Below are 90,388 nucleotides of genomic sequence, written 5' to 3'. Positions count from 1 at the left end.
GGCGCTTCCCTTCGGTGTTTCTTTTGTTCTTGCGTTTCCGACTCTATCAGATCTTTCCGGCTTCCCGTTCCGACCCGATTTCCTCGGTGCTTTCCAGGTCTTCGCTTTCGCGTTTCCCTTTCCGGCGGCTCCGACTTTATCAGAAGTTTTCGGCCGGTCTGACCGGCTCAACTTTCCGATTCATCGGGATGGCTTCTCGATTAAATGAGATTCAAGAAGCAGGCAGATTTTAACTGCCGCGCTGCGAGCTGTCCAGCTCTAGGCAACTGTTCGAATCTACCTCCCCGGATCTGCCATGTCAATGACTTTTCCGGGGCGAAGAGGAGACTAGCAGCTCAGAGGCGACGTGCGCACATCACGCGGCAGTGGGCACCGTGGCACTGCGCTCGTGCTCTTCCACGTCGCCCGTCTCGCCTTCGCGCGCGGCTCGGCCGCCGAGGACGTAGACGTACACGAGGAATGCCGCCTCGGCGGCGATCCCGATGCCGATGCGGGCCCAGGTGGGGAGGCCGGAAGGGGTGACGAAGCCTTCGATGGCGCCGGAGATGAGGAGGACCAGGGCCAGGCCGATGGCCATGCCCAGTGCGGCGCGGCCTTCCTCGGCCATGGCGGTGCGGCGGGTTCGCGGGCCCGGGGCGATGAGGGTCCAGCCCAGGCGGAGGCCGGTGCCGGCGGCTACGAAGACCGCGGTCAGCTCCAGGAGGCCGTGTGGGAGGACGAGGCCCAGGAAGGTGTCGAGGCGGTCCGCGGAGGACATCAGACCGATGCCGACACCCAGGTTGAGCATGTTCTGGAAGAGGATCCAGATGACCGGAAGGCAGAGGAACGCCCCCAGGACCAGGCACATCGCTGCTGCCTGGGCGTTGTTCGTCCACACCTGGGCGGCGAAGGACGCCGCCGGGTGGCTGGAGTAGTACGTCTCGTACTCGCCTCCGGGGCGCGTGAGATCGCGCAGCTCCGAAGGGGCGGCTATGGAGGACTGCACTTCGGGGTGGGTGCCTATCCACCAGCCGATCACGGCGGCCAGGGCGATGGAGAGCAGGGCTGTGGGTACCCACCAGTGGCGGCTGCGGTAGACCGCAGCGGGGAAACCGTGTGTCAGGAAGCGTGTGGCGTCTCTCCAGGTGGCGCGGCGTGTGCCTGTCACGGCACTGCGCGCGCGGGCCACCAGTTGGGTGAGGCGACCGGTCAGCTGCGGGTCCGGGGCGCTGGACTGGATCAGGGAGAGGTGCGTGGCCGTGCGCTGGTAGAGGACGACGAGTTCGTCGACCTCGGGGCCGGTGAGACGGCGTTGGCGGCGCAGCAGGGTGTCCAGACGGTCCCATTCGGCCCGGTGTGCGGACACGAAGACGTCGAGGTCCATCGGTTGGCTGCTCCTCGGCTTCTCGTACTGCGGCTCTGGTGGTGCGGCGCGATCGATAGTCAGCTTGGCAGACTGGCGGTTCCGGGGGCAGCGACGGGAAGGGCGGCAGGCGTGAGTGAGCTGGTGACGGGCGAGGCGGTGGCGCTGGAACTGCGTCCCGCGAAGTTGCCGAGTCGTGCGCTGGCGGTGCTCATCGACATGGTCGTGGCATGGTCGGCGTATTTGGCCGTGACGCTGGGGTTGCTGGCCGCGGCGGGGTCGCTCGACGACGCGGCGGTCGCCGCGATCGCGGTGGCGACGTTCGTGCTGGTGCTCGTGGGTGTGCCGATCGCCGTGGAGACCCTCAGCCACGGGCGGTCGCTCGGGAAGCTGGCGTGCGGGCTGCGGGTGGTGCGGGACGACGGCGGGCCGATCCGGTTCCGGCACGCGCTGGTGCGCGGGGCGGTCGGGGTCGTCGAGATCCTCATGACGTTCGGGGTCGTCGCGTGCATCGCCTCGCTGGTGTCGGAGCGCGGGCGGCGGCTCGGGGATGTGTTCGCGGGGACGCTCGTCGTACGGGAGCGGGTGCCGGCGGGGCGTACCGAGTACGTGCCCGCGCCGCCGCCGTGGCTCGTGGGGCGGTTCGCCGAGCTGGATCTGTCGGCGGTGCCGGACGGGCTGTGGCTGGCCGTTCGCCAGTACCTGACGCGGATGGGGCAGTTGGATCCGCAGGTCGGCTGGGCGATGGCGGAACGTCTCGCCAACGATGTGGTGGCGCGGACCGGGGCTCCGGCGCCGGAGGGCGTGCCCCCGGCGGCTTTCCTCGCCGCCGTCGTGCATGAGCGGCAGGCGCGGGAGGCTCGGCGGACGTTCGGTGAGCAGGGGGTGGGGGTGGCTCCTGGGACTGGTGTGCCCGGTGCGCCCGCGGCCTGGTCGGGGCCGGGGCAGCCTCCCGGCCCGGTCTCACCTGCCCCGTACGCCGCCCCGCTCGCACCCCCGCCTCCGGCGCCGTACGGGCCCCCGTCCGCCACGCCCGCACAGCCGCCTCAGCCCACAGCCGGACCAACTCCGCCTCCGCCCCCTCCCCCGGCGCCGGACGAGCCCACCCGCCCCTCGACGGGCTTCGTGCCGCCCGCGTAAGTCGCCACCGGCGTCGGCGCGGGACCACGCCCGGCGAATGGCTCACCCACGCGAGCCGTGTCCGCGGGCCGCATCCGCGTGCATGCCACGCCCGCCCAAAGCCGCGCCGAGTCCTGCGCTCGCTTCAAAGGCCGCGCCGGACCCTGCGCCGCTTCAGCCGGATCGCGCCTCAGCCAACCCCTTCCCAGGCAGCCCCTCCTCAGGCAGCCCCTCCTCAGCCGTCTCTCTCCTCAGCCGAACACCGACGGCGGCGTTTCCAGGTTCTCCAGCTCGATGCCGGGGGCCGCGAGGACGACGTCGCCGGTGAGGTGGACGGTGTGCTGTTCGCCTGTGTCCAGGGCTGTGACCTGGTATTCGTCCACGGTCAGCGGGCCGTTGTCAGTGGCGTGTGCTTCGCTTTTCAGCAGGGCCCAGGACTGGTCGAGGGTGCGGGGGGCGAGGACCGGGTCCGTGAAGGCGACCAGGCGGACGCGGGTCGCGGGGGAAGCGGGGGTGAGCCGCAGCAGCCGGGCGGTGGCGACGAGGAAGGCGGGGGATGTGCCAGTGATGGCGTGAGCGGGGGCGTTGTGCTCGTCGGCGTGCGTGCCGGTGGCGTCGGTCCGGACCCAGGTGACGCCGTCGAGGGCGGCGGCGCGCACCTGCCAGCCGGAGGCGTGCAGTTCGAGTCGGATGGGGCGGCCGAGTTCGTCGATGGCCAGGTCGACGGAGCCCGAGTGGTCGCCCGAGGGGGTGGTGCGCTGGGCGACATAGCGCCAGCCGGAAGGGCCGGGCGCGCAGTGGAAGTGTTCTTCGCCGAGAGGGGTGTGATCGTGCGGATCGTGAAGCGAATATCGGCCGCGGGGCATGGTGCGTGGTCCTTGTCGGGCGTGGGGCAGTTCGTCCCGGAGGGCGCCGCCACGGGGGCAGGCCCCCGCCCCGGTGGGCGAGGGCCTGCTGGAGGCGTACTGCCGGGCGGCCGCCGGGCGTGACCGGGTCCCGGGGGCGGGAGCGCGGTCACGTGGCCGGATCCCGTGGCGGGAGCAGGGCCTCGTGACCGGGTCCCGTGTCGGGGCGGTCGCGATGGCGGCCGGGGCCGGGGTCAGTAGCGGTAGTGGTCCGGCTTGTACGGGCCCTCGACCTGGACGCCGATGTACGAGGCCTGCTCGGGGCGGAGCGTCGTGAGCTTCACGCCGAGCGAGTCCAGGTGCAGGCGGGCGACCTTCTCGTCGAGGTGCTTGGGGAGCACGTAGACATCGGTCGGGTACTCGTCGGGCTTGGTGAACAGCTCGATCTGGGCCAGGGTCTGGTCCGCGAACGAGTTGGACATCACGAAGGACGGGTGGCCGGTGGCGTTGCCCAGGTTCAGCAGGCGGCCCTCGGACAGGACGATGAGGACCTTGCCGTCGGGGTGCGTCCAGGTGTGAACCTGCGGCTTGACCTCGTCCTTGACGATGCCCGGGAGCTTCGCGAGGCCGGCCATGTCGAGCTCGTTGTCGAAGTGGCCGATGTTGCCCACGATCGCCTGGTGCTTCATCTTGGCCATGTCCGCGGCCATGATGATGTCCTTGTTGCCGGTCGTGGTGATGAAGATGTCGGCCGTCTCGACGACCTCGTCGAGCGTCGTGACCTGGTAGCCGTCCATCGCGGCCTGCAGGGCGCAGATCGGGTCGATCTCGGTGATGATCACGCGGGCGCCCTGGCCGCGCAGGGACTCGGCGCAGCCCTTGCCCACGTCGCCGTAGCCGCAGACGACCGCGGTCTTGCCGCCGATGAGGACGTCGGTGGCGCGGTTGATGCCGTCGATGAGGGAGTGGCGGCAGCCGTACTTGTTGTCGAACTTCGACTTGGTGACGGCGTCGTTGACGTTGATCGCCGGGAACAGGAGCTGCCCGTCGCGGTGCATCTCGTACAGGCGGTGGACGCCGGTCGTGGTCTCCTCCGTGACGCCGCGGATCTCCGAGGCGAGCTGGGTCCACTTCTGCGGGTTCTCGGCGAGCGTGCGGTGCAGGGTCTGCAGGATGACGCGGTGCTCGTCGGACTCGGCGGTCTCGATCGCCGGGACCTTGCCGTCCTTCTCGTACTCGACGCCCTTGTGGACGAGGAGGGTGGCGTCGCCGCCGTCGTCCAGGATCATGTTCGGGCCGCCGGTGGGCGTGTTCGGCCAGGTCAGGGCCTGCTCCGTGCACCACCAGTACTCCTCCAGGGTCTCGCCCTTCCAGGCGAAGACCGGGATGCCCTGGGGGTTGTCCGGGGTGCCGTTCGGGCCGACGGCGATGGCTGCGGCGGCGTGGTCCTGGGTCGAGAAGATGTTGCAGGACACCCAGCGGACCTCGGCGCCGAGGGCGACGAGGGTCTCGATGAGGACGGCGGTCTGCACGGTCATGTGCAGGGAGCCCATGATGCGGGCGCCGGCGAGCGGCTGGCTGGCGGCGAATTCCTTGCGGATCGCCATCAGGCCGGGCATCTCGTGCTCGGCGAGGGTGATCTCCTTGCGGCCGTAGTCGGCGAGGGAGATGTCGGCGACCTTGAAGTCGTGGCCGTTGGCGGCAGTCATTCTGAGCTGCTCCTCGTGATTGGTCGAGGGTGGGCATGGCTGACCTGCGGCGTCGGGGCACAGAGGTGCACCGCCGCTCGCAGCGCAGTCCGTCGGAGGCCCTCTCTCCCTCGGCCGGTCCAGGAGCGGACCGCCCGACCGCCATCAGCAGCGACGTCTGGCACTGTCACGAATCTACACCGATTGGCGCAGCGCGCCCCAGCCCGCCTCGTGCCGGACTGTGGCCGAATCGAGGAGGGAACAAAGGCCCTGAGACCCCATCGAACCGGGACCTTTGCGCTTTTGAACCGGTCCGCGAGTGTTGCAGGATGCCGGGAGATCGGGAGCATGCGCGCGATCGATTTTGGCCAAGGCGTTAGGAGATCCACGTGACCAGTCCGGCCGACCCCGTGGCAGGCGGGGACCCCAGTGGGCACCCGCGGCTGAAGCTGCTCGCGGTGACCGCCTGTCCGACGGGCATCGCCCATACGTACATGGCGGCGGAGAAGCTCCAGCAGGCCGCCGACAGCCAGGGCATCGAGATGAAGGTGGAGACCCAGGGCTCCATCGGGGCTGAAAACGTATTGACTGACAACGATGTCAGAGATGCCGACGGCATCATCGTCGCGGCCGACAAGGACGTGGACCTGACGAGGTTCGCGGGCAAGCGGGTGCTGTCCGTCGGGGTCTCCGAGGGCATCAGTCACCCGGAGCGTCTGATCGAGCAGGTGCGCAGCGCGCCCGTGCACGCGGGCGGGGGCGGCGCCGGTGGCACCGCGGCGGCGAGCGGCGGCGGGGGTGCGGGCGGCGGCCGGGAGCGGAGCGTCGCGTACAAGGCGCTGATGAACGGCGTCTCGTACATGATCCCGTTCGTCGTGGTCGGTGGTCTGCTGATCGCGATCTCGTTGTCCCTGGGCGGGCACACCGACCCCAAGGGGGGGCTGGTCATCCCCGACGACTCGTTCTGGATGCATGTGAACCAGATCGGGGTCATCGGGTTCACGCTGATGGTGCCGATCCTGTCGGGGTACATCGCGTACGCGATCGGGGATCGGCCCGCGCTCGTGCCGGGCATGATCGGCGGGTGGATCGCCAACACCGGTGAGCTGTACGACTCCAAGGCGGGGGCGGGGTTCATCGGGGCGATCGTGACCGGGTTCCTGGCCGGGTATCTGGTGTTGTGGATCAAGAAGGTCAAGGTCCCGAAGTTCGTCCAGCCGATCATGCCGATCATCGTGATCCCGATTCTGGCGACGAGCGCGCTCGGGCTCTTCTTCATCTACGTCATCGGCAAGCCCATCTCGTGGGTGTTCGAGCATCTGACGGACTGGCTCAGCGGGATGACCGGGACGAGCGCGATCCTGCTCGGCGCGATCCTGGGGCTGATGATCGCGTTCGACATGGGCGGGCCGGTCAACAAGACGGCGTTCCTGTTCGGCGCGGGGCTCATCGCCACCGGCAACCAGACCGTCATGGGCATGTGCGCCGCGGCGATTCCGGTGATGCCGCTCGGGCAGGGGCTCGCGACGCTGATCCGCAAGCGGCTCTACAGCGAGCAGGAGCGGGAGACCGGGCTCGCGGCCTTGTTCATGGGCTTGTTCGGGATCTCGGAGGGTGCGATTCCGTTCGCGGCGGCGCGGCCCGCGCAGGTCATTCCGGCGAACATGCTGGGCGGAGCTGTGGCCGGCGCGGTCGCCGGGCTGGCGGACGTGAAGGACGCGGTGCCGCACGGTGGGCCGATCGTGGCCGTCCTCGGGGCGATCGGGGGTGTGCCGATGTTCTTCGTGGCCGTGGCGATCGGCACCGTGGTCACGGCGCTGACGACGGTGGCGTTGGTGGACATCAGTGAGCGGAAGCGGCGGGGGGAGCCGTTGGTCGGTGGGGTGAGTGGGGGTGCGGAGCCGGTGCTCGCGGGTGTCGGGGCCGGGGCTGTGGGCGCGGGCGTCGGCTCGGGGGCGGGGTCGCCCGCGAAGTCCGCTGCCGCGTCTGCCTCTTCGGCGGCCGCAGCGTCGGCGACCGCTGCTTCGGCGCCCGCTGCTTCGGACGACGCGCCTCAGGCGTCCGGCGAGACCGCGGTGGCTTCCGGTGGTGAGGTGCTCTCCGGGTATCTGACCGAGCAGACCGTCAAGGTTCAGCTCGACGCCGACGAGAAGGAGGCCGCGATCCGGGAGATGGCCGGGCTGCTCGCGCGGACCGGGAAGGTCGTCGACGTAGAGGAGTTGGTGCGGACCGCGCTGCGGCGGGAGGCTCAGGGCACCACCGGGCTCGGGGAGGAGATCGCCATTCCGCATGCCAAGACGGATGCGGTGACCTCGCCGGTCGTGGGGTTCGCCCGGTCCGCCGAGGGGATCGAGTGGGGGGCGCTCGACGGTACGAAGGCCAAGCTGATCTTCATGATCTCCGTGCCGGAGGCGGCCGCGGGTGATGAGCATCTGCGGATTCTGGCGATGCTTTCGCGGAAGTTGATGGATGGGGGGTTCCGGGAGCGGCTTGAGGCTGCGCCGGATGAGGGGGCTGTGCTGGAGGTGCTGCGCGAGGTGCGGTGAGGACGTCCGTACGTTGAAGGGCCCCGCACCGGTCTGGTGCGGGGCCCTTGCCACCTGGGCGCAAACGTCAGGTGCACCGCACCGTGGGCTGTGCCCACCCGTCCCGCCCTGCGGGACGACTGCCCACAGCGGCGGCAGAAACCGTCCGCGAACCGTCGCTATCGGCGGCCGCCCGCTGAGGTCAGTGGTCGCCTTCCGAAGGCTGGGGGCCCGGACCGCCCGGAGCCTTGCCCGGGTTCGTGCCCGTCGCTGCCGCGTCCGCGTTGTAGATGTCCGGTTCCAAGTAGATGACGCGGGCGATGGGGACCGCGGTGCGGATGCGGTCCTCGGCTGCGTTGATCGCTTCGGCGACCTCGCGGGCCGTGTCGTCGTGCTGGACGGCGACCTTGGCGGCGACGAGGAGTTCCTCGGGGCCGAGGTGGAGCGTGCGCATGTGGATGACGCCGGTGACGGTGTCGCCGTCGACCAGGGCCTGCTCGATCTTCGCGACCTCTTCGGTGCCCGCGGCCTCGCCGAGGAGCAGCGACTTGGTCTCGGCGGCGAGGACGACCGCGATGAGGATGAGCAGGACGCCAATGCACAGGGTGCCGATGCCGTCCCAGACGCCGTCACCGGTGGCGAGGGCGAGGCCGACACCGCCGAGTGCGAGGATCAGGCCGACGAGCGCGCCGAGGTCCTCGAGGAGCACGACGGGCAGCTCGGGGGCCTTGGCGCGGCGCACGAACTGGGTCCAGGTGAGCTTGCCGCGCAGGGCGTTGGACTCCTTGATGGCCGTCCGGAAGGAGAAGGACTCCGCGATGATCGCGAAGACCAGGACGCCCACCGGCCAGTACCAGTGCTCGATCTCGTGCGGGTGCTTGATCTTCTCGTAGCCCTCGTAGATGGCGAACATGCCGCCGACGGAGAAGAGCACGATGGAGACCAGGAACGCGTAGATGTAGCGCTCGCGGCCGTAGCCGAAGGGGTGCTGCGGGGTCGCCTCGCGCTGGGCCTTCTTGCCGCCGAGGAGCAGCAGGCCCTGGTTGCCGGAGTCGGCGAGCGAGTGGACGCTCTCGGCGAGCATCGAGGACGAGCCGCTGAAGAGGAACGCCACGAACTTCGCCACCGCGATCGCGAGATTGGCGGCGAGTGCCGCCACGATCGCCTTTGTTCCGCCTGACGCACTCATGTGTGCCCGATGTCCCTTCGCCTGCGTCACTACGCGTTGCCACTACGCTTTGCCCACGTCCGGGCGCTGCTCCGCCCGGCCTTCGCGGTGGGTCATTGTTGCAGCACGGGACGCGTGCGATGGTTCAGGCCACCACAGTGGCGCGGAAAACCGTGCCGGTCCCGGACACTTCCGCCCTTTCACCCGCGGGGACGAACGCGGACTGTCCCGGCGTCAGGGCGATGTCGCCCGCGCGGACCTCGCCCGCCGTGCACAGCAGGATCTGCGGGGTCTCGGCGGTGAGGTCGTGCGCGGCACCGCCCTCGGGCAGGACGAGGCGGGAGAGGCGGAACTCGTCGATCGGCGTCTCGTAGACCTCTTCGCCGTCGGACGACGCCTCGGGGCGCAGCACGCCGGGGTCGGTGGCCTCGAAGCGGACGACGCGCAGGAGTTCGGGTACGTCGACGTGCTTGGGGGTGAGGCCGCAGCGCAGCACGTTGTCGGAGTTGGCCATGATCTCCACGCCCAGGCCCTGGATGTAGGCGTGCGGGACGCCGGCGCCGAGGAACATGGCCTCGCCGGGCTGGAGTTGGACGTGGTTGAGGAGCATGGCCGCGATGACGCCGGGGTCGCCGGGGTAGTGGCGGGCGACGGCGGCGTACGGGGCGTAGTCGCCGCCCAGGCGCTCGGCGGCCGCCGCGGCCTCGGTGACGGTCTTCGCCATGTCGTCCGGGTCGGCGGTGAGCACGGCCGTCAGGACCTCGCGCAGCGCGGCCTCCTCGGGCTTGGCGTGCAGCAGGTCGACGTACGGCTTGAGGGAGTCGACTCCGAGGCCCGCGAGCAGGTCGGCGGCCTCGGCGGGGGCGCGGAAGCCGCACAGTCCGTCGAACGGCGTGAGCGCGCAGATCAGTTCGGGCTTGTGGTTGGCGTCCTTGTAGTTGCGGTGCGGGGCGTCGATGGGGACGCCGCGGCGCTCCTCGTCGTCGTACCCCTCCTTGGCCTCCTCCAGGTTCGGGTGGACCTGGAGGGAGAGGGGGGCGCCGGCGGCGAGGATCTTCAGGAGGAACGGCAGGCGCGGGCCGAACTTGGCGACGGCGCGCGGGCCCAGCTCGCGCGCCGGGTCCTCGTCGATCACCTCGTCGAGCGGGCCGCGCTCGGTGCGCGAGGGTGCGCCCGGGTGGGCGCCCATCCACATCTCGGCCTGCGGCTCGCCGGTCGGCTCGGCGCCGGTCAGTTCCGCGATGGCGGTGGTGGAGCCCCAGGCGTAGGGGCGGACGGTGTTGGTGAGGCGGTCCACGGGGGAGATCTCCCTTACGGGTGGTGCGGGTACGCGGGTGCGGTCGCCCCGGCCGGGGCGGTCACCCGTGGTCGGCGTGCGGTCTCGGTCGGCGTGCGGTCGCTTCGGACGCCGGTCTCTGTCGGCGTGCGGTCACGCCGGACGCCCGTCACGGTCGGCGTGCGGTCACGCCGGACACCGGTCACGGTCGGGTGCGGTCAGGTCGGACACCCGTCGCGGTCGGCGTGCGGTCATGATCGGCCCCCGGAGGCGAGCGCCAGGTAAACGGCCGCGAAATCCGTGATGGCGATCAGCTCGGCGAGGCGTTCCAGGTCGCTGCCGTCCTCCGGTTCCAGCTCGCTGAGCGGGGTGTCGTGGCTGTGGGTGAGTTCGCGGGCGGCGGGCGCCGCGGTCAGGCCACCGGCGTCGGACGGGCGCTCGCGGAGCAGGACCACGCGGGCGCGCAGCACCGCCGGTTCCTCGACGCGGTCGCGGAAGAAGTCGTCGCTGTCGGCGCCGCCCGCGATGCCGCCCGCGAGCAGCGCGGCGTGCGCGGGCAGGGCCTCGGGCAGCTCGGCGGCGAGGGCGGCGTGGCCCGCGAGTTCGGCAAGGGCGGCGGCGAAGCGGCGGCCCGCCATGCCCGCGGTCTGGCCCTCGGTCCAGATCAGCGGGAGCGACTCGGACAGTTCGGTGGCGAGGGTCTTCGCGGGGTTGCTGTACGTCGTGATGGCCGGGCCGCAGCGCTCGGCGACGTCGTCCAGGCGGTCGGCGACCTTCTGCAGGGTGTCGACGGGGGCGGCGATGAGGCCGGTGCGGTCGAGGAGGACGAGCAGCGGCGTGAGCAGGGCCCAGAGGGTGCCGGGTGCGGCCGCGGGGGCCTCCGGCGGGTCGTTGTGCGGGGAGGTCAGCGGGCCGCGGTCCTCCGGTACGCCGTGGGCGGCGCCGGGGCGGCCGAGGCTTCCGGGTCCGGCGGGGTCCGGCTGCGCGGGGGCAGTGGGGTCGCTGGGGCCGGTGGGCTCCTCGCGCGTGCTGACGCGGCTCTCCGCCTCGCCGTACGTCGTCCCGTACGCGGCCGCGGGCGACGTGGCCATCGGGACCGTCAGGCCGTGCGAGCCCTCGACGCTCTCCGCCAGCGGGGTGCGGGCCGGGGCCACCGCGACGACGGTGCAACCGCGGCGGTACGCCTGCTCGGCGAGGAGCGTCAGGCCGGGCTCCGTGCCGTCCGGGGTGACGATGAGCAGCAGGTCGACGGGGCCCGTCCAGCCGGGCAGGGACCAGCGCAGGGCGCCCGCGGCGGGGGCGACCCCGGTGGGCGCGAGGCGCACGACGGGGCAGCCGGTGCCCGCGAGCGCGCCGATGAGGTCGGCCACGCCGGTCGCCGCGGTGCCCGGGCCCGCGATCAGGACGGCGCGGGGGCGGCCGTCCGGCTTGAGTTCCGTGAGGCCGGACTCCGTGGCGTGCCGGACCGCGGTCCGCACCCGGGCGCCCGCCTCGGCGGCGCCGCGCAGCAGATCGTGCAGGTCGGCCCGGGCCAGGGCCTCGGGAGCGTCAAGGAGCGAGTCGTCGAGCATGAGGGCGGCCTCCGATCGCCGTGCGACGGCGGGTGGCGGGCTGGGTGGTCGTACGGGGTGCCGGTCGCGGCTTCGTACGGTGCGCCTCTTCGATCGTTACTCGGGGCGGCGGGCCTCGTCGACCAGGAGGACGGGGATGCCGTCGCGGACCGGGTAGGCCAGACCGCAGTCCGTGCCGTTCGCCGTGCAGACCAGCTCCGTGTCCGTCTCCTTGAGGGGGGCGTGACAGGCCGGGCAGGCGAGGATCTCCAGGAGGCCGGCTTCGAGCGGCATGGTGCGGGGTCCCTTCGGGGTGGGGCGGGTGGGGCTTGTGGCCTGGTCAGGGTACCGCTGGGCGGGGGCCTTGGGCGGGGCGAGGCCGGGGCTTCCGCCCCGGAGCCCGGGGGGAGCTGACGCTTGTTCTTCGAGTGCGGACCGGTGGCACGTTTGTGCCCACCCTTCCCCAAGCTCTCGGCTTCGCTCGAGCAGGGGAGACCCCTACTCGCCGTGCGGAACGCCTGCCCACAAACGTGAGGCAGGACGCCACCTCGCCCCAGGACGCGCACTCGCAAGCGTGCCGCGCGGCGTCGGCGCACCCACGTGGTCGTGGGGGGGGCCGACGCCCGCAGCGTGCGGTGCGGGTAGGCCCGGATCAGGCTCGGATGATGGCCAGCGCCTCGTCCCGTACCCGCGTCATCGTCTTCTCGTCGCGGGCCTCCGCGTTCAGGCGCAGGAGGGGCTCCGTGTTCGAGGCGCGGACGTTGAACCACCAGTCCGTGGACGTGACGGTCAGGCCGTCGAGTTCGTCGATGGTGACGCCATCCTGGCCCTCGTACGCGGACCGGATCGCCGCGAGGCGCGCCGCCTGGTCGTCGACCGTGGAGTTGATCTCGCCGGAGCCCGCGTAGCGGTCGTACTGCTCGACGAGGCCGGACAGCGGGCCGTCCTGGCCGCCGAGCGCCGCGAGGACGTGCAGCGCGGCCAGCATGCCGGTGTCGGCGTTCCAGAAGTCGCGGAAGTAGTAGTGCGCGGAGTGCTCGCCGCCGAAGATGGCGCCCGACTTGGCCATCTCCTCCTTGATGAAGGAGTGGCCCACGCGCGTGCGCACGGGCGTGCCGCCGTTCTCGCGGACGACCTCGGGGACCGACCAGGAGGTGATCAGGTTGTGGATGACCGTGCCGGAGCCGCCGTGCTTGGCGAGTTCGCGGGCGGCGACCAGGGCGGTGATCGCCGAGGGGGACACGGGGTCGCCGTTCTCGTCGACGACGAAGCAGCGGTCGGCGTCGCCGTCGAAGGCGATGCCGAGGTCGGCGCCCTCCTCGCGCACGCGCTGCTGCAGGTCGACGATGTTGGCCGGGTCCAGCGGGTTGGCCTCGTGGTTGGGGAAGGTGCCGTCCAGCTCGAAGTACATCGGGACGAGCGTGAGGGGCAGGCCCTCGAAGACGGTGGGGACGGTGTGGCCGCCCATGCCGTTGCCCGCGTCGACGACGACCTTCAGGGGGCGGATGGTGGTGAGGTCCACCAGGGAGCGCAGGTGCGCCGCGTAGTCCTTGAGGGTGTCGCGGCGCGTGAGCGTGCCGGGGGTCACCGCCGGATCGGCGGCGGGGGCACCCTCGTCCGACCAGCGCTCGACCAGGGCGCGGATGTCGGCGAGGCCGGTGTCCTGGCCGACGGGGGCGGCGCCCGCGCGGCACATCTTGATGCCGTTGTACTGCGCCGGGTTGTGCGAGGCCGTGAACATCGCGCCGGGCAGGTCGAGGGCGCCCGAGGCGTAGTACAGCTGGTCCGTCGAGCACAGGCCGATCTCGGTGACGTCGACGCCGAGTGCCGTCGCCCCGCGCGCGAAGGCGCCCGAGAGGCCGGGCGACGAGGGCCGCATGTCGTGCCCGACGACGATCGCCGCCGCGCCCGTCACCTTCGCGAAGGCGGCTCCGAACAGTTCCGCCAGGGACTCGTCCCACTGGTCCGGGACCACCCCGCGCACGTCGTACGCCTTCACGAGCTGGGACAGGTCAGCAGTCACGGCAACCCTCTCTGCAAGGTTCAGGGAGCTCGGCAAGCCCTCGTCGGTGGCAACAAACTACCCGCAACGCCGAACCGGAAGCGGTGCCAGGGCGGCATCCCGTCAGGGGCACCGGGCGGCTTCTCGTCAGGGGCACCGGAGCGGGGTCCCGTCAGGGCAGCATCCACCCCAGCACCGCCGTGCTCTGGCCGACCACGATGAGGCACATCACCAGGAGCAGCCCGATGCTCCAGGGCAGCACCTTGCGCAGCAGGTCGCCCTCCTTGCCCGCGAGCCCGACGGCCGCGCAGGCGATCGTCAGGTTCTGCGGGGAGATCATCTTTCCGAGGACGCCGCCCGAGCTGTTCGCGGCGGCGAGGAGCTCGGGCGAGAGCCCCGACTGCTCGGCGGCCGTCACCTGGAGCGAGCCGAACAGCGCGTTGGCGGAGGTGTCGGAGCCGGACACGGCGACGCCGAACCAGCCGAGCACCGGCGACAGGAAGGCGAGGCCCGCGCCCGCGTCGGCGACGAAGTGCCCGATGGTGGCGGCCTGTCCGGAGAGGTTCATGACGTACGCGAGCCCGAGCACGCTCGTCACGGTGAGGATCGCGAACCGCAGTTCGTGCACGGTCGCCAGCCACTCGCGCACCGCCACGCGCGCGTGGACGCCGAGGACGACCGCCGTGCCGACGCCCGCGAGGAGCACGAGCGTGCCGCCGGTGGACACGACGGGCAGCGAGAAGACGTTGCCGCCGACCGGGTCGCCCGCCGGGTCGGCGACGTTCAGGAAGGGCCAGTCGAAGGTGCGGGTGGCCTCGGCGAGGAAGTCCTTCACGGGCGGGATCTGGGCGACGGAGAAGATCGCGACGATGAGGGCGTACGGGGCGTAGGCGCGCACCACGTCCGGGCGCGGGTCGTCGTGGTCCAGGTCCGTGCTGCGGGCGCCGGTCAGGACGGCGGCGCGGACGGGTTCGGCGGCCGGTCTGCGGGCGCCGGGGACGGCGACGAGCGCCCCCGCGCCCGCCAAGGCCGCCCCGATGTCGGCCAGTTGCGCGGAGACGTAGTTGGAGGCCGCGAACTGGGCGGCGGCGAAGGCGAGTCCGCAGGCCGCGGCGGGCATCCAGGTCTCGCGCAGGCCGCGCCGCCCGTCGACGAGGGCGACCAGGAGGAGCGGTACGACGAGGGCGAGCAGCGGGGTCTGGCGGCCGACGACGGTGGCGACGGTGTCCAGGGGGATGCCGGTGACCTGGGCGAGGGTCACGACGGGGGTGCCCATGGCGCCGAAGGCCACGGGCGCGGTGTTGGCGACGAGGGCGACGACCGCGGCGCGCACCGGGTCGAAGCCGAGCGCGACCAGCATCACCGAGCAGATCGCGACGGGCGCGCCGAAGCCGGCGAGTGCTTCCAGGAGCGCGCCGAAGCAGAAGGCGATGACGAGTGCCTGGATGCGCGGGTCGTCGGAGAGCCGCCCGAAGGAGCGGCGCAGGACGTCGAAGTGCCGGGTGTGGACGGTCATCCGGTACACCCACAGGGCGTTGACGACGATCCACAGGATGGGGAAGAGCCCGAAGACGGCGCCCTGGGCGGCGCTGGACGCGGTCTGGCCGAGCGGCATGCCGTACGCGAGCCAGGCGACGGCGGCGGCGACCGCGAGGCCGATGAGTCCCGCGCGGTGTGCCTTCATGCGGACGGCGCCGAGCAGGACGAGGACGGTGAGCAGGGGCAGGGTCGCGACGAGGGCGGACAGGCCGAGCGAGTCGGCGACGGGCTCCAGTTCCTGGACGTACACAGGGGCCTCCCCGAATTCCGTGATGTGGAAGGCGATCTCTCACGGCTGGGGGGAATGGTCGTGTCCGCGCCAACGGCCCGTCAATGGGGCGTGCGGGATGGGTTGTTCAAGAGTGAATGACGACGCTCTACGGAGAAGTCGTTCTCTACGGGGACGTCGTTCAGGAGTCCGGCTCTACGGGGACGCCGTTCAGGAGTCCGGCGAGCGCAGCACCCGCAGGTGTCCGCGGCGCCCGACCTCCATCGGGTCCGCTCCCCGCGACCCGCTCCCGCCGGCCTCCGCAGCCCGTTCCTGCGGCCGCGCCGCCTCCCGCACGGCGTTGGCGAGCGCTTCCAGGTCGTCGCCGCTGGGCCGGGACGGCCCTGAGCCGTCGGCGAGACGGACGACCTCCCAGCCGCGCGGCGCGGTGAGGCGCTCGGAGTGCTCGGCGCACAGGTCGTAGCAGTGGGGTTCGGCGTAGGTGGCGAGGGGGCCGAGGACCGCGGTCGAGTCGGCGTAGACGTACGTCAGCGTCGCGACGGCGGGACGGCCGCAAGCGGTGCGCGAACAGCGACGTACAGGGCTCACGACGTTGGACGGTACCGCACTCTTGAGCGGGCCGCGACGACTCTCCATGAGGTCACTCCCCCGTGTCGTGCTGTGATCCCGCGCACAGGGGCACCCGCAGGCGCGCCGCTGACCTGCGAAGACGCAAGAGGCCAGAGGGACCTGCGGTGTTGAACGCGGTCACCACTCGGTACAAATGCGGCCAATCGTCGCGAGATCGACGGTCCCGGAGAGATACGCAATCGAGCCCAAGCTTGGCTGGAATGGTCAGGAAGCGACATGCCGTGCTCCGTGCGGAAAGGGCGATCTCGAGGACTAGGCTTCCCCAGTGATGGACGACCCCGTACAACCCCGCTCCAGTGAGCCGAGGCCCCGCCGACGCGACCGTCACGGCAGGGGCATGCGCGGCCCCGTGGCGCCTCCCCAGGTACCGCTCTCGGCCAGCCGCGCGGAGGCCTTCACGGACCTCGTGCAGGACTCCGTGGAGCGCCTGGAGCGACGCTGGCCGCAGCTCACCGAGATCGACTTCCTGGTGCTCGACGTGCCGCCCACCATCGGCGGGGACGCCGGTGACGAGGAGTGGGGCGCCGGGACGGTGCCCCTCGGCGGGACGATCTCGGCCTCCGAGGGGCGGCCCGCGCGGGTCGTGATCTACAGACGGCCGGTCGAGATCCGCACCAAGGGCAGGGACGAGCGGGCCGCGCTGGTCCACGAAGTGGTCGTGGAGCAGGTGGCTGAGCTGCTCGGCCTCTCACCGGAGTCGGTGGACCCGCGCTACGGCGAGGAGTAGGCCGGGGCCCGCGGGCAGCCCCCGGCCTCACTTCTGCAGCACGTCCAGGTCCTGCTCCGCCTCCGGAACGGCCACCATCCCCCGGTCGTCCGGCAGCGTCTGGATCGTGAACATGGGGATGCCGTTCTCCGGGAGCTCCAGCATCCGGGCCGCGTGCACGGGGCCGCCGGACTGGGTCTCCAGGGTGAGGGCGTAGGCCCCCTTGAGGCCGGACGGGACCGGCGGGTCGACCGCGAGGGTCGTACCGCCCTTGACCGTGTACGTCTTCGTGACGGGCTCCCCCGCCTCCGTGCCCGCCGACGCGGTGACCTTCACGCGGCCGGTCTTCCCGGGGGCCACCAGGGAGAGCGTTGAGCCCTTGGCGCGGTTGTCGGCGACCGTGGCGCGGTCGCCGACGGCGCTCGTCGCCGGGATGAACGCCGTCTCCTGCTTGTCGCCCTTGCCGCGCGTGACGCGCAGCCCCGCGACCACGGGCACCGCGTCCTCCGTGGGCGTCAGGAGCAGCGAACCGGCCTCCCCCCTGGTGACGTCGCCCAGGTCGACGGCGGCCGTCATGCCGGACTTCACGTGCAGCGTCTCGTTCCCCGCCGGGGTGATCTCGCCCGTCGGCGAGGCGAGGCGCACCTTCAGGTCCGCGTCCTCGGAGCCGGGCGCGAAGGCGACCAGACGCACCGACGTGGCGTCCTTGGGGATGCCGGGCAGGACCAGGCCGGGGGCCGGGTCGGTGGAGGCGGGCAGCCAGTCGCCGCCGAGCTTGTCGTCCGAGGAGTGCACGGCGGCGGCCACGCGCCCGCTGCGCGCGGCGACGTGCATCGTGATGTTCGTGTACGGCTTGCCGGTGAGCGTCGAGAGCAGCACCGGGACGCTGGAGTGCGGCTGGATCTGGATGGACTGGCCGACGTCGGCCTTGATGCTCCCGTCGCGGCCGTACAGCTCGACGTCCACGACGGCCGCCGAGTCGTCCGGGTTGGTGAGGTGGATGTAGTCGCTGCGGCCCTTGGCGGTGCTGGCGCCCGGGAACCAGAACTCCGTGTCGGGGGCGACGCAGTTGGCGCCCTGGACGCCGCGCCCGGAGCCCGCGCTGACCGTGGTGGTCTGCTGGACGGTCCAGCCGGGCGCGAGGGCGCCGTCGGCGCTGCCCACGAGCGCGGGTGCCTCGGCGCCGGACTCCTCGCCGGTCACGGGCTTGCCCGGGGACTTCTGGGTCAGGAACGGCTTGAGGCCCTTCGTGCGGTCCTTGCCGCCCTGGTGGGTGTCCGTCAGGACCTTGGGGGCCGGGAGCAGTTCGGCCTTGCCGCCGCTCGCGGCGCCCCCGGAGGAGGGCGTGAAGGCGGTGTAGCTCGTCTCCGCGAGGTCGGACGTGCTGGGCTCGGGGCACAGCAGGCTGGTGCGCTCCACGGGCAGCCGCTTGGCGGTCTTCGCGGCGTCGTCACCGCCGTCGGGGGCGTTGACCGAGGCGAAGCCGGTGACGGCGGCCAGGGCGGCGGTCGCGGCGATCAGGGACACGGTGGTGCGGTTCACTGCTGGCTCCCGTCGGGACGCTCACTGTCGGGGCCGCGCGGGGGCCGCGGCGGCATCGGCGGGGACTGCGGGGGCATCGGCGGGAGCTGCTGGGCGTAGCCGGTGTCCGCGGGGCCCGCGGCGCCCGTCGGGTCCGGGGGACCGGCCGGGCCGGGGACGCCGCCGGTGCCGGTGCCGCCCGCCGGGTCGTACGTCTGGCCGTAGCCCGGCTGGTCGCCTCCGTAGGAGCCGCCGTAGGCGTACGGGTCGTACTGGCCGCCGGGCGCGGCGCCGCCGGGGCCCGCCTGGTAGGGGTCGGCCTGGTACGGCTGTCCGTAGGAGCCGTACTGCCCGCCCTGGTAGGCCTGTTCGCCGCCGTACGCGCCGTGGTCGGCGCCCGCCGGGGCGGGGGTCTGCCACCCGTCGTACCCGGGAGCCCCGGCCTGGTCCGGGGTGTGCTGGGCCGGGACGGCGCCCAGGCCCTCCGCCCCCGGCGCCTCGGCGTCGGGGCCGTCGGCCGCCTCGCCCTGGGCGCGCAGCCTGCGTGCCCTGCGGCCCTCGCCCGTGACCGCCTGGGCGGGAAGGACGGGCTCCTCGGGCAGGTCGTCGTCGACGTCCCTGCGCCGCCCGGGCAGCGCGAGGACCACCAGGACCACGGCGAGCGCGCCCTGCGCCCACAGCCAGCCCGTGTGTCCTGCCGTCGGCTCGTACGTGACGTCGAGGCGGCCCGCGGTCGGGGGCAGTTCGAAGCCCTGCGCCCAGCCGTCGACGGTCGTCCGGGTCAGCGCGCGGCCGTCCAGGGTGGCCGACCAGCCCGGGTCGGCCGAGTCGGCCAGGCGCAGGACGCGGCCCTCCTTGCCCGCGGGGATGCGGGTGTGCAGCTCGACGGGGCCCGCGGCCACCGGCTCCGGGTCGCCGGACTTCGGCACGATGGCGGCGCGGGCGACCTGCCGGTCCACGCGCCACAGGGCGCTGCCGTCCTCCTGGCTGAGCCGGGTCAGACCGGGGGTGGCGTCGAGGGTGCGGCTCAGCTGGCGGGGGGCGCCGTCGCGGACGAGGACGTAGCGCACGGCGTAGCCGCCGAGCTGGTCGGCCTGGTCGGCGCCGGAGCCCGCGAGGAGGCGGCCGACGATCCGGTCGAGCCGCTCGTCGGTGCCGTCGGCCGCGGCGAGTTCGGCGTCGCCCAGGCGGGCGCCCGCGCCACGGACGAGGGTGTAGGACACCTCGGCGGCCGTGGCGCTGTCCAGGACGAGGGTGCGGGCCTGGTCCTGGGTGCCGCTCTCCTCGGCGACGAACGCGGGCACCTGCACCGGGTCGCGCCGCTCCAGGGGGCCGTCGGCGCCGCCGATCATCCACCCGGCGGCGGCGAGCAGCGGGCCCGCGGCCGCGGCGAAGGCGATGAGCGCGGCGACCGGCTGCCGCCAGCCGAAGCTCTGCTCGGCGACCCGCGCGCGGGCCCCGTCGGCGCCGAGGGCGGCGGCGGCGAGCAGCGCGATGCCGTACGCGAGCGTGGCCGGGCCCGCCCACGCCGAGCCGTTCGACAGGGCCGCGAAGACCAGCGCCACCAGGGCGACGGCCCAGGCCGTCCGGATCGCCGCCTGCCGCTCGCCGCGCAGGAGCGCGCCGAGGGCGGCGAGGACGACGCCGATGAGCAGCAGGCCGCTGACGGTGCCGGGTCCGCCGGGGCTGGCGCCGAGCAGGTCGAGCGCCGACGCGGCGCCCGTGCCGTACTCGAGCCCGGCCTCCTTGAAGAAGCCGAACGGCAGCAGCGAGAGCGACCAGGGCGCGAGCACGAGCAGGGGCGTGCCGAGCGCGGCGAGGAACCGGGGGCCGTACCCGGCGAGGTCGCGGCGGTGCACCGCGAGCAGCGCCAGGCCGAGGACGAGCGCGATGGGCCACACGATCGGCGTGAAGGCGGTCGTGACGGTCAGCAGGAGCGCGTACGCCCAGGTGGCGCGCCAGCTGCCGCGCGTGCCGTCGGGGGCGGCCAGGCCGCTGGCCGAGACGGCCGCGCGGGCGATGAGCGGCAGCAGGATCGCGAGGACGGCCGTGCCGATGCGCCCGCCCGCGAGCGCGCCCGTGGCGGCGGGCAGGAAGGCGTACGCGACGGACGCCCACGCGCGCAGGAGGCGGGACTCGACCAGCGGCCGCGACGCGAAGTACGCCGTGAAGCCCGCGAGGGGCACCGAGCCGACCAGGAGCACCGTGACGGCGAGGCCGCTGGAGCCGAGCAGGAGGGTCGAGAGGGAGCCGAGGAGCGCCAGGTAGGGCGGCGCGTTCCCGGTGCCGCCGATGCCCACCGGATGCCAGCCGTCCAGGAACCGCGACCACAGCCCGGAGGCGTCGGCGGGCGCGGGAAGGAGCGCCCCGCCCGCGAGCGCGCCGCCGCCGAGCAGGGCCCGGCAGGCGACGAGCGAGACGAAGAGGAGTACTACGAAGAGCACGGGTCCGGGCTTGCGGGCGACGCGCTTGAGGCGGGCGAACTGCTCGATCTCCAGGAAGTCGGCGTCGTCGCCGCCGGGTCCGGACTCGACGGCGCCGCCGTGCCGTCCCGCGGCCGAGACCTCGGGGTCGGAGCGGCCGACCAGGTTGCTCGCGACCTGCTCGACGGTGGCGCGGACCGTGGCGCCGGGCGGCGGGAACAGCGGCCGGGTCTCGCTGGCCTCGACGACCGGCTTGCCGCGCTTCTTGCGTCCGGCGAGGATCCGCTCGGGCCGCAGCAACGTGCCGAAGAGCCCGGCGACTTCGTCGAGCGCCTGGCCGGGGGCCTTGCCGACCAGGTAGGCGAGGGTGCGCAGGACCGTGCCGACGACGAGCCGCACGAAGACCCAGGGCAGCACCGCCGTGCGGGAGTTCACCAGCAGGGTGTACGCCGCGCCGGCCTTGTCCACGCGGTGCGGCGAGGTGGCCGTGCGGCCCACGCAGTCGACGGTGCGGCGCTCGCGCGAGGCCGCCTCGGCGTGCCGCACGACGGCGTCCGGGGCGACCAGGACGCGCAGCCCCGCGGTGTGCGCGCGCCAGCACAGGTCGACGTCGTCGCGCATCAGGGGCAGTCGCCGGTCGAAGCCGCCGAGCTGTTCGTAGACCTCGCGCCGGACCAGCATCCCGGCGGTGGAGACGGCGAGCACGGGCCGCACGTGGTCGTGCTGGCCCTGGTCCTGCTCGCGCCGGTCGAGGCCGGTCCAGCGGCGGCCGGAGTGGGCGATGGAGACGCCGACCTCGAGGAGCTGCCTGCGGTCGTACCAGCCGCGGAGCTTGGGGCCGACGATCGCGATGTCCTGGGTGTCCTGGCCGAGCTCGCGTTCGTTCTCGACGGCGCGCAGCATCTCGGCGAGGGCGCCGGGCTCGGGCGCGCAGTCGTCGTGCAGGAGCCACAGCCACTGCTCGGGCTCGCCGTGCGGCAGCTCCGGCATGTCGTACGCCTCGTCGCGCCAGCTGCGGCTCACCGGGTCCCAGCCGCTGGGGCGCTTGAGGTAGGGCAGGTCCTCGGGGGTGAGCACGGGGGCCGTGCGGACCGCCTCGTCGACGGCGGTGCCGAAGCCGGAGCGGCGGGCCAGGTGCAGCACGCGGTCGGGGCCGAGGGCCTCGGTGAGCAGGCGCGCGGAGTCGTCGGCGCTGCCGGTGTCGGCCGCGATCGCGTTCTGCACGGGGCGGTCCTGGCCGAGGAGTCCGGCGACGGCGTCGGGCAGCCAGCGGGCGCCGTCGTGGGAGACGAGCACGGCGGTGACGACATGCCGCGGGAACTCGGGTGGGCTTGCCGGGTCGAAGCCGGCCGCGCGGGACGGGTCGAACCCGGCGGCAGCGCCTTCGTGGGCTGCCGGGTGGCTGTGCACGGACATCGAGGTACGGGCCCCGGTTCGCTGGACTGCGGTGGACGCCCGCGCCCCGTGGGGGCGCTGTGGCGTCTCGGACGGGGCCCCACACTAACGGCTGGCACCACAACAGCCCGCCGCCTGTGGATAACCCTTGGGCGACGGGCTGTTCGTTGTACGGCGACGAGCGGCGACAAGGGGTGTGAGTGCCGCTCGAAGGGGGCAATGCGGAGGATCGGGCGTCGGCGGTCGTACGGCCCCGGGGCGGGGGCGGACGGCCGTCGGGCTAGACGGCCGCCTTCTTCAGGCGGCGGCGTTCGCGCTCCGAGAGGCCGCCCCAGATGCCGAAGCGTTCGTCGTTCGCAAGCGCGTACTCAAGGCATTCGGAGCGGACCTCGCAGGCGAGGCAGACCTTCTTGGCCTCGCGCGTGGAGCCGCCCTTCTCGGGAAAGAAGGACTCGGGGTCGGTCTGGGCGCACAGTGCGCGCTCCTGCCAGCCGATTTCTTCGTCCGCGTCCTCGACCAGCAGTTCCTGAACCAGCTCGGTCATGTGCGCCCCTCGTCTGTCTTCGCGTCCCCGTGATGCTGCCGTTACCGATTTCGGCTGAACGACACGAGTGAAATTACAAGTGTGCCGATCCGGGCCAGTCAAGCCGAGATCTGCTATTGGGCCCCTTATTCACTCTGCGGAACCAAGGCTTTGCGGAAAGTGTTCAAATCTACCTAAAACGTGACACCTGCCAGCGGCCGGTCCGCCGCCCGCCCTGTCATGGGCACTCAGTGACCTCAACGACAGGGACGCCACGGCACTCACTCCCGTTGCATCGGACGACACCGAAGCGAACCGGATCACATTCGGATCACAGGATCACAACGGCGGACGAGCGCCGGTTGACGCGCCGGTTGACGCGCCCGCGAGCGCTGGTTGATGCGGCATGTGTCCCAGGGGGCGACTGCACAAACCTTTCGCCGCTCAGGGGAACCGGATGAGGTGAAACATTGTCCACAATTCGGACGTCGAGTTGACACCAAGGGTGTGAGCCGCTGTCCTGGTGGGCATGCTCGCGAACTTGGCGCTTTCCGTGACCCGCACTGGCGGGTCTTCCGGTGCTGCCCCCGCGCGCTGTCGCTGTACGGACATCTGTTCCAGCTGTTGAGGCACGCCTCCGGCTGTTGAGCCACTCCCCCTCGTACGACTTCCTCGCACGGCGTCGTACCGCTTCGTACAGCTCGCCCGAATCGCACATCGCACGGCTTCGTACGACCCCCATCCTGCGACACCCCAGCACTCACACGTTGAGGAACCACCGCACCATGAACAGCGACAGCGACCTCCAGATCGCCGGCGACATCCTCGAAGTCCCGCACCTCCTCCAGCCCGCACGCGAGCACCCCGTCACCGTCGCCGAGTTCGCGGGCCTCGCCCGCGCCATCGCCGCCGACCGCTCCCAGTGGGCACCCCTCGTCCAGTACGACGCCGCCACCCGCTGGTACCACCGCCTGCGCACCGGGCCCGGCTACGAGGTGTGGCTCCTGTCGTGGGTGCCCGGACAGGGCAGCGGCTCCCACGACCACGGGCGCTCCAGCGGCGTACTCACCGTCCTCGAGGGCGAACTGACGGAGCGTACGGAGCGCGCCGCGCGCGCCCTGGGCGCCGGCGCGCAGCGCGTCTTCGCACCCGGGTACGTGCACGAGGTCGTCAACGACTCCCTCGAACCGGCCGTGAGCCTGCACGTGTACTACCCCGGCCTCACCGAGATGCCGATGCACACGGCCCGTTGCGAGGCCCGGGCGCCGCACGATCCCGTGACCGCCTGAATCCCGTGACCGCCTGACACGATGTCGTACCCGCCTGCGATGCTGGGCGCATGCGCATTGTGGTTCTGGCCGGCGGCATCGGCGGCGCCCGTTTCCTCCGCGGCCTCAAGAAGGCCGCGCCCGACGCGGCGATCACGGTCATCGGCAACACCGGTGACGACATCCACCTGTTCGGCCTGAAGGTCTGCCCCGACCTGGACACGGTGATGTACACGCTCGGGGGCGGCATCAACGAGGAACAGGGCTGGGGGCGGACCGACGAGACCTTCAAGGTCAAGGAGGAACTCGGGGCGTACGGCGTCGGACCCGACTGGTTCGGGCTCGGCGACCGGGACTTCGCCACGCACATCGTGCGCACGCAGATGCTCGCCGCCGGATACCCCCTCAGCGCCGTCACCGAGGCGCTGTGCGAGCGCTGGCAGCCCGGCGTGCGGCTCATCCCCATGTCCGACGACCGCGTCGAGACGCACGTCGGCATCGAGCTCGACGGCGAGCGCAAGGCCGTGCACTTCCAGGAGTACTGGGTGCGGCTGCGGGCCTCCGTGGACGCGCACGCGATCGTGCCCGTCGGCGCCGAGCAGGCCAAGCCCGCGCCCGGCGTCCTGGAAGCCATCGCCGAGGCCGACGTCGTGCTGTTCCCGCCGTCCAACCCCGTCGTGAGCGTCGGCACGATCCTCGCCGTGCCCGGCATCCGCGAGGCCATCGCCGAGGCCGGGGTCCCCGTCGTCGGCCTCTCCCCCATCGTCGGCGACGCACCCGTGCGCGGCATGGCCGACAAGGTCCTCGCCGCCGTCGGCGTGGAGACCACCGCCGCCGCCGTCGCCGAGCACTACGGCAGCGGCCTCCTCGACGGCTGGCTCGTCGACACGGTGGACGCGGGCACCGTCGAGCGCGTCGAGTCCGCCGGGATCCGGTGCCGGGCCATCCCGCTCCTGATGACGGACGAGGACGCCACGACGGCGATGGCGCGGGAGGCGCTGGCGCTGGCTGAGGAGGTGCGGGCTTGATGGGGGGTGAGGGGGCGGGTTCCGTGGGGGCGGATGCTGTGGGCTCCACGGAGGCGGATGCTGTGGGCTCCACGGAGGCGGGCGCGGCGGGGTCCGCGGGAGCGGGTGCTGCGGGCTTCCGGGACGCCGGGGATCGGGCGGGGCACGGGGACAGGGACGTGCCCGGGTTTCGGGTGTGGGCCGTGGGCGGGATTCCCGAGGTGCGGCGCGGGGACGACGTCGCGAAGCTGATCGCCGCCGCCGAGCCCGGGCTCGCCGACGGGGACGTCGTGCTCGTCACCTCGAAGATCGTCAGCAAGGCCGAGGGACGCGTCGTCGCCGCGGCCGACCGGGAAGCGGCCATCGACGCCGAGACCGTACGCGTCGTCGCCCGGCGCGGGACGCTGCGCATCGTCGAGAACCGGCAGGGCCTCGTGATGGCCGCCGCCGGGGTCGACGCCTCCAACACCCCCGCCGGAACCGTCCTGTTGCTCCCCGAGGACCCCGACGCCTCCGCCCGCGCCGTCCGCCAGGGCCTGCGGGACGCGCTCGGCGTCGACGTCGGCGTCATCGTCACCGACACCTTCGGACGGCCCTGGCGGGCCGGACTCACCGACGTCGCCATCGGGGCCGCGGGCGTGCGGGTCCTCGACGACCTGCGCGGCGGCACGGACGCGTTCGGCAATCCGCTCGTCGCCACCGTCATCGCCACCGCCGACGAGCTGGCCGCCGCCGGGGACCTCGTCAAGGGGAAGGCGACGGGGTTGCCGGTCGCCGTCGTGCGGGGGCTCGGGCATGTGGTTGTCGCCCACGGGGGTGTGGAGCGCTCTTTCGCGGGTGGCTCTGCCGCGGAGCGCTCCTCCGCGGAAGGCTCTTTCGCCGAGCGCTCCTCCGAGGATGGCTCTTTCACCGAGCGCTCCTCCGCGGAAGGCGCCCCGGGTTCCCCGGACGGCCCGGAGTCGGCGGCCTCCGAGCTCGGGGCTCGGGCCCTCGTGCGCAACGCCCGGGACGACATGTTCCGGCTCGGTACGTCCGAGGCCGTGCGCGAGGCGCTGTCGCTGCGGCGGACCGTCCGGGAGTTCACCGACGAACCCGTCGACCCCGGAGCCGTACGACGCGCCGTCGCCGCCGCCGTCATCGCGCCCGCGCCGCACCACACCACCCCCTGGCGGTTCGTGCTCCTGGAGTCCGAGGAGTCGCGCGTACGGCTGCTCGACGCCATGCGGGACGCCTGGATCGCCGATCTGCGGGGGGACGGGAAGTCCGAGGACGCCATCGCCCGGCGGGTGCGGCGCGGGGACGTGCTGCGGAAGGCGCCCTACCTCGTGGTGCCGTGCCTCGTCATGGACGGCGCCCATACGTACGGGGACGCCCGGCGGGACGGGGCCGAGCGGGAGATGTTCGTCGTCGCCGCCGGGGCCGGGGTGCAGAACTTCCTGGTCGCGTTGGCCGGGGAGCGGCTCGGGTCCGCGTGGGTGTCGTCGACGATGTTCTGTCGGGATGTCGTGCGCGGGGCTCTTGAGCTTCCTGGGGACTGGGATCCGATGGGGGCTGTTGCTGTGGGTCATGCGGCTTCGCCTGCGGCGGAGCGGGTGGGGCGGGGGGGTGAGGGGTTCGTGGCTGTGCGGTAGGGCCCTGCGGGGCTTTCCCCAGTCCCGCCCCTTCCCGAAACCGGGGCTCCGCCCCGGGCCCCGGGGGCGGGTGTCCCCTTCGGGTGGGACGGTCCGCCCCCGATCGGCGCTCCGCGCCTCGTCCTCAAACGCCGGACGGGCTGAAAGGCTGCCGTCAGAGCGCTGCGATGTTTCCCTTGCGCATTCTTGGGGCGCGGCGTGGTGGGGTGTGGCCGCTCAGGAGGATCAGGCGGGCTGCTCGGTGGCGTTGGCCCTGGTAGGGGGCGAGGAGTTCCAGCATGCGGGGGTCGTCCGCGGTGCGGTCGCCGGCCAGGGCGTAGCCGATGATGCCGGGGAGGTGGAGGTCGCCGACCGTCACCTCGTCGGGGGCGCCGTTGCTGCGCTGGACGGTTTCGGCGGAGGTCCAGGGGCCGATGCCGGGGATCAGTTCGAGGCGGGCGCGGGCCGCCACGGGGTCCATCGCCGCCGCCTCCTCCAGGCGGGGGGCCACCCGTGCCGCGCGCAGGATCGTCGACGCGCGCTTGTTGTCCACGCCCGCCTTGTGCCACTCCCAGGACGGGATGCGTGACCACGTGCGCGGGTCCGGCATCACGTGCATACGGGCCTGGGCGGGGGTCGGTCCCGGGGCCGGTTCGCCGTACTTGCGGACCAGGAGACGCCAGGCGCGGTACGCCTCGTCCGTCGTGACCTTCTGCTCCAGGATCGACGGGATCAGGGTCTCCATCACCAGGCCCGTGCGGAGCAGGCGCAGGCCCTGGCGGCGGCGCTCGGTCTGCGCGACCAGGCGGTGGCGGGGCTCGAAGTCCTCCGGGGTGTCCAGGGCCCCGAGGAGGCTCGGGAGGCCGTCCAGGGCCCAGTCCGCGCCCGGGCCCCAGGCCTCCGCCTCCGCCGTGTCCGCGCGCAGGGCCACGCGGAGGGTGGCCGGGCCCTCGGGGGTGCGGGTGGCTCGCCAGACGGAGCCGTCGGGGGTGGTGCGGAAGGTGGGGTCCGCGGGGCCCCTGCGGAGGGGGCCGAGGGTGAGGCTCAGGTTCAGGGGGGTGGGGGGTTTCCAGGTGCGGGTTGCCGCTGCGGTGTTCTGGCGGGGAGCGCCTTGGGGGATCGTCGTTTCGCCGCCGCGCACGGTGGTGCGGGTGGGGTGGGGGACGAACCGGGACGACATCCGTCGAGGGTACGTGGTGGGCTCTCCCCAATCCCGCCCCTTCCCGAAACCGGGGCTCCGCCCCTGGACCCCGGGGGTGGGTATCCCGTGGCGGGCGGGACGGTCCGCCCCCGATCGGCGCTCCGCGCCTCGTCCTCAAACGCCGGACGGGCTGAAAACAACTACGCCGAGGCAGGCTGAAACTTCCCCGGGGCGGGCCGGAAGGCTCCGCGGGGTGGGCCGGAGAGGCGCTGTGCGTGAGCTGCTTCGAGGCTGATGGTGCCGGGCTGTTGAGCAGGCCGGTGCAGGTTTGGGCGGGTGGGTGGGAGAGAGCCCGTCCGGCGTTTGAGGACGAGGCGCGGAGCGCCGATCGGCGGGACGGCTACTGGTCGGAGGAGAAGCGGACCGAGCCTGCCGGGAGGCGGGCCTCGCACCAGATGCGGACCCCGTCCCGCAGCTCGTTGTCGGCGCCGACGAACGCCCCGTCGCCCACCACCGCACCGGAGAGCACCGAACGGGCCCCGACCGAGGCACGGGCACCGATGAGGGAGTCGGTGATGACGGCGCCGGGCTCGATGACCGCGCCGGAGAGCACCGTGCTGCCGACCAGTCGGGCCCCCTCCCCCACGACGGCGTCCTCGCCGACCACCGTGCCGCCGGTGAGCTTGGCGCCGGAGGCGACGCGGGCGGAGGGCAGGACGAGGCGGTCGCCGCAGCGGCCGGGCACGGCGGGGGACGGGGCGCGGCCGAGGACGAGGTCGGCGGAGCCGCGTACGAAGGCCTGGGGGGTGCCGAGGTCCAGCCAGTAGGTGGAGTCGACCATGCCCTGGAGGTGGGCGCCGGAGGCGAGGAGGTCGGGGAACGTCTCGCGTTCCACGGAGACGGGGCGCCCCGCGGGGATGGTGTCGATGACCGAGCGCCGGAACACGTACGCGCCCGCGTTGATCTGGTCGGTGACGATCTCCTGCGGGGTCTGCGGCTTCTCCAGGAAGGCGGTGACGCGCCCGGTCGGGTCGGTGGGGACCAGACCGTACGCCCGCGGGTCGGAGACCTTCGTGAGGTGCAGCGAGACGTCCGCGTCGACCCGTTCGTGCTCGGCGACCAGGGCGCGGATGTCCAGGCCCGTGAGGATGTCGCCGTTGAAGACCAGGACGGGGTCCTGGGGGCCGGAGCGCAGGCGCGAGGCGACGTTGCGGATGGCGCCGCCGGTGCCGAGGGGTTCCTCCTCGGTCACGTACTCGATGTGGAGGCCGAGCGCCGAGCCGTCGCCGAAGTACGGCTCGAAGACCTCCGCGAGGTAGGAGGTGGCGAGCACGATGTGGTCGACGCCCGCCGCGCGGGCACGGGCCAGCTGGTGGGTGAGGAAGGGGACACCGGCCGCCGGGACCATCGGCTTGGGTGTGTTCACCGTGAGCGGACGCAGCCGGGTGCCCTTGCCGCCGACCAGGAGGATCGCTTCTGTCACCTGTCGTCTCTGCTTCCTGCTGGGGCCGGCCGAGGTTTCGTGTCGGCCGGCCAGTGTATGCAGATGGATGAGCGGCTCTGCGGGGCGAGGGACCTCGGCGGCCCCGGCAGGACGACCTCAGCGGCCCTGGTAGCGGGCCGACGCGGACCGAGCCGTGCCGAGCTTCTTGTACAACAGGCGGCCGGGGCACTCCGTGGCGAACCCGTCCCGGTGGCCGGAGATCACGTTGAGCCTGACGTTGCTGCCCTTCCGGTAGAGGTTGCCACCGCCCGACTTCAGATACGTCTTGCCGCGGGGATTCGCGCCGAACAGGCCGAGCTTCCACGCGGTGAGCTTCGCGACCGCGGTCACCGCCGCCTTGGGCGGGCCGGCGCTGGTGAACGTGCCGAGGACGGCGATGCCCATGCTGTTGCTGTTGAAACCGAGAGTGTGCGCGCCGAGGACCGCCTTGGCCACTCCCCCGGCACGGCCTTCGTAGATGTTTCCGCACTTGTCGACGGCGAAGTTGTAGCCGAAGTCGCGCCAGCCGCTGCTCTTGACGTGGTAGCGGTAGATACTGCGCAGGACGGAGGGCGCCTGCGAGCAGCTGTAGTTGTTGCCGGTGGCGCTGTGGTGCACGAAGGCCGCCTTGACGGTCCTGGTGTACGCGAAGTTCCGCTCGCGCAGGCTCTCGTCGGCGCCCCAGCCGCGCCGCGTGACGATGCCGGGGCGCGGCCCGATGTACGGCCTGGCCCTGGTGACGTCACCGCCCTGCGCGGCGACGAGGTCCGCCTGGGTGTGCGCCCGGTCGAGGGCGGTGACGGAGGTGGCGCCGAGCGGGGCGAGGTCGGCGTTCACGGCGGAGGCGGCCGCGGACTCGGCCGTCATGAGGCCCCCGGCCGCGTCCGGCAGCCCCGCCTGGACGCCGTCGGCCTTCGCCGGGGCTCCCTGCGGCGCCCCGCCGTCGTGGAGGTCGGCGGGCGGCGCCGGGTGCTCCCCGGGGTCGACGAGTTCGAGGCGCAGGCCCGCGGGCAGCGGCGCCTCCGTCTCGGGCAGCGCGCGCCCGGCCCGTCCGGTGGCCCGCCCGGGGCCGCCTTCGGTGTCGGGCCGCACCCGCAGCTCGACCCCGTCCGAGTCCCCGACCCACAGGGGCGCCGTCGATCCGCGGACGCGTCCGGAGTCGCCCTCGGCCGTGCCGGGGTCGGCCGCGTGTTCGTGGTTGTGCGTCTCGACCTCCTGCCAGGAGGACCAGGTCGTGGTGCCGGTCGAGCGGGTGCGGACCTGGACCCGGCCGTGCAGTTCGGCGTCCGGGTCGTCCCAGACGACACCCACCAGGGAGAACGGGCGTACGTCGCGGCGGGCGAGCCCCTGGTCGCGCGGCTCCGCGCCGCCCGCCCGGTCGGCGCCGAGCGGTCCCAGGGGCAGCGACTGGGTGCTGCCGGGCGGCGTCGCCGCGGCGGGCCGGGTCACGGCCGCGGTATCGGACGACGTCAGGGCGAGGGGGAGGGCGAGCGCCGTGGCGCAGGTGACACCGATCGAGGAAGCAAGGAATCCACGCATACAACTGATAGTTGACATAGCAGTACATATCTGTCCATCGGGAGACGCCCGGAACTGACGACCCGTCGGCCCGCCGATCGCCCGAGCGGCGGCCCCAACTCGGCATCGCGCAGCGGCGACACGCCGTCGTCCGCGTACCCTTGCGGCCGTGAACGCCAACGACCGCACCCCTGCCGACCTGCTGCGATCCGCGCTCGCCGCGGACCCGGCGCGCCCGCTCGTGACGTACTACGACGACGCCACCGGTGAGCGCGTCGAATTGTCCGTGGCCACCTTCGCCAATTGGGTGGCCAAGACCGCCAACCTCCTCCAGGGCGAGCTGTCCGCCGAGCCCGGCGACCGGCTCGCGCTGCTGCTTCCCGCGCACTGGCAGACGGCGGTGTGGCTGCTCGCCTGCTCCTCCGTGGGCGTCGTCGCGGACGTCGGCGGCGACCCGGCGGCGGCCGACCTCGTCGTCAGCGGCCCCGACCCCGACAGCCTGGCCGCGGCGCGGGCCTGCTCCGGCGAGCGCGTGGCCCTGGCCCTGCGTCCCCTCGGCGGCCGCTTCCCCGAGGCCCCCGCGGGCTTCGCCGACTACGCCGTGGAGGTGCCGAGCCAGGGCGACCGCTTCGCCCCGTACGCGCCCGTGGACCCCGACGAGCCCGCGCTCGCCGTCGGCGGCCTGGAGCTGACCGGCGCCGAGCTCGTGGAGCGCGCCCGCGCCGACGCCGCCGAACTCGGCGTCGCTCCGGGCTCCCGGCTGCTCTCCGACCGCCCCTACGGCACCTGGGACGGCCTGAGCGCCGGGCTCTACGCGCCGCTGGCCGCGGGCGGCTCGGTGGTCCTGTGCCGCCACCTCGACCGGCTCGGCGAGGGCGGCCTGGAGAAGCGCATCGAGAGCGAGCGGGTCACGGCGACCGCCCGCTGACGTCCCGGCGACGGCCGGGCGGGGCATCCACGGCGGTCCGGCGGGGCGCGGCCGTCCGCCCCCGCCCCGCCGGAGCCCCGCCGAAGTCCCCCGTTCGGCCCAGCGGAGCCCCTGGCCCGCAGGCCCCCCGGCGCGCGCCGGTCCATGGTCGTAAGAGCGCACAGAGCACACAGAGCGAGCAGAGCGACCGCGCACCGACCGCAGCCATGAGGGGTGGACCGCCACGTGACCGACACCGCGCGCACGCCGTCCGAGCCGGGCGAGGAAGCGGCAGGGGCCGCGTCCGCGCCACGCGGGGCCACGTACGCGCCGGGTGCGGGCGTGAGTCCCGCGGGGTTCGGACCGCGCCGCCGCAGGCTCCGCTGGCTGCGCTGGGCCGCGCTGGCCACCGCCGTCCTCGTGCTCGCCGCGGGCGGCGCGGGCTGGGCCGCGTACAACAAGCTCAACGGGAACATCACCAAGGACACCGGCGCCGCCGCCGAGCTCGCGCGCTACGAGGCGGAGCGGCCGACGCCGCTCGTGCACGACGCCCAGAACATCCTGCTGATCGGCTCCGACTCCCGCTCCGGGCGCGACAACCGCAAGTACGGCCGCGACCCGGGCACCCAGCGCTCGGACACCACGATCCTGCTGCACCTGGCCGCGGACCGGCAGAGCGCGACCGCCGTGTCGCTGCCCCGCGACCTGATGGTGGACATCCCGAGCTGCCGCCGCCCGGACGGCTCCCGCACCCGCGCCCAATTCGCGCAATTCAACTGGGCGTTCGAGTTCGGCGGCACGGCCTGCACGATCCGCACGGTGGAGAAGCTCACCGACATCCGGATCGACCACCACATGGTCGTGGACTTCGCCGGGTTCAAGGACATGGTGGACGCCGTCGACGGGGTACGGGTCTGCCTGGAGGAGCCCGTCGACGACCGCGCCGCGAAGGTCCGGCTGCCCGCGGGGCCGCAGACCCTCGACGGCGAGCAGGCCCTCGGTTACGTACGCGCCCGCAAGTCCCTCGGCAACGGCAGCGACACCGATCGCATGGACCGCCAGCAGGAGTTCCTGGCCGCGCTCGTCAACAAGGTGCGCAGCAATGACGTCCTGCTGAATCCCGTGAAGCTCTATCCCGTTCTGGACGCGGCCACGTCGTCGCTGACGACGGACCCGGGTCTCGCGAGTCTGCGTGGTTTGTACGAACTGGTGCGCGGGGTGCGCAATATCCCCACAGAACGGGTTCAATTCCTCACCGTGCCACGGCGTTCCTACGCCTATGACGCGAATCGCGACGAGCTGGTCGAGCCCGCCGCCGAGGAGCTCTTCACGCGACTGCGCAAGGACGAGCCGGTCCGCGTGACGCGCGACGCCGCGGCGGCGGCGTACGAATGGACGGCTTCCAAGGCGTACGAGGACGATTCCGAAGAGACGTACGACGAAGGCGAATCCACGTACGAGGACGGCGAATCGGACGAATACGCCGAGGACTCGGGGGACGGTGACTCCTCGGGGAGTTACGACGACGAGAGCGACGAGAAGCCGGACGACCCGAGTCATACGCCGAGTCCCGCCCCCACATTCCGGGGCAACACGGCCGACCGGACCAGCTGCGAGTAAAACCCTCGCCACCGAGAAGGGCCCCGCGCCAAAGAAATTGGGTGGATTGCCCAGTTGTAGGTGCCCCGAGGGGGAGTGGAATTTGTCACCGGCGTCGTTGGACGCTGAACTGGGCGGATAGTGTGAGCCGATCCGGTACCCGGTCTTCGCGACCGCGCACCGTTGTACGACTGACCGAGCGCCTTCTTGAGGGGGGAAAGGCGCCGCGTGGCCCTGACGGAGGACGCAAACAACCGTGGACGCGCAAGGCCGTGGGCGGGCAGACGACATCGACCCCGCAGACCAGTGGGTACTGAACCCGCAGACCGGCGACTACGAACTGCGACTGAGTCCTTCCGCAGGGCAGTCGGCGCCGCCTGGAGTTCCCGGACCCCGTGGCGCCGCGCCCCGGCCGCCGGGGCGGGGCTCCGAGCGCCCGGGCGGCCGTGAGCGCGGCCGGGACCAGGGGCGGGACCACGGTCGCCGCCAGGGGTCCGAGCACGGCTCCACCGGCAGCCGGGAGCACGGCCGCGAGCAGGTGCCGGGCCAGCGCAGGCGGCGCGGCGCGCCACCGGAGCAGGCCGCGGGCGGGCGGCGCAACAGGCGGCCCAAGAAGAAGAACGTGGGCAAAAAGATCGCCATCTGGACGGGCGGCACGGTGGCCTTCGTGGTCGTCGTCGCCGCGGTCGGCGGCTATCTCTACTACCAGCACCTCAACGACAACATCACCGCCGTCTCCGACGACGGCGCGGGCACCGGCGGGTTCAGCAAGGACCGCGCCATCAACATCCTGCTCGTCGGCACGGACAAGCGCAGCGGCAGCGGCAACAAGGGCTACGGCGACGAGGGCAGCGTCGGCCACGCCGACACCACCCTCCTGCTGCACGTCTCCAAGGACCGTTCCAACGCGACCGCGTTGAGCATCCCGCGCGACATGATCACGGACATCCCGGACTGCCCCACCAAGCAGGACGACGGCTCCACGAAGACCATCCCGGGCTCGAAGCAGGTCCGCTTCAACGAGAGCCTCGGCCAGAGCGAGCGCACGCCGAGCTGCGTCATGCGCACCGTCACCGAGATCACCGGCATAAAGCTCGACCACTTCATGGTGGCCGACTTCAACGCGGTCAAGACGCTGTCCAGCGCGGTCGACGGCGTGGACGTGTGCCTCGCCAAGGACATCGACGACCCGAAGTCGCATCTGAAGCTCGCCAAGGGCAAGCACACGATCGAGGGCGAGGAGGCGCTCGCGTTCGTGCGCACCCGGCACTCCGTGGGCAACGGCGGCGACCTCAGCCGGATCGAGCTGCAGCAGCAGTTCCTCAGCTCCCTGATGCGCAAGCTCAAGTCCGGCGGCACGCTGACCAGCCCGAAGAAGATGATAAGTCTGGCCGAGGCGGGCACGAAGGCGCTGACCGTCGACTCCAAGATCGCCGACATAATGAAACTCCGTGACCTCGGCATGGAGCTCGGCAAGCTCGACATGAAGAACCTGACCTTCGCGACGACCCCGGTGATCGACAACCCCGCCGAGAAGACTCCCGTCACGGTCGTCCTGAACAAGGCCAAGTCCGACGAGCTGTTCTCGATGATGCGCGAGGACGTGTCGCTGACCGAGGTCAAGAAGAAGCAGAAGAAGGAGAAGGCCGCGGTGGCCGCCCGCCTCAAGGGCCCCAAGGCCGACCCCGCCGACGTGCGCGTCGACATCTACAACGGCAGCGGCAAGACGGGCGCCGCGCAGGCGACCCTCGCCTGGCTGCAGAACAACGAGGGCGTGACGAAGTCCAGCCAGCTCGGCAACGCGCCGAAGAACCTGGGCAAGACCACGCTGGAGTACGGCAAGGGCGAGGCCGACCAGGCGCGGCGGCTCGCCGAGCTGATGGGGCTGCCCGGGTCGGCGCTGAAGCCGGGCGAGAGCGAGAAGAACGCGCAGGGGCTGCCCGCGATGGTGCTGACCCTCGGTGCCGACTTCAAGGGCGCGGGGGTGCCCATAAGTGCTCCGTCCAAGGCACCGGACGGCATCCAGAAGGTCGGTGCCGACAAATCCGTGTGTGCCAAGTGACCTGAGACAGTTGTTTGACGTCTCACAGAACGCCACACCTGGCGGCGGGCCGGCGACCGCCGCCGGGTGTGGCGGCGGCACCGCGCCGCAAGTCGCCGTGGGGCGGCCGCACTTGTGAAGCAGGGCGGGGAGGGACAGGGATGGGGCAGCACAGTGTCCGTGGGGAGGGAGCGTCCGGTGGGGCGGGGACGCGGAACACTTCGACCGACACGGACTCGGGCACAGCGGAGGAATCCGGCATAGGCGACGCCGCCGCGGCGGCGGGATCCCGTGCGGTGGGGGCCGACGGGGCGCGGACCAGGCGTGGCGCGGGTGCCAAAGGCGCAGGTGCCGGTGGCGGACGCACCAAGAACGGCACGGCCAAAGGCGGTACGTCGGGCCCGCCCGGCAAGGGCGCGCGGGGCGGTGGCGACGGGGGCGGCGGCAAGCCGAGACGCCCCCGCAAGCGCCGTGTCCTGCGCTGGTCGGCGATCGTCCTGTCGGTCCTGATACTCGGCACGGCCGGCGCCGGTTACCTCTACTACCAGCACCTGAACAGCAACCTGGAGACGGACGACCTGAACCTGGGCGACCACCGGGCCCCCGAGCCCACGCCCAACTCCGCGGGTCAGACGCCCCTGAACATCCTCCTGATCGGCTCCGACGCCCGGGACTCCAAGGAGAACCAGAAGCTCGGCGGCGCCAAGGAGACCTTCGGCGGCCCGCCCCTCGCCGATGTGCAGATGCTTCTGCACCTGTCGGCGGACCGCAGCAACATGTCCGTCATCAGCATGCCGCGCGACACCCTCCTGACCATCCCCAAGTGCACCGACCCGGACGACGGCAAGGTGTACGAGGAGTCCGGGCCGCGCACGATGACGAACGAGTCGCTGGGCCGCGGCGGCCCCGGCTGCACGGTCGCCACCTGGGAGAAGCTGACCAACATCCACATCAACCACTTCATGATGGTCGACTTCTCGGGTGTGGTGTCGATGGCGGACGCGATAGGCGGCGTACCCGTCTGCGTGGACAAGAACATCCACTCGCGCACCAGCCAGGGCAAGGGCTCGGGCCTGAAGCTGGAGAAGGGCACCACGAACATCAAGGGCGAGCAGGCCCTGCAGTGGCTGCGCACCCGCTACGGCTTCGAGGACGGCACCGACATCGCCCGTGCCAAGGCCCAGCACATGTACATGAACTCGCTGGTCCGCACGCTCCGCGAGAACACCGGCCTGACCAGCCCCAACCAGCTGCGCAAGCTCGCCGAGAACGCGACGAAGGCGCTCAAGGTCGACCCGGGCATCGGCTCCCCCTTGAAGCTCATCGGCCTCGGGAACGAGCTGAAGAAGGTCTCGCCGGAGCGCACGACGATGACGACCATGCCGTTCGAGTACTCCGGCTCGCGGGTGGTCCCGAAGCCCGGCGACGCCGAGCAGCTCTTCCGGCTCGTACGCGACGACATCGCCCTCGACGGCAAGGGCAAGCGCAAGCCCGCCAAGGAGAAGCTGTCGGACGACCCGGCGGCGCCGGACGGGGAGATCGCGCTGCAGGTCCAGAACGGCACGCGCACGGCCACCCAGCCCGCCGCCGGGGGCCGGGCGAGCGCCGTCGCGCAGGAGCTGGCCGGTCTCGGCTTCGCGAAGGCGGCGGCGGACACGTCGGCGTCGGTGACCGAGGACAGGACGGTCATCCGGTATCCGAGCGTGGACCTGGAGGGCGATGCCCAGCGCGTCGCCAAGTCCCTCGGCATGCCGCTCAGTTCGGTGAAGAAGTCGACGGACGTCTCCGGCGTCACGCTGGTCGTCGGCGCCGACTGGCGCGAGGGCGACAAGCCGAAGAAGGCCGCGAAGCAGGACGACTCGACGCCGGATTCGGCGGACGCCCTGAGCGGCTCCGACAAGAAGGCCTGCATGAAGGTGGACCCGAACTTCACCTGGTAGCCCGGAGCCCCCTGGCCCCCGGGAACGGGGGGCCAGGGGGCTCCTTCAGGCCTTCTGGGCCCTGGGGTCTCTCCGAGCCGGGGCTCAGGCCTCCTGGGTCTCCCCCAGGACCGCCGGGCGGCGCGAGGCGATGACGCGCTTGGCCAGCGAGCGCGGGCTGGTGAGGAAGCCCCAGCCCCACGACATGTGCATCGTCGCGAGCGCCACGGGGATCTGGAGGCGCGCCTTCAGGGGCAGGCCCTTGCCCGCCGGGACGGAGCCCGCGGCGATGGCGGCGAGATAGCCGCCGGGCACGACGAGGCCCCACGGCGTGAGGGCCGCGCCCACGACGAGACCCGCGGCGATGGCGCAGACGGCGACCGGCGGCGCGAGGTAGCGCAGGTTGATGGAGCCCTGGTGGTAGCGGGCGACGACGTGGCGCCAGCGGCCGTAGTCCTTGTACTGCTTGGCGAGGGCCTTCACGCTCGGGCGCGGGCGGTACGAGACCTTCAGCTCCGGCGAGAACCAGATGAGCCCCCCGGCCTCCCTGATCCGGAAGTTCAGCTCCCAGTCCTGGGCGCGGATGAACTCGACGTTGTAGCCGCCCTGTTGCTCCAGGGCCTCGCGCCGGAAGACGCCCAGGTAGACCGTCTCGGCCTGCTGTGCGTCGCCGCCGGTGTGGAAGGCGGCGTTGCCCACGCCGATCTTCGAGGTCATGGCGGCGGCGACGGCCTGCTCCCAGGCGTTGGTGCCCTGGGCGTGCATGATGCCGCCGACGTTCATCGCGCCGGTCTCCTCCAGGAGGCGCACGGCGGTCGTGATGTAGCCCGGCGAGAGCGCGGCGTGGCCGTCGACACGTACCACGATCGGGTGGCGCGACGCCTTGATCGCGGCGTTCAGGGCGGCGGGCGTACGTCCCGTGGGGTTCGGGACCGTGTGCACCCGCGGGTCCTCCTTGACCAGCTCCGCGGCGATCTCGTCGGTGCGGTCGGTGGAGGGGCCGAGCGCGACCACGACCTCCATCTCGCCCGCGTACTCCTGCTGGAGGATCGCGTGCACGGCTTCACGCAGGTGCCGCTCCTCGTTGAGGACCGGCATGATCACAGAGACAGCGGGGGGATGCACGTCGGACTTCAACTGCGCGGGGTCCTTTTCATCGCTCGGCCGGGAGTCCGGGGGTCGCCCCCGGGAAAGTGGAGCATCGGGCGTCACGTTACCGCGAACGGGGGACACGGGCGCGCGCCGTCCGGGTCGCTACCCCGGTCCGCAGATCGTATGGGCCTACGGTTCTGGCGTCCCCCGCCCAGGACCACGACCGCGGAGGTGCCCCGCAGTGCCCACACCGCCCCGCTCCCCCGCCACCCCACCGCGCCGCCCGCGACCACCGCGACCGGTCCCCAAGGGGGGTCCGAAGGCGGGCCCCCGGGCGGGCCGGCGGGTGCGGCGGCCCCGCTGGGCCATGCGGGTGGCGACCACCGTGTCCGTCGGGGTGCTCGCCGCCGCCGGGATCGGGCACTCCGTGGTCTCCGGCCTGGAGACCGGCATCAGCCGCGTCGACGCCTTCAAGGACATGAAGAACAGGCCCGAGGCGGGCAACGGCATGAATGTGCTGCTCGTGGGCACCGACGGCCGCGACAAGATCACCCGCGAGGAGCGCAGGAAGTACCGCCTCGGCGGCGCGCCCTGCCACTGCACGGACACGGTCATGATCGTGCACATCTCCGAGGACCGGGACCGGGCGAGCGTGGTGAGCCTGCCCCGGGACTCGTACGCCGAGATGCCCGAGCACGTCGACCAGAACTCCCGCAAGCACCACCGGGCGCACCCCGTGAAGCTGAACGCGGCGTACGCGGAGGGCGGCCCGAATCTGACCGTGCGCACGGTCGAGCACATGACGAAGGTGAAGATCGACCACTATCTGGAGGTCGACTTCACCAGCTTCATGAAGACCGTGGACGTCCTCGGCGGCGTCGAGATCTGCACCACCAGCCCCCTGAAGGACTCCCACACCGGCCTGAACCTGCCCGTCGGCACGCACCAGCTGAACGGCGGCGAGGCCCTGCAGTACGTCCGCTCCCGGTACGTCGACGGGGCGTCCGACCTCGGCCGGATGCAGCGCCAGCAGCGCTTCCTCGCGGCGCTCATCGCGAAGGCGACGAGCAGCGGCGTGCTGCTCAACCCGGTGAAGTTCAACGACGTCACCAAGACGCTCCTTGAGTCGGTGCGGGCCGACAAGGGCTTCGGCACGACCGAGATGCTCACCCTCGGGCGTGCGATGCGGAACTTCTCGCCGTCGTCGTCGGAGTTCACGACGGTGCCGATCGGCAAGATGGGCTTCAAGGTGCCGGGCATCGGCTCCACCCTGAAGTGGGACCCGGTGAAGGCGGGGAAGCTGTTCCAGGCCCTGCGCGACGACAAGCCGCTCGCCCCGCACCGGGTCAAGCGGAAGGCCGCGATGGTGCCGGTGTCCCCGCAGCAGATCCGGGTGCAGGTGGACAACGGCACGCGCACGCCGGGCCTCGGCAAGCGGGTCGACGCTGCGCTGCGGACCACCGGGTTCCGCACCACGCGGGCACCGGGGAGCGCGCTGCCCCCGCCCGGCGCGAAGCCCGTCACGCGGAGCGTGGTCGCCTACGACCCGCGCTGGGACCGCTCGGCGAAGTCCCTGGCCACGGCGCTGCCCGGGTGCGAGATGCGGGTGGTGAAGGGGCAGGGCCCGACGCTGAAGGTCATCGCGGGCAGCGACTTCAAGGACGTGCGTCCGGTGCGGGCGGAGGACGCGTACCAGGGCGAGTACGGGGCGCTGACCGGGGACCAGGTGGTGTGCCCGTAGGGATGGCGGGCGGCCGTCGTCCGCAGTGGCGCTAGCTCTCGTCCGGCGGCTCGTCCTCGCGTACGGCGTCGGTGCGTTCGTAGCAGTCGTAGTTGTGCTGCTCGACGATCCTGCCGTCGCGGAACGTCAGGAACGTCGCGATGTGGGCGCGCAGGACCTGTCCGGCGGGCAGGTCGCCGAGCGGTACGGCGAGGGCGCCGGTCCAGGTCACCTCCAGGGCGACCTGGTCGCCCGCCGCGACGGCGTTGAGCACGTCGAAGGACTGCCGGCTGAGCAGGTTGGCGCCCTGCTCGCCCGCCTTGAGGATGGCGGTCAGGTCGCGCACCGCCCCGTCCGGGAGGAAGGCGTTGGGGTATTCGCGGTGCACGGCCTCGTCGTGGAAGAACCCGGCGAGCTCGTCACCGAGGGCGCCGCGGGCGACGGCCTGGTGGTAACGAATCGCCGTGTCGATGTTCGGGTGCCGCTGCGCATCCGCCATGCCTCAAGCGTAGGACGGGGTTCCTGGGGCCACCAGATCCCCTGGGCCCCGCCGCGCCCCGCCGCGCTCAGCTCGCGTCGGGCTCCTGGGCGCGCAGCTCCTTGATGGCGCGGCGGCGCGCGAGGCGGTGCGTACGGCGAATTTGAGCCTCCTTGAAACGGCGCTCGTTGCGCTCGGAGTCCGGGAGGACCGGGGGCACCGTGCGCGGCTTGCCGTCCGCGTCGACGGCGGCGAAGACGAGGTAGGCGGAGCCGACCTGCTGCGCGGGGGTGGACTCGTTCCAGCGCTCGGCCATCACGCGGACGCCGATCTCCATGGACGTGCGCCCGGTCCAGTTGACTTGCGCGTGCACGTGCACGAGGTCGCCGACGCGGACTGGCGACAGGAACGCCATCTCGTCCATGGAGGCGGTGACCGCGGGCCCGCCGGAGTGGCGTCCGGCGACGGCGCCCGCCGCGTCGTCGACCAGTTTCATGATCACGCCACCGTGTACGGTCCCGAGGAGGTTCGTGTCGCCCGCGGTCATGATGTGGCTCAGCGTGGTGCGGGAGGCCGAGGTCGGCTTGCCGGAAAGGTCGTCTCCGGCCCCTATCGGGGCGTGATCAGTCATGGAACCAGCGTAAACGCCCCGTACGCGCCATCGATCGGCCGAAAACGATCGCGAACCGCTCGAAGTGGCGTGCGACACATTGCATCAGCTCTGCAACAGCCCTGACCCGAAACAACGCCCTCCCTGTGAGGCGCGGGGTGCGGCACTGCACACTAAGCCACATGAGCGATTGGCCAGACGCGCGGAACAGCAACGGTGACCGCCACGGGTACGGCAGCGACGGCGCACAGCCCGAGGGCGCCCGTGTGATGCGCCATGTCCAGCGCGGCGGCCCCTCGGCCCCCGGCCAGCCCGGCTCGGTCCCGCGTCAGCCTCGCCAGCCTTCGTACGACGACAACGTCTACGACGACCTCTACCGCGACCAGCGCGGCCAGGACCCGCACGCCCGTCCCGGCGGACCGGACGGCCAGGGCCACGGCCAGGACGGCTACGACAGCGGCTACAACACCGGCCAGGTGTACGGCTCGCCGCAGGGCCGCCCCGGCGGCCCGCAGGGTCCCGGCGGCCCCGGTGGCCCGCCCGCCCCGCCGCGCGCGCCCAAGCCGCCGGTCAACTGGAGGAAGCGCATCACCTGGGGCCTGGTCACGTTCCTCGCCCTGCTGCTCATCGTCTCCGTGAGCACGTACTTCTGGGCGGACTCCAAGCTCAAGCGCGAGGTCGACCTGTCGAAGGTCATCGAGCGGCCCGAGGGCGGCAAGGGCACGAACTACCTGATCGTGGGTTCGGACAGCCGCGCCGGGATGTCCGACGAGGAGAAGAAGAAGCTCCACACCGGCTCCGCCGAGGGCAAGCGCACCGACTCGATGATGATCCTGCACGTCGCGGACGACGGCGGGAACACGATGATCTCGCTGCCGCGCGACTCGAACGTCACGATCCCCTCCTTCAAGGGCGCCGAGTCCGGCAAGCTCTACCCGGGCACCGGCCGCCAGACCAAGCTCAACGCCGCGTACGCCGAGGACGGCCCCGAGCTGCTCGTACGCACCGTCGAGGCCAACACCGGCCTGCGCATCGACCACTACGCGGAGATCGGCTTCGGCGGCTTCGCCAAGATCGTGGACGCGGTCGGCGGCGTGGAGATGAACATCCCCAAGGGCTTCAAGGACAAGAAGTCCGGCGCCGACTTCGAGGCGGGCAAGCAGAAGCTGAACGGCGAGGAGGCCCTGGCCTTCGTCCGCACCCGCTACGCCCTGCCGGGCAGCGACCTGGACCGCACCAAGAACCAGCAGAAGTTCCTCGCGGCCCTCGCCAACCAGGCGGCGACGCCCGGGACGGTCATGAACCCGTTCAAGCTGTACCCGACGATGGGCGCGGGCCTGGACACCCTGATCGTCGACAAGGACATGGACCTGATGGACGTGGCCTCCATGTTCTGGGCCATGAAGGGCGTCACCGGCGGCGACGGCAAGTCCATGAACATGCCGATCTCCGGCTCCACCGGCGGCAACCTCGTCTGGGACAAGCCCAAGGTCAAGGAGCTGGTGTCGCAGCTCAACAACGACGAGAAGGTGACGGTGTCCGGCAACTAGCCGACCCGTCCGTACCCCGAACGCCTCGTCCGCCGCGAAGCCGCGCGGGCCCCGTGGCACGGTGGTTCGACCAGCACCCACCAGCGCCACCACCGAGCGGAGCCCTGCCATGGCGGACCTCCAGGACGAACTCGACTCCCCCGCCGAGGCCGGGGCGGACGACGAGCGCACCGCGCCGAGCCGCGACGTGCGCCCCGTGCCCGCCCCCACCGACGACGGCCGAACGCCCGAGTCCCCGCCGAAGCCCCTGGAGCCGGAGCTGCGGGACGCCCTCGAGCGGGCCGAAGCCCTGCTCGCCGCGCACCCCGTCGCCGACGGCTACAGCGGCCTGCCCGGCGCGCTGCGCGAACTTCCCTGGTACGACCTGGAGTTGGGCGACAGCGGGCTGCAGACCGACCTGCCGCGGCTGCGGGCGGGCCGGGTCGGCATGCAGTTCTGGTCGCTCCAGACGCCGGACGCGGAGCCCGAGGGCGACCGCGCCGTCAGCTCGGCGCTCGAACAGCTCGACCTGGTCAAGCACGTCGTCGCCCGGTACCCGGACGGGCTGCGGGTGGCCCGCGACGCCTCCGAGACCACCGACGCCCGCAACTGCGGCCGCATCGCCACCCTGATCGGCCCGGCGAGCGCCCGCGCCATCGGCGACTCGCTCGGCGCCCTGCGCTCGCTGCACATGCTGGGCCTCAGCTCCCTCACCCTGGCCGGCACCTCCTGGGCGGGCGCGGACGGGCTGAGCGCGTTCGGCGAGGAGGTGGTGCGGGAGATGAACCGGCTCGGCGTCCTCGCGGACCTCTCCGGGGCGTCCGAGGCGACGGCGCACCGGGTCCTCGCCGTCTCCAAGGCGCCCTCGCTCTGGACCCGCTCCGGCGCCCGGGCGCTGCGGGAGCACCCCGCGAACCTCAGCGACGAGTTGCTCGCCGCGGTGGGCGCGGCGAAGGGCCTGTGCCTGGTGCCGCTCTCGGCCGACCGGACGGGGCCGACGCTCGGGGACGTGGCCGACCACCTGGAGCATGTGCGCCGGGTGGCGGGGGCCGAGTCCGTCGGGATCTCCGGGATGTACGACACCAGGTCCGGGCACCCCGGGGAGCTCACCGACGCCTCGCGCTATCCGCGGCTGGTCGCCGAGCTGTTCCGGCGGGGCTGGACCGAGGCCGATGTCATGGCGCTCACCTGGGGCAATGTGCAGCGCGTGCTGCGCGGCGCGGACTTCACGGCGCGGGCGGCGCGGGAGCGGCGGGGGGCGTCGACGGCGACGATCGGGCGGCTCGACGGCTGAGCGGCCCTGCGGCCGGGCCGGGCGGGCGTCCCCGTCAGCCCGCCCCGGCCAGGCGTCCCGATCAGCCCGCCCCCGGCCAGGCGTCCCCGGTCAGAAGCCCCGGCCAGGCGCCCCGATCAGGCGTCCCCGTCAGTGACCAGGCAGAAGCAGAACGGGTGCCCCGCCGGGTCCGCGTACACGCGCCAGTCCCGCTTGCCGTCGCCGTCGTCCAGGTCGAGCGGGCGGGCGCCGAGGGCGAAGGCGCGCTCCTGGGCCGTGTCGATCTCGGCCCAGGTCGAGCCCCCGTCGAAGTCCAGGTGGAACTGCTGGCCGTTGCCGTCGGAGCGCGGCCACTCGGGCGGGGTGTGGCCCTCGGAGCGCTGGAAGGCGATCCGCACGCGGCCGGGGGCGAGCAGTTCGACCCACTCGCCGTCGCCGTCGCCGTCGTGGATCGTGCCGCCGATGAGCCCGGCGTAGAACTCGGCGAGGGCGTGGGGGTCGGGACAGTCGAGAGCGACGGTGCGAAGGCGGACGACAGGGGTGGCCATGACCTCTCCTCGGTCGGAATCTCTGTTACCGGCAAATCGCGTTCTCTGGTAACCGCTTTGGTTACCCCATAGTGGCCCCATACGGGTAACGTCGCAACCATGAACGACAGAGCGCCCGCACCTGGGGGCCTCGCGCTGATCCAGGACCTGGTGAACACGCTGGACATCGAGGCGGGCACCGACCAGCTCGACACCGAGGCGGGGCGGGCCCGGTTCGGCCTCGCCGCGGCGGACGTGACCGCGGCCAGGGAGCTGCGCGAGTCGCTGCGGGCCGTCTGCCTCGCCCACGCCGGGCACGCGCCGCACCAGGAGGTGCGCCCGCTGGATCAACTCCTCGCCGAAGCACCCCTGTTGGTGCGCGTGGACGGGTCCGACGGCGCCGCGTCGCTCGCGCCCGCCGACCCAGGACCGCTCGCGTCCCGGGTGGCGGCGGCCGTCGCGGAGGCCGTCGTGGCGGGCACCTGGTCCCGCCTCAAGGGCTGCGAGGCCGAGACCTGCCGCTGGGCGTACTACGACCGCAGCCCCGGGGGCCGGGGCCGCTGGTGCGACATGGGGGTGTGCGGGGCGCGGGCGAAGATGCGCGCGTACCGGGCGCGCCGGGCACCGGGCGGTTCCCGGGCGGCCGACCAGGGCTGAGGCTCACGCGCCCCCACCCACCCGCCGGACAGGCCTAGGCGGCAGGCCGCCCCATCGCGCGGTACGTCCAGCCCGCCGCGCGCCACCGCTCCGGGTCCAGCGCGTTGCGGCCGTCCAGGAGGACCCGGCGGCCGACCACCGCGCCCAGGGCCTCCGGGTCGAGGTCCCGGAACTCCTGCCACTCCGTGAGGTGCAGGACGACGTCGGCGCCGCGGACGGCGTCCTCGGCGGTGTCGGCGTAGCCGAGGGTCGGGAAGAGGCGGCGGGCGTTGGCCATGCCCTTGGGGTCGTACACGGTGACCTGGCCGCCCTGGAGGTGGATCTGGCCGGCCACGTTCAGGGCGGGCGAGTCGCGCACGTCGTCCGAATCCGGCTTGAAGGCGGCGCCGAGGACCGCGACCCGCTTGCCCAGGAAGGACCCGCCGCCCACGGCCTCGCGGGCCAGCTCCACCATGTGGCCGCGGCGCCGCATGTTGATCGAGTCGACCTCGCGCAGGAAGGTGAGGGCCTGGTCGGCGCCCAGCTCACCGGCGCGGGCCATGAAGGCGCGGATGTCCTTGGGCAGGCAGCCGCCGCCGAAGCCGATCCCGGCGCGCAGGAACTTCTTCCCGATGCGGTCGTCGTGTCCGAGTGCCTCGGCGAGCTTCACGACGTCGCCGCCTGCGGCCTCGCACACCTCGGCCATGGCGTTGATGAAGGAGATCTTCGTGGCCAGGAAGGAGTTCGCGGAGGTCTTCACCAGCTCGGCGGTGGGGAAGTCGGTGACGATGAAGGGGGACCCCTCGGCGACCGGCGTCGCGTACACCTCGCGCAGGATCTTCTCGGCGCGCTCGCTGCGGACGCCGACGACGATCCGGTCGGGGTGCAGGGTGTCGTTGACCGCGAAGCCCTCGCGCAGGAACTCCGGGTTCCAGGCCAGCTCGACCTCGCCGCCCGCGGGCGCGAGCTCGGCGAGCCGGGCGGCGATGCGCTCGGCGCTGCCCACCGGCACGGTGGACTTGCCGACGACGAGGGCGGGCTTGGTGAGGTGCTTGGCCAGCGACTCCATGGCGGCGTCGACGTAGCTCATGTCGCAGGCGTACTCGCCGTGCTTCTGCGGGGTGTTCACGCACACGAAGTGCACATCGCCGAAGTCGGCGGCCTCGGCCCAGTCCATCGTGAAGCGCAGCCGCCCGGTGGAGCCCTCGATGCCCGCGACGTGCTTGCGAAGCAGCTCGTCGAGGCCCGGCTCGTACATCGGGACCTCGCCGCGGCGCAGCGTCTCGATCTTCTCCGGCACCACGTCGAGCCCGACGACCTCGAAGCCGAGCTCGGCCATGGCCGCGGCATGGGTGGCACCGAGGTAGCCGGTGCCGATCACGGTGATCTTGAGGGCCATGCGGTGCTCCAGTGGATCGGGTACGACGGCTGCGCGGTGCCCGAGCATAGTCCTGGCGTAACAGGGGCTCTCACCGGGCACATCTTCCGCTGTCGTCAAGCTCACGTATCCCTGGCGTGGGCGGACCCCTAAAATTTGGGTTACTTAACGGTAATTAGCGTCCTCAGCGTGCTTGGAGCGTGAGATACCTTGGCCGGATCGGCTGACTTCGACCTGTACCGCCCGTCCGAGGAGCACGACATGCTCCGCGACGCGATCCGTTCGCTCGCGGAGGCGAAGATCGCTCCGTTCGCCGCCGCGGTGGACGAGGAGGCCCGCTTCCCGCAGGAGGCCCTCGACGCCCTGGTCTCCTCCGACCTGCACGCCGTGCACGTCCCCGAGAGCTACGGCGGCGCGGGCGCCGACGCCCTCGCCACGGTCATCGTGATCGAGGAGGTGGCGCGCGTCTGCGCCTCGTCCTCCCTCATCCCGGCCGTGAACAAGCTCGGCTCGCTCCCCGTGATCCTCTCCGGCTCCGAGGACCTGAAGAAGAAGTACATGACGCCGCTGGCCAAGGGCGACGCCATGTTCTCGTACTGCCTCTCCGAGCCGGACGCCGGTTCGGACGCGGCGGGCATGAAGACGCGGGCCGTCCGCGACGGCGACTCCTACGTCCTGAACGGCGTGAAGCGCTGGATCACCAACGCGGGCGTCTCCGAGTACTACACGGTGATGGCCGTGACCGACCCCGAGAAGCGCTCCAAGGGCATCTCGGCCTTCGTCGTCGAGAAGGGCGACGAGGGCGTGTCCTTCGGCGCCCCGGAGAAGAAGCTCGGCATCAAGGGCTCCCCCACCCGCGAGGTCTACCTCGACAACGTCCGCATCCCCGCCGACCGCATGATCGGCGAGGAGGGCACCGGCTTCGCCACCGCCATGAAGACCCTGGACCACACCCGCATCACCATCGCGGCCCAGGCCCTCGGCATCGCGCAGGGCGCCCTCGACTACGCCAAGGGCTACGTCCAGGAGCGCAAGCAGTTCGGCAAGCCGATCGGCGACTTCCAGGGCGTGCAGTTCATGCTCGCCGACATGGCCATGAAGATCTCCGCCGCCCGCGCCCTGACGTACCAGGCCGCCGCGGCCTCGGAGCGCGGCGACGCCGACCTCACCTACCTCGGCGCCGCCGCCAAGTGCTTCGCCTCCGACATCGCCATGGAGGCCACCACGGACGCCGTCCAGCTCCTCGGCGGCTACGGCTACACCCGGGACTACCCGGTGGAGCGCATGATGCGCGACGCGAAGATCACGCAGATCTACGAGGGCACGAACCAGGTCCAGCGCATCGTGATGGCGCGCAACCTCCCGTAGCGGAGCGGACCGCGGCGACACCACGGCCCTCGGCAGCACGCCGAGGGCCGTTCGCCGTTACTCCGTGCCGGTCGTCACTCCGCTTCGATCGGGCCCACGTACTCCAGGGTCCAGGTCTCCTGGAACTCGGGCTTGGGCGCCACGAGTTCGATCTGGGCGCCACGGTGCCCGGCGCGCATCGCGAGGCCCTTCTCCGAGAGGATCTTGACTCCGCCGATGACGCGCTCGAAGGTGAACTTCGCCCAGTCGGCACGCGGCACACTGTTCACAAAGAGCTTGTCCTCGGCCACGACGAGGCCCGCGGTGCCGTGGTGGGCGAGGTGGATCACGTACGGCGATCCGGGCGGGGACTCCTGGCCGGACTCGGGGAGGTCGATGATCCAGTCCTGCTCGATCGGGAGCGGGTTGAAGCGGTCGGTGATGACGGGGGCACCGTGCTTGACGGCGTACTCGGTGGCCGTGAGCAGGCTGGTGGGTCCGATGATGTGCGCGTGGATCTTGTACCTGCCGGGCTTGACCGGGATCGGAGCCATGTACGGACTTCCTCTCTCGCGGAGCGCGTCGCGGGACGGCCGGGCGGTACCGATCAGCCGCTGATCGGTACCGCCCGGCACGTCTCCACGATCACGGCAAGGGACGCCGTCGCATAGGTCCAGATGTGGCCAAGCCGAGTACGTCTCGTACCGTTCGACCGCAGTTGCGAAGAAGGTGGCGCATTCAATGGAATGCCGTACCACCGGCGCGGGCGGGCGGCGCGCGGCGGTCAGGCGAAGAACTCCGTGAGTTCCTTCGCGACCCGCTCCGGCTGCTCCTCCGGCAGGTAGTGGCCCGAGTCCGGTACGGCCCGCACCGTCGTGTCCGTGCCGTGGCGGGCGAGGGTCTCGCGCAGGTAGTCGAGGTTGCGGTCGCCGGCGAGGCCGAGGATCGGCGCCGTCACGCGGTCGTACGTCGTGAAGTCGGCGACGTCCTGGCGGAAGGCCTGGTACCAGGCGTTGCCCGCGCGGACCGCGTCCGGGGTGCCGTACGCCGCCGCGTACACGGCGCGGGAGTGCTCGTCGATCGACGACTGGTCCTTGAGCAGGTAGCCGAACAGCCAGTCGTTGAGGATGCCCATGCGGCCGTCGAGCAGTTGCTCCGGGAGGCCCTTGACCTGGTTGAAGGCGAACCACCACAGGTAGATGCCGGGGGCGGTCTCCCAGTCGGTGCCGGCCTCGGCCGTGGGAAGCAGGGGGAACTTCCGGAAGTTCTCGTCGGGGTGGGCCACGTCCAGGAGCGCCAGCCTGCCGGTGGCCTCGGGGTGGTTGGCCGCGAAGGCGTACGCGACCATGGCGCCGATGTCGTGCCCGGCGAGGTGGGCGCGGTCGTGGCCGAGGTGGCGGACGAGTTCGTGGACGTCGCGCGCCATCGTCTTCTTGTCGTAGCCGGACTGCGGCTTCGCGGAGCCGCCCATGCCGCGCAGGTCCACGGCGATCACGCGGTAGTGGCGGGCCAGGGCCGGCATGATCTTGTGGAACTGCCACCAGGTCTGCGGCCAGCCGCCGAGCAGCACAAGGGGTTCGCCGCTGCCGCCGGTGACGTAGTGCAGCCGGGTGCCGTTCACGTCGGCGTGCGCGCTGGTGAAGTCGCCCTCCAGCGAGCGGGCGAGGTCGGTGTCCGTGAGTCGTGCGTCGGTCGTCATGAGTGCGCTCCCCCAGAAGAGCAGTTATGGACTGCGTATTCCATTACCGGGGCGGACGGATGGCCGCCCGCCTCGGCATGAGAACGCTAACCTATTTGAATCGATCAGTCCAGAACTCTTCACGAAGACGGGACGCGACCCCAACAGCCGCGCCCCGCAAGCAAGCTGAGCCTCCGTCAGCCGTCCAACTGCTCCAGCGTCGCGATCGACGGACCGCGCCGGGACTGCTCGTCGCGGGCCACGTCCTCCGCCGCGCCGAGCACCCGGACCGCGTTCTGCCAGGTCAGCTTGGCGAGGTCGGGCTTCGACCAGCCACGGTCGAGGAGCTCCGCGAGGAGGTTCGGGTAGCCCGCGACATCGTCGAGGCCCGACGGGGTGAAGGCCGTGCCGTCGTAGTCGCCGCCGATGCCGATGTGGTCGATGCCCGCGACCTCGCGCATGTGGTCGAGGTGGTCGGCGACCGTGGCGGCGGTGGCGATCGGGCGCGGGGTCGACTCCTCGAAGGCCGCGTGCACCTTCATTGCCTCGGGGGTGGTGTCGAGGTGGTGGAAGCCGTGGGCGCGCATGTTGTCGTCGGCGGCGAGGGTCCAGTCGACGGCCGCCTGGAGCACGAACTTCGGCACGAAGGTCGCCATCGCCACGCCGCCGTTCGCGGGCAGGCGCTCCAGGACGTCGTCGGGGATGTTGCGCGGGTGGTCGCACACCGCGCGGGCGGAGGAGTGCGAGAAGACCACCGGGGCGACCGAGGTGTCCAGGGCCGCCCGCATCGTCGTCGCCGCGACGTGCGAGAGGTCCACGAGCATGCCGACGCGGTTCATCTCCCGGACCACCTCGTGGCCGAACGGGGAGAGCCCGCCGACGCCGGGGTCGTCCGTCGCCGAGTCCGCCCAGGCGATGTTGTCGTTGTGCGTGAGCGTCATGTACCGCACGCCGAGGGTGTGCAGCGCCCGCAGGGTGGCCAGGGAGTTGTTGATGGAGTGGCCGCCCTCGGCGCCCATCAGGGAGGCGATGCGGCCCTCGCGCCGGGCCGCCTCCATGTCGGCGGCGGTGTGCGCGGCGCGCAGGTCCGCGGGATAGCGGGCGAGCAACTGCCGTACGCAGTCGATCTGTTCGAGCGTCGCGCTGACCGCCGTGTCGCCCGCCATGTCCGTGCGGACGTACACCGACCAGAACTGCGCGCCGACGCCGCCCGCCCGCAGCCGCCCGATGTCCGTGTGCAGGCGGCCCGTCTGGTCGGCGGCGATGTCGAGGCGGTCGATGTCGTACCCGGCCTTCTCGCGCAGCGCCCACGGCAGGTCGTTGTGACCGTCGACGACGGGGAACTCGGCGAGCAGGGAACGGGCTTCGGCCAGGGGTTCGGGCAGCGTGGTCATGCGCTCACTTTCCCGAGCCGAAGCCGAATCCGGAACCCGCGCCCTCGACCTTGGCGCGAAGGCGCTTGCCCTTCTCCGTCGCCTGGTCGTTCAGCTCCTGCTGGAACTCCCGCATCCGGCCGAGGAGTTCCTCGTCGTGCGCGGCGAGCATGCGGGCCGCGAGCAGGCCCGCGTTGCGGGCGCCGCCCACCGAGACCGTCGCGACGGGCACGCCCGCGGGCATCTGCACGATGGACAGGAGGGAGTCCATGCCGTCCAGGTACTTCAGCGGCACCGGCACGCCGATGACCGGCAGCGGCGTGACCGAGGCGAGCATGCCGGGCAGATGGGCGGCGCCGCCCGCGCCCGCGATGATCGCCTTCAGACCGCGGTCCGCGGCCTGCTCGCCGTACGCGACCATCTCGCGCGGCATGCGGTGCGCGGAGACGACGTCGACCTCGTAGGGGATCTCGAACTCGTCGAGGACCTTGGCGGCGGCCTCCATCACGGGCCAGTCGGAGTCGGAGCCCATGACGATGCCGACAACGGGGGAAGTCATTCGGTGATCGTTCCTCTGAGGTAGCCGGCTGCGTGACGGGCGCGCTCCAGCACGTCGTCGAGGTCGTCGCCGTAGGTGTTGACGTGACCGACCTTGCGGCCGGGCTTCACGTCCTTGCCGTACATGTGGATCTTCAGCTGCGGGTCGCGCGCCATGCAGTGCAGGTACGCGGTGTACATGTCGGGGTAGTCGCCGCCGAGGACGTTCGCCATGACCGTCCACCCGGCGCGCGGGCGGGGGTCGCCGAGCGGCAGGTCGAGGACCGCGCGGACGTGGTTGGCGAACTGGGAGGTGACCGCGCCGTCCTGACTCCAGTGGCCGGAATTGTGCGGTCGCATCGCGAGTTCGTTGACCAGGACCCGGCCGTCGGCGGTCTCGAACAGCTCGACCGCGAGATGTCCGACCACGCCCAGCTCCTTGGCCACGCGCAGCGCCAGCTCCTGGGCCTGCCCGGCGAGCTCCTCGCTCAGGCCGGGCGCGGGGGCGATCACCGTGTCGCACACGCCGTCGACCTGCTGGGACTCCACGACGGGGTACGCCACGGCCTGCCCGTGCGGGGAGCGGACGACGTTCGCCGCCAGTTCCCGTACGAAGGCGACCTTCTCCTCGGCGAGGACCGGGACGCCCGCGCGGAACGGCTCGGCGGCCTCCGCCTCGGAGCGCACGACCCACACGCCCTTGCCGTCGTACCCGCCGCGCACGGTCTTGAGGACGACCGGGAAGCCGTCACCCTCCGTGGCCCCCTCGGCCGCGAAGGCCACGACGTCCGCCGGGTCCTTCACGATGCGGTGCCGGGGGCAGGGCACCCCGAGCTCGTCCAGCTTCGCGCGCATCACCCCCTTGTCCTGGGCGTGCACCAACGCGTCGGGCCCCGGGCGCACGGGGATGCCGTCCGCCTCCAGGGCCCGTAGATGCTCGGTGGGTACGTGTTCGTGATCGAAGGTGATCACGTCGCAGCCCCGCGCGAAGTCACGCAGCGTGTCGAGGTCGCGATAGTCGCCGATGACGACATCGCTGACGACCTGCGCCGCGGAATCCTGCGGGGTGTCACTGAGGAGCTTGAACCTGATGCCGAGCGGGATGCCCGCCTCGTGTGTCATACGAGCGAGCTGCCCCCCGCCGACCATGCCGACTACCGGGAACGTCACACCCACAGGGTATCGGCCATCCGGACGCGGCCCGATTCCGTGCACGGGCGTCACAGGGGTGCCACGGAGTGACGCCGTCCACGAGCGCCGACAGAGGTCGCTGGTTAGCATGGCTGGGTTGACGCGAACGAAATGACGGATCGACCGGGAGAGACGACGGATCGACTGGGGAAACCGACCGGCGATGCGGACGCACACCACCCGCTCGACATCGATCCCGTCGACGGACCACATGCAATCGACGGGGGCTGGGGCGATCAACCATGACGGAGCGCGGCGCACTGAGGGTGCGGTTCGACCGACTCGCACGTGAAGTGGCCAAGTTCGGAGCCGTGGGTGCGGTCGGAACGCTGGTCAACTTCGCCGTGTTCAACCTGGTGCGGCATCTCACGGACCTCCAGGTGGTGCGCGCGAGCGTCATCGCCACCGTCGTCGCCATCGCCTTCAACTACGTGGGATTCCGGTACTTCACCTACCGTGACCGCGACAAGAGCGGCCGCACCAAGGAGCTGACGCTCTTCCTGCTGTTCAGCGCGGTCGGCCTGGTCATCGAGAACGGCGTCCTGTACGTGGCGACGTACGGCTTCGACTGGGACAGCAGGCTCCAGTCCAACGTCTTCAAGTTCGTCGGCATGGGCATAGCGACGCTGTTCCGCTTCTGGTCGTACCGCACCTGGGTGTTCCGGACCCTGCCCGCCCGCGAGGCCGTCGCGCATGCGGAATCGTTCCTGGAGGAGCGGGAGCGGGAGCCGGGCGGCGACGAGGGGCGGACGAGCACGGCTTCGGGGGCTCGGGGGCGGGGCTGAGGCGTCGCCGGGGCGAGGACTGGGGGCTTGCGCTGACCGCCGGTTCGGCCCCCTCAGCGGACCGTGTCCCCGGACGCGCCCGAACCGTCGTGATCCTTGCCGTCCCTGCTGCCGTCCCGGCCCTCCCTGCCCTCCCTGCCCTCCCTGCCCTCCCTGCCCTCCCTGCCCTCCCTGCCCTCCCTGTACGAGGGTGTACGTGACAGGAAGAGCCCGAACACCGGCGGCTTGCCCTGGAGCATCTCCAGGCGGCCCCCGTCCGCTTCGGCCAGATCCCGGGCCACCGCGAGGCCGATTCCTGTCGAATTGCGCCCGCTGATGGCCCGCTCGAAGATCCGCGCGCCGAGGTCGGCGGGTACGCCGGGGCCGCTGTCCGTGACCTCCACGACGGCCTGGTTGCCGGTCACGCGGGTGCGCAGGGCGACGGTGCCGCCACCGTGCATCAGCGAGTTCTCGATCAGCGCGGCCAGGACCTGGGCGACCGCGCCCGGGGTGCCGACCGCGTGCAGATGGCGTTTGCCGGAGCTGACGATGGCGCGGCCCGCGCTGCGGTAGGCGGGACGCCACTCCTCCAGCTGCTGCTTGATCACCTCGTCCAGGTCGAAGGTGACGGCGGAGCCGGTGCTGGGGTCGCGGGAGTTGGTGAGCAGCCGCTCGACGACGTCCGTGAGGCGCTCCACCTGCGTGAGCGCGACCGTGGCCTCCTCCTTCACCGTGTCCAGGTCGTCGGTGAGAGTGATCTCCTCCAGGCGCATGGAGAGCGCGGTCAGCGGCGTACGCAACTGGTGGGAGGCGTCGGCCGCGAGGCGCCGCTCCGCGGTGAGCATGCGCGCGATGCGTTCGGCGCTGCCGTCCAGGACGTCGGCGACGCGGTCCAGCTCCGGGACGCCGTAGCGGCGGTGGCGGGGGCGGGGGTCGCCGGAGCCGAGGCGCTCCGCGGTCTCCGCGAGGTCGGTCAGGGGGGAGGTCAGGCGGTTGGCCTGGCGGACGGCGAGGAGGACCGCGGCGACGATGGCGAGGAGGGCCACGCCGCCGATGATGAGCAACGTCCGGCCGACCTCCTGCGTGACCGCCGTCCGGGGCTCCTCGACCGTGACCTTCTCCCCCTCCTCACCGTCCCGGGTGGCGCGGATCACGTCGCCCGTGGGGCGGGTGCCGACCTCGATGGCGGCGCGGCCCGGGATCTCGATCCGGGCGTAGCGGTCGGTGTCGACCTGCTTGCGCAGCACCTCCCCGCTGACGCGTTCGTCGCTCAGGAGCCTGCTGTCCACGATGCCCGCCAGGCGCAGGGCCTCCGAGTCCACCCGCTCCTGGGCGCTGTTGCTGATCGTGCGGGTCTCGACGATCACCAGGGAGACGCCGAAGACGGCGATCACCACGAGTACTACGGCGAGGGTCGAGTTGATGAGGCGACGACGCACGGGGCCCTCCGGCCGGGCAGGGGGACGGACCACCCCAGTGTGCCCCTCACCTGGACTCCGCTGGTCCACCGTGTCCCCGCGGCAACCGCCCCCGCCGCTCCGCGGCGGTTCTCCCCACCCACCCACCCGCACCCTCGAACCCGCCTCACCCCCGGGACCGGGCCGGACGCCCCCAACGGCCCGAACACCGAAACCCGAAACCCGTCCTGCGGAACCCAGACCCGGAACCCGAAACCCGAAACCCAGGCCAGGACCCCGGAACCCGGACCCCGGAACCTGGGCCCCGGACCCAGCACCCGGTCCAGCTCACCGCAGCCCGCGCGCGCACCCCCGGCAACCGCTCCGCCGCTCCGCGGCGGCTACCCCCACCCACCCACCCGCACCGTCGAACCCGCCTCACCCCCGAGGCCGGGCCAGGGCGGACGCCCCCCGGGACGACACCCACCAGCCTCGGGACACCCGGGACCCTCTCCACCTCACCCCAGCCCGCACGCACACCCCCGGCAACCGCCCCCGCCGCTCCGCGGCGGTTCCTCCCCACCCGCCCACCCACACTGTCGAACCCGCCTCACCCCCGGGGCACCGCCGAGCCCGGAGCTGTCGGCCCCGGCTTGCTCGGAGCGGCGGGGCGATTCGGGAGGGCGGGTCAGCAGGACGGGGCCGCAGAGCGGGACCCCAGGACGGGTCCCCAGAACGGTCCCCGGGACGGGTCCGCAGAGCGGGTCCGCAGGGCGGGTCGGCAGAGCGGGTCCCCGGGACGGGTCCGCAGAGCGGGTCGGCAGGGAGTCGGGGCCGACAGAAATGGGCGGGTGGGTGGGAGACAGCCGACCGCGCAGCGGGCGGTGGGGGTGCCGTCCCCCGCAGCCCGCCAGCAGACGCAGACCACACCCAGCGCGCGACACAGCCGCGCCGGCGGCAAGCCGGGGACCACGGCAACGGGCGGGTGGGTGGGAGACGGCCGGACGCGCAGCGGACGGGTGGTGGGGTTGCCGCCCAGGCCCGGCCGGGCGGCCCGGGCCAGGCGGGTGCAGGCGCCCGGCCGGGGCCAGGTGGGTGCAGGCGCCCGGCCGGGGTCAGCCCGGTGCAGGCCCCCGGCCAGGTTCAGCTTTTTTCGAAGCGGAACCCAACCCCCCGAACCGTAGCGATGTACCGCGGATTCGCCGCGTCGTCGCCGAGCTTCTTGCGGAGCCACGAGATGTGCATGTCGAGCGTCTTGGTGGACGACCACCACGTCGTGTCCCAGACCTCGCGCATCAGCTGGTCGCGGGTGACGACGCGGCCGGCGTCGCGGACGAGGACGCGCAGGAGGTCGAACTCCTTGGCGGTGAGCTGGAGTTCCTCCTCGCCCATCCAGGCGCGGTGCGACTCGACGTCGATGCGGACGCCGTGGGTGGCGGGCGGCTGGGCCGGTTCGGTGGCGCCGCGCCGGAGCAGGGCCCGGACGCGGGCGAGGAGTTCGGCGAGGCGGAAAGGCTTGGTCACGTAGTCGTCGGCGCCGGCGTCGAGCCCGACGACGGTGTCCACCTCGTCGGCGCGGGCGGTGAGGATGAGGATCGGCACGGTGTGACCCTCGGCGCGGAGCCGCCGGGCGACCTCCAGGCCGTCCATGCCGGGCAGGCCCAGGTCGAGCACGACCAGGTCCACACTGCCCTGCAGCCCGGCGTCGAGGGCGGTGGGACCGTCCTCGCGCACTTCGACCTCGTAGCCCTCGCGGCGCAGTGCGCGGGCCAGCGGCTCCGAGATGGACGCGTCGTCCTCGGCGAGCAGTACACGGGTCATGGGGTGATGGTAGTCCGCGCCGGACCAGCGCAGGAGGGTGATCGCCGGACGGCCCCGCGCCCCCTGCCGCGCCCGCGCTCCCCCAGGACCGGAGGAACACGTTCCACCGTCCACTGCGTGAGATCCTTGGAGTGGTCTCGCGTACACCTTGGAATGTGGGCTGTTGGTTCCTGCGTCACCTGTGATCCATGTCTCAAGTCCTTCCAAATCCCGCTCTGTCGTGGCGTATGGTGGCGAGACGCCTGTAGCACTACTCAAGGACCTTTGGCCCGCTATTGCGTGCCAAGGGTCGCTTTTGTGTGTGGGCCGGTGCTCGCTTCACCGGCCTTCGAAAGGAATGACCTGTGGTCGGGCCCCGCACGCGATGATGCGTCCCGGGGTGTGGATCTCGGTGTCACCGTCCCTCGTGTTCCACGGACACCGTGGCACCAACCCCTCCTCAGGCGTGCGGGGTGAGCGGCAGGACACCGGTGCCGACCGCCCCCCACCGGGCGCGCCCGCGGTCCCCCGCCGCAAGCCGCGTCCCGAACCACGAGGATCGACCCATGGCGTCCAGCCTGACGAAGGACTCGGCCAGCACTCCTGGTTCCGAGAAGACCTTCTTCGGCCACCCCCGCGGCCTGGCCACTCTCTTCATGACCGAGATGTGGGAGCGCTTCAGCTTCTACGGCATGAAGGCCCTGCTCCCCCTGTATCTGGTCGCCCCCGGCGGCATGGACATGGACGCCGCCACGGCGACGGCGATCTTCTCGATCTACATGGCGATGGTGTACCTGCTCGCCATGCCGGGCGGCTGGTTCGCGGACCGGCTGTGGGGCCCGCGCAAGACGATCACGATCGCGGCCCTGGTGATCATGGCCGGTCACATCACCCTGGCGCTGCCCGGCAAGGCGGTGTTCTTCCTCGGCCTGGTCCTGGTGGCCATGGGCTCCGGCCTCCTGAAGGCCAACATCTCCACGATGGTCGGCCACCTCTACGACGGCCCGGACGACCCGCGCCGCGACGGCGGCTTCACCGTCTTCTACATCGGCATCAACCTGGGCGCCTTCTTCGCCCCGCTGGCCATCGGCACCGTCGGTGAGAAGGTCAACTGGCACCTGGGCTTCGCCCTCGCCGCCTTCGGCATGGCCCTCGGCCTCGCCCAGTTCCTGCTCGGCGGCCGCCACCTGAGCGAGCGCAGCAGCGTCGTCCCGAAGCCGGTCGACCGGCCGGAGCTGATGGGCCTGCTGCGCAAGGCCATGCTGTGGATCATCGCCGCCGTCGTCTTCTACGGCGTCACGATCGCCACCGGCGTCTACACCCTGAACTGGGCCATCGTCCCGATCACGATCGCCGGCCTGGTCATCCCGATCTGGGTGCTCGCCCGGATCAAGCGGGACAAGGAGCTGACCGACGTCGAGCAGTCCCGGATGACGGCGTACATCTGGTTCTTCGTGGCCGCCGCGGTCTTCTGGATGATCTACGACCAGGGCGCGTCCACCGTGGCCCTGTTCGGCAAGAACTCCACGGACACCTCGATCTTCGGCTTCGACTTCCCGGTCTCCTGGTACCAGTCGGTCAACCCGGTCCTGATCATGGCCCTGGCCCCGGTCGCCGCCTTCCTGTGGATGGCGCTGAACCGCCGCGACAAGGAGCCGACCACGGTCGTGAAGTTCGCGATCGGCCTGGTCATCACCGGTGCCTCGTTCTTCGTCTTCCTGCTCCCGCTGTCCATGGCGGGCGACGGCGAGAAGGTCGGCGCGTACTGGATGGTCGCGATCTACTTCATGCACACCGTCGGTGAGCTGTGCGTCTCCCCGGTCGGTCTGTCGGTCACCACGAAGATGGCCCCGGCGAAGTACGCCTCGCAGATGCTCGGTGTCTGGTTCCTCGCCGTGACGGCGGGCGACTGCACCACCGGCCTGCTGTCCACGGCGGGCGTCGACCTGAACAAGACCGGCGTGGTCGCCATGGAGGCCACGCTCGCCGTGATCGCGGGTATCGCGGTGTACATGTACCGCAAGAAGGTCAAGGCGCTCATGGGCGAGGTCAACTGACACCCGCCTGAGGCCGTTCGTACGAACTGAGGGCCGCCGCACCACCCGGTGCGGTGGCCCTTGGCGTTTCCCGGGGCGTCCCGACGGCGCCCGGTGGACCATCACCCCATGACCGTGCGCCATCGCCTGACCGCGCGCCACCGCCGCCCGAGCGCCCGCCACCGCCGCCCGGCCCCGCGCCACCGGCCCCCGAACCTGCGCCGCGCGCTGCTGACCCTGTCCCTGTGCGGCACGCTGCTCTCCGCCAGCGTCGCCGCCGAGGCCTCGCCCGACGCGCCCCCGTCCGGCCGTGTCTTCTCCTACGGCGAGCACCCGCGCCAGACCGTGACCGTCCACGCCCCCTCGGGCGGCGGCAAGCGGCCGTCCCTCGTCGTCCTGCACGGCGGGTCGTGGGCCCGGGACACCGACTGGAGCGGCTGGTCACGGTGGTTCGCGGCGCGGGGCTTCACCGTGTACGAGACCGACTACCGGCTCTCGTCGGACGCCGTCTGGCCCGCCCAGCGCACCGACGTCCTCGCCGCGCTGCGCTGGATCGCCCGCCGCGAGGGCCCCGGCGCGCCCCGGCCGCTGCTGCTCGGCTCGTCGGCGGGCGGGCATCTCGCGGTGAGCGTGGGCGCGTACCGCGACGGCCGCGTGTACGTACGCGGGGTCGCCGCCCTGTCCCCCGTCGCCTCGCCGTACCGGGCGTGGACGGACGGGGCGAGACCCGGCGCCCCGGCCCGGCAGCGGGCGCTGCGGCAGGCGGCGAAACGTCTCGCCGGATGCGACCCGGACACCGCGGGGCAGCGCTGCTGGGAGCGCTGGGGCGATCTGGCGGCGGCCTCGCACGCCTCGGGTGCCCGGGACGCGCCGCTGTACCTGGTGCACTCGGCCGGTGACTACGTCCCGCCCGCGCACTCCGCCGAGCTCGCCGCCGCCCAGCGCAGGGCGGGCCTGCGGGACGTGACGGTGCGGACCCTGCCGGGCTCCGCGCACGGCGGCCCGCTCCTGAAGGCGCCGGGGCTCGCCCGGGACGTACTGGCGTGGCTGCGGGCGCACTCGGGCACCCGCAGCCACCAGCCCTAGCCGAGGCCGTTTTGGTGGCTCAGCGCAGCCACCTGCGGCGTCCGCGCGGCAGGAACGTGAATACCGCGCCGCCGAGCAGGATCGCCGTGCCCGCGACCAGGCCGAGCGCCCGCAGCGCCCCGTTGTCCTCGGCGCCGGTGTCGGCGAGCCCGCCGCCCGATGCGGCCGCGCCCCCCGCCGAGCCGGAGGCGGAGCCGCCCGACGTACCGGATCCGCCCGTGCCGCCGCTGCCCGACGAGCCGCCGGACGCGCCGCCCGGCTGCGCCGACGTGTCGAGCTCCAGGGACACCTGGGTCTTGGCCGGGGTGCAGGTCGTGGTGGTGCCCAGCGCCTTCACGGTGAGGACGCCCGGCGACAGCGTCGACTTGCCGTCGGCGCCCGGCTTGTACGTGCCCGTGAGGTCGGGGATGGTGATGGGCGCGCCGGACTTGATCGGCTCCTTGTTCGCGGGGCCCTCGACGGGCACCGTGCCCTTGTCGGCGCCGCCCAGCCGCACCTGCATCGACGGGGTGACGGAGTTCGCGGGGATGTCGGCGGGGCTGTCCATGACGGACTTCTTGAACTGGACGGTCAGGCCGTAGCTCCCGCCGTTCTTCGTGGCGTTGATCTGCACCGGCGAGGTGGCTTCCTTGTCGCCGATGGGGGTCTTGCACTTGTAGGGGATCTGGACTTCCTTGCCGGGGAAGTCGGTCTGCCCGTCGCCGCCGCCCGTGGACCCGCCGGAGCCGGAGCCACCGGACGTGCTGCCGCCGGAGCTGGATCCACCGGTGGTCGTACCGCCGTCGTCACCACCACCGGACGCCGAACCCCCGCTGGAGCCACCGGAGTTGCCCCCGGAGGTGGTCCCGCCGGAGTTGCCACCGGACGCGCTGCCTCCCGAACTTCCGCCCGAACTGCCGCCGCCCTCGGTCACCTTGATGGTCGCCGCGGCCTTCACGGCCTCCTCGGGCTTGCACTTGGTGTCCGTGGAGATCGGCTTGTTGACGTTGATGTCGTACGCGTCCGGGGTGAGCGTGACCTCGCCCGGCTTGGTCAGCTTCAGCTTGCCCTTCATGTCGGACAGGACCATCGGGCTGCCCTTGGGGATCGGCGGGTTGGTCCGCGTCCCCTCCAGCTTCAGGTCGCCGCTCTGGGCGCCGCCGACCTTGATCGTGCCCGTCGGCAGGACGGTGTCCTTGCCGAGGTCGAGGATGTCGGGGTTCTTGGACGCGGCCTCGACGGTCTTCCACACCACCTCGACCTCGTCGCCGACCTTCGCCTCGGCGGGCACCTTGACGTCGACCTTCGTGGTGCCGTGCACCGGCGGCAGGTTGGAGATCGGGGGCGGTACGCACTCGGTCTTGTACGCGACCTCCGCGGCCTGCGCCGGACCGGCGGCGGCGATCAGGGTCCCGCCCGCGAGCCCCGTGCCGCCGAGCATCAGGGCGATGCCGGCCGCGGTCGCTCTCGTACGGGGTGGTGCCGCTCCCGCCGCCCTCGCGCTCCGTTTCCCGCTCATGAGGTTCCCTTCGTCGTGGGGCCGTTGTCGGACGGTGCGGAGAGCTGTCCTGCGGGTGCGCCCGGATCGGCGTCCGGGCTGAACCAGGGCAAGTTGGTGGTGGCCGTCCCGGAGGCGGCCGTGCGGGTGGCGGTGTCGCGTTCCGCGGTCACGGCCGACTGCGGCAGGCGCAGCCTCGGCAGGCGCAGGGTGAACTCGCCGACGCGGGAGGTGCGGTGGCGGCCGGGCGGGCGGCGGTGGCGGTCGGGGCGGAGCCGGTCGACGAGGGCCATGCCGACGCGGAAGACGGCCGCGGGCACGACGACGCAGAGCAGGATCCAGAACAGCGTGACGCCCCAGGGGCGGCCCACGCCCCACGGCTGCTCGGCGAGGACCCGGTCGGCGTACCGCAGCGACACCAGATAGTCGCCGTGCGCCCCCGCCGGGAGGTCGACCGACAGGGTGATCTGCGCCTTCTTGCCCGGCGCTATCGTGCCGCGCCACTGCTGTTCCTCCCACTGCGGGGCGAACACGCCGTGCGAGGTGCCGACCTGGAACACCGGGTCCTTGACCGGTACGGAGCCGACGTTGCCGACGGTGAAGACGAGCCGCCGCGACGGCGGGGCGCCGAACCAGGTGAGGAGGCCGCTCGACCCGTCGAGCCTGGTGTCCGTCAGGACGGACAGCCTGCCGCCGCCGTCCGGCCGCGCGGGCAGCGGCCGCACCGGGTGCCCGGCGACCTTGAACGCCGCGTCCGCCGCGGCCTTCTCGCCGGTCACCGTGGCGACGTGCACGACGCACGGGCAGGCCTGCGGGGGCTCGGCCACGGGCAGGGACTTGCTGAAGGTGCCGTCGCCGTCGGTGGTGACGGCGCGCCCCCGGGAGTTGGCGCAGGAGTTGGTGCCGCCGGGCACTCCGACGGCGGGTGCGGACTGCCCGCACACGAGCATCATCAGGAGGGCGTTCGGCCGCCAGCCCTTACCCTTGACGGTCACCGAACCGCCCGTCCCCGCCTGGGACTTGGAGAGGGTGACGGTGGGCTTGTCGGCGGCGCGGGCGGGGGCGGGCGCGGCCAGGGCGCCGCCGACGGCGGCGAGCAGCAGCACCAGGGCCAGGGCGGCGCGCAGGAGTGCGGCGGGGGCGCTGCCGCGCGCGGCGCGCCGCCGGGACTGTCCCGCCGCGTCGTGGCGGGCTCGTGCCGACTCACGGCGGGCTCGTGCCGACTCAACCATCACCGCAGACCTCCGCCCGCCGACGCCGACGTACCCAGAAAAAGCCGCCCGCGAGGACCGCGGCGCCCCCGAGCGCGCTCCCCACCACCGCGGGCCACGGCACGATCCAGGCGGAGGCGCTCGCCCGCTCCGCCACCCCGCCCGCAGCGGTCACCGTGAGCCGCACGTCCACCGAGTCGAGCGCGGGCACCCCGTCCCAGGGCTCGCTCAGGGACACCCGCCGGCCGGGCGCCAGCTCGCGGGGCACCTGCCGCGCCCGCCGGTCGAGCAGCTCGCCGAACATCCCTTCGGCCCGCACCACGACCTTCGGCGCGAGCACGGTGGTGCCCCGGTTGACCAGGTCGTACGAGATCCGCCGCGCCCCCGCGTCGACGCGCACCCGCTCCACGGTGAGCGCGGCGAGCGCGGGCCCGCTCACCCGCAGCCGCACGGCGACCCGCGCGTCCCTCCCGCCGCCGCGCGCCACGACCTCGCCGAGGCGGTCGCCGGGCGCGGTCCCGGGCGGCACCGTCACGGTGAACGGCACCTCGGCCCGCGTCCGCGGCGGCACGGTCACCTCGCGCTTCGCGAACGCGAGCCACTTCCCGGTGCCCCCGGGTCCGGCGCCGCGCAGGGTCACGGTGCGCGGGGCGGCGCCGGGGTTGGTGACGGACAGGGTGTCGTGCAGTACGGCGCCGGGGGCGCCCTCCGCGTAGAAGCAGGGCCGTCCGTCTTGCCGCGCGGACCGCGCGCCGCCGCCCGCGGAGGGCGCGACGGACCAGGCGGCACCCCTGTCGGCCTCGCTGTCGGCGGCCCGCGCGCCCGGCACCGGTCCCGCGCACCACGACGCGAGCAGCACGGCGGCGCCCACGCACAGCGCTCGCGCCCCGCGCTTGCTCCACGTCGACGGCATCAGCGGCATCGGCGGCTCCCCGCGTTCGTACCCGGTCTCCGGGAAAGGTCAGCGCGACCGCGCCGCCTGGTTGCGCCGGGTCAGCCACAGCACTCCGGCCGCGCCCGCGAGCAGCACGGTGCCGCCGAGGGTGCCGAGGGCGATGGCGGAGTCGGTGGGTCCGGTCTGCGGGAGCTGCTCGCCGCCGGACTGGTCGCCGGAGCCGGAGCCTGACCCGGACCCCGTGCCGGAACCGGAGCCGGACGTCGCTCCCGCACCCGTGTCCTGACCGGAGTCGCCCGAACCGCCCGAACCGCCGGAGCCCTTGACGTCCAGAGTCAAGGACGGCTTGGGGTTGTTCGCGGGCGTACACGTCGTGGTCGTACCGAGCGCCTTGATGGTGAGGACTCCGGCCGTGAACGTGACCTTCCCCGACTTCTTCGGCGTGTACGTGCCCGACAAGTCACTGATCTTGATGGGGGTGTTAGCCGGGATCGCCGCCGCGTTGGTGGGCCCGGAGACCGCGACCGTGCCGCTCTCGGCGCCGCCCAGCTTGATCACCGCGCTGGGCTTCATCGCGCCCTTGCCGAGCTCGACGGGGCTGGAGGAGACGCCCTTCTGGAAGGACATCGTGAGCTTGTAGCCGCTGCCGCTCTTCACGCTCTTGATGTCGATGGGCGAGACCGCCCCCTTGTTCCCGATGGGCGTCTTGCACTGGTAGTCCACGTCCTGGACCTCGGCCTGGGCGGCGGGTGCGGCAAGGAGCAGAGCCGATCCGGCCATGGCCGTGGCGAGCACGAGCGCGGCCGTCTGTTTCTGGTACGACACCTCGTTTTCCCCTCATGCCGGTGGTGCGGGCGAGTCCGTGCCGCTGTGCGAATTTACTGACGGCACATCAGATTTGGCGCTCAAGGTACGCCCGGGGCCTTGCCGAGGGAAGACAAAGGACGCGCCGGATCCGTGCTGATCCGACGCGTCGGGGAAGCGGGGCGGCGGCCGTTCGACGACGGCGGGCCGGGGGCGCGAGGGCGCCGGGGTGGCGGAAGGGGCCCAGGAGGCGGGGGCGGGATGGCCGGAAGCCGGGGGCGGGGCGGGGTGGGGCGAGGCGGGGGGGAGATGAAACGGGCGGAGCGAGGGGGTGCGGACTGGAGGGCTCGGCGGTCGCGCTAGCCCGGAGCGCCCAGCTCCGCCCACACCGTCTTGCCCGATGCCCCGGGCGTCCGCATGACCCCCCAGTCGAGGCACAGCCGCTGCACGATGAACATCCCGTGCCCGCCGGGCCGTCCCGCGCGGTGCGGGGTACGGGGCGCGGGGTGGCCCGCGCCGCGGTCGGAGACCTGGACGCGCAGGACCTTGCCGTCGCAGGAGAGCCACAGCTCCTCGGGGCCCTCCGCGTGCAGGCACGCGTTGGTGACCAGTTCGGAGACGACGAGCAGCACGTCCTCGGCGGCGGCGCGGCGGTCGGCGCTCGCCGCGGGCAGCCAGCCCCAGGCGTGCAGCGCCTCCCGGGTGAAGTCGCGCGAGAGCGGCACGACACCGCTCGCCCCGTTCAGGCTCAGCCTGCGGACCTGGCGGCCCCCGGACTCCGGGGTGGCCGCGGGCGCGGGAGCATCCGCGACGGCGGCCTCCGACTCCGGGCCGCGGTCGCCCGGCGAGTAAGGCCGGGTGGTGCTCATCAGCACTTCACCTCACCGACAAGAGGACTGGACAAGGGAGGAAGTGCGGCGACCGGCGGACCCCCGCCCGCCCGGCTGCCTTCCCGGCCGCTTGCCGTTCTGACTTTGACTTGATGAATGACTTGATGGATGTGGACGACGGACTCAGGGTGTCTCCTGCCCTGCCGAACCGCCCGGACACCCATGGATTCCGCACGAACCGTGTGACGCTGGTAACGCAACGATCACACAGCGACAACTGACGCGTAACTCTTTGCGCCATACGCGAGAATCACCCCGACTCAGTCGGCCAGCGCCGCTTCGAGCGTCTCGTGGACGGTGAAGACGGCATCGGCTCCCGTGATCTCGAACACTCGGGCCACCACCGGCAGCATCCCCGCCAGATGGACCCCGCCCCCCACCGCCTCGGCCTTCAGCCGGGCGCCCAGGAGCACGTTCAGCCCCGTCGAGTCGCAGAATTCGAGTCGCGAGCAGTCGACCACGAGGCGTTTGAAGCCGTCGTCGACACAGGCCTCAAGCGGCTCGCGCAACAAATCGGCGGTGTGGTGATCCAACTCACCCGCCGGGGTCACGACGGCGCTGCGGCCCTCTTTCCGGACTTCGACCAGAAGCCGGCCCCTGTGTGCACTGCCGACCGTCCCGCGGTCCATGCCGTCACTCTCTTCCCGACCGTCGTGGGCTGTTTCCCGCGCGTAAGGACGCGCGATGACGCCCTTGAACATTACGCCTTCCCTACGGTCCCGGGTAGCCGAACAACCCCCCGGATTCGGACATTTCGCCTCAGAACGCACTTGCGACTCCGGCGCGGAAGCGGGTAGGGGTAGAAGGGACATCAATCGACACGGACGGCCATGGAGGCGCCGCACACCGCAGTGCACGTAGTGGCATCGGCAGCCATATGCCGAGAACGATGGAGGAGACCATGTCACCCCGGCTCGACGAATCGCGCACTGACCAGGCGACGTCGACACCCCCGCCGAACCGCACCGAGACCCGGGCCCAGGGGATTTTGGGTCCCGCCCACGAGGACGCACGGGCCGCGACGGCCGAGCCCCCGCTCGCCGACACCGCTGTCGCCCCTGACGCGTCCGACACCGCCGAGCGGCCCGAGAGCATCGGCGAGAGCCTGTCCGGGCTCCCCGAGATCCCTCCGTACGACGAAGTGGCGCCCCTGGACGCCCGTGCGCTGTCCAAGACCCTCTTCGAGCGGCTCGAAACCCTCGAGGAAGGCACGCACGAGTACGCGTACGTGCGCAACACCCTCGTCGAACTGAACCTCGCCCTGGTGAAGTTCGCCGCCTCCCGGTTCCGCTCCCGCAGCGAACCGATGGAGGACATCATCCAGGTCGGCACCATCGGCCTGATCAAGGCGATCGACCGCTTCGAGCTCAGCCGCGGCGTCGAGTTCCCCACGTTCGCGATGCCGACGATCGTCGGCGAGATCAAGCGTTTCTTCCGCGACACGTCGTGGTCGGTGCGCGTCCCGCGCCGACTCCAGGAGCTCCGCCTCGACCTCGCCAAGGCGGGCGACGAACTCGCCCAGAAGTTCGACCGCGCGCCGACAGTGGCCGAACTCGCCGAGCGCCTCGGCATCTCGAACGAAGAGGTCGTCGAGGGCATGGCGGCGTCCAACGCCTACACCGCCAGCTCCCTGGACGCCCAGCCGGAGGAGGACGACTCCGAGGGCGCCCTCGCCGACCGCATCGGCTACGAGGACCACGGCCTCGAAGGCATCGAGTACGTCGAGTCCCTGAAGCCGCTGATCGCCGAACTCCCGCCCCGGGACCGGAAGATCCTCTCCCTGCGCTTCGTCGCCAACATGACGCAGTCGGAGATCGGCGAGGAACTGGGCATCTCGCAGATGCACGTGTCACGACTCCTCTCCCGCACGCTCGTGAAGCTCCGCAAGGGGCTGACGCTGGAGGAGTAGCGGAGCAGCGGATACGCGAACGGCCTGGGGGCCGCCCTGAAAGTCGGGCGGCCCCCAGGCCGTTCCTGCGTCTGCGGCCCCGGCGTCAGCGCACCCTCGTGCCGCGCTGCCACACGCCCGACACCAGCGGTACGCCCGGCCGGTACGCCAGGTGGACGTGGCTCGGCGCGTCCAGGAGGGCCAGGTCGGCGCGGGCGCCCGGGGCGAGGCGGCCCACGTCCGTGCGGCGCAGGGCCGCGGCGCCGCCCGCCGTGGCCGCCCACAGGGCCTCGTCCGGGGTCATCCCCATGTCCCGTACGGCGAGGGCGATGCAGAAGGGGACCGAGGACGTGAAGGACGAGCCCGGGTTGCAGTCCGTGGACAGGGCCACCGTGGCGCCCGCGTCGAGGAGACGGCGGGCGTCGGGCCACTCGGCGCGGGTGGAGAACTCGGCGCCGGGGAGGAGCGTGGCGACCGTGTCGCCCTGGGCCAGGGCGTCGACGTCCGCGTCCGTCAGGTGCGTGCAGTGGTCGGCGCTCGCCGCGTCCAGCTCCACGGCGAGCTGGACGCCAGGGCCGTAGCTCAGCTGGTTCGCGTGCACGCGGGGGTGCAGGCCCTTCGCCTTGCCCGCCGTCAGGATCGCCCGCGCCTGGTCCCCGTCGAACGCGCCCTTCTCGCAGAACACGTCCACCCAACGGGCGTGCGGCGCGCACGCCTCCAGCATCTCGCCCGTCACGAGCGCCACGTACGCCGCCGGGTCGTCCGCGAGGTCCGGGGACACGATGTGCGCGCCCAGGAACGTCACCTCGTCCGTGTGCCGGGCCGCGATGCGCAGGGCGCGGGCCTCGTCCTCGGTCGTCAGGCCGTACCCCGACTTCGTCTCGAACGTCGTCGTGCCCTGGAGCAGGGCCTCGCGGAGGTAGTGCGTGACGTTCGCCTCCAGCTCCGCGTCCGTGGCCGCGCGCGTCGCCGCGACCGTCGTGCGGATGCCGCCCGCCTCGTACGGGCGGCCCTCCATGCGGGCGTTGAACTCCTTGGTGCGGTCGCCTGCGAAGAGGAGGTGGGAGTGGGAGTCCACGAAGCCGGGGATGGCCGCGCGGCCCCGCGCGTCGTACGTCTCGTCCGCCGACGGGGCCTTGGCGGACGGGCCCACCCAGGCGACGGTCTCGCCGTCCAGGACGACGGCGGCGTCCTCCACGAGGCCGAGGGGCCCTTCGCCGAGGGCGGGGTCGTTGGTGACGAGGCTGGCGATGTTGGTGAGGAGGGTGGTGGTCATGGTCCTGTCCGGGGGGGTGAGTGCGGGGTGGGGGGCCTTGCTGGGAGCTCCCCAATCCCGCCCCTTCCCGAAACCGGGGCTGCGCCCCTGGACCCCGGGGGTGGGGGTCCCGGGCGGGTGGGACAGACCCCCGCCGAATCGCCGCTCCGCGGCTCGTCCTCAATCGCCGGACGGGCTGAGACGTTGCCGGGGCGGGCTGGGAATGTGCCGGTGAATTTCAGCCCGTCCGGCGTTTGAGGACGAGGCGCGGAGCGCCGATCAGCGGGGGTCCAGGGGGCGGCAGCCCCCGGGTTCGGGAAGGGGTGGGACTGGGGCGCCCCGCGCAGGTCAGTGCAGCGCTGCCACCGCCTCTGCCAGTGCCGATGCCGCGTCGGGAATCAACGTGTGCGTGCCGTCGCGGACGACGTGGCGGCCGCCGACGACGGTGTGCCGCACGTCCACCGCGGAGGCGGCGAACACGGCCACCTCCGCCGCGAGCCGCGGCACCGCGCCGGCCGTGCGGACGGAGTCGAGGGCGACGGTGGTGAAGTCGGCGAGGGCACCGGCTTCGAGGACGCCGGCGTCGGCCCAGCCGAGGGCGGCGTGCCCGTCGGCGGAGGCGGCGCGCAGGAGGGCGGCGGCGGTCCAGTGCCCACGGGTGCGCGAGCGGAGGCGTTCGTCGAGCTCCATGGCCCGCGCCTCCTCGAAGAGGTCGATGACGGCGTGGCTGTCGCTGCCCAGGGAGAGGGGGCTGCCCGCGCGCTGGAGGGCGGGCGCGGGGCCGATGCCGTCGGCGAGGTCACGCTCGGTGGTCGGGCACATGCAGGTGCCGGTGCCGGAGCCGCCGATGAGGGCGATGTCGGCGTCGGTGAGGTGGGTGTTGTGGACGCCGGTGGTGCGCGCGCCGAGGACGCCGTGGTCGGCGAGGAGCCGGGTCGGCGTACAGCCGTGGACGGCGAGGCAGGCGTCGTTCTCGGCGGTCTGCTCGGAGAGGTGGACGTGCAGCGGCGCCCCGCGCGAGGCGGCCCACTCGGCGACGGTCCCCAACTGCCGCGCGGGCACGGCCCGTACGGAGTGGATGGCGGCGCCGACGCGCACGTGCTCCCGGTCGCCCTCCTTCAGGAGGGACACCCGCTCGGCCCAGGCCTCGGCCGTACCGTCGGAGAAGCGCAGCTGGTGGTGGTTGGGAGGCTCGCCCTCCGCGGCGCTGCGCAGGCCCGCGGCGACGTACGCGGTGTCGAGGAGCGTGATGCGGATGCCCGCGTCGGCCGCGGCGGCGATCAGGGCCTCGCCCATGGCGTTCGGGTCGGCGTAGCGGGTGCCGCCGGGCGCGTGGTGCAGGTAGTGGAACTCGCCGACGGCCGTGACCCCGGCGAGCGCCATCTCCGCGTACACGGCTCGCGCGAGGGCGTGGTACGTCTCCGGGGTGAGCCGGTCGGCCACGGAGTACATGACCTCCCGCCACGTCCAGAACGTGCCGCTGCCCACCTGGACGGTGGAGCGCAGCGCGCGGTGGAAGGCGTGCGAGTGGGCGTTGGCGAGGCCCGGCAGGGTCAGTCCGCGCAGGACGGTCGCGCCGGGCGGCGGGGCGTCGACGCCCCGGCGGACGGCGGCGATCCGGCCGTCCGCGTCGACGTCGAGGGCGACGCCGGGCTCGACGTTCGGGTCGAGCCAGGCGTGTTCCGCCCAGTAGGTGTGTGTCAGCGGCACGCGAGGCCCTCCAGTACGTCCGCGAGCGCGCGCACCCCGGCCAGGCAGTCGTCCTCGGCCGCGTACTCGGCGGGCGAGTGCGAGACACCCGTGGGGTTGCGCACGAACAGCATGGCGGTCGGGATCGACTCGGACAGGATGCCCGCGTCGTGCCCGGCGCCGGTGCCGAGGACGGGGATCTCCCGGCCGGTGCGCTCCCGCAGGACCGCGCCCAGCTCGTCGCGCAGGGCGTGCTGGAACTCCACGACCGGCGTGAAGGACTCCCGTACGACGTCCAGGTCGATGCCGTGCCGGTCCGCGTACTCGCGGGCCGCCTTCTCGATCGCCGTGACGACGGTGTCCAGGGTGGACTGGTCGGCGGCGCGCGAGTCCAGCCAGCCGCGGACCAGGGACGGGATGGCGTTCACGCCGTTCGGCTCGACCGCGATCTTGCCGAAGGTGGCGACCGCGCCCGCGAGCTCGGCCTCGCGGCGGGCGGCGAGGACCGTCTCCGCGTAGCTCAGCATCGGGTCGCGGCGGTCCACCAGGCGGGTGGTGCCCGCGTGGTTGGCCTCGCCCCGGAAGTCGAAGCGCCAGCGGCCGTGGGGCCAGATGGCGCTGGCGATGCCGACAGCGTCGCCGGAGCCCGCGGCGGAGCCGCTATTGGACAGAGCCAGGGCGCGGCCCTGTTCCACGTGCAGTTCCACGAACGAGCCGACGCGGGCGAGGCGTTCGGGGTCCGCGCCGATCGTCGACGGGTCGTAGCCCGCCGCCTCCATCGCCTCCGGGAGGCTGACGCCGTCCGCGTCGCGCAGCTCGTACGCCGCCTCGCGGGTCAGCTTGCCCGCGGTGAGGCGGGAGCCGACGCAGGCCAGGCCGAAGCGGGCGCCCTCCTCGTCGCCGAAGTTGGTGATGGCGAGCGGCTTGGTGAACTTCGCTCCCCTGGCGCGGAGTTCGTCCAGGGCGGCGAAGGACGACACGACGCCGAGGGGGCCGTCGAAGGCGCCGCCGTCGGGGACCGAGTCCAGGTGGGAGCCGGTGACGACGGCGTCGCCCTGGGCCGGGTCGCCGAGCCAGGCCCACTGGTTGCCGTTGCGGTCCGTCTCGTAGGTCAGGCCGCGGGTCTCCGCCTGCTCCTGGAACCAGGTGCGGCAGTCCGCGTCTGCGCCGGTCCAGGCGTGCCTGCGGTAGCCGCCGGTTTCGGGGTTGCGGCCGATGGGGCTGAGGTCGGCCCACATCTGGTGGAAGGTGGGCCCTGCCGGGGGCTCCCCAACCCCGCCCCTTCCCGTAACCAGGGGGCTGCCGCCCCCTGGACCCCCGCCATCGCCGCTCCGCGGCTCGTCCTCAATCGCCGGACGGGCTTGATACGTGCCGGTGATTTCAGCCCGTCCGGCGTTTGAGGACGAGGCCGAAGGCCGATCGGCGGTCACTCGCCCTCCCGCATGGGAACCCGCACGCCCCGCTCGTCCGCCACCGAGTCCGCGATGTCGTACCCCGCGTCGACGTGCCGGATGACCCCCATCCCGGGGTCGTTGGTGAGGACGCGCCGCACCTTCTCGCCGGCGAGCTTCGTGCCGTCGGCCACGCTCACCTGGCCCGCGTGGATGGAGCGGCCCATGCCGACGCCGCCGCCGTGGTGGAGGGAGACCCAGGAGGCGCCGGAGGCGACGTTCACCATGGCGTTGAGGAGGGGCCAGTCGGCGATGGCGTCGGAGCCGTCGAGCATGGCCTCGGTCTCGCGGTAGGGGGAGGCGACGGAGCCGCAGTCGAGGTGGTCGCGGCCGATGGCGAGGGGAGCCTGGAGCTCACCGGAGGCCACCATGTCGTTGAAGCGCTCGCCGGCCTTGTCGCGCTCGCCGTAGCCGAGCCAGCAGATGCGGGCGGGCAGGCCCTGGAAGTGGACGCGCTCGCCGGCCATCTTGATCCAGCGGTGCAGGGACTCGTTCTCGGGGAAGAGGTCGAGGATCGCCTTGTCCGTCTTGTGGATGTCGCTCGCCTCGCCGGAGAGGGCCGCCCAGCGGAACGGGCCCTTGCCCTCGCAGAAGAGCGGGCGGATGTAGGCGGGTACGAAGCCGGGGAACGCGAACGCCCGGTCGTAGCCCGCGAGTTGCGCCTCGCCGCGGATGGAGTTGCCGTAGTCGAAGACCTCGGCGCCCGCGTCCATGAAGCCGACCATGGCCTCGACGTGCTTGGCCATGGACTCGCGGGCGCGCTGGGTGAAGCCCGCCGGGTCCTTCTCGGCCGCCGTCGCCATGTCGTCGAAGTCGACGCCCGAGGGCAGGTACGCAAGCGGGTCGTGGGCGGAGGTCTGGTCCGTCACGATGTCGACGGGGGCGCCCTCGGCGAGCATCCGCGGGAGCAGGTCGGCGGCGTTGCCGAGGAGGCCGATGGAGAGCGGGCGGCGGGCGTCGCGGGCCTCGACGGCGAGCTGGAGGGCGTGCTCCAGGGAGTCGGCCCGCACGTCCAGGTAGCGGTGCTCGATGCGGCGCTCGATGGCACGCGGGTCGACGTCGATACAGATCGCGACACCGTCGTTCATCGTCACGGCGAGCGGCTGGGCGCCGCCCATTCCGCCGAGTCCGGCGGTGAGGGTGATCGTCCCGGCGAGCGTGCCGTTGAACTTCTTGGCGGCGACGGCGGCGAAGGTCTCGTACGTGCCCTGGAGGATGCCCTGGGTGCCGATGTAGATCCAGGAACCGGCCGTCATCTGGCCGTACATGGTGAGGCCGAGCGCCTCCAGGCGGCGGAACTCCTCCCAGTTCGCCCAGTCGCCGACCAGGTTGGAGTTGGCGATGAGCACGCGGGGCGCCCACTCGTGGGTCTGCATGACGCCGACGGGACGCCCGGACTGGACGAGCATCGTCTCGTCCTGCTTGAGGGTCTTCAGGGTGCGCACCATGGCGTCGAAGGAGCGCCAGTCGCGGGCCGCCTTGCCGGTGCCGCCGTAGACGACGAGCTTGTCGGGGTGCTCGGCGACCTCGGGGTCGAGGTTGTTCTGGAGCATCCGGAGGGCGGCCTCCTGCTGCCATCCCAGGGCGCTCAGTTCCGTACCGCGCGGGGCCCGTACGGGGCGAGACGAGGAGGGCGGCCCGGAGGGCCTCGACTGAGGGTGGCGGCGGGAGACGGGCGGGACTGACATGGCAGTGCCTCCTCGGTGCTGTGACGGTTCGCTGCTGTGACGTTGATATTCACATCCTGGGGTCGTGAATAGACCTAGTCAATAGCGCAGCGGGGCAGCGGGGGCGGCGCACGGGTGATTGTCTGGATCACATGGGCCTCGACGACAAGGCCGACCGGCGGTCGGACGCAGACGAAACCGATCAGTTCACGCGTGTCCTCGGGCAGGCCCCGCCCCAAGGCGCGCCCGCCCCCCGGGACGCCCCCGCCGGTGACCGTCGCGACCAGGCGATCCGCGCCGCCGTGGAGCAAGGCGTCGTCGGCCCCGCCACCCCCCTCGCCGGGCTCCTCGACGTCGACGGGATCCGCGCGGGCGCCGCCGCCCTGCGCGCCGCGTTCGCCGAGGTCGGCGCGGACGGCACCCGGATCCTGCACGCCTTCGCCGTCAAGGCGACCCCGCTCGTCCCGGTCCTGCGGCTGCTGCACGACGCCGGGATCGGCGCGGAGGTGGCGAGCCCCGGTGAGCTGGCCCTGGCCCGCGCCGCCGGGATACCGCCCGCGCACACCGTCCTCGACTCCCCTGCCAAGACCCCGGCGGAGCTGCGCGAGGCCCTCGCCCTCGGCATCGCCGTCAACGCCGACAACCCGCAGGAACTGGCCCGCCTCGACGCGCTCGTCCAGTCCGCGCCCACGCGCTCGCCCCTGGGGATCCGGGTGAACCCGCAGGTCGGGGGCGGCTCGATCGAGGCGCTCTCCACCGCGACCGCCACCTCCAAGTTCGGGGTGCCGCTGCGGGACGACGGCGCCCGCGAGTGGGTCGTCCGCGCGTATCTGGACCGGCCCTGGCTGACCCGCCTGCACGCGCACTCCGGGTCGCAGGGCATGCCCCTCGACCTGATGGTCGGCGGTGTCGCGGCCACGTACGAACTCGCCGAGGAGATCAACGCGCGCGCGGGCCACCGCCGGATCGACACCCTCGACATCGGCGGCGGCCTGCCCGTCAACTTCGCATCGGACGAGCAGACGCCGACGTTCGCCCAGTACGCCCGCCTCCTCGCCCGCGAGGTCCCCGGGCTGTTCGACGGGCGCTACGGCCTGGTCACCGAGTTCGGCCGCTCGCTGCTCGCCAAGCACGGGACGCTGCTCGCGCGGGTGGAGTACGTGAAGTCGGCGGGCGGGCGCGGCATCGCGCTGACGCACGCGGGCGTGCAGGTGGCGACGCGCACGGTGTACGCGCCCGAGTCCTGGCCGCTGCGGATCGCCGCGTACGACGCGAAGGGGCGCCCCAAGTCGGGCCCCGCCACCGGCCAGGACGTCGCGGGCCCGGCCTGCTTCGCGGGCGACCTGCTCGCCCGGGACCGGGAGCTGCCGCCCCTCGAACAGGGCGATTACGTGGCGGTGCTCGACACCGGCGCGTACTACTTCGCCCACCACTACTCGTACAACAGCCTCGCCAGGCCCGCGATCCACGGCTTCGCGGCGCGGGCGGGCGACGGCGTGCGATTCTCCGTGGTGCGCGAGCAGCAGCGCGTCGAGGAGATCGTCGCCGAGGCGGGCGGCGGGGCGCGGGACGCGCTGCGCGAGCTCTGAGAACGCGGGTGCGGCAGAGCGCGCTCAGAAGCGGAACACGCCGAGATCGCGCACCGTGGCGGCCAGCGCGCGGACGAGGTCGTTCTCGGCCTCGGTCCGCCAGACCAGGGCGTAGGTCATGGCCGACAGGTCGGGGACGGGCAGATAGCGGATGTGCGACAGGCCCCAGTACCGGGAGACGTGGCCGGGGAAGCTCTGGACGATCTCGCCCATGCCGACCATGCCGATCAGCTCGTCGGCGTTGTCCGCGGGCGCGACGCGCTCGATCGTCCGGCCCCGCGGGGTCTGGAAGGGCAGATAGCTCTCCTCCCAGTAGTCCGGCAGGGCGAGGGCGGTGCCGTGCGGGAAGTCGGCGAACAGCTCCAGGGGCACGGAGTCCCGTACCGCGAGCGGGTGGTCGGCGGCCACGGCGAGGATCCGGGAGTCGGTGCACAGGGTCGGGCCGACGGTGAAGTCCGGTTCCTCCACCGGCAGCCAGGCCACCATGACGTCCATGGCACCGCTGCGGAGCTGGCCGAACACGTCGGTGAAGGTGGTCTGGCGGATCTGCAGCCCCCACTGCGGGTGCCGCGCGCGGAACTCCTTCCAGTAGGGGTGCAGATCGACGAGGTTGAAGGGCAGCATGCTGACGCGGAGCTGCGCGGTGACGCCGCGGGCGGCCAGCCGGGCGCGCTCCAGGGACTGGTGCAGGCCCGCGTAGACCGGCTGCAGGTCGTCGCGGAACTGCCGGCCGACCTCCGTCAGGCACACCGTGCGGCTGGTGCGGGTGAACAGCTCGGCGCCGACGCGCCGCTCCTGCTTCTTGATGGCCTGGCTGACGCGCGCCTGGGACACGTGCAGCCGCTGCGCGGTCCGGCCGAAGTGCAGCTCCTCGGCGAGTACCAGGAAGATCTCGATGTCCCGCAGTTCCACCGGCCCCCCAGCCGTCCGGCGATAACCCAGCGGTTATCGGACGTCGCGAAATTTCGCATTGATCATATGTGCGGGCCGCAAGAGGGTTGAGGGCATGCGAGTACGCGTACAAAGCCCTGTATACCGCCCATGAGCGATGCCATCGATCTGACCGCGATGTACGCGATGCATGACGCCCTGCGGCGGGAACTGGCCCACCTGGACCGGGTCACCACCACCGCGGACCGCGACCCCCGGCACGTCCTGGCCACCGCGGCCGGATGGCAGCTCCTGAAGAAGGCGCTGCACGCCCACCAGTCGGCGGAGGACGACGCGCTGTGGCCGCCGCTGCGCCACCGGCTGGCCGGACGCCCCGAGGACCTGGTGGTCCTGGCCGTGATGGAGGCCGAACACGCCGCCATCGCCCCGGTGGTCGAGGCCATCGACGCGACGCTGGCCGACCCGGGGGCCGACGCGCTGCGCCTCGGCCAGCTGACCGACGCGCTGACCAGCGGCCTCACCGGGCACCTCGCACACGAGGAGGACGCGGCCCTGCCGCTGGTCCGGCGGGTGTTAGGGGCCGAGCAGTGGGATCACTTCGGCCGGGTCCAGGCCCGGCGGATCGGCCGGGACGCGCCCTTACTGCTGCCGTGGCTGCTCGACGGCGCCGACGAGCTGACGGCGGCCAAGCTGCTCGCTCCGCTGCCCGCGTCCACATACGCGGCGTACGTCGCCCGGTGGGCCCCCGCGTACGCCCTCCTGGACCGCTGGAGCGCGGGCACCGCGGCCTGATCACCCCGACCGCCTCGGCCACCCCTGACGCCTCGGCCGCCTCGACCACGCAGAACGCCTCCACCACCCCGACACCCCGACCACGGGAGTCACCACCTTGTCCGAGCACGCCCTCCTCCGCCCGCTCCCGCACGTCACGGACGCCGACGCCGCCGGCTGGCACCGCGTCGTCGCCGCCTCCATGGCCCATGACCTACCGGGCGTACCACCACCGGGCCCAGAACAGACCCACGCCCGGCTCACCAAGCCCGCCCTGGACAGCCACCGGCTGACGTGGCTGGCCGTCGGGGCGGACGGCGGGCCCGTCGGCGTCGCGGGCCTGCGGCTCTTCGCCTCGCCGGGGCGGAGCCATCTGGCCGAGCTCGAACTCCACGTGGACCCCGCGCACCGGCGCCTCGGCACCGGCTCCCGCCTCCTCGCGGCGGTCGTGGCGGCCTGCCGCGCCGAGGGGCGACGCAGCCTGATCGTCGAGGCCGCGGCCGACGGTCCTGGCGAGGCCTTCAGCGAACGGCGGGGCTTTCGCCGGGCGTTGACCCTGGACCACCTGCTGCTGCGCCTCGACGAGGTGGCCGAGGCCGACCTCCTGAAGCTCGCCGACGCCGAGCACCCCGGCTACCGCCTCACCGGCTGGACCGGCGCCGTGCCCGACGACCTCGCCGACGCCTTCGCCACGGCCAAGAACGCGATGAACGACATGCCCGTCGGCGACCTGGACTTCGGCAGCGTGGCGTGGGACGTCGACCGCGTCCGCGCCATGGCGCAGGTGGTGGCCGACCGCGGGGACACGCTGCTCACGCTCGCCGCCGTCCACGACGACGGCACCCTCGCGGGCTACACCGAGATCGTGCTCCCCCAGGGTGCGCCGCCGCGGGGCCAGCAGTACGACACGGCGGTCGTGCCCGAACACCGCGGCCACGGGCTCGGGTTGTGGGTCAAGGCCGCCATGGTGCGCCGACTGCGCGCCGAGCACCCCGGCGTCGTCGAGATCGAGACGGACAACGCCGACGACAACGTCCACATGCTGGCGGTCAACCACGCCCTGGGGTTCCGCACCTACCGGCGCACGCGCGAGTTCCAGCTCGACGTGCCCACGGCCTGACCCCGGCACCGGCCGTCCCCGTGAACCTCGTCATCCTCGTGTTCCCCGTGATCCCAGTGATCTTCGTATTCCTCGTCCTCCTCTACATCCTCAAGGAGCTCTCATGAACGTGTCCGCATCCACCCTCTCCCTGACCGTCGACGACGTGGACGCCTCCCGCGACTTCCTGTGCGCCCACCTCGGCTACCAGGTGGCCATGGCCGACGACGGCTTCGCCTCCCTGACGCGCGGGGACGCCGCCGTCGACGTCGTGCTGCTCCGCCGGGGCACGGAGGTCCTCCCGCCCGAGCAGCGCGACCAGCGGGCGGCCGGTCTGATCCTGGCGCTCACCGTCACCGACCTCGCGGCCGAGGAGGCCCGGCTGCGCGCCGCGGGCGCCCCCATCACCATGCCGCTGCGCGAAGAGCCGTGGGGCGAGCGGCTGTTCCAGCTGACCGACCCCAACGGCGTCGTCGTCCAGCTCGTCGAGTGGGCGGCCGCTCCCGACGCGAGCTGATCCGGGCGGGGCCGCCGAGCGGGGCCGATGCCGGGTTGTTCCCGAACTCCCGCTTCATCGGCCCCGCCACCGGGAAGAAGATCCTTCCCAGCCGGAAACGGCACACCCGTCACACTCGGGGGAGGCTCCTGTGACGACGTCAGGAACCAGCGGCACCACAAGACCGGCGGAGCCCGAGGACCCGGGCCTGAAACGGGTCCTCGGCCCCAAGCTGCTCATCCTCTTCGTGATCGGCGACATCCTCGGCACCGGCATCTACGCCACCACCGGCAAGGTCGCGGGAAAGGTCGGCGGCGCCCTGTGGCTGCCGTTCGCGATCGGGTTCGTCGTGGCGATCCTGACGGCCGCCTCGTACGTGGAGCTGGTGGGCAAGTACCCGAAGGCGGCCGGGGCCGCGCTGTACACCCAGAAGGCGTTCAAGGTCCCCTTCCTCACCTTCATCATCGCGTTCATGGTGATGGCCTCGGGCCTCGCGTCGGCGAGCGCGGCGGCCCGGGCCTTCAGCGGCGACTACCTGAGCGAGCTGACCGGGGACGCGCTGCCGCCGACGCTCGTGGCGATCACGTTCATCCTGGTCCTCGCGGCGCTGAACCTGCGCGGCGTCTCGGAGTCCGTGAAGACCAACGTCGTGCTGACGGTGGTCGAGCTGACCGGCCTGCTGATCATCCTCTCGATCGGCGCGTGGGCGGTGCTCAGCGGGGACGGCGAGCCCGCGAGGCTCACCGAGTTCGAGGCGGACGGCACCGGGTACGCCCTGCTGGCCGGCGTACTGGGAGCGACCGCGCTCGGCTTCTTCGCCTTCGTGGGCTTCGAGGACTCGGTGAACATGGCCGAGGAGACGAAGGACCCGACGCGCACGTTCCCCAAGGCGATCTTCATCGGTGTCGCCGTCACCGGCACGATCTACGTCCTGGTCGCGCTCGTCTCGTCGCTCCTCGTCGACTACGAGACGCTGTCCGGCTCCAGCGGGCCGCTGCTCGAAGTGGTGAAGGCCGGGGGCGTCGACTTCCCGCACAAACTCTTCGCCCTGATCGCCCTGTTCGCGGTCACCAACTCGGCCCTCATCAACATCATGATGGCCTCCCGGCTCTGCTACGGCATGGCCAACGAACGCATCCTGCCCCGCGCCATGAGCCGCGTCCTGCCCCGGCGGCGCACCCCGATCGTGGGCATCGTCTTCGTCTCGCTCCTGGCCGTCGGCCTGGTGACGACGGGCGAGATCGAGGGGCTCGGCGACACGACCGCGTTCCTGCTCCTGTGCGTGTTCGCCGTCGTCAACATCGCCGTCCTCGTGCTGCGCCGCGACCCGGTGGACCACCCGCACTTCCGCACCCCCACCGCGCTCCCGGTCCTCGGCGCGATCACCGCCTTGATCCTGGCGAGCCCGCTGGCGGACCGCCCGGCGGACGTCTACATCCGCGCCGGGGTGCTGGTCGCGATCGGCATCGGCCTGTGGGTGGTGAACAAGGTGGTACTGCGGGTGCGCGCGGAGGGCTGACCCACCCCGGGGGACGGCTCGATCACTTGCCCGATACATCCGATCAGCGACAATCCGTTCCCGAAACATCCGCCGAACCGATCTCGTCGAGCTCGGCCATGTTCCCCAGGGAAATGCCCATTCCTCACAGGACTTCGGCTTCTCTGCGTACTTTCCTCCCACCGGGCGGCTGGGGCCTCCCGGTGGGGTGGTGGGGGCCACCCCTGTTCCACCCTGGGGAAGGGGAAGCCGCGTGCCCGGTATCGACGAGTGTCTGCTCGAGGCGATGACACTGCCCGGCGCGCGCGGAGCAGCGATCGTCGACTGGACCAGCGGGCTCGCCCTTGGTTCGGTCGGCGATTCGCCCAACAAGGACCACGAGGCCACCGCGGCGGAAACCGCCGAAGTGGCGCGCTCGGCGGCCGAGTACCGGGCCTTCGTCGACCGGAACGACGGCTTCCCGGGCGAGGACCTGCCCGACAAGCGGCTCCCGGTCGAGGACCTCATGCTCAGCACGAGGAACGGCTTCCACGTGATCCGCTTCGTGGAGACGACCTTCGACAGCAGCGTCTTCCTGTACCTCTGGCTCGACCGTGACACCGGCAACCTCGCTCTCGCCCGCATCCGGCTGCGGGACCTGTCCGAGCGGCTGGTGCTGATGTGAGGGCCGCGTGGGCGAGCGCCCCGGCGCAGCCAGCGGCGGCCGCGCCCGCCGCCTTCCCGATGCTGATGCGCCTGGCCGCCGAGCGGGCCACCGGGGCGTTCCTGCGCGACCAGGGCATCCTCTACCTCGCGGAGGGGCGCGTCGTGCACGCCGAGAGTCCGTCGGCGCCCAGCCTCGACGTCCTGCTCACGGTCGGCGGCGCGCTGCCCGCGCAGGGCTGGCAGGACGCCCTCACCCGGGCCGGTGCCCGGCACGAGGTGGGCCGGGACCTGGTCGGCAGCGGCCGGGTGACCGCGGGCGAGCTGGAGCTGTGCCACCTCGGCGCGCTGTTCGACGCCGCGTTCTTCGTCCTCGGCCCGGCGAGCGGGCCCACCCACTTCCGGTACGGCGTCACGCACTGGTTCGGTCAGGTGCGCCCGGTGCCGGCCGACGCCGTGGAGCGGGAGGCGCGGCGGCGCCGGGCACTCCTGGACAGCGTCTGGCCCTGCCCCGACGTGGACACCGCCCCGGTCGTGCCCCGTCCGCCGGCGCCGGGCCAGACGGTCACGGGACGCCAGCGCGCCCTGCTGCGCCTCGCCGACGGGGTGCGCACGCCGACGGCCATCGCCTGGGCGCTCGGCCGGCCCACGTTCCACACCCTGGTCGAGATCAGACGCATGGCCGCGGCCGGTCTCGTGGAGGCCCCGCGGACCCGGGCCCCGGACCCGGTCACGGCCTTCCCCGGGCCCGCCTCGCTCGACTGCGCCGACCCGGACATCGCCCTGCTGCGCCGGCTCCGCGACGCGCTGGAGGCAAACCTGTGACGCTCCGCACCGCCCGCCGGATGGAGCCCTCGGTCCCATGAAGTTCACCGTGCCCTGGAAGCGCGCCGGGAGGAGACAGCTGATGGCTGCCGAAGCCGATGTACTCGGCGAACTGAGACGCCTGCGGACCCGGATCCCTCAGCTCAGGGGTGCGCTGACCGCCAGCGTCGACGGGCTCGTGCTGGCCCAGGACACCACCGACATCGAGGCGGAGGGCGTCTGCGCGCTGACCGCGGCGGCGCTCGGGGTGGCCCTGCGGCTGTCCGAGGCCACGCGTCAGGGCGACTTCCGGGAACTCCTTATCCGCGGTGAACAGGGCTATCTGGCCACGTACACGGCGGGTTCGACGGCGGTGCTCACCCTGCTGGCCGAGCCCCGCGTCAACGTGGGCCGGCTGCATCTGGAAGGCCGCCGTTCCAGCGTGCTCATCGGTGAGCTGGTCGACGCCGCCACCGCGAGGGGCGTCGGCACCGGACGAACGGAGGACGCCGAGCCATGACCCCCACCACACCCTCATCGCCCTCGTCACGGGCATCCACCAGACGGAAAGGAAGTGCAGCACCCATGGCCAACACGGAGACGGCACTCAAAGAAGCGAGCGCGTCGATCGAAGGCGTCATCGGCGCCGCCCTGGTCGACTACACGAGCGGCATGGCGCTCGGCACGCTCGGCGGCGGCAAGGACCTGGACCTGTCCGTGGCCGCGGCCGGCAACACGGACGTCGTCCGCGCCAAGCTGCGCACGATGGAGATGCTGGGACTCAAGGACGAGATCGAGGACATCCTGATCTCGCTCGGCTCCCAGTACCACCTCATCCGCCTCATCAAGGGGCGCAACAACAACGGCCTGTTCCTCTATCTGGCGCTCGACAAGGGCAGGGCCAACTTGGCCATGGCCCGGCACCAGCTCAAGCGCATCGAGTCGAGCCTGGACGTCTGACCGGCCCCGGGCGGGCGGACCCGGCCTCCGGGCTCCCGGTACCGCCCGCCCGGCTGCTCCCCGGCTGCTCGACGGACAACCGCCGCTACTCGACGAACAGCCCCCGCTCCGCCGCGCCCACGTCGAACTCCTCCAGGCGCGCCTGCGCGTCCGGCAGCCCGTCGCACATGGCCTCCAGGAGCACCCGCCCGAGCAGCATCGGCGCGCACGCCGTGTCGAAGGCGAGCCCGGTGCCGACGGCGGCGGGCAGCAGGAGGTCGGAGTGCGCGGCGACGGGCGCGAAGGCGGAGTCGGCGACGGTGACCACGGTCAGTCCGGTGGACCGGGCGTAGGCCAGCGCGTCGACGACCTCGCGGGGGTGGCGGGGCAGCGCGAAGCAGAGCAGCGCGGAGGCCCCGGCGCGGACGGCCGCGTCGACGCGGTCGGTCAGCATGGAGCCGCCCTCGTCGAGGAGGCGCACGTCGGGGTGGACCTTCGCGGCGAAGTAGGAGAAGCCGTAGGCCTGGGAGGCGGCGGCGCGCAGCCCGAGGACGGGCAGCGGCCGGGAGGCGGCGAGGACGCGTCCGGCCCGCTCCACCGGCGCCGGGTCGGCGAGGAGTTCGCTGAGGTGCCGCAGGTTCTCGATCTCGGCCTGCACGGCCTGCTGGTACTCGTTGAGGTCGGCCTCCGCGCCCGCCTCGGCGGGGGCGACCTCCCGCAGATGGCGGCGGAGCGCGGGGTAGCCGTCGAAGCCGAGGGCGACGGCGAACCGGGTCACGGACGGCTGGCTGACGCCGGCGAGTTCGGCGAGCTCGACGCTGGAGAGGAAGGGCGCGTCGGCGGCGCGCCGCACCATGCAGTGGGCGATGCGCCGTTGGGTGGGCGTGAGCCGGTGCCCTTCGAAGAGCACCTGAAGCCGCGCTGCGGGACTGTCACTCATGCCGTACCTCGTCGCTCTGTCCACGTGATCCCCTCGTCGGCGCCCTCGTCCCCGGTGTCCGTCCGGCCCAGGTGCTCCCACAGCTCCGTGAACCGGTCGAGGAGGGCGGCCGCCGCCGTCACATCATCCGTCAGCGGGCGGTCCGCGGTGTCCTGCTCCAGTACCTCGGCGGCGAGTTCGTACGCCCACGCCACCGGAAGCCCGGGCTCGAGGCGCAGCTCGCGCTGGCGCAACGCCCGTACGGCGGCGACCAGTTCGCATCCCACCACGAGGCGGTAGGCGCCGCACGCCCGCAGCGTCTGGCGCGCCGCGAGGGAGGCGAAGCTCGCCTGTTCCTCGACGCCCCGGGAGAGGACCGCGTGGCCGAGCGAGGCGGGGGCCGAGAACGCCCGCAGGTCGCCGAGGGCGGCGCCCGCCGCGTACTCCAGGATCATCACCCCGGACGAGGCGGGTTCCGCGTCGGCGAGGAAGGGGCGCAGGCGGGTGAACGCCGGTTCGTTGAGGGTGGAGAGGCGGGAGCTGGACAGCCGGGCGGCCTGGGTCACCGCCAGCCTGAAGTGGTCGAGTGACAGGGCGAGTTGGGCCATGTAGAAGCCGCCGTGGTGGTAGGCGGCCATGTCGGCGGGCGAGATCAGGGGGTTCTCGGCGGCCGCGTTGATCTCCACGGTCAGGACGTTCTCGAGGGCGTCGGCGGCGTCGTGCGCGGGGCCGTGGATCTGCGGGACGCAGCGGAATCCGTACGGGTCCTGGATCCGGCCGAGCGGCGGCGTCGGGCGGTCGGCGGCGCCGAGCAGGCGGCGCATGCGCTCGGCGACGGCGTGGGAGCCGGGGTGCCGCCGGGCCTCGTGGACGGGGAGCGCGTACGCCTCGTAGGAGCCGTCGACGGCGAGCAGGGAGAGCCCGGCCACCACCTGGGTCGCGCCGAGCAGGCCGCGCAGTTCGTGCAGGGCGAGCGCGGACTGGCCGAGGGTGAGGGCGTTGCTGCTGATCAGGGCGAGGGCGTCGTTGTTGTCCAGGGGCTGGGGGCGGGGGGCGGCGCCCTGCCAGGGGTGTTCGCCGGCGAGGGCGAGGCCCATCTGGGAGAGGGCCGCGATGTCGCCCGTGCCGACGGACCCGAACTCGTTCACCACCGGGTACGCCCCGGTCTCCAGGGCCTCGCACAGCGCGGTCACGACGCTCGGGCGCAGTCCGGCGCCGCCCGCGAGGAGTTGGTTGGCGCGCACGGCGAGCATCGCGCGGACCTCGCGGGCGGGCAGTTCGGCGCCGATGGCGCCCGCGTGGGAGCGCAGGAGCCTGAGGCCGTGGTCGGCGGCGGCCTCGGTGGGCACGTCCTCGGTGCGGTTGGCGCCGACGCCGGTGGAGCGGCCGTAGACGCGGCCCCAGGAGGCGATCTGGCGGGCCGCGTGCCAGGACTCCTCGACGCGCTTCATGGCGTCGGTGCCCGCGACGGGCCGCGCGGCACAGTCGGCGAGGCGGACGACGTCGGTGACGGGCAGGCCGAGCCCGTCGAGGACGACCACGGGGGCCTCGGCGGCCTCGGCGGCCCCGACGGCCTCGGCGGCCTCGGCGGTCGGGGGCGTCACGCCGGAACCCGAACCTCCGTCGGCCACCACGTCCGCGATATGAGACGGCATCACGCGCATTTCCTCCTCAAACCGGACCGCATATCTCGCCCGTCGAGCACTCGTTACCAGTGATTTACGCCGGAGCATTGACAACCTATTCAGGTAACGAGAACTCTGCATGACGATATACAGCCGGGCAAGGGACTCACTCATGATCCAGTTCGACACGGTCCACAAACGCTTCCCGAACGGCACCACGGCAGTCGACGATCTCTCCCTCGACCTGCCGGAAGGCGGCGTCACCGTACTGGTCGGATCCTCCGGCTGCGGCAAGACGACGACGCTCCGCATGATCAACCGAATGGTGGACCCGACGTCGGGCACCATCCGCGTCGGCGGCCGCGACGTGCTCGACCAGGACGCCGCCGAACTGCGCCGCTCCATCGGCTACGTCATCCAGCAGTCGGGCCTGTTCCCGCACCGCACCGTCCTCGACAACGTCGCCACCGTGCCGCTGCTGCTCGGCTGGGGCCGCCGCAAGGCCCGCGCCCGCGCCGCCGAACTCCTCGACACCGTGGGCCTCGCCCCCGACGCGGGCAAGCGCTACCCGCACCAGCTCTCCGGCGGCCAGCAGCAGCGCGTGGGCGTGGCGCGGGCGCTCGCCGCCGATCCGCCGGTGCTGCTCATGGACGAGCCGTTCGGCGCGGTCGACCCGGTCGTGCGCACCCAGCTCCAGGACGAACTCCTGCGCCTCCAGGAGGAGTTGGGCAAGACGATCGTCTTCGTCACGCACGACATCGACGAGGCCGTCCGGCTCGGCGACCGCATCGCCGTCTTCCGCACCGGCGGCCGCCTGGTGCAGTGCGCGCCGCCCGCCGAGCTCCTCGCCCGGCCCGCCGACGACTTCGTGGCCGACTTCCTCGGCGCCGAGCGCGGCCTGAAGCTGCTCTCCCTGACCACGCTCGCCGACGTCCCGCAGGGCCCGGCCCCCGACGGCGGCCGCTCGACCCTCGCCCTCGACTCCGCCGGAAGGCCCCTGGCCTGGCACGACACCGAGACGGACACCCGCACCCCGATCCGGCCGCTGCGCGACGGCGACTCCCTGCTCGCCGCCCTCAACGAGTCCATAGCCTCCCCGAACGGCCTGGTGGCACGTGTCGACGCGCACGGCGTCCTCACCGGAGTCACCTCCCGCGACGACATCCACACCCACGCGGGCGCGGCCCACGCCCAGGCGTCGCTCACCCCGAGCACGCCCGCCGGCCCCGGCACGGACGGCACCGACGGCGGTCCCGCCAAGGACGTCGCCGCGTGACCGTCGACTGGTCGTGGATAGCCGACCACACCGACGACCTCACCACCCTCACCGTCAACCACCTCCAGGCCGCCCTCTCCGCCGTCTTCTTCGGCCTGCTGATCTCCCTGCCCCTGGCGGTCCTCGCGCACCGCGTCCGCCCCCTGCGCGGGCTCCTCCTCGGCCTGTCCAACATCCTCTTCACGATCCCGTCCATCGCCGTCTTCGTCCTCCTGCTCCCGGTCTCGGGCCTGACCCGCACCACCACCGTCACCGGCCTGACGATCTACACGCTTGTCGTGCTGCTCCGGAACACCGTCGAAGGCCTCGACTCCGTCCCGCAGAAGACGAAGGAGGCCGCCAAGGCCATGGGCACCAAGCCCCTGCGCACCCTCCTCACCGTCGAACTCCCCCTCGCCCTGCCGGTGATCATGGCGGGGGTGCGGATCGCGACCGTCATGTCGATCTCGCTGGTGTCGGTGGCCACGTACATCGGCGACGGCGGCCTCGGCCAGCTCTTCACGGACGGCTTCCAGCGCGACTTCCCGACCCCCGTGATCGCGGGCGTGGTCCTCACACTGCTGCTCGCGCTCGTCGCGGACGCGCTGCTCGTCGCCGTCCAGTACGTCCTCACGCCCTGGAACCGACGCAGGCGGGAGGCCTGATCCGCCGTGTACGAACTCCTCAAGGACCTCGGCGCCTGGCTCGTCGACGGCGACCAGTGGGCGGGCCCCGACGGCATCGGGCACCGTCTGGCCGAACACCTCCAGTACTCGCTCCTCGCCACCCTCGTGGCCGCCGTGATCGCGCTGCCGATCGGCCTGCTCATCGGCCACACCGGACGCGGCGCGTTCGTCGCCATCAACCTGGCGTCGTTCGGCCGCGCCCTGCCCACCGTCGGCCTGGTCGTCCTCGTCTTCCTGGCCAGCGGCCTCTCCATGTGGCCGGTGTACGTGGCCCTGGTCGCCCTCGCCGTGCCGTCCATCGTCACCAACACCTACGCCGGGATGTCCGCCGTCGACCCGGAGGTGCGGGACGCCGCGCGCGGCCAGGGCATGCGCGGCCACCAGGTGCTCCTCCAGGTCGAGTTGCCGCTCGCGCTGCCGCTGATCATGACGGGCCTGCGGCTCGCCCTGATCCAGGTGGTGGCGACGGCGACCATCGCCGCGTACGTCTCCTTCGGCGGCCTCGGCCGCTACGTCTTCGACGGCCTGGCCCAGCGCGACCTCGTCCAGGTGCTCGGCGGCGCCGTCCTCGTGGCCCTCGTCGCCGTCGTCCTCGACCTGGCCCTCTCCGGCCTGCAACGCGCCCTCTTCCGCCACCGCCCCGCCAAGCACGCCTAGGAGTACGGCAGATGTCCCCCATCAACCGCAGGACCCTCCTCGGCGGCCTGTTCGCCGCCGCCTCCGTCCCGGCCCTGTCCGCGTGCAGCGGCGGCATCACCTCGCTGAACGGCGACGGCGGTGGCGGCTCGGGCGGCGGCTCCAGCAAGGGCGGTGTCACCATCGGCACCGCCAACTTCACCGAGAACCAGGTCCTCGGCTACCTGTACGCGGCAGCCCTGGGGGCGGCGGGCGTCAAGACGACCGTCCGCCCGAACCTCGGCACCCGCGAGATCCTGATCCCCGCCCTGCGCGGCGGCGACGTCGACCTGCTGCCCGAGTACCAGGGCGCGCTCCTGCACTACCTCGACAAGAAGGCCACGGCCACCGAGGAGGGCGAGATGCAGAACGCCCTGGCCATCGCCCTGCCGCGCGGCCTGCAGATCCTGCCCTACGGCGAGGCCGAGGACTCCGACGCCTTCGCCGTGACCCGGGAGACCGCCGACAAGTACGACCTGACCTCCCTCGCCGACCTCGCCCGCCACAACGGCAAGCTGGTGATCGGCGCCGCGCCCGAGGTCAAGAAGCGCACGGTCGGCGCGGTGGGTCTGAAGGACGTCTACGGCGTGGAGTTCAAGGAGTTCAAGTCCCTGGACTCCTCCGGGCCGCTGGTCAAGGGCGCCCTGAAGAAGGGCGACGTCGACGTGGCGAACCTCTTCACCACCGACACCGACATCGCCGCCCACGACTGGGTGGTCCTCACCGACCCCAAGAACCTCATCCCCGGCCAGCACGTCGTGCCCCTCATCGCCGACCGCAAGGCCGACTCGACGGTCCGCAGGGCCCTCGCCCGCCTCGGCGCCGTCCTGACGACCGCGCACCTCACCGAGCTGAACCGCCTCGTCGACAAGGACCGCGAGGACCCCGAGGACGTGGCGAACGACTGGGCGTCGAAGCACGGCATCACCAAGAACGACAAGGACTGAGAGGTCACGGCCATGGCAGAGTCCCTGGTGGAGCGGCGCTCCATCGACGTGGTCCCCGACGCGGAGCGGCACGGCACGGCCTTCAGCCAGTTCACGCTCTGGCTCGGCGCGAACCTCCAGATCACGGCCGTGGTCACGGGTGCGCTCGCGGTCGTGTTCGGCGGGGACGTGGTGTGGTCGGTCGTCGGGCTGCTGCTCGGCAACGTCCTGGGCGGCGCGGTGATGGCGCTGCACTCGGCGCAGGGCCCGAAGCTGGGGCTGCCGCAGATGATCCAGTCCCGGGCGCAGTTCGGGGTGCGCGGCGCCGTCGTACCGCTGCTGCTCGTCATCCTCATGTACGTGGGCTTCTTCGCGAGCGGCAGCGTGCTCGCGGGGCAGGCCACGGCGGAGCTGACGCACACGAACGACACCACCGGCATCGTGCTCTTCGCGGCGGTCACCGCGGTGATGGCGGCGGTCGGCTACCGCGTGATCCACGCGCTCGGCCGGGTGGCCAGCGTGATCTGCGCCCTCGCGTTCGTCTACCTGGGCATCCGCCTCCTGGACCGCGTCGACCTCTCGTCCCTCCTCTCCGACGCCCACTTCGACCTGCCGATGTTCCTGCTCGCGGTCTCCCTGTCCGCGTCCTGGCAGCTGGCGTTCGGCCCGTACGTCGCGGACTACTCGCGCTATCTGCCGAGGACGACGTCGGGGCGGGCCACGTTCTGGTGGACGCTGTCGGGCTCGGCGCTCGGGGCGCAGTGGTCGATGACGTTCGGGGTCCTGGTGGCGGCGAGCGCGGGCGGGGCGTTCATGGGCAACCAGGTCGAGTACGTCGTGGGGCTCGGCGGCACCGGTCTGGTCGCCTCGTTCCTGTACTTCGTGATCGCGCTCGGCAAGCTGACCATCAACGTCCTGAACACCTACGGCGGGTTCATGTCGATGGTGACGAGCGTCAGCGGCTTCCGCGGCCAGAAGGAGCTTTCCCCGCGCGGCCGTTCGGCGTACATCGCGCTGATCATGGTCGCGGGCACGGCGGTCGCGCTGCTCGGCAAGGACAGCTTCCTGACGTCCTTCAAGGACTTCCTGCTGTTCCTGCTGACCTTCTTCACCCCGTGGTCGGCGATCAACCTGGTCGACTACTACCTGATCTCCAAGGAGCGCTACGACATCCCGGCCCTGTCCGACCCCCGCGGCCGCTACGGCGCCTGGCGCTGGGACGCCCTCACCGTCTACGGCATCGGCCTCCTCGCCCAACTCCCCTTCCTGGTGACGCACTTCTACACCGGCCCGCTGGTGGACCCGCTCGGCGGCGCGGACATCTCCTGGATGGTGGGGCTCGCGGTCCCCGCGCTCCTGTACTGGGCCGTGGCGCGCCGGAACACGGCCCACGTCCCGGAGCGGACTCTGTACGGGACTCCGGCGCCGGTTCAAGAGCCGGTATCGCGCACACCATGATCTGACGCAGAATCAACCAAGCCCGGACCAAGGGGAGTTGACGGCCCGGGGGCGCTGCGTACCCTGAACCGCCGCACGCCCCCGCCGCCGCCCGAGCGGCTCCGCCCCGGACCTCGAAGGACGCGTCATGCCCACCACCACCCCGCCCATACCTCCCACCGACACCGCCCGCAGATTCCCGGCCAACCGCCGTGCCTTCCTGACGGCGACGGCCGCCACCGTGCTCACCTCCGCCACCGCCGTGGCCTCCGCGGCGCCCGCCACCTCCCGCCCGGCGGCGGGCCGCGCCCGCCCCACCACCGCCCAGGAGGCGCTCGCCGCCCTCCTCGAAGGCAACCGGCGCTGGGCCGAGGTCCGCTCCCGGCATCCGCACGAGGACCGGGCGCGGCGCGTGGAGGTCGCCCACGAGCAGCATCCGTTCGCGACGGTCCTGTCCTGCGTCGACTCCCGGGTGCCGCCGGAGCTGATCTTCGACCAGGGGCTCGGCGATCTGCTGGTCATCCGCACGGCGGGCGAGGTCCTCGACGAGGCGGTGCTCGGCTCCCTCCAGTTCGGGGTGGCCGAGCTGCACATACCGCTGCTGCTCGTCCTCGGGCACGAGCGGTGCGGGGCGGTGGCGGCGACGATAGAGCAGCTGCGGACCGGTGAGCAGGCGCCGGGGCACATCACCCGGCTCGTCGAGGGCATCGGCCCGTCCGCGTGGGCCTGCCGGGACCAGCCCGGCGACTGGGTCGACCACACCGTGGCCGCGCACGCCCGGCGCATGCGGGACGCGCTGCGCGCGGACACCGCGTTCCGGCCCGCCACGGTCCTCGCCGCCCGCTTCGACCTCGACTCCGGCCTGGTGCGCGTCCTGCCCTGACCAGGACCCCGTGGGGCCTGGCCCAGTGCCGAAAGGGGGGCTACCCCCACTGCCGACGCGGCGGACCCTGCGTACCGTATGGGCTATGGAAGCCCCCCGTGACGCCGAACTCAAGAAGGAACTCGACGCCGCCTTGCACGCGCGCAAGGACCTCGGCGAAGAGTACGAGTCCGCGCTCGTCGACTCGTTCCTCGAGAAGGTCGAGAAGCGCCTCGACAGCACGATCGACCGCCAGATGCGCCGGCACCTGGCCGAGCAGCAGATGATCGTGGCCCGGGGCGCGCGCAACCCCTCCAGCGGGGTCGACTCCTGGGGCGAGCGCTTCGGCTTCGGCGTGGTCTCCCTGATCCTCGCCATCCCGCTCTCCGCGATCGGCGTGGTCAACGCGGACCTGCCCGGCCTGTTCGTCACCTGGTTCGGCATCGTGGGCGTCAACGCGGTCCACGCGGCCCGGGGCACCGGCCTGCTGTCGGCGTTCCGCCGCTCGCGCAAGTCGGAGTGGTCGGACTAGGGCCTGTCCGGCGGATCTTCGCGGAACAGCCCGCGGCGTCTGGTGCGTGCTCTCGGCGTGCGCCCGGATCGCCCTCGTACTGGACGTAC

General features: G+C 72.4%; 76 protein-coding genes and 1 pseudogene. 36 read left to right on the top strand and 41 right to left on the bottom strand.

What is annotated here, in order from left to right; translation table 11 throughout:
* On the top strand, nucleotides 1-208 hold a 208-nt coding region (locus ACFVHO_RS31015), incomplete at its 5' end, for a hypothetical protein (protein ID WP_385721814.1).
* Nucleotides 209-355: 147 nt separating this feature from the next.
* Here ACFVHO_RS31015 and ACFVHO_RS31010 read toward each other — a convergent pair.
* On the bottom strand, nucleotides 356-1,363 hold the full coding sequence (locus ACFVHO_RS31010) for a stage II sporulation protein M (RefSeq protein WP_385721811.1): 1,008 nt from the start codon (nucleotides 1,361-1,363) through the stop codon (nucleotides 356-358).
* Between the two features lie 111 nt (nucleotides 1,364-1,474).
* Between ACFVHO_RS31010 and ACFVHO_RS31005 the strand changes: the two genes are divergently transcribed.
* Entirely contained in the window at nucleotides 1,475-2,482 is a 1,008-nt protein-coding gene (locus tag ACFVHO_RS31005; protein ID WP_385721808.1) for an RDD family protein, read from the top strand.
* 230 nt (nucleotides 2,483-2,712) lie between these two features.
* Here the strand turns inward: ACFVHO_RS31005 and ACFVHO_RS31000 are convergent, their stop codons facing one another.
* Entirely contained in the window at nucleotides 2,713-3,327 is a 615-nt protein-coding gene (locus ACFVHO_RS31000; RefSeq protein WP_385721806.1) for a hypothetical protein, read from the bottom strand.
* A gap of 233 nt (nucleotides 3,328-3,560) precedes the next feature.
* A complete protein-coding gene (ahcY, locus tag ACFVHO_RS30995; protein WP_385721803.1) occupies nucleotides 3,561-5,015 on the bottom strand; it encodes an adenosylhomocysteinase in 1,455 nt (484 codons plus the stop codon).
* A gap of 368 nt (nucleotides 5,016-5,383) precedes the next feature.
* Between ahcY and ACFVHO_RS30990 the strand changes: the two genes are divergently transcribed.
* Nucleotides 5,384-7,540 (top strand): fructose-specific PTS transporter subunit EIIC, encoded by a 2,157-nt coding sequence (locus ACFVHO_RS30990; protein ID WP_385721800.1) that lies wholly within the window; start codon nucleotides 5,384-5,386, stop codon nucleotides 7,538-7,540.
* Between the two features lie 181 nt (nucleotides 7,541-7,721).
* Here the strand turns inward: ACFVHO_RS30990 and ACFVHO_RS30985 are convergent, their stop codons facing one another.
* The 7 genes from ACFVHO_RS30985 to ACFVHO_RS30955 all read right to left on the bottom strand — a co-directional run bounded on the left by ACFVHO_RS30985 (nucleotide 7,722) and on the right by ACFVHO_RS30955 (nucleotide 15,919).
* Complete coding sequence (locus ACFVHO_RS30985) at nucleotides 7,722-8,708, bottom strand: cation diffusion facilitator family transporter (RefSeq protein WP_385721797.1); 987 nt, start codon at nucleotides 8,706-8,708, stop codon at nucleotides 7,722-7,724.
* 124 nt (nucleotides 8,709-8,832) lie between these two features.
* Nucleotides 8,833-9,984, bottom strand: a complete 1,152-nt coding sequence (manA, locus tag ACFVHO_RS30980; protein ID WP_385721794.1) for a mannose-6-phosphate isomerase, class I — start codon at nucleotides 9,982-9,984, stop codon at nucleotides 8,833-8,835.
* A gap of 230 nt (nucleotides 9,985-10,214) precedes the next feature.
* On the bottom strand, nucleotides 10,215-11,534 hold the full coding sequence (locus ACFVHO_RS30975; RefSeq protein WP_385721792.1) for an SIS domain-containing protein: 1,320 nt from the start codon (nucleotides 11,532-11,534) through the stop codon (nucleotides 10,215-10,217).
* 96 nt (nucleotides 11,535-11,630) lie between these two features.
* Nucleotides 11,631-11,807 (bottom strand): Trm112 family protein, encoded by a 177-nt coding sequence (locus ACFVHO_RS30970; protein WP_385721790.1) that lies wholly within the window; start codon nucleotides 11,805-11,807, stop codon nucleotides 11,631-11,633.
* A 358-nt stretch (nucleotides 11,808-12,165) separates the two neighbouring features.
* A complete protein-coding gene (locus tag ACFVHO_RS30965; protein WP_385721788.1) occupies nucleotides 12,166-13,536 on the bottom strand; it encodes a phosphomannomutase/phosphoglucomutase in 1,371 nt (456 codons plus the stop codon).
* A gap of 151 nt (nucleotides 13,537-13,687) precedes the next feature.
* Nucleotides 13,688-15,304 (bottom strand): L-lactate permease, encoded by a 1,617-nt coding sequence (locus tag ACFVHO_RS30960; protein WP_385721785.1) that lies wholly within the window; start codon nucleotides 15,302-15,304, stop codon nucleotides 13,688-13,690.
* A gap of 189 nt (nucleotides 15,305-15,493) precedes the next feature.
* Nucleotides 15,494-15,919 carry a DUF3499 domain-containing protein gene (locus tag ACFVHO_RS30955; RefSeq protein WP_385721782.1) on the bottom strand — a complete coding sequence of 142 codons (426 nt, stop codon included), beginning with the start codon at nucleotides 15,917-15,919 and terminating at the stop codon, nucleotides 15,494-15,496.
* Nucleotides 15,920-16,181: 262 nt separating this feature from the next.
* Here ACFVHO_RS30955 and ACFVHO_RS30950 point away from each other — a divergent pair, with 262 nt between their 5' ends.
* Nucleotides 16,182-16,640, top strand: a complete 459-nt coding sequence (locus ACFVHO_RS30950; RefSeq protein ID WP_380838571.1) for a metallopeptidase family protein — start codon at nucleotides 16,182-16,184, stop codon at nucleotides 16,638-16,640.
* A gap of 27 nt (nucleotides 16,641-16,667) precedes the next feature.
* On the opposite strand, the gene ACFVHO_RS30945 is transcribed toward ACFVHO_RS30950, so the two are convergent.
* From ACFVHO_RS30945 to ACFVHO_RS30935, 3 genes are all read right to left on the bottom strand, one after another.
* Nucleotides 16,668-18,161 (bottom strand): DUF5719 family protein, encoded by a 1,494-nt coding sequence (locus ACFVHO_RS30945; RefSeq protein ID WP_385721779.1) that lies wholly within the window; start codon nucleotides 18,159-18,161, stop codon nucleotides 16,668-16,670.
* A complete protein-coding gene (locus ACFVHO_RS30940; protein WP_385721776.1) occupies nucleotides 18,158-21,979 on the bottom strand; it encodes a glycosyltransferase in 3,822 nt (1,273 codons plus the stop codon). The genes ACFVHO_RS30945 and ACFVHO_RS30940 overlap by 4 nt, the downstream gene beginning before the upstream one ends.
* A 259-nt stretch (nucleotides 21,980-22,238) precedes the next feature.
* The gene (locus ACFVHO_RS30935; RefSeq protein WP_030363272.1) at nucleotides 22,239-22,502 is read right to left on the bottom strand and encodes a WhiB family transcriptional regulator; all 264 of its coding nucleotides are present in this window, start codon (nucleotides 22,500-22,502) and stop codon (nucleotides 22,239-22,241) included.
* Nucleotides 22,503-23,266: 764 nt separating this feature from the next.
* On the opposite strand from ACFVHO_RS30935, the gene ACFVHO_RS30930 reads away from it, so the two are divergent.
* The 3 genes from ACFVHO_RS30930 to ACFVHO_RS30920 are packed head-to-tail and all read left to right on the top strand — an operon-like array spanning nucleotide 23,267 to nucleotide 26,387.
* Nucleotides 23,267-23,770 carry a cysteine dioxygenase gene (locus ACFVHO_RS30930; RefSeq protein WP_385721773.1) on the top strand — a complete coding sequence of 168 codons (504 nt, stop codon included), beginning with the start codon at nucleotides 23,267-23,269 and terminating at the stop codon, nucleotides 23,768-23,770.
* A 50-nt stretch (nucleotides 23,771-23,820) separates the two neighbouring features.
* Nucleotides 23,821-24,777 (top strand): 2-phospho-L-lactate transferase, encoded by a 957-nt coding sequence (gene cofD / locus ACFVHO_RS30925; RefSeq protein WP_385721770.1) that lies wholly within the window; start codon nucleotides 23,821-23,823, stop codon nucleotides 24,775-24,777.
* Complete coding sequence (locus tag ACFVHO_RS30920) at nucleotides 24,777-26,387, top strand: coenzyme F420-0:L-glutamate ligase (protein ID WP_385721767.1); 1,611 nt, start codon at nucleotides 24,777-24,779, stop codon at nucleotides 26,385-26,387. Before cofD ends, ACFVHO_RS30920 begins: the two co-directional genes overlap by 1 nt.
* A gap of 154 nt (nucleotides 26,388-26,541) precedes the next feature.
* On the opposite strand, the gene ACFVHO_RS30915 is transcribed toward ACFVHO_RS30920, so the two are convergent.
* From ACFVHO_RS30915 to ACFVHO_RS30905, 3 genes are all read right to left on the bottom strand, one after another.
* Entirely contained in the window at nucleotides 26,542-27,546 is a 1,005-nt protein-coding gene (locus tag ACFVHO_RS30915; protein ID WP_385721764.1) for a DNA-3-methyladenine glycosylase family protein, read from the bottom strand.
* A gap of 361 nt (nucleotides 27,547-27,907) precedes the next feature.
* Nucleotides 27,908-28,990 carry a sugar phosphate nucleotidyltransferase gene (locus tag ACFVHO_RS30910; protein ID WP_385721761.1) on the bottom strand — a complete coding sequence of 361 codons (1,083 nt, stop codon included), beginning with the start codon at nucleotides 28,988-28,990 and terminating at the stop codon, nucleotides 27,908-27,910.
* 117 nt (nucleotides 28,991-29,107) lie between these two features.
* Entirely contained in the window at nucleotides 29,108-30,529 is a 1,422-nt protein-coding gene (locus ACFVHO_RS30905) for a peptidoglycan recognition protein (RefSeq protein WP_385721758.1), read from the bottom strand.
* Between the two features lie 148 nt (nucleotides 30,530-30,677).
* On the opposite strand from ACFVHO_RS30905, the gene ACFVHO_RS30900 reads away from it, so the two are divergent.
* The 4 genes from ACFVHO_RS30900 to ACFVHO_RS30885 all read left to right on the top strand — a co-directional run bounded on the left by ACFVHO_RS30900 (nucleotide 30,678) and on the right by ACFVHO_RS30885 (nucleotide 36,995).
* Nucleotides 30,678-31,436, top strand: a complete 759-nt coding sequence (locus ACFVHO_RS30900; RefSeq protein WP_385721756.1) for a TIGR03089 family protein — start codon at nucleotides 30,678-30,680, stop codon at nucleotides 31,434-31,436.
* A 225-nt stretch (nucleotides 31,437-31,661) separates the two neighbouring features.
* On the top strand, nucleotides 31,662-33,035 hold the full coding sequence (locus ACFVHO_RS30895; RefSeq protein ID WP_385721754.1) for an LCP family protein: 1,374 nt from the start codon (nucleotides 31,662-31,664) through the stop codon (nucleotides 33,033-33,035).
* A 235-nt stretch (nucleotides 33,036-33,270) separates the two neighbouring features.
* The gene (locus ACFVHO_RS30890) at nucleotides 33,271-35,076 is read left to right on the top strand and encodes an LCP family protein (protein WP_385721751.1); all 1,806 of its coding nucleotides are present in this window, start codon (nucleotides 33,271-33,273) and stop codon (nucleotides 35,074-35,076) included.
* A 140-nt stretch (nucleotides 35,077-35,216) separates the two neighbouring features.
* Nucleotides 35,217-36,995 carry an LCP family protein gene (locus tag ACFVHO_RS30885; protein ID WP_385721748.1) on the top strand — a complete coding sequence of 593 codons (1,779 nt, stop codon included), beginning with the start codon at nucleotides 35,217-35,219 and terminating at the stop codon, nucleotides 36,993-36,995.
* 84 nt (nucleotides 36,996-37,079) lie between these two features.
* On the opposite strand, the gene ACFVHO_RS30880 is transcribed toward ACFVHO_RS30885, so the two are convergent.
* A complete protein-coding gene (locus tag ACFVHO_RS30880; RefSeq protein WP_169786664.1) occupies nucleotides 37,080-38,099 on the bottom strand; it encodes a glycosyltransferase family 2 protein in 1,020 nt (339 codons plus the stop codon).
* 334 nt (nucleotides 38,100-38,433) lie between these two features.
* On the opposite strand from ACFVHO_RS30880, the gene ACFVHO_RS30875 reads away from it, so the two are divergent.
* Nucleotides 38,434-39,807 carry an LCP family protein gene (locus ACFVHO_RS30875; protein ID WP_385721745.1) on the top strand — a complete coding sequence of 458 codons (1,374 nt, stop codon included), beginning with the start codon at nucleotides 38,434-38,436 and terminating at the stop codon, nucleotides 39,805-39,807.
* A gap of 31 nt (nucleotides 39,808-39,838) precedes the next feature.
* Here ACFVHO_RS30875 and ACFVHO_RS30870 read toward each other — a convergent pair whose 3' ends face one another.
* Together ACFVHO_RS30870 and ACFVHO_RS30865 are read right to left on the bottom strand one after the other, a co-directional pair.
* Complete coding sequence (locus ACFVHO_RS30870) at nucleotides 39,839-40,285, bottom strand: nuclear transport factor 2 family protein (protein ID WP_385721742.1); 447 nt, start codon at nucleotides 40,283-40,285, stop codon at nucleotides 39,839-39,841.
* Nucleotides 40,286-40,352: 67 nt separating this feature from the next.
* Entirely contained in the window at nucleotides 40,353-40,895 is a 543-nt protein-coding gene (locus ACFVHO_RS30865) for an acyl-CoA thioesterase (RefSeq protein ID WP_289950020.1), read from the bottom strand.
* Nucleotides 40,896-41,056: 161 nt separating this feature from the next.
* Between ACFVHO_RS30865 and ACFVHO_RS30860 the strand changes: the two genes are divergently transcribed.
* Both ACFVHO_RS30860 and ACFVHO_RS30855 read left to right on the top strand, forming a co-directional pair.
* Entirely contained in the window at nucleotides 41,057-42,424 is a 1,368-nt protein-coding gene (locus tag ACFVHO_RS30860) for an LCP family protein (protein WP_385721739.1), read from the top strand.
* Nucleotides 42,425-42,533: 109 nt separating this feature from the next.
* Entirely contained in the window at nucleotides 42,534-43,697 is a 1,164-nt protein-coding gene (locus tag ACFVHO_RS30855) for a dipeptidase (RefSeq protein ID WP_385721736.1), read from the top strand.
* A gap of 116 nt (nucleotides 43,698-43,813) precedes the next feature.
* Here the strand turns inward: ACFVHO_RS30855 and ACFVHO_RS30850 are convergent, their stop codons facing one another.
* Nucleotides 43,814-44,224, bottom strand: a complete 411-nt coding sequence (locus ACFVHO_RS30850) for a VOC family protein (protein ID WP_385721734.1) — start codon at nucleotides 44,222-44,224, stop codon at nucleotides 43,814-43,816.
* Nucleotides 44,225-44,323: 99 nt separating this feature from the next.
* Between ACFVHO_RS30850 and ACFVHO_RS30845 the strand changes: the two genes are divergently transcribed.
* Complete coding sequence (locus ACFVHO_RS30845) at nucleotides 44,324-44,860, top strand: CGNR zinc finger domain-containing protein (protein ID WP_385721731.1); 537 nt, start codon at nucleotides 44,324-44,326, stop codon at nucleotides 44,858-44,860.
* 34 nt (nucleotides 44,861-44,894) lie between these two features.
* Here ACFVHO_RS30845 and ACFVHO_RS30840 read toward each other — a convergent pair whose 3' ends face one another.
* On the bottom strand, nucleotides 44,895-46,238 hold the full coding sequence (locus ACFVHO_RS30840) for a UDP-glucose dehydrogenase family protein (RefSeq protein ID WP_385721729.1): 1,344 nt from the start codon (nucleotides 46,236-46,238) through the stop codon (nucleotides 44,895-44,897).
* A gap of 189 nt (nucleotides 46,239-46,427) precedes the next feature.
* On the opposite strand from ACFVHO_RS30840, the gene ACFVHO_RS30835 reads away from it, so the two are divergent.
* Nucleotides 46,428-47,585, top strand: coding sequence for an acyl-CoA dehydrogenase family protein (locus ACFVHO_RS30835; protein WP_380845206.1), 1,158 nt, complete (start codon nucleotides 46,428-46,430; stop codon nucleotides 47,583-47,585).
* 74 nt (nucleotides 47,586-47,659) lie between these two features.
* On the opposite strand, the gene ACFVHO_RS30830 is transcribed toward ACFVHO_RS30835, so the two are convergent.
* From ACFVHO_RS30830 to ACFVHO_RS30810, 5 genes are all read right to left on the bottom strand, one after another.
* Nucleotides 47,660-48,118: a hypothetical protein gene (locus ACFVHO_RS30830; RefSeq protein WP_385721727.1), complete on the bottom strand. Its 459-nt coding sequence runs from the start codon at nucleotides 48,116-48,118 to the stop codon at nucleotides 47,660-47,662.
* 230 nt (nucleotides 48,119-48,348) lie between these two features.
* A complete protein-coding gene (locus tag ACFVHO_RS30825; protein ID WP_385721724.1) occupies nucleotides 48,349-49,263 on the bottom strand; it encodes an alpha/beta fold hydrolase in 915 nt (304 codons plus the stop codon).
* Between the two features lie 176 nt (nucleotides 49,264-49,439).
* Nucleotides 49,440-50,636, bottom strand: coding sequence for a dipeptidase (locus tag ACFVHO_RS30820; protein WP_385721721.1), 1,197 nt, complete (start codon nucleotides 50,634-50,636; stop codon nucleotides 49,440-49,442).
* Between the two features lie 4 nt (nucleotides 50,637-50,640).
* Complete coding sequence (gene purE, locus ACFVHO_RS30815) at nucleotides 50,641-51,174, bottom strand: 5-(carboxyamino)imidazole ribonucleotide mutase (protein ID WP_385721718.1); 534 nt, start codon at nucleotides 51,172-51,174, stop codon at nucleotides 50,641-50,643.
* Complete coding sequence (locus ACFVHO_RS30810; protein WP_385721715.1) at nucleotides 51,171-52,322, bottom strand: 5-(carboxyamino)imidazole ribonucleotide synthase; 1,152 nt, start codon at nucleotides 52,320-52,322, stop codon at nucleotides 51,171-51,173. Before ACFVHO_RS30810 ends, purE begins: the two co-directional genes overlap by 4 nt.
* 263 nt (nucleotides 52,323-52,585) lie before the next feature.
* Here ACFVHO_RS30810 and ACFVHO_RS30805 point away from each other — a divergent pair, with 263 nt between their 5' ends.
* Complete coding sequence (locus ACFVHO_RS30805; RefSeq protein ID WP_385721712.1) at nucleotides 52,586-53,128, top strand: GtrA family protein; 543 nt, start codon at nucleotides 52,586-52,588, stop codon at nucleotides 53,126-53,128.
* A gap of 188 nt (nucleotides 53,129-53,316) precedes the next feature.
* On the opposite strand, the pseudogene ACFVHO_RS30800 reads toward ACFVHO_RS30805, so the two are convergent.
* Both ACFVHO_RS30800 and ACFVHO_RS30795 read right to left on the bottom strand, forming a co-directional pair.
* A pseudogene (locus ACFVHO_RS30800) lies at nucleotides 53,317-54,546 on the bottom strand (ATP-binding protein); the annotation flags it as partial.
* Nucleotides 54,547-55,647: 1,101 nt separating this feature from the next.
* Nucleotides 55,648-56,325: a response regulator transcription factor gene (locus tag ACFVHO_RS30795; RefSeq protein ID WP_016644465.1), complete on the bottom strand. Its 678-nt coding sequence runs from the start codon at nucleotides 56,323-56,325 to the stop codon at nucleotides 55,648-55,650.
* Nucleotides 56,326-56,870: 545 nt separating this feature from the next.
* On the opposite strand from ACFVHO_RS30795, the gene ACFVHO_RS30790 reads away from it, so the two are divergent.
* Nucleotides 56,871-58,361, top strand: a complete 1,491-nt coding sequence (locus ACFVHO_RS30790; protein ID WP_385721709.1) for a peptide MFS transporter — start codon at nucleotides 56,871-56,873, stop codon at nucleotides 58,359-58,361.
* A gap of 108 nt (nucleotides 58,362-58,469) precedes the next feature.
* Nucleotides 58,470-59,426, top strand: coding sequence for an alpha/beta hydrolase family protein (locus tag ACFVHO_RS30785; RefSeq protein ID WP_385721707.1), 957 nt, complete (start codon nucleotides 58,470-58,472; stop codon nucleotides 59,424-59,426).
* A 19-nt stretch (nucleotides 59,427-59,445) separates the two neighbouring features.
* On the opposite strand, the gene ACFVHO_RS30780 is transcribed toward ACFVHO_RS30785, so the two are convergent.
* The 6 genes from ACFVHO_RS30780 to ACFVHO_RS30755 form a co-directional block, all read right to left on the bottom strand.
* Nucleotides 59,446-60,846 carry a hypothetical protein gene (locus ACFVHO_RS30780; protein WP_385721828.1) on the bottom strand — a complete coding sequence of 467 codons (1,401 nt, stop codon included), beginning with the start codon at nucleotides 60,844-60,846 and terminating at the stop codon, nucleotides 59,446-59,448.
* Between the two features lie 74 nt (nucleotides 60,847-60,920).
* Nucleotides 60,921-62,135 carry a hypothetical protein gene (locus tag ACFVHO_RS30775; RefSeq protein WP_385721704.1) on the bottom strand — a complete coding sequence of 405 codons (1,215 nt, stop codon included), beginning with the start codon at nucleotides 62,133-62,135 and terminating at the stop codon, nucleotides 60,921-60,923.
* Nucleotides 62,128-63,036, bottom strand: coding sequence for a hypothetical protein (locus tag ACFVHO_RS30770; protein ID WP_385721702.1), 909 nt, complete (start codon nucleotides 63,034-63,036; stop codon nucleotides 62,128-62,130). Before ACFVHO_RS30770 ends, ACFVHO_RS30775 begins: the two co-directional genes overlap by 8 nt.
* A gap of 39 nt (nucleotides 63,037-63,075) precedes the next feature.
* Nucleotides 63,076-63,834 (bottom strand): LPXTG cell wall anchor domain-containing protein, encoded by a 759-nt coding sequence (locus ACFVHO_RS30765; RefSeq protein WP_385721699.1) that lies wholly within the window; start codon nucleotides 63,832-63,834, stop codon nucleotides 63,076-63,078.
* Nucleotides 63,835-64,172: 338 nt separating this feature from the next.
* Nucleotides 64,173-64,682 (bottom strand): ATP-binding protein, encoded by a 510-nt coding sequence (locus tag ACFVHO_RS30760; protein ID WP_385721696.1) that lies wholly within the window; start codon nucleotides 64,680-64,682, stop codon nucleotides 64,173-64,175.
* Nucleotides 64,683-64,963: 281 nt separating this feature from the next.
* Entirely contained in the window at nucleotides 64,964-65,332 is a 369-nt protein-coding gene (locus tag ACFVHO_RS30755; RefSeq protein ID WP_385721825.1) for an STAS domain-containing protein, read from the bottom strand.
* A 260-nt stretch (nucleotides 65,333-65,592) separates the two neighbouring features.
* On the opposite strand from ACFVHO_RS30755, the gene ACFVHO_RS30750 reads away from it, so the two are divergent.
* Nucleotides 65,593-66,612 carry an RNA polymerase sigma factor SigF gene (locus ACFVHO_RS30750; protein WP_385721693.1) on the top strand — a complete coding sequence of 340 codons (1,020 nt, stop codon included), beginning with the start codon at nucleotides 65,593-65,595 and terminating at the stop codon, nucleotides 66,610-66,612.
* An 85-nt stretch (nucleotides 66,613-66,697) separates the two neighbouring features.
* Here the strand turns inward: ACFVHO_RS30750 and hutI are convergent, their stop codons facing one another.
* The 4 genes from hutI to hutU form a co-directional block, all read right to left on the bottom strand.
* Nucleotides 66,698-67,867: an imidazolonepropionase gene (hutI, locus tag ACFVHO_RS30745; RefSeq protein WP_385721690.1), complete on the bottom strand. Its 1,170-nt coding sequence runs from the start codon at nucleotides 67,865-67,867 to the stop codon at nucleotides 66,698-66,700.
* 327 nt (nucleotides 67,868-68,194) lie between these two features.
* Nucleotides 68,195-69,550, bottom strand: coding sequence for a formimidoylglutamate deiminase (locus ACFVHO_RS30740; RefSeq protein ID WP_385721822.1), 1,356 nt, complete (start codon nucleotides 69,548-69,550; stop codon nucleotides 68,195-68,197).
* On the bottom strand, nucleotides 69,547-70,773 hold the full coding sequence (locus ACFVHO_RS30735) for an allantoate amidohydrolase (RefSeq protein WP_385721687.1): 1,227 nt from the start codon (nucleotides 70,771-70,773) through the stop codon (nucleotides 69,547-69,549). Before ACFVHO_RS30735 ends, ACFVHO_RS30740 begins: the two co-directional genes overlap by 4 nt.
* 188 nt (nucleotides 70,774-70,961) lie before the next feature.
* Entirely contained in the window at nucleotides 70,962-72,674 is a 1,713-nt protein-coding gene (hutU, locus tag ACFVHO_RS30730; protein ID WP_385721684.1) for a urocanate hydratase, read from the bottom strand.
* A gap of 131 nt (nucleotides 72,675-72,805) precedes the next feature.
* Between hutU and ACFVHO_RS30725 the strand changes: the two genes are divergently transcribed.
* Nucleotides 72,806-74,242, top strand: a complete 1,437-nt coding sequence (locus tag ACFVHO_RS30725) for a diaminopimelate decarboxylase (protein ID WP_385721682.1) — start codon at nucleotides 72,806-72,808, stop codon at nucleotides 74,240-74,242.
* Between the two features lie 24 nt (nucleotides 74,243-74,266).
* On the opposite strand, the gene ACFVHO_RS30720 is transcribed toward ACFVHO_RS30725, so the two are convergent.
* Nucleotides 74,267-75,154, bottom strand: a complete 888-nt coding sequence (locus ACFVHO_RS30720; RefSeq protein WP_385721679.1) for a LysR family transcriptional regulator — start codon at nucleotides 75,152-75,154, stop codon at nucleotides 74,267-74,269.
* Between the two features lie 129 nt (nucleotides 75,155-75,283).
* Here ACFVHO_RS30720 and ACFVHO_RS30715 point away from each other — a divergent pair, with 129 nt between their 5' ends.
* The 8 genes from ACFVHO_RS30715 to ACFVHO_RS30680 all read left to right on the top strand — a co-directional run bounded on the left by ACFVHO_RS30715 (nucleotide 75,284) and on the right by ACFVHO_RS30680 (nucleotide 81,403).
* A complete protein-coding gene (locus ACFVHO_RS30715; RefSeq protein WP_385721677.1) occupies nucleotides 75,284-75,925 on the top strand; it encodes a hemerythrin domain-containing protein in 642 nt (213 codons plus the stop codon).
* Between the two features lie 97 nt (nucleotides 75,926-76,022).
* Nucleotides 76,023-77,024 (top strand): GNAT family N-acetyltransferase, encoded by a 1,002-nt coding sequence (locus ACFVHO_RS30710; RefSeq protein ID WP_385721674.1) that lies wholly within the window; start codon nucleotides 76,023-76,025, stop codon nucleotides 77,022-77,024.
* A gap of 103 nt (nucleotides 77,025-77,127) precedes the next feature.
* On the top strand, nucleotides 77,128-77,520 hold the full coding sequence (locus ACFVHO_RS30705; RefSeq protein ID WP_385721671.1) for a VOC family protein: 393 nt from the start codon (nucleotides 77,128-77,130) through the stop codon (nucleotides 77,518-77,520).
* Between the two features lie 130 nt (nucleotides 77,521-77,650).
* On the top strand, nucleotides 77,651-79,018 hold the full coding sequence (locus ACFVHO_RS30700; protein WP_385721668.1) for an APC family permease: 1,368 nt from the start codon (nucleotides 77,651-77,653) through the stop codon (nucleotides 79,016-79,018).
* Nucleotides 79,019-79,250: 232 nt separating this feature from the next.
* Nucleotides 79,251-79,661, top strand: a complete 411-nt coding sequence (locus ACFVHO_RS30695) for a hypothetical protein (protein WP_385721666.1) — start codon at nucleotides 79,251-79,253, stop codon at nucleotides 79,659-79,661.
* Between the two features lie 59 nt (nucleotides 79,662-79,720).
* Nucleotides 79,721-80,464, top strand: coding sequence for a transcriptional regulator (locus ACFVHO_RS30690; RefSeq protein ID WP_385721819.1), 744 nt, complete (start codon nucleotides 79,721-79,723; stop codon nucleotides 80,462-80,464).
* A gap of 82 nt (nucleotides 80,465-80,546) precedes the next feature.
* The gene (locus tag ACFVHO_RS30685; RefSeq protein WP_385721663.1) at nucleotides 80,547-80,963 is read left to right on the top strand and encodes a roadblock/LC7 domain-containing protein; all 417 of its coding nucleotides are present in this window, start codon (nucleotides 80,547-80,549) and stop codon (nucleotides 80,961-80,963) included.
* Between the two features lie 65 nt (nucleotides 80,964-81,028).
* Nucleotides 81,029-81,403: a hypothetical protein gene (locus ACFVHO_RS30680; RefSeq protein ID WP_385721660.1), complete on the top strand. Its 375-nt coding sequence runs from the start codon at nucleotides 81,029-81,031 to the stop codon at nucleotides 81,401-81,403.
* Nucleotides 81,404-81,488: 85 nt separating this feature from the next.
* On the opposite strand, the gene ACFVHO_RS30675 is transcribed toward ACFVHO_RS30680, so the two are convergent.
* Nucleotides 81,489-82,322: a MurR/RpiR family transcriptional regulator gene (locus ACFVHO_RS30675; RefSeq protein ID WP_380889930.1), complete on the bottom strand. Its 834-nt coding sequence runs from the start codon at nucleotides 82,320-82,322 to the stop codon at nucleotides 81,489-81,491.
* Nucleotides 82,319-83,965: an aromatic amino acid ammonia-lyase gene (locus ACFVHO_RS30670; protein ID WP_385721657.1), complete on the bottom strand. Its 1,647-nt coding sequence runs from the start codon at nucleotides 83,963-83,965 to the stop codon at nucleotides 82,319-82,321. Before ACFVHO_RS30670 ends, ACFVHO_RS30675 begins: the two co-directional genes overlap by 4 nt.
* A 133-nt stretch (nucleotides 83,966-84,098) precedes the next feature.
* On the opposite strand from ACFVHO_RS30670, the gene ACFVHO_RS30665 reads away from it, so the two are divergent.
* From ACFVHO_RS30665 to ACFVHO_RS30635, 7 genes are all read left to right on the top strand, one after another.
* Nucleotides 84,099-85,202, top strand: a complete 1,104-nt coding sequence (locus ACFVHO_RS30665; protein ID WP_385721654.1) for an ABC transporter ATP-binding protein — start codon at nucleotides 84,099-84,101, stop codon at nucleotides 85,200-85,202.
* The gene (locus ACFVHO_RS30660; RefSeq protein WP_385721651.1) at nucleotides 85,199-85,846 is read left to right on the top strand and encodes an ABC transporter permease; all 648 of its coding nucleotides are present in this window, start codon (nucleotides 85,199-85,201) and stop codon (nucleotides 85,844-85,846) included. Before ACFVHO_RS30665 ends, ACFVHO_RS30660 begins: the two co-directional genes overlap by 4 nt.
* A gap of 6 nt (nucleotides 85,847-85,852) precedes the next feature.
* Nucleotides 85,853-86,524: an ABC transporter permease gene (locus ACFVHO_RS30655; RefSeq protein WP_385721649.1), complete on the top strand. Its 672-nt coding sequence runs from the start codon at nucleotides 85,853-85,855 to the stop codon at nucleotides 86,522-86,524.
* Nucleotides 86,525-86,544: 20 nt separating this feature from the next.
* Nucleotides 86,545-87,489, top strand: a complete 945-nt coding sequence (locus ACFVHO_RS30650; RefSeq protein WP_385721817.1) for an ABC transporter substrate-binding protein — start codon at nucleotides 86,545-86,547, stop codon at nucleotides 87,487-87,489.
* 12 nt (nucleotides 87,490-87,501) lie between these two features.
* Nucleotides 87,502-88,926, top strand: a complete 1,425-nt coding sequence (locus tag ACFVHO_RS30645) for a purine-cytosine permease family protein (protein ID WP_385721646.1) — start codon at nucleotides 87,502-87,504, stop codon at nucleotides 88,924-88,926.
* Nucleotides 88,927-89,053: 127 nt separating this feature from the next.
* Entirely contained in the window at nucleotides 89,054-89,788 is a 735-nt protein-coding gene (locus ACFVHO_RS30640) for a carbonic anhydrase (protein ID WP_385721643.1), read from the top strand.
* 85 nt (nucleotides 89,789-89,873) lie between these two features.
* Complete coding sequence (locus tag ACFVHO_RS30635) at nucleotides 89,874-90,299, top strand: hypothetical protein (protein WP_385721640.1); 426 nt, start codon at nucleotides 89,874-89,876, stop codon at nucleotides 90,297-90,299.
* The last annotated feature ends 89 nt before the right edge of the window (nucleotides 90,300-90,388 follow it).

The sequence above is a fragment of the Streptomyces sp. NPDC127108 genome (assembly GCF_042677545.1).
Taxonomy (GTDB): domain Bacteria; phylum Actinomycetota; class Actinomycetes; order Streptomycetales; family Streptomycetaceae; genus Streptomyces.
This window is presented reverse-complemented; position numbering and strand designations above follow the sequence as displayed.

Coding starts and splice junctions, on each gene's coding strand:
- ACFVHO_RS30795 (WP_016644465.1), bottom strand. CDS start 56,325: ATGACCCGTGTACTGCTCGCCGAGGACGACGCGTCCATCTCGGAGCCG.
- ACFVHO_RS30950 (WP_380838571.1), top strand. CDS start 16,182: ATGGACGACCCCGTACAACCCCGCTCCAGTGAGCCGAGGCCCCGCCGA.
- ACFVHO_RS30735 (WP_385721687.1), bottom strand. CDS start 70,773: ATGTGGGCCGACCTCAGCCCCATCGGCCGCAACCCCGAAACCGGCGGC.
- ACFVHO_RS30855 (WP_385721736.1), top strand. CDS start 42,534: ATGGCGGACCTCCAGGACGAACTCGACTCCCCCGCCGAGGCCGGGGCG.
- ACFVHO_RS30985 (WP_385721797.1), bottom strand. CDS start 8,708: ATGAGTGCGTCAGGCGGAACAAAGGCGATCGTGGCGGCACTCGCCGCC.
- ACFVHO_RS30670 (WP_385721657.1), bottom strand. CDS start 83,965: ATGCGCGTGATGCCGTCTCATATCGCGGACGTGGTGGCCGACGGAGGT.
- hutI (WP_385721690.1), bottom strand. CDS start 67,867: ATGACCACCACCCTCCTCACCAACATCGCCAGCCTCGTCACCAACGAC.
- ACFVHO_RS30680 (WP_385721660.1), top strand. CDS start 81,029: ATGGCCAACACGGAGACGGCACTCAAAGAAGCGAGCGCGTCGATCGAA.
- ACFVHO_RS30790 (WP_385721709.1), top strand. CDS start 56,871: ATGGCGTCCAGCCTGACGAAGGACTCGGCCAGCACTCCTGGTTCCGAG.
- cofD (WP_385721770.1), top strand. CDS start 23,821: ATGCGCATTGTGGTTCTGGCCGGCGGCATCGGCGGCGCCCGTTTCCTC.
- ACFVHO_RS30775 (WP_385721704.1), bottom strand. CDS start 62,135: ATGGTTGAGTCGGCACGAGCCCGCCGTGAGTCGGCACGAGCCCGCCAC.
- ACFVHO_RS31010 (WP_385721811.1), bottom strand. CDS start 1,363: ATGGACCTCGACGTCTTCGTGTCCGCACACCGGGCCGAATGGGACCGT.
- ACFVHO_RS30675 (WP_380889930.1), bottom strand. CDS start 82,322: ATGAGTGACAGTCCCGCAGCGCGGCTTCAGGTGCTCTTCGAAGGGCAC.
- ACFVHO_RS30635 (WP_385721640.1), top strand. CDS start 89,874: ATGGAAGCCCCCCGTGACGCCGAACTCAAGAAGGAACTCGACGCCGCC.
- ACFVHO_RS30905 (WP_385721758.1), bottom strand. CDS start 30,529: ATGCGTGGATTCCTTGCTTCCTCGATCGGTGTCACCTGCGCCACGGCG.
- ACFVHO_RS30870 (WP_385721742.1), bottom strand. CDS start 40,285: ATGGCGGATGCGCAGCGGCACCCGAACATCGACACGGCGATTCGTTAC.
- ahcY (WP_385721803.1), bottom strand. CDS start 5,015: ATGACTGCCGCCAACGGCCACGACTTCAAGGTCGCCGACATCTCCCTC.
- ACFVHO_RS30685 (WP_385721663.1), top strand. CDS start 80,547: ATGGCTGCCGAAGCCGATGTACTCGGCGAACTGAGACGCCTGCGGACC.
- ACFVHO_RS30640 (WP_385721643.1), top strand. CDS start 89,054: ATGCCCACCACCACCCCGCCCATACCTCCCACCGACACCGCCCGCAGA.
- ACFVHO_RS30840 (WP_385721729.1), bottom strand. CDS start 46,238: ATGGCCCTCAAGATCACCGTGATCGGCACCGGCTACCTCGGTGCCACC.
- ACFVHO_RS30920 (WP_385721767.1), top strand. CDS start 24,777: ATGGGGGGTGAGGGGGCGGGTTCCGTGGGGGCGGATGCTGTGGGCTCC.
- ACFVHO_RS30845 (WP_385721731.1), top strand. CDS start 44,324: ATGAACGACAGAGCGCCCGCACCTGGGGGCCTCGCGCTGATCCAGGAC.
- ACFVHO_RS30725 (WP_385721682.1), top strand. CDS start 72,806: ATGGGCCTCGACGACAAGGCCGACCGGCGGTCGGACGCAGACGAAACC.
- ACFVHO_RS30690 (WP_385721819.1), top strand. CDS start 79,721: ATGCTGATGCGCCTGGCCGCCGAGCGGGCCACCGGGGCGTTCCTGCGC.
- ACFVHO_RS30665 (WP_385721654.1), top strand. CDS start 84,099: ATGATCCAGTTCGACACGGTCCACAAACGCTTCCCGAACGGCACCACG.
- ACFVHO_RS30780 (WP_385721828.1), bottom strand. CDS start 60,846: ATGCTCGGCGGCACGGGGCTCGCGGGCGGGACCCTGATCGCCGCCGCC.
- ACFVHO_RS30705 (WP_385721671.1), top strand. CDS start 77,128: ATGAACGTGTCCGCATCCACCCTCTCCCTGACCGTCGACGACGTGGAC.
- ACFVHO_RS30820 (WP_385721721.1), bottom strand. CDS start 50,636: ATGACCACGCTGCCCGAACCCCTGGCCGAAGCCCGTTCCCTGCTCGCC.
- ACFVHO_RS30955 (WP_385721782.1), bottom strand. CDS start 15,919: ATGGAGAGTCGTCGCGGCCCGCTCAAGAGTGCGGTACCGTCCAACGTC.
- ACFVHO_RS30885 (WP_385721748.1), top strand. CDS start 35,217: ATGGGGCAGCACAGTGTCCGTGGGGAGGGAGCGTCCGGTGGGGCGGGG.
- ACFVHO_RS30785 (WP_385721707.1), top strand. CDS start 58,470: ATGACCGTGCGCCATCGCCTGACCGCGCGCCACCGCCGCCCGAGCGCC.
- ACFVHO_RS30805 (WP_385721712.1), top strand. CDS start 52,586: ATGACGGAGCGCGGCGCACTGAGGGTGCGGTTCGACCGACTCGCACGT.
- ACFVHO_RS30830 (WP_385721727.1), bottom strand. CDS start 48,118: ATGGCTCCGATCCCGGTCAAGCCCGGCAGGTACAAGATCCACGCGCAC.
- ACFVHO_RS31000 (WP_385721806.1), bottom strand. CDS start 3,327: ATGCCCCGCGGCCGATATTCGCTTCACGATCCGCACGATCACACCCCT.
- ACFVHO_RS30860 (WP_385721739.1), top strand. CDS start 41,057: ATGAGCGATTGGCCAGACGCGCGGAACAGCAACGGTGACCGCCACGGG.
- ACFVHO_RS30760 (WP_385721696.1), bottom strand. CDS start 64,682: ATGAGCACCACCCGGCCTTACTCGCCGGGCGACCGCGGCCCGGAGTCG.
- ACFVHO_RS30750 (WP_385721693.1), top strand. CDS start 65,593: ATGGAGGAGACCATGTCACCCCGGCTCGACGAATCGCGCACTGACCAG.
- ACFVHO_RS30755 (WP_385721825.1), bottom strand. CDS start 65,332: ATGGACCGCGGGACGGTCGGCAGTGCACACAGGGGCCGGCTTCTGGTC.
- ACFVHO_RS30825 (WP_385721724.1), bottom strand. CDS start 49,263: ATGACGACCGACGCACGACTCACGGACACCGACCTCGCCCGCTCGCTG.
- ACFVHO_RS30770 (WP_385721702.1), bottom strand. CDS start 63,036: ATGCCGCTGATGCCGTCGACGTGGAGCAAGCGCGGGGCGCGAGCGCTG.
- ACFVHO_RS30915 (WP_385721764.1), bottom strand. CDS start 27,546: ATGTCGTCCCGGTTCGTCCCCCACCCCACCCGCACCACCGTGCGCGGC.
- ACFVHO_RS30875 (WP_385721745.1), top strand. CDS start 38,434: ATGCGGGTGGCGACCACCGTGTCCGTCGGGGTGCTCGCCGCCGCCGGG.
- ACFVHO_RS30645 (WP_385721646.1), top strand. CDS start 87,502: ATGGCAGAGTCCCTGGTGGAGCGGCGCTCCATCGACGTGGTCCCCGAC.
- ACFVHO_RS30940 (WP_385721776.1), bottom strand. CDS start 21,979: ATGTCCGTGCACAGCCACCCGGCAGCCCACGAAGGCGCTGCCGCCGGG.
- ACFVHO_RS30850 (WP_385721734.1), bottom strand. CDS start 44,224: ATGGCCACCCCTGTCGTCCGCCTTCGCACCGTCGCTCTCGACTGTCCC.
- ACFVHO_RS30715 (WP_385721677.1), top strand. CDS start 75,284: ATGAGCGATGCCATCGATCTGACCGCGATGTACGCGATGCATGACGCC.
- hutU (WP_385721684.1), bottom strand. CDS start 72,674: ATGTCAGTCCCGCCCGTCTCCCGCCGCCACCCTCAGTCGAGGCCCTCC.
- purE (WP_385721718.1), bottom strand. CDS start 51,174: ATGACTTCCCCCGTTGTCGGCATCGTCATGGGCTCCGACTCCGACTGG.
- ACFVHO_RS30865 (WP_289950020.1), bottom strand. CDS start 40,895: ATGACTGATCACGCCCCGATAGGGGCCGGAGACGACCTTTCCGGCAAG.
- ACFVHO_RS30930 (WP_385721773.1), top strand. CDS start 23,267: ATGAACAGCGACAGCGACCTCCAGATCGCCGGCGACATCCTCGAAGTC.
- ACFVHO_RS30935 (WP_030363272.1), bottom strand. CDS start 22,502: ATGACCGAGCTGGTTCAGGAACTGCTGGTCGAGGACGCGGACGAAGAA.
- ACFVHO_RS30975 (WP_385721792.1), bottom strand. CDS start 11,534: ATGCTCGACGACTCGCTCCTTGACGCTCCCGAGGCCCTGGCCCGGGCC.
- ACFVHO_RS30970 (WP_385721790.1), bottom strand. CDS start 11,807: ATGCCGCTCGAAGCCGGCCTCCTGGAGATCCTCGCCTGCCCGGCCTGT.